The following is a 115,343-nucleotide window of genomic DNA, read 5'->3' as shown; positions in this document are numbered from 1 at the left end:
AATTGCATAGACGGTCCGAGGAGGCAGCTTGAGCAGCGCGCACCGCCCCGCGTGGAAAGCCCGATCTGTTTCGCACGCCGCCGTGCGACGGGACGACCCCGACCGCCCGCTCCGCGTGGCGATGGTCGTCCCGCCCTACTTCGACGTTCCTCCGAAGGCCTACGGCGGGGTCGAGGCGGTCGTGGCCGACCTCGCGGACGCCCTCGTCGACCGCGGGCACCACGTCACCCTGATCGGCGCGGGCCGTCCCGGCACGAAGGCGCGGTTCGTCCCGGTCTGGGACCGCACCGTGCCCGAACTGCTCGGCGAGCCCTACCCGGAGGTCATGCACGCCATCGCCGCGCGCCGGGCGGTGCAGCGGCTCGCCGCGACCGAGGGCGTCGACGTCGTGCACGACCACTCGCTGGCCGGCCCGCTCAACGCCCCCGCATACGGCGTGCCGACTGTGGTGACCGTGCACGGCCCGGTCGGCGAGGACATGGCGCGCTACTACACCGAACTGGGCGACGACGTGCACCTGGTGGCGATCAGCGACCGGCAGCGCGAGCTGGCGCCCGGCCTGAACTGGATCGGCACCGTCCACAACGCACTGCGGCTGGCCGACTGGCCGTTCCAGGCCGAAAAGGACGACTACGCGTTGTTCCTCGGCCGGTTCCACCCGGACAAGGCGCCGCACCTCGCGCTGGAGGCCGCGCACCGCGCCGGGCTGCGACTGGTCCTGGCGGGCAAGTGCGCCGAGCCGATCGAGAAGGAGTACTTCGAGCGGGAGGTCCGGCCGCGGCTCACCGACAACGACCACGTGTTCGGCGTCGCCGACGCGACCGCGAAGCGCGAGCTGCTCGCCAAGGCCCGCTGCCTGCTCTTCCCGATCCAGTGGGAGGAGCCGTTCGGGATGGTCATGATCGAGGCGATGGCGTGCGGCACGCCGGTGGTGGCGCTGCGGTCCGGCGCGGTGCCGGAGGTCGTCGTGGAGGGCGTCACCGGCCTGGTGCGCGACGACCCGGCCGACCTGGTGCAGGCCCTGCACGACGTCGGCCACCTCGACCCGGCCAAGTGCCGCGCGCACGTCGCCGAGCACTTCGACGTCGGCGGGCTGGGCGCCGGCTACGAGGCCGCGTACCGGCGGGCGGTCGAGGTCAGCCGGCTGCGTCGCGACTACGCGGCCCTGGACTCGGCGCTCGACCGCGCCTACGACCAGATGGACAACGACGGCCCCACCCTGCAGCCATCCGGAGGACGGCCATGACGCCGGAAGCGTTCAACGCGGGCGAACCGGTGCCCGTGACCAGCGCGGGCGGCACGGTCACGCTCGTCGAGGGCAGCACGTTCTGCCTGTCCGGCACCAACGGCGACATCCAGCCGGGCACGTCGCAAGGCCTGTTCTTCCGGGACGCGCGGCTGGTCTCGCGGTGGGAGCTGCGGCTGGACGGGCAGTCCCCGCACCCGCTGTCGGTCATCTCGCCGGAGGCGTTCGCGGCGCAGTTCGTGCTGCGCCGCAACCCCAAGCCGGGCCAGGCCGACAGCACCCTTCTACTCGTGCGGGAGCGGCTGGTCGGCGACGGTCTGCGGGAGACGATCACGCTGCGGAACCTCGGGCGGGAGAACACCGTCGCGACGCTGACCCTGCACGTCGATGCGGACTTCTCGGACCTGTTCGCGGTCAAGGAGGGCCGCCCCGCCCACGGCGGGGCGGACGCCACCGTGGCAGGCTCGGAACTGTTGCTGCGCGACCGGTCCGACGGCTCGCGCGGCCTGTCGGTGAGCGCCACCGCGGACCCGCTGGCCGCGCCCGGCGTGCTGAACTGGCGGGTCGTCGTGCCTGCCCGCGGCGAGTGGTCGACCGAGATCGTGGTGCAGCCGACCGTCGGGAACCGGCGGGTGCGGCCGCAGTTCGACCGCGGCGAGGAGGTCGAGGCGAGCGGGCCGGCGCGCAAGATCCGCGCGTGGCGCGACGTGAGCACGATGATCGCGGCCGACGACCCGGTGCTGACGCAGGTGCTGCAGCGCACCGAAAGCGATCTCGGCGCGTTGCAGATCCACGACAGCAGCCAGGACGGCCGCCCGTTCGTCGCGGCAGGCGCGCCCTGGTTCATGACGTTGTTCGGGCGGGACAGCCTGCTCACCGCGTGGATGGCGCTGCCACTGGACGTCGGGCTCGCGCTGGGCACGCTGGAGACGCTGGCGGAGCTGCAGGGCAAGCGTGTCGACCCATTGACCGAGGAGGAGCCCGGCCGGATCCTGCACGAGCTGCGGCTCGGTCCGGACAGCGACCAGGTGCTCGGCGGCAGCCACTACTACGGCACGGTGGACGCGTCGCCGCTGTTCGTCATGCTGCTGGCCGAGTGCTGGCGCTGGGGCGCGGGCGAGACGGCGGTGCGGGCGCTGCTCCCGGCCGCCGACGCGGCCCTGGAATGGCTGGAACGCTACGGCGACCGGGACGGCGACGGGTTCGTCGAGTACCGGCGGGCGACCGACCGTGGCCTGCTCAACCAGGGCTGGAAGGACAGCTTCGACGGCATCAACGACGCGGCCGGGCGGCTGGCGACCACGCCGATCGCGTTGTGCGAGGTGCAGGGCTACGCCTACGCGGCCTGGCTGGCGCGCGCCGAACTGGCCGACGCGTTCAACGACCCGGCCACCTCGGCGCGCTGCCGGGAGCGCGCCGAACGGCTGCGGGAGCGGTTCGCCGAGGCGTTCTGGCTGCCGGAGCAGGGCTGGTACGCCGTCGCGCTGGATGGTCGCAAGCAGCCGCTCGACGCGCTGACCAGCAACACCGCGCACTGCCTGTGGTCAGGCATCGCGACCGACGAGCACGCCGCGGTGCTGATCGAGCGGCTCAGCAGGCCGGAGATGGACAGCGGCTACGGGCTGCGGACGCTTTCCTCGGCGATGGGCGCGTACAACCCGATGAGCTACCACAACGGCTCGGTATGGCCGCACGACACGGCGATCGCGGTGGCCGGGCTGCTGCGGTACGCGCACCTGCCGGGCGCGGTGGACCTGGCGCAGCGGCTGGCGACCGGACTGCTCGACGCCGCGGCTTCGTTCGGCGGCCGGCTGCCCGAGCTGTTCTGCGGGTTCTCGCGATCGGAGTTCAGCCCGCCGATCCCCTACCCGACGTCGTGTTCGCCGCAGGCCTGGGCGAGCGCGGCGCCGTTGCTGCTGGTGCGGTCGTTCCTCGGGCTCGAACCGCACGTGCCGCAGCACCGGCTGGTGGTCCGACCGCACCTGCCGGGGCAGTGGGGCCGGGTGCGGTTGTCGGACCTGCGACTCGGCGAGCTCACCGTGCACGTCGAGGCAGATCACGAAGTGGCCAAGGTTCGGGGGCTGCCGGAGGGCTGGGACCTGCGCCTAGCTGGGTGAAAGCGGTTTCGGGGTGATCTGCGTCGCACATCGCGGGGTTGATTCCTTAGGTTAGCCTTGCTTGACTTGGCGCAATTTGTCGCAGTTCCTTCGAAAGGGTGTTGCCATGTCTCGCAGGGTTCGCCTGCCCGGACTCCGCTCACTCGTGGCCGCTTCGGTCGCGGGTGTGCTCGGCCTCGGGCTCGTGGCGTGTGGCAATGTGCAGGATTCGTCGACGCAGACGGCGTCCTCAGCGAGTGCCGACGCGTCGGCCTTCCCGGTGAGCATCACGCACAAGTTCGGCACCACGACGATCGAGAAGGCGCCGCAGCGCGTCGTCGTGATCGGCACGTCGACCGACGACCTCGACGCGGCCGTCGCGCTCGGTGTCACGCCGGTCGCGTTCTTCAACAAGTCCGGGATGGACGGTGTGCCGTCCTGGCTGGAGGGCAAGGTCGGCCCGGCCAAGACGCAGATCGTCAACGCGGCGAGTGGTGTCAACGCCGAACAGGTCGGGGCGCTCACGCCGGACCTGATCCTCGCGACCGCGGACTACGGCCTCGAAGAGGAGTACGCGAACCTGTCCAAGATCGCGCCGACGATCGGCTACGCGACCGAGTGGGGTTCGCAGAGCTGGCAGGAACACCTCGACGTGGTCGCGCGGGCGCTCGGCAAGACCGCCGACGCGAAGCAGGTCGAGACGAACACCCAGGGCGCGATCGACCAGCTGAAGGCGCAGTACCCGAACGCGGTGGGCAAGACGTTCACCGCGTCGGTCGGCAACACCGCGGGCAAGATGTTCACGCTGGTGTCGCAGAAGGACTTCGCGGTGCAGCTCGTGGAGTCGCTCGGCCTGAAGCTGAGCCCGACGGTGACAGACGCCGCGCAGACCGACGCGGGCAGCCCGACCGGTTCGCTGACCCCGGAGCAGTACGACAAGCTCGCCGCGGACCTGGTGATCGTCGCCTACACCTCGCCCGACTACCAGACGGCGTTCGAGGGCAACCAGCTGGTGGCCCCCATCAAGGCCGGCAACTACCTGGTCGTCGACATGGAGACGATCTCGGCGCTGCGTGCTCCCACGGTGCTGGACATTCCGTGGGTGCTGGAGAAGTTGAAGCCTGGGTTGGCGAAGCTGGGTTGATCTTTGGTTGACGGAGCCCTCCTCGCTTTGGCGGGGAGGGCTCCTTTTTGTTGCCGCTACGCGGGTATCTACGGCGTCGGCTTCGCTTCGCTACGCCCCGATATTGGCCGCCCCGATTTTTGATTGTTTCTACGGCCGAACTGGGCTGTGGATCGGGGGCTGGGGAGGGCTGGACGGCCTGGTTGTTACTTCTCGTTGCCGACTCACGTCTGGTAGTCGGCAACGGAAAACGATCACCCCACGGACCAGTCCCCTCCCGCAACCCGATCCCCAGCCAAATCGGTGGCTCGGCAACCGAACAATGAGAGATCGGGTTCGGGAGAGGCAGATCCGGGCGTAGCGAAGCGAAGCCGGCGCCCGAGAAACCCGCGTAGCGCCGGCCGCCGGATCACAACTGCGCGTTCACGTCCTCCTCGGAGAGCGCGTCCACCTCCAGGTAGATCTCCGCCACCTGCTCCAGGCGCCCGGGCACCGACTGGTCGGCCGCCAAGCGCGCCGCCATCGCGCCCACCGTCAGCGCCGAGAACAGCGTACGCACAGTCACTTCCGACGTGTCCAGCGCTTCCCGCAGGCGGCCGACGATCATCGTCGCCAGCACGGAGTCTCCGCCGAGTGCGAAGAACGGGTCGTCGCGGCCTACGCGTGCCACTCCGAGCACCTCGGCCCACACCTTGGCCAGCACCTGCTCCAACGGAGTCTCCGGCGCGACGTAACTGTCCGCCGACGCCTGCCAGTGCGCCGCCACCGCGCGGCGGTCCACCTTGCCGTTCGCGGTCAGCGGCAAGGCGTCCAGCACCACCACGCGAGCCGGGACCATGTGCGGCGGCAACAACGTTCGCACGAACTCCCGGACCTCGTCGCCGTCCACCGAGCCGCCGACGGCCGCCACGAGCTGGTTGCCCGCCACGCCCGCGACGCCCCGGTGCACCGCGGGGAACTCAGCCAGCGCGGCCTCCACCTCGCCCAGCTCGATCCGCACCCCGCGCACCTTCACCTGGAAGTCCCGGCGCCCCAGGAACTCCAGCGTGCCGTCCGGCCAGTACCGCGCCAAATCGCCCGTGCGGTACCAGCGGCGGCCGTCGTGCTCCACGAACCGGTCCGCGGTCCGCTCCGGATCCGCCCGGTACCCGTGGGCGACCCCGTCGCCGCCGATCCACAACTCCCCCGCGACCCAGTCCGGGCAGTCCCGGCCCCGCACGTCCACCACCCGGCACACGACGTTCCGCAGCGGTGTTCCGTACGGCACCGAACGCCACGACGACGGCACCCCGTGCACCTCGCACACCGTCGAATGGATCGCCGTCTCCGTGGTGCCGCCGAGCCCGGCGAACCGGCACCGCGGCGCCTGCTCCGCCACCCGGCCGGGCAGGTCCGTGCCGACCCAGTCACCGCCCAGCAACACCGTCCGCAACCCGCTCAGCTCACCCGGCCGCGCCGCGGACAGCAGCATGTCCAGCAGCGCTGGCACGCAGTTGACCAGCGTGACCCGGCGCGAGGCAGCCAGCTCGACCCACTGCCGCGCCTCCTTGCGGTCGCCCTCCTCCACCAGCACGACCGCGCCGCCCGCGGACAGCAGGCCGAAGACGTCGTACACGGACAGGTCGAAGTCCAGCGCGGACACCGCGAGGCACCGGTCGTCGGCACCCACCGCGAACCGCTCGTTGAGGTCGTCGATCGTGTTCATCGCCGCCCGGTGCGGCACCTCCACGCCCTTCGGCTCCCCCGTCGAACCGGACGTGAACAGCACGTACGCGATCTGCTCCTCGTCCACGCGCACCGGCTCGGCGAGCGGCTCGGCCGCCTCCTCGGCGGACGTCAGCACATGCGAGAACCCGGCGATCCGCCGGATCCGCTCCGCCCGCGCCGCGGGTTGGTCGACACCGACCGGCACGTACCCGGCGCCCGCGGCCAGCACGCCGAGCACCGCGGCGATCTGGTCCGGCCCCTTCGGCAGGCTCACCCCGACCAGGTCACCGGGCACAACACCCTTGTTCTGCAACGACTTCGCGATCCGCAGCGCCCGGTCCCGCAAAGCGCCGTAGCTGAGTACTCCATCCGTGCCCCACAGCAGCGCAGGCGCGTCCGGCTGCGCGACGGCACGCGAGAAGAACCCGTCCTGCAGCAGCCGCCCGCTGCGCGGCCCGTCCGTCGCGTTGACCCGCGTCCGCACCTCGGCCTGCTCCCGCGGCAACGCACCGCCGACCGGCTGCTCCCACGCGTCGTCCCGCTGGCCGAGCCGGGTGATCAGGTCCTGGAACGCGGCGAACATCGCGTCGATCATCCCGGCCGGGAAGGCGTTCTCCCGCACGTCCCAGTTGATCAACAGCCCCTCGTTGACCTCGGTGACCTGCGCGTCCAGCAGCACCTGCGGCCCCTGCGAGATGATCCACACCGCTTCACCGAAACACCGCCGCACGCGTGCGTCGAACAGCTCGCCCAGGTTCAGCGCACTGGTGAACACCACCGGCGCGAGCACCTGCTCACCGTGGTGCCGGGACAGGTCCCGCAGCACCTCCACACCCGAGTACGCGGCGTGCTCCGCGTCGGCGTGCATCCGGTCCTGCAACGCCTTCGCGTGCTCCACAAAAGACGCCTCGGTCGAGAAATCGACTTCCAGCAGCACTGAGCTGGTGAAGTCGCCGACCAGCTTGTCGACGTCCGGGTGGGTGCTCTGCCGGTCGAACATCGGCAGGTTCATCAGGAACCGCGGCTGCGCGCTCCACGACGACAGGGTCTCCGCGAACGCGGCCGCGACGACCATCGCCGGGGTCAGGCCGTGCTCGTGCGCGCGGGCGCCGAGGCGCTTGCGGTCCTCCGGCGCCAGCCAGTGGTGCCGACGGGTGACGCGGGTGGCGTCGGCGCGCTCGGTTTCCGGCACCAGCGGCAGGTCGGGCGCGCCCGGCAGCTCCGGGATCCGCCGCTGCCACCACTCGCGGGCCTTCTCCTGCTCGGCCCGGCGGGTCACCTCGCGTTCGGCGAGGTAGCGCGGGTAGCTGTAGCCGATCGGCTCCGGCTCGGCGTCCGGCTCGTCGTAGAACCGCGCGAGATCCGACAGCAGGACGCGGTAGCTCAACGCGTCGGCGGCGAGCATGTCGACGTCGACGTGCAGCCGCGCCCGGTCGCCGGACCGCCGGCTGAGCTGGATCTTGAACACCTCGCCGTTCGCCACGTCCAGGCGCGCGTGCGAAGACGCGTCCCGCAACTCGGCAAGGCGACGCGTCTCGGCCTCGTCGTCCAGGTCACGCAGGTCGTGCACGAGCAGCGACGGCTGGGCGCGCTCGGGCAGGATCCGCTGGCGGCCGTCGTCGAGGAAGGCGGCGCGCAGCATCCCGTGCCGGGCGACGAGCTTCCGCACGGCCACGTCCAGGCGCTGCGGGTCCAGGTCCGGGCCGTCGAACTCGACGTAAAGGTGCGCGGCGACCGAGCCGAGCGTGGTCTCCTCGTCGCGGCCGATCCAGTACGCGTGCTGCATCAACGCGAGCGGGAACGGCTCGGTCTCGTCGACCTCGACGGTCACCTCCGGCTCGGGCGCGACCCCGGCCGCGGTGGCCAGGAGCTCCCGCCACCCGGCCAGCGTCGGGTTCTTGGCCAGTTTCGCGAAGCCGACCTTGATGCCCTGCTTGCGCCACTTGTTCGCTACCTGCATGAGCTGGATCGAGTCGAGGCCCCACTCGATGAGGCTGTCGTTCTCGGACAGCTCCGCCGCCTCGGGCCCCAGCAGGTCGGTGACCTCGCGCAGGAGCTCTCCCACCGTCGGCTGCTGACTCACCACGTGCCCAGCTCCTCTTCGAACTCGTCGATGTCTTCTTCGGAAACGTCCGCCAGTGCGGTGTCCGCCGCGGTCGGCGCGCTGCTCAGCGCCTTGCGCAACAGCTCGGTCAGCTCCGGCGCCGCGGGCCCGGTGATCGCGACGTGCAACTGCCCGTCGACACTGACCGCGTTGACCTCCATCGCCCACTGCGCGGTGCGCGGCGGCACCCGCAGCATCGGGGCCTCCGGCGCGACCGACCACGGCTCGCCGGTCCCGCTCGGCAGGCGACCGAGGTAGTTGACGACGATCGTCGGCTCCGGCAGGCCCAGCGGGCGCAGCAGCCCGTAGCCGAGGCCGTGGTCGGGCAGGCTCTCCAGCTGCTCACGCACGTCCCGCAGCCGTGTGCCGGGCCTCAGCCGGAGCGGGAAGACCGTGGTGAACCAGCCGACCGTGGCCGACAGGTCGGCCCCGAGCTGTTCCTCCCGGCCGTGCCCCTCGACGGCGATCACCGCATCACCACGGCCGCGCCAGGTTTCCAGCGCCTCGGCGAACGCGCTGATCAGCAGCTCCTGCACCCCGGCCTGTTCGGCGCCCTCGGGCAGCGGCACGGTGAACCCGGTCTCGTGCCGTTCGCCACCGGGTTCGAACACCGGGTCGGCGCCGTCCAGGATTCCGCGCCACAGTCCGGTTTCCGCGCTGCGGTCCTGCGCGGCGAGCAGTTCGCTCCAGCGCCGGAACGACGTGCCGGTACGCACGAGTTCTTTGCCGGCCCATGCTTCGGCGAGGTCGTCCATGATGATCCGCCACGAGACGCCGTCCACGACAAGGTGGTCGGCGACGATCAGCACCCGCTCCGGGAAGCGGACCACCTGCAGCATCCGCTCGTCGGTGAGCCGCTCGCGCGCGGCGCGCAGTTCCGCGTCCAGGTCGCCGGTGGCATCCCGGACGATCTCGGCCGCGTCGAAGGATTCGGCCGGAACCACCAGCGCGCCCGCCCAGCGGGCGCGAAGCACATCGTGCCGGTCCAGGATCGCCTGCACCACCCGGACCAGGCCGTCACGGGTCAGGCCGTCGGGGGCGACCAGCAGCATCGCCTGGGCGAGGCCGCGTTCGCTCCAGCGCATGATCGGGGTCGGCTCGATGCGGCCGGTGCCATCGTCGGCCTCTGTGACGGCGGCTGTGGCGACCGCGGCGAGCCCGGCCGGCGTGCGCTGCTCGAACACCTGCCGCGGGGTGATCGTCAGCCCGGCCTTGCGGGCCCGGCTGACCAGCTGGACGGACACGATGCTGTCGCCGCCGAGGGCGAAGAAGCTGTCCTGCGCCCCGACCTCGGCCAGGCCGAGGACCTCGGCGAACAGCCGGCACAGCAACGCTTCGCGCTCGGTCGCAGGCTCCACCTTGCCTGCCAGCGCGGCGAAGTCGGGCGCGGGCAGTGCCTTGCGGTCGAGCTTGCCGCTGGGCGTCAGCGGGAACTCGTCCAGCTGCACGATCGCGGACGGGATCATGTGGTCCGGCAGTTCGCGGGCCAGGCTGTTCGCGTCGGCTTCGCCGAGGACGTAGGCGACCAGGCGGTCGTCGCGCACCACCGCGACGGCGCTGCGGGCGCCGGCGCGGGTGAGCGCGACCTCGACCTCGCCCAGCTCGATCCGGAAACCCCGCAGCTTCACCTGGTCGTCGGCGCGGCCGAGGAACTCGAGCACACCGTCGCGGTGCCGCACCAGGTCGCCGGTGCGGTACAAGCGCCCGTTCGGCGCGGCGACGAACCGCGAGGCGGTGAGCCCGGGCCGGTTCAGGTAGCCGCGGGCCAGCTGGACGCCGCCCAGGTACAGCTCGCCGGTGACGCCCGGCGGCACCGGCCGCAGGTACCGGTCGAGCACGTGGACCTGCGTGTTCCACACCGGCCGCCCGATCGGCACCGTGCCCTCGCCCGCGCCGTCGGCGCACGGCCAGTAGGTGACGTCGACCGCGGCCTCGGTGGGGCCGTAGAGGTTGTGCACGTTCGGCCCCGCCAGGTCGGACGGCAGTGCCTCACCGCTGCAGATCACCCGCTTCAGCACCGACAGGTCGCCGCCCGTGGAGACGAACGCCCGCAGCATCGACGGCACGAAGTGCGCGGTGGTGATCCGCTCGCGGGCGATGAGCCCGGCCAGGTACTCCGGGTCCTTGTGCCCGTCCGGCCTGGCGAACACCAGCGTGGCGCCGGTGATCAGCGGCCAGAAGAACTCCCACACCGACACGTCGAACGACGACGGCGTCTTCTGCAGAACCCGATCATCAGCGGTCAGGCCGTACTCCTGCTGCATCCACAGTAGACGGTTGACGATCGCGTGGTGGCTGACCACGACGCCCTTGGGACGGCCGGTGGAGCCCGAGGTGTAGATGACGTAGGCCGGGTTGTCCGGCCCGGCCGAGCGCAACTCTCCCTCACCTTCCAACGAGGCGGGAAGGACCACGGTGGGCCGCGCGTCCTCGATCATCATGTTCAGCCGCTCCGCCGGGTACGACGGGTCCAGCGGCAGATACGCGCCACCGGCCTTCAGCACCGCCAGCAGCGAGACGATCAGGTCGAGTGAACGGTCCTGCCGCACGCCAACGATGTGCTCCGGCCCCACACCCGCGCCCGCCAGCCGCGTCGCGAGCGCGGTGGCGCGGGCGTCCAGCTCGGCGTAGGTCAGGGACTCGCCCTCGAAGACCACCGCGGTGGTGTCCGGAGTCCGCGCCACCTGGGCGGCGAACAGCTCCGGCAGGGTCGTCTCCGGCACGTCCCGCGCCTCCCCGGCGGGGAGCACGTCTTCGGGAGTGAGCACCGAGGTCGCCGACAGCCGCCGGTCCGGGTCCGCCAGCAGATCTCCGACCAGCCGTGTGAACCGGGCCACCAGGTCGTCCACAGTAGACCGGTCGAACAGGTCCGCGCTGTAGACCAGCCAGCCGTCGATGCCCGCGTCCTGCTCGAACAGGTGGAACGAAAGGTCGAGCCGCGCCGCGTAGAAGTCGACGTGCTCCTCACGCAGCGACGCGTGCCCGAACGGCACCGGCCCGCCGGGCGCCTGCTGGTAGGCCAGCATGACCTGGAACAGCGGGTGCCGCCCCATCGACCGCCCCGGATTGAGCGCCTCGACCAGCCGCTCGAACGGCAGGTCCTGGTGCGCGAACGCGTCCAGGTCGGTGCGCCGGACCCGCTCGACGAGCTGCCGGAACGTCGGATCGCCGGTCAGATCCGTGCGCAGGACGAGGTTGTTGACGAAGAATCCGACCAGGCCGTCCAGGGCGTCGTCGGTGCGGCCGGCGACCGGCGCGCCGATCGGCACGTCCTCCCCCGCGCCCATCTGGCCGAGCAACGCGGCGACCGCGGCCTGGACGACCATGAACGTCGTCGCCCCGGTCTGCCGCGCCAGCTCCGCCAGCGCGCGGTGCGTCTCCGGCGGCAGCTGGAACCGCACCGCGTCCCCGCGGAACGACGGGTCCGCCGGGCGCGGCCGGTCCGCAGGCAGGCTGATCTCCTCCGGCAGGTCGGCGAGCTGCCGCGTCCAGTAGGCGAGTTGCGTGGACGCGAGGCTGTTCGGGTCGGCGTCGTTGCCCAGCAGGTCCCGCTGCCAGAGCGCGTAGTCGGCGTACTGCACCGGCAGCGGCGCCCAGCCGGGGCGGCGGCCCTGCAGGCGGGCGGTGTAGGCGGTGGTCAGGTCGGCCAGCAGCCGCTCGGCGGACCAGCCGTCGCTCGCGATGTGGTGGGTCAGCAGGGACAGCACGTGCGAGTCGCCGTCGCGGAACAGCCGCGCCTCGAACGGTGGCTCGCGGTCCAGCTCGAACGCGCGTTGCGCGGCCTCGCGTGGCGAGCCGTCGTCGATGATCAGCGGCGGGATCGTGTCGAGGACCTGCTGGTAGGGCTTGCCCTCGAACTCCGGGTAGATCGTTCGCAGCACCTCGTGCCTGCTCACGACGTCGGCCAGCGCGGCCCGCAGCGCGTCCACGTCGAGCGGGCCGTCCAGGCGCACCGCGAACGGCACGTTGTAGGTCGCGCTCGGGCCTTCCAGCCGGTACAGGAACCACAACCGTTGCTGCGCCGAAGACAGCGGGATCCGGCGCGGGCGCGGCATCGGCGTGAGCGCGGGCCGCTGCGTGCCGCCGTCGAGCGCCGTGGCCAGGCGGGCGACGGTCGGCGCGTCGAACACGGTCCCGATCGCCAGGTCGACACCGAGGTCGGCGCGGATGCGGCCGACGAGCTTGGTCGCCAGCAGGGAATGCCCGCCGAGGGCGAAGAAGTCGTCGTCCCGGCCGACGCGCGCAACGCCGAGCAGGTCGGCGAACAACGCGGCCAGCGCCCGTTCGCGCTCGGTTTCCGGCTCCGCCGCCGCGGTCGCAGCCTCCGGCTCGGGCAGCGCCTTGCGGTCGAGCTTGCCGCTCGGGCTCAGCGGCAGCTCGTCGAGGAACGTGATGACCGACGGCACCAGGTGCTCGGGCAGGGTGGCGCCGAGCTGCCGCCGGATGGTGGCCGCGTCCGTGCCCGGCTGGGCGACCACGTAGCCGAGGAGCTGCTGCCGCTCCGGCCGGGCGACCACCCCGGCGCTGACCACCTCGGGCAATGCGGTGAGCGCGGCCTCGACCTCGCCCAGTTCGACGCGGAACCCGCGGATCTTGACCTGGTCGTCGGCGCGGCCGAGGAACTCCAGTGCGTCCCCGGTGCGGCGCACCAGGTCGCCGGTGCGGTACAGCCTCGACCCGTCCGGCCCGGCCACGAACCGGGACGCGGTGAGCCCGGGCCGGTTCAGGTAACCCCGGGCGAGCTGGACGCCACCCAGGTACAGCTCGCCGACCGCGCCGGGCGCGACCGGCTGCAGGTGCCGGTCCAGCACGTGGAGTTGTGTGTTCCACACCGGCCGCCCGATCGGCACGGTCCCGGTGCCGGCCCCCTCGGTCACCGGCCAGTGGCTCACGTCGACCGCGGCTTCGGTGGGGCCGTACAGGTTGTGCACGTGCGGCAGTTCGCGCGCGAGGTCGGACGGCAGGGCCTCACCACTGCAGATCACGCGCCGCAGCGTGCTCGGCCGCGCGCCCGACTCGACGAACGTCCGCAGCATCGACGGGACGAAGTGCGCGGTGGTGATCCGCTCCCGCGCGATCAGTTCGGCGAGGTAGCGCGGGTCCTTGTGCCCACCCGGCTTGGCGAACACCAGCGTCGCGCCGGTGATCAGCGGCCAGAAGAACTCCCACACCGACACGTCGAACGACGACGGAGTCTTCTGCAGCACGCGATCCTCCGGCATCAGCCGGTACTCGTGCTGCATCCACAAAAGACGGTTCACGATCGCCCGATGGCTGACCACGACACCCTTGGGACGGCCGGTCGAGCCCGAGGTGTAGATGACGTACGCCGGATTGTCCGGCCCCGCCGCCCGCAACTCCCCCTCACCGTCAAGCTCGGCAGGCAGCACCACGGTGGGTTGAGCATCCTCGATCATCATGCTCAACCGCTCGGCGGGATACGACGGATCCAGCGGCAAATACGCCCCGCCCGCCTTCAACACCGCCAGCAACGAAACAATCAGATCCAGCGAACGGTCCTGCCGGACCCCGACGATGTGCTCCGGCCCCACACCCGAGCCCGCCAGCCGCCGCGCCAGCTCAGTGGCGCGGGCGTCCAGCTCGGCATACGTCAGCGCGACACCCTCGTAGACCACCGCGGTGGCGTCCGGCGTCCGCGCCACCTGCTCGGCGAACAGCCCCGGGAGCGTCACCTCCGGCACCTCACGCATGTCACCGATCAACGCGGTGTCGGCGAAGAACTCCAGCCGGCTGACCGGCCGGTCCGGCGCCCCCACCGCCGCGGCGAGCAGCGATTCCAGGTGCGCCAGGAACCGCTCGACGGTCGCGGCGGTGAACAGCTCCGTCGAGTACGTGGCCTCGACGCGCATCTCGCCGTCGACCAGGAACGCCTCCAGCGCCAGGTCGAACTGGGTGGTGTCGTTGTGCACCGTCTCCCAGCTCGCCTCGACGCCGGGCAGGTCGAACCCCTGCAACCCCTGGGTCAGGAACAACAGCATCACGTCGAACAGCACCGACCGGCCCGGCACGCGCGGCGGCCGCAGGCGCTCGACGAGCAGGTCGAACGGCAGGTCCTGGTGCGCGTAGCCATCGGTGCACACGCGCCGCACCCGCTCCACCAGCTCGGCGAACGACGGGTCGCCGGACAGGTCGGCCCGCAGCACGAGCGTGTTGCCGAAGTTGCCGATCAGCCGCTCGACCTCGCCGGCGTCGCGGTTCATCGACGCCGACCCGATCGGCACGTCCGTCGCGCCGGTCCAGCGGGACAGCAGCGCCGCATACCCGGCGAACACCACCATGAACGGCGTGACCCCACGGGCCTGCGCGAACTCCCCGATCCGGTCGGTCACGGCCCGGTCGAAGGTGTGGAACCGCCGGTCCCCGCGGTCCGAGCGCGCCGGGGGGCGCGGCAGGTCGGTGGGCAGCGGCAGGTTCTCCGGCGCGGGACTCAGCTCGCGCCGCCAGTAGTCCAGGTCACCGGCCAGCTTCTCGTCTGTCAGCGTCTTCCACTGCCACACCGCGAAGTCCGCGTACTGCACCGGCAGCGGGTCCAAACCGGACGGTTGCCCGGTGGTGTCCTCCCGGTAGAGGGCGGACAGGTCCCGCGACAGCGTGTTGAACGTGTAGCCGTCCCAGGCGATGTGGTGCACGGTCAGCACCAGCACGTGATCGTCGTCGCCGCGGCGCAGCAGGCGCAGGCGCAGCGAGTGCTCATTGGCGAGGTCGAACGCGTGCGCCGACTCCTCCCGCGCCACCCGCTGGACGGTCCGGTCCCGGTCCTCTTCGGACAGGCCACGCAGGTCCGACTCCGGCATGGTCACCACGGCGTACGGGTCGACAATCTGCCGCGGCTCGCCGTCCGGCCTGGCCACGTACCGGGTGCGCAGGATCTCGTGCCGCTCCACGAGCCGCTGGAACGACCGGTGCAACGCGGCCTTGTCCAGCGCACCGCGCAGGGTGATCGCCAGGCACACGTTGTAGGCCGGGCTGGCCGGGTCGAGCTGCTGCAGGAACCACATGCGGGACTGCGCGTAGGACAACGGCAGGTCGTCGTCGGAGTCCCGCTTCGGGATCGACGTCGTGCCGGCCAGGCCGGCCTGGGCCAGCCGTCGGCGCAGCAGCTCACGCTTGCGGGCGGCGAGGTCACTCACCGGGGGCCTCCTCGGCGATCAGGGTCAGCGCGGCGAACCACTCGCGGGACAGCTGCTGGATCCGGTCTTCGGTGAACAACGCGGACGGCCACTGCCAGTCGGCCTCCAGCGTCGAGCCGCGGACCAGCACGTTCAGCACCAGGCAGTACGGCGCGGGCATGTCGTCGTCGACGCCGCCGCCCATCGCGCCCACCTCCGGCGCGCCGGACCACGGCTCGCCGTCGCGCTCGCCCACGGTGAGCCTGCCGAGGTAGTTGAACTCCAGCTGCGGCTCGGGCCGTGCTTCCAGCTCGGCGGCGGTGTCCGGGTTGAGATACCGCAGCAGGCCGTGACCGATGCCCTTGTCCGGCAGGGCGAGCTGCTCACTCACCCGCGTGAGCCCCTGGTGCACCCCACGCGTGAGGTCGCCGGGGTCGACGCGGACCGGGAACACGCTGGTGAACCAGCCGACCGTGCCGGACAGGTCCGCGCCGGGCACTATCTGCTCCTCGCGGCCGTGGCCTTCCAGCGCCAGCAGCAGCGACGTGTCGTCGCCGCCGCGCCAGCGGGACACCGCGTGCGCGAGCCCGGCCAGCAGGACGTCGTTGATCGTGACGCCGTGCCGTTCGGGCACCTCGGTGAGCAGCTTGCCGGTGACCGTGGCATCCAGGAACGTCCGCGTGGCGCGCATGGACGCGCGGGTGTCAGCGGCCGGATCGAGGCGACGGGCGCCGAGCACCGGGTCCGGGCCGGACAGGATCTCCCGCCACAGCGCCATCTCGCTCGCCTTGGCCCGCGCCACCTCGGGCAGCGCCCGCGCCCACTCGCGGAACGACGTGCCCACCGGCGGCAGCTCGCGGCCCGCCCACAACTCGGCCAGCTCGGGCACCAGCACGCCCCACGACGCGCCGTCCACGACGAGGTGGTGCAACACGATCAGCAGGCGGCCGGAGCGGTCCGGGCCGGTGTCGAACCAGACGAACCGCACCATGTCGCCGGACGGCGGGTCGAGCCGGATCTCCCGCATCAGGCCGGGCAGCCGCTCCGCGATGTCCCCGTACGCCAGGTCGCGAGCGTCGATCCGGGTCACGCAAGCGCTTGCGTCCACCGCACCCCGCGGGCGGACGACGAACGTGCCGTCGAAGGTCGCACGCAGCACGTCGTGCCGGTCGAGCAGGAGCTGCACCAGCTCACGCAGCCGGTCCAGGTCGAGCCCGGCCGGGGTGCAGAGCATCCGGGCCTGGCTGAGCTGCCCGTACGGCTGGTTGCGGTTGAGCCAGTGCAGCATCGGCGTCAGCGGAACCTCGCCGATGCCTGCATCCGAGTCCTCGCGGTGCACGGCCTCTCCGGCGATCTGCGCGAGTGCCGCGACCGTGCGCTGCTCGAACACGTGCCGCGGCGTGAACGCCAGTCCGGCGCCACGGGCCTTGCTGACCAGCCGCATCGACACGATGCTGTCCCCGCCGAGCGCGAAGAAGCTGTCGTCCGCGCCGACCTCGGGCAGACCCAGGACCTCCGCGAACAGGCCGGCGATGCGCTTCTCCAGTTCCGTCGCGGGCGCCCGGGACGTCGTGCTCGTGTAGTCCGGCGCGGGCAGCGCTTTGACGTCGAGCTTGTCGTTGCGCGTCAACGGGAAGCGCTCGACCGCGACGATCGCGGCCGGGACCATGTACTCCGGCAGCGCGGCCGCGACCTGCTCGCGCAGACCGTCCGTGCCGCTCGCGACGACGTACGCGACCAGTCGCTTCACGCCGGGCGTGTCCTCGCGGGGCACCACGACCGCCCGTTCGACCCGCTCGTCCCGCAGCAGCACGGCCTCGATCTCGCCGGGCTCGATGCGGAACCCGCGGATCTTGACCTGGTCGTCGACGCGGCCGAGCAACTCGATCAGCCCCTCGGCGTTCCAGCGCGCCACGTCGCCGGTCCGGTACATCCGGGTGCCGGGTCCGCCGAACGGATCGGCGACGAACCGCTCCGCCGTCGTGCCCGGGCGCCGCAGGTAGCCGCGGGCGAGACCGGCGCCGGACAGGTACAGCTCGCCCTCGACACCGGGCGGGCAGGGCCGCAGGTGCCGGTCGAGGATGTAGGCACGCGCGTTGCCGACCGGCGAGCCGATGCACGGGTTCTCCGTGCGGTCGAAGTCGCACGCCGCGGAGTCCACAGTGCACTCGGTCGGGCCGTAGAGGTTCCACACGGCCAGGTCCGGCTCGTCCCGCAGCGACCGCCACAGCTGCGCGGGCACCGCCTCACCGCCGACGCCGAGCACCTTGAGCGCGCCGCGCCAGCCCGGTTCGGTCGCGACCTGCGCGAGCAGCGACGGGGACAGCTCGACGAACTCGATCTCCTGGTCACGCAGGAACGCCCGCAGCAGATCCGCGTCGCGGCGGGTGTCCGGCGGCACCAGGTGCAACTCATGCCCGGCGAACATCCACAGCATCGGCTGCCACGACGCGTCGAACGCCATCGGCCACGCGTGCGCGACGCGCAGCGGGCGGCCGACCCGCTCGCGTGCCGGGTCGAACAGGTCGGTGCGGTGGCTGACCAGCAGGTTCGCGATCGAGCTGTGCGGCACCACGACCGCCTTCGGCGTACCGGTCGAGCCGGACGTGTAGATGACGTACGCCGGGTGCTGCGGCTGCGCGCGCGGCGGCAGGTCGTCCGTGGAGCCGGTCGCCGGTGGCAGTTCGGTCAGGACCAGCTTCGGGGCGGCGTCGGCGAGCATGAAGTCGATCCGCTCGGCGGGCCAGTCCGGGTCGAGCGGCAGGTACGCGCCGCCCGCCTTGACCACCGCGAGCAGCGCGACCAGCATGTCCGGCCCGGCCGGCATGCGCAGCGCCACCACGTCCTCCGGGCCGACGCCCTGCTCGATCAACACGCGCGCGACCTGATTGGCGCGGGCGTTGAACTCGGCGAAGGTCAGCCGGGTCTCCCCCGCGACGATCGCGACGGCGTCCGGTGTGGCGTGCGCCTGGTCGCGCAGGACCTCCGGCAGTGTCGTCACCGGGGCGTCCAGGACCCTGCCGGTGCCGATGCGGCGCAGCTCGGCCAGGGTCTCCTCGCCGAGCAGGTCGATGCCCGTCACCTTTTGCGCAGGGGCAGCCGCGAAGGCTTCCGCGGCCCGGCGGAACCAGCCGCTCAGCGACTCCGCCCACGCCTCGCCGAACGTGTCCGGCCGGTACTCGAAGACGACCGACAACCGCTCCTCGGCGGCGACGGCGAGCGTCAGCGGGTAGTGCGTCGAGTCCTCGACCTCGACCCGGTCGATCGTGATCCCGGCGGCCCGCTCGCTCTCGCTCACGGCGTCCGAGTCGATCGGGTAGCTCTCGAACACGACCAGCGTGTCGAACAGGTCGCCGTGCCCGGCCGCCCGCTGGATGTCGGTCAGGCCGAGGTACTGGTGGTCCATCAGCCGCGCCTGCTCGTCCTGCACGCCGCGCAGGACGTCCAACAGCGAGCCGCGCAGGCGGACCCGCACCGGCACGGTGTTGATGAACAGGCCGACCATGCCGTCCACACCGGACAGATCGGCCGGCCGTCCGGAGACGGTGGCGCCGAACAGGACGTCGTCGCGGCCGGTCAGCCGGGCCAGCACGAGACCCCACAGCCCCTGGACGACCGTGTTGACGGTAAGCCCGTGCTCCCGGGCGACCGCGTAGAGCCGTTCCGTGGTCTCGGCGGGCAGGTCGAGCCGCAGCTTGCCGGGCCGCATCGGCACCCGCGGCGCGGCCGGGGCCACCAGCGTCGGCTCCTCGACGTCGTCCAGCGCGGCCAGCCACGCCTCGGCGGAGGCGTCCCGGTCCCGCCCGGCGAGCCAGGTCAGGTAGTCGCGGTACGGCCGGGGCGACGGCGGCTCGGCGCCGGCGTAGAGCGCGAGCAGGTCCCGCACCAGCAGCGGCAGCGACCAGCCGTCGAGCAGGATGTGGTGGTTGGACAGGACCAGCCGGTGGTCCCGCTCGCCCAGCTTCACCAGCGTCATCCGCAGCAACGGCGGCTCGTCGAGCGCGAACCGCTCCGCCCGGTCCCTGGCCAGGAACTCGTCGAACTCCTCGTGGCTGAGTGTCAGCTCCGCCCACGGGAGTTCCGCCTCACGGCGGATGACCTGCTTCGGCTCGTCGTCGTGCACGAAGGCCGCGCGCAGGTTCGGGTGCCGGTCCAGCAGGCCCTGCGCGGCCCGGCGCAGCCTCGCCGCGTCGACCTCGCCGGTCAGGCCCAACACGAACTGGACGGTGTAGACGTCGTCCGCGCTTTCGTCGTAGAGCGCGTGGAAGAGCATGCCCTCCTGCAGCGGGGACAGCGGCAGGACTTCCTCCGGCTCCTCCGCGGCGGCGAGGTCGCGCAGGGCGTCCTGCCACCTCGCGATCAGGGCGTCCACTTCGGACTCGGTGAACCGGTCGGTCCACGACCAGGTCGCGGTCAGCACCGGACCGTCCGGACCGTCCTCGGTCACGACGTTGATCTCCAATGGCCGGTGCTGGACCTCCGGCCGCGGCAGCTTCTCCGCGTCCGGGACCCAGAACCCCTCGCTGACGTCGAACCGGCCGAGGTAGTTGAAGCCGACCTCCGGCTCCGGGACGTCGGTGAGCTCGCCGTGCAGCCAGCGGAGGATGCCGAACCCGATGCCGTTGTCCGGCACCGCCCGCAGCCGCTCCTGGATCTCCGGCGGAGTCGCGGCGGCGGGCAGTTCGACCGGGTAAACGCTGGTGAACCAGCCGACCGTGCGGGACAGGTCCGCGCCGGGCACCAGGTGCTCCTCGCGGCCGTGGCCCTCCAGCGCGACCAGCCGCGGCTCGCCGAAGGCGTACGCGAGCGCGCTGAGCAGCACCTCCGGCACGCCGGTGCGGAACTTGCCGGGCACCTCGGCGACCAGTTCCGCGCCGAGCGCCAGCTCCCGGCAGCCGGTCGTGCGAACCGGCCGGGCGTCCGCCGGCCCGGTGCGCGGCAACGACTGCCACGGCTCGGCGCTCGCGGTCGGCAGGTGCCGCGCCCACCAGCGGAACGACGTCGGCACCGGGTCGAGCTTGGCCGGGTGGCCGGACGTGCGCGCCTCCCAGGCCTGGGCCAGGTCCCCGGCGAGGATGCGCCACGACACCCCGTCGACGACCAGGTGGTGCAGCACGAGCAGCAGCCGGCCGGGCTCGGACCCGTGGTCGAACCACACGGCCCGCACCAGCACACCCGCCTCGGGGTCGAGCGAATCGACCGCCTCGGCGTACTTCTCCGCCACCGGCGTGCCCCCGGGAACGTGTTCGAGGACGTCCGTGACCGCGCCCGGCAGGCGCACGTCGAGCACGTCACCCCGCAGCCGGGCGCGCAGCAGGTCGTGGTGGTCGAGTACGTCCTGCAGCACCCCGGCGAAGATCTCCGGCCCGTCCGCGGGCGGCACTCGCAGCAACGCGGCCTGGGCCATCTTCTTGTCGCCGCTCTCCCGCCACCAGCGCATGACCGGGGTGAGCGGCACCTCACCGACCCCCTGCGCGCGGTCCTCGTCGGGGACCACCACGTCAGTGCCGACCGCATGGGCCAGCGCCGCGGCGGTCTGGCACTCGAACACCTGCCGCGGCGAGATCCGCAGCCCGGCCGCCCGCACCTTGCTCACGAACTGGATGGACAGGATGCTGTCGCCGCCGAGGCCGAAGAAGTTGTCCTCCGCACCGACCTCGGGCACCCGCAGCACCTCGGCCATCACCCGGCACAGGATCCGCTCGGCCTCGGTCTCCGCCGCGCGGCTGCCGGACGTCGGCTCCGGGCCGGGATCGGGGAGCGCCTTGCGGTTCACCTTGCCCGAGGGCATCAGCGGGAACTCGTCGAGGAACACGAACCGGCGCGGCACCATGTGCTCGGGCAGGCGCGCGCGCAGCCAGTCGCCCAGACCGTCCACTTCGGAGCCGAGGCAGTAGCCGACCAGCCGCTTGGGCTCGTCGCGCACCAGCACGACCGCCCGCCGGACACCCTCGTGCTGCTCCAGGGCCGCCTCGATCTCCTCCAGCTCGACCCGCATGCCGCGGATCTTGACCTGGTTGTCGGCGCGGCCGAGGAACTCCAGCGTGCCGTCCGGCTGCCAGCGGGCCAGGTCGCCGGTCCGGTAGAGCCGCGAACCGGGCGGCCCGAACGGGTCGGCGACGAAGTGGTCCGCCGTCCGTTTCGGGTCGTTGATGTAGCCGCGGCCCAGGTAGACGCCGCCGGCGTACAGCTCGCCGGGCACGCCGACCGGCACCTGCCGCAGGTGCCGGTCCAGCACGTACAGCCGAGTGTTGCCGTTCGGATGCCCGATCGACACGGCCTTGCGCACCGCACTCGCGTCGCGGTAGACGACGTGGCTGACGCCGATCGTCGCCTCCGCCGGGCCGTACCCGTGGTACATGATCGCGTCGCTGACCGCGCGGAACCGGGCGAACAGCTCGGGCGTGAGCACCTCGCCGCCACACCACACGTGCTTGAGCGACCGGCCGCGCTCGGCGAACCCGTCGAGGCCGACCAGCAGGTCCAGGATCGACGACGGCAGGTAGGTGAAGGTGACCCGGTGCCGCTCGATCAGGCTCAGCAGGTACTCGATGTCCCGCTCGCCGCGGGGCTCGGCGATCACCAGCTTGCCGCCGGTGACCAGCGGCAGGAACACCTCGTTGATCGAGATGTCGAATCCCATCGGCGCCTTGAACAGCGCCGCGTCGCCGGGCCCGAAACCGAGCATCTCGCGCTGCCACAGCAGGCGGTGCGTGATCGCGCGGTGCCGGATCATCGCGCCCTTCGGCGTGCCGGTCGAGCCGGACGTGTAGATGACGTAGGCCAGGCCTTCCGGCGGCACCCGCACGCCGAGGTTCTCCGGGTCCTCGCCCGCGAGGTCGACGTGCACGACCGGCACGCCCAGTTCCCGCACCGGCCCGTCGTGCTCCGGTCCACTGAGGATCGCGGTGAACCGGGAACTCGCGGCGACCTCGGCGATGCGCCGATCCGGCCACGACGGCTCCAACGGCACGAACGCGCCACCGGCCTTCTCGACCGCGAGCAGGCCGACGACCAGCTCCAGCGACCGCTCCCAGTGCATGCCGACGGTGCGCTCCGGCCCGACCCCGGCCGCGACGAGCCGCCGGGCCAGGTGGTTCGCCTTCGCGTTCAGCTCGGCGTAGGTGAGGCTGCGGTCGTGGAACTCGACGGCCACCACGTCCGGCGTGCGGGCGGCCTGCTCCTCGACCATCTCGGTCAAGGTCGTCTGCGGGCGGTCCTCGGCGGTGTCGTTGAACGCCGCGAGCTGGGCGCGCTCGTCGTCGCCGAGGATCTCGGCGAGGCCGACCGGCTGCTCCGGCTTGGCGACCAGCGCGGTGAGCAGCCGCACCAGCCTGCGCGCGAGCGAGTCCACAGTGGATCCGTCGAACAAATCGGCGGAGTAGCTGATCAGGCAGTCTTCCGGGCCGAAGTGGAACGCCAGGTCGAACTTCGCGCCGGTGAACCCGGGTTCCAGCGGCTCGGCCACCACGTCCGGCAGGTCCAGTTCCGCGGTCGACGGATCGCGGTGCGACACCATGATCTGGAACAGCGGGTGCCGCCCCGGCGAGCGCGGCGGGTTGACCGCCTCGACGACCCGCTCGAACGGCAGGTCCTGGTTCGAGTAGGCGTCCAGGTTCGCCTCGCGGACGCGCGCGAGCAGATCGCGGAACGTCGGGTTCCCGGACAGGTCGGTGCGCAGCACGACCGTGTTGACGAAGTAGCCGACCAGGTCGTCGAGCGCTTCGTCGGTGCGGCCGGCCACCGCCGTGCCGAGCGGGATGTCCTCGCCCGCGCCGAGCCGGGACAACAGCACCGCAGTCGCGGCCTGGGCGATCATCAGGTCGGTCACGCCGAGTTTGCGGGCCAGCTTCGCCAGCGACGCGGTGAGCGCGGCGGGGAATTCGACGGCGACGTGGCCGCCCTCGCGTGTCGGGTGCTGCGGGCGCGGCCGGTCGGTGGGCAGCGGCAGTTCCTCGGGCAGGCCTTCCAGGCGCTTGAGCCAGAAGTCGCGCTGGCCGTCGACCGGGATGTCCTGGAGCCACTGGGTGTAGTCGGCGTATTGGACCGGCAGCGGCGTCCAGTCCGGCGCGCGGCCTGCGCGGCGGGCGGCATAGGCCGCGCCCAGGTCCCGCAGCAGCGGCCGGGCGGACCACTCGTCGCCCGCGACGTGGTGCACGACCAGCACGAACAGGTGCTCGTCCCGCCCGGTGGCCAGCACTTCGGCGCGGATCGGCGGCTCCTCGCCGAGCCGGAACGCGTACCGGCTCGCCCGTTCCACGAAACCGTCGGCCGGGCCTTCACTGCGCTGCACAGGGAACCGCTCGAACGGCGGCAGCACGCGCTGGCCGTCCGCGGTGAGCAGGGTGCGCAGCGCGTCGTGGCGGTTCACCACATCGGTCAACGCGGCGTCGAGTGCGTCCAGGTCCAGCGGTCCGGTCAGCCGCGCGGCGAACGGGATGTTGTAGACCGGCGACGGGCCGTCCAGCTCGTGCAGGAACCACAGGCTGCGCTGCGCCGGGGACAGCGGCACGAGGCCGTCGTGGTCGCGGCGGGTCAGCGGCGGGCGTGCGGCGCCGCCGTCCAGGTGCCGCGCCAGGCGTGCCACCGTCGGCGCGTCGAAGATCGCCCGGATCTGCAGGTCGACGCCGAACGTACGGCGGACCCGGCTGGCCAGGCGGGTCGCGAGCAGCGAATGCCCGCCGAGGGCGAAGAAGTCGTCGTCCCGCCCGACCCGGTCCACGCCGAGGACCTCGGCGAACAGCTCGGCCAGGATCTCCTCGCGCGGGTCGCGGGCCTCGACGCTGCCGGTCTCGGCGAGCCGCGGCTCGGGCAGCGCGCGGCGGTCCAGCTTGCCGCTCGGGCTCAGCGGCAACGCGTCCAGCACGACGATCGCGGACGGCACCAGCTGTTCGGGCAGCGACTCGGCGAGGCTCCGCCGCAGCGCGGCCGGGTCCAGCCCGTCGCCGACGACGTACCCGACCAGCTGCTGACGGCCGGTGTGCAGGGTGGCCGCCGCGGCGGCCACCCCGTCCAGCGCGAGCAGGGCCGCCTCGACCTCGCCCAGCTCGACGCGGAAGCCGCGGATCTTGACCTGGTCGTCGGCGCGGCCCAGGTACTCCAGCACGCCGTCGGCGTTCCACCGCACGACGTCGCCGGTGCGGTAGAGCCGCGAGCCGGGCTCGCCGAACGGGCTGGCGACGAACCGGGACGCGGTCAGCCCGGGCCGGTTGAGGTACCCCCGGGCGAGCTGTACTCCCCCGAGATACAGCTCGCCCGGCACGCCCGGCGCCACCGGCCGCAGGAACCGGTCCAGCACGTAGGTCTGCGTGTTCCACACCGGACGTCCGATGGGGACGGTCGCGGCATCGGCGGGCACCGGCCAGTAGGTGACGTCGACCGCGGCCTCGGTCGGGCCGTAGAGGTTGTGCACCTGGGCGAATTCACTCGCCTGCCGCGCCAGCTCCGGCGGGAGGGCCTCGCCGCTGCAGATGATCCGCTCCGGCCCGCGGCCGGTCTCGACGTACTGGGCCAGCATCGACGGGACGAAGTGCGCGGTGGTGATCCGCTCCCGCGCGATCAGTTCGGCGAGGTAGCGCGGGTCCTTGTGCCCACCCGGCTTGGCGAACACCAGCGCCGCGCCGGTGATCAGCGGCCAGAAGAACTCCCACACCGACACGTCGAACGACGACGGAGTCTTCTGCAGCACGCGATCCTCCGGCATCAGCCGGTACTCGTGCTGCATCCACAACAGACGGTTCACGATCGCCCGGTGCGAGACCACCACACCCTTCGGCCGCCCGGTGGAACCCGAGGTATAGATGACGTAAGCCGGGTTGTCCGGCCCCGCCGCCCGCAACGCCCCTTCATCGTGGAGCTCGGCAGGCAGCACGACCGTGGGCTGGGCGTCCTCGATCATCATGCTCAACCGCTCGGCGGGATACGACGGATCCAGCGGCAGATACGCCCCGCCCGCCTTCAACACCGCCAGCAACGACACGATCAGATCCAGCGAACGGTCCTGCCGCACGCCGACGATGTGCTCCGGCCCCACACCCGCGCCCGCCAGTTTCTTCGCCAGCGTGGTGGCGCGAGCATCCAGCTCCGCGTAAGTGAGCGCGGTATCTTCGAAGACCACCGCGGTCGCGTCCGGCGTGCGCGCCACCTGCTCGGCGAACAGCTCCGGCAGGGTCGTTTCCGGCACCTCGGCGGCGGTTTCGTTGGGCGCCACCACGACCTGCTGCCACTCGTCGGCGGGCAGCGGTTCGAGCCGCGCGACCGGAGTGCCGGGCGCGGCGACGAACCAGCCGAGCACGTCCTGCACCCGCTCCGCGATGCGGGCGACCGCGGCGTCGTCGAAGCGCGCCGGGTCGTGGTCGATGCGCAGCACGAACTCCTCGCCCGGCACGACCAGCAACGCGAGCGGGTAGTGCGTGGCGTCCCGCACCTCGACCCCGGCGAGCGGCGAGCCGGCGAGGTCGGTGCCCGGATAGCTTTCGAAGACCACGAGCGTGTCGAAAAGCGTGGGCTGCCCAGCGGCGCGCTGGATGTCGGCGAGCCCGAGGTGCTGGTGCTCCAGCAACCGCGCCTGCTCGGCCTGCACCCGCACGGCCAGCGCGGCGAGCGTCTCGTCCGGCGCGAGGCGCACCCGCACCGGCACGGTGTTGATCAGCATGCCGACCATCGACTCGACGCCCGGCACCTCCGGGTTGCGGCCGGAGACCGTCGCGCCGAACACCACGTCGTCCCGGCCGGTCAGCCCGGCGAGCACGAGCGCCCACGCGGACTGCACCAGCGCGTTCACGGTCACGCCGTGCTCGCGGGCGACCCGCGTCAACGGCCGCCCCGGCACCGCGAACTCGGACCGCCGCGGCAGTCCGGTCGACGGGCCATCACCAACGAGCGTCGGGCCGTCCAGATCGGCCAGTGCCTCGGCCCACGCCTGCTCGGCCGCCTTCGTGTCCTGTTTGGACAGCCAGGTCAAGTAGTCCCGGAACGGCCGCACCGGCGGAAGCGCTTCCCCGCCGTACAACGACAGCAGCTCACGCACCAGGATCGGCGCCGACCAGCCGTCCCACAGCAGGTGGTGCGACGACAACACGAGCACGGCCTCGGAGCCGCGGCGCACCAAGGTGAACCGCAGCAACGGCGGCCGCGCGAGGTCGAACGGCTCGGCGCGGTCGTCGTCCAGCAGGCGCTGGAACTCCGCGTCGCCAGGGCAGTCCACGACCCGCCACGGCACCCGCACCGACCGGCGCACGACTTGCACGAACTGGCCCGAGGACTGGGTGCGGAACCCGGCCCGCAGGTTGGTGTGCCGCCGCACCAGCTGCTCCGCCGCCTCCCGGAGCCGCTCGGCATCGACCGCACCGGCCAGCCGCAGGACGGTTTGCACCGTGTAGACGTCCGCACGCTCGTCGAGCAGGGCGTGGAAGATCATGCCCTGCTGCAACGGGGTGAGCGGGAGGACGTCCTCGACGCTCGACGCCACCCTCAGGACTCGCTCTCGACCAGGCTGCGCGGTCGCATGTCGGTCCAGTTGGCCTCGATGTGGTCCAGGCACGCCTGGCGGCTGTCCTCCCCGAAGACGATCCGCCAGCCCGCGGGCACCTCCGCGAAGGTGGGCCACAGCGAGTACTGGCCCTCGTCGTTGACCAGCGCGTAGAAGCGCCCGTTGTCGTCGTCGAAGGGGTTCGTCACCACAAGCCTCCAGTGCCGTCAGGTCAACTGAGGCTTACCTTAGTAAGGCGATACTAAGAGTGTCCAGCGGCGAAAAAGGTGACAAGAGCGTCGTTGACCACGTCCGGACGCTCCAGATATCCGTAGTGCCCGGCGTCCGCGATTTCCAGGTACCGCGCGGACGGGATCGCGTCGGCGACCTCGCGCGCGAGGTACGCGGGCAGGCGGAGGTCGTCGGCGAACCCGATGACCAGGCAGGGGACGTCGATCGCGCGGTAGGCGTCCAGGCGGCTCTCGGTGATGTCGAGGTCGAGCTGCGCGCGCAGGCCGGGCGTCCACAGGGTCGGCGACATCTCGAAGATGTCGAGCCAGTCCGCGACCGCCGCGTCGTCGTTCAGCGTGCGGGGTGAGAGATTCTGCACTGCGCGCGTGACGGCCTCGTACTTCGCGGGCAGCGCGATCTCGCTGTCCCGCAACTCCTTCTCCGCCGCGCCCATCGCCGCGCGCATCGCGTCCGGGCGGCCGCGGGTGGCCATCAGCACGGCCTGGCTGACCAACTCGGGGCGCGCGAGCATCAGCTCGGTGACCACCTGCGCGCCCATCGACGTACCGACCAGGCGGCACGGGCCGAGGCCGAGGTGCTCGATCAGGCCCGCGGTGTCGGCGACCAGGTCGTCGATCGCGAAACCCGGCTCGGCAGGCGAAATCCCGCGGTTGTCGAAGGTGATCGCGCGGTAGCCGGCGTCGACGAGCGCGGGCACCTGGTGCAGGTGCCACACCCGGCCGTTCGCCGCGGTGCCCATCACCAGCACCACCGGATCGCCCGAGCCGAGGTCATCGTAGTTGATCTTTATGCCGTTGACGTCGGCGAGTGGCATGGTTCTCCTTGAAGGCTGGCCCGGCGCAGTCCGGGCATGGTCACCGCGACCAGGCAGACGCCGAGCACGCACACGATCCCGCCGGCCACGATCCCGCCCGCCGGGCCGAGCAACCGCGCGGCCAAGCCGGCCTCGGCGTTGCCAACGGCCGGGCCCGTGGTGGCCTGCGCGAGCCACAGGCTGCTGACCCGGCCCTGCAGGTGGTCAGGCGTGTGGTGCTGCAACAGCGCCCGCCGCAGGATCTCCGACGTCGTGTCGCCGATGCCCGCGATCGCCAGGAACAGCAATCCCAGCCACAGCTCGCCGGACAGGCCGAACGCCGTGACACCCAAGCCCCACAACAGGACCGAGCCGATCAGCGCGCGGCCGCTGTGCCGGATCCGGCCGGCCCAGCCGCTGACCAGCGCGCCGACGAACGCGCCGACCGCGGGTGCGGTGTAGAGCAGGCCGACCGCGGACGGGCCGCCGCCGAAGACCTCCGTGCCCATCTGCGGGAAGAGCGCGTACGGCATCGCGAAGAGCATCGCCCACAGGTCGATCAGCAACAGTCCGCGCACGACCGCGTTGTGCCGCAGGAAGCGGAAACCCTCGGCGATCGCGTGGAACGGGTGCTGGTGGTCCTCGTCCGGCTTGCCGGCCCGCAGCTCGGGCAGCCGCCGCATGAGCAGGACCGCGGCGACGTAGCCGAGCGCGTCGATCGCGAAGCACGCGGCGACGCCGGGCCCGGCCGCGACCACCCCGGCGACCGTCGGGCCGACCATCGCGCCGAACTGGCTGGTGACCGTGATCAGAGCGCCGGCCGCGGTCAGGTGCTCCGGTTTGACCAGCGACGGGATCGCCGCCATCAACGCCGATCCACCGAGACCGTTGATCGCGCCGGCGAGGATCGCGGCCACGTAGACGAACCACAGCATCGGGTGCGGGATCGCGGCGTTGATCGCCAGCCCGCCGAGCACGACCGCGACGACCGACCGCGTGGTGAGGATGAGGCGGCGCCGGTCGACCCGGTCGGCCATCACCCCGCCCGCGAGCAACCCGCCCAGCAACGCGATGCCGAACACCAGACTGACCAGTCCGACCTGGACCGACGACCCGGTCACCTGGTAGACGTGCAGGTTGATGGCGACGTTGGTCAGCGCCGTCGTCAGCACGGTGAGTGTCTGCGCGGCGAAGACCAGCCGGTACGCGGATGCGCTCCGTAGCGGCGTGACGTCGATGACCATTTCCCCGAGCCGCACGAGCACCTTCCCTTCGTAACGTCGGCTAGCCTAACCTAAGTTCGCGCGATCGAGGGAGCTGACGATGTTGCACGGCTGTGTGCCCTGGCCCGAGGGACTGGCGGCGAAGTACCGCGCCGAAGGCTATTGGACCGGACAGTCGCTCGACGTCCTGCTGACCGAGGGCGCCGCGGCGCACGGCGAGCGGGTGGCGCTCGTCGCCGCCGATGGCGCGCGCTGGACCTACGCCGAACTCGACGCGTGGGCCTCGCGCCTGGCGGCCGGACTGGTGTCGGCGGGGCTGCGGCCGGGTGAGCGCGTCGTGGTGCAGCTGCCGAACGTGCCCGAGTTCGTGGCTCTGTTCTTCGCTTTCCTGCGCGCCGGGGTGCTGCCGGTGCTGGCGCTGCCCGCGCACCGGGAGAGCGAGATCGTGCCGCTGTGCGAGCTGAGCGACGCGGCCGCGTACGTGGTCGCGGACACTGACGACGCCGGGTACGACTACCGGGAGCTGGCGCGGACGGTGCAGAAGGCGGTGCCGTCGGTGCGGCGGGTGTTCGTCGTCGGCGAGCACGCGGAGTTCCAGCCGCTGCCGACCGCGCCGCCGGTACCGTTGCCGGAGCCGGATCCCGCTGACGTGGCGTTGTTCCTGCTCTCCGGCGGGACGACCGGTACGCCCAAGCTGATCCCGCGGACGCACCAGGACTACCTCTACAACGCGCGGGCGAGCGCCGAGGTGTCCGGGTTCTCGGCAGACACGCGGTACCTGGTGGCATTGCCCGCGGCGCACAACTTCGCGCTGGCTTCGCCCGGGCTGCTCGGCGCGATGGCCGCCGGTGGCATGGTCGTGCTGGCGCCGGACCCCAGTGCGGACACGGCGTTCGAGCTCATCGAGCGGGAGCGGGTCACGGTGGCCGCGGTGGTCCCGCCGGTCGCGCTGTTGTGGATGGACGCGACCGAGTTCATGGACGAGGACCTGTCCAGCCTGCAATTGCTCCAAGTGGGTGGCGCGAAGTTCAACGCGGAGCCCGCATCCCGGGTGCGCCCGACGCTCGGCTGCGATCTCCAGCAGGTCTTCGGGATGGCCGAGGGACTGCTGAACTTCACCCGGCTGGACGATCCGGACGAGCTGAAGATCACCACGCAGGGCCGCCCGCTGTGCCCGGCGGACGAGGTGCTCGTGGTCGACGAGGAAGGCGACCCGGTGGCGCCCGGCGAAAGCGGCGAGCTGCTCACCCGCGGGCCGTACACGCTGCGGGGCTACTACCGGGCGAAGCAGCACAACGCGCGCTCGTTCACGCCCGACGGGTTCTACCGCAGCGGGGACGTGGTGCGGGCGCTGCCGTCCGGGCACCTGGTCGTCGAGGGGCGGATCAAGGACCAGATCAACCGGGGTGGCGAGAAGATCCCGGCCGAGGAGCTGGAGAACCACCTGCTGGCGCACCCGGCCGTGCACGACGCCGCGGTGGTCGGGATGCCGGACGAGGTGATGGGCGAGCGGACGTGCGCGTTCCTGGTGGTGCGCGGGGAGGCGCCGACGCTGCGGGAGGTGACGGCGTTCCTGCGGGAGCGCGGCGTCGCGGCGTACAAGCTGCCCGACCGGCTGGAGGTGCTGGACAGCTTCCCGCTGACGAAGGTCGGGAAGGTTTCGAAGGTCGCGCTCGCCAAGCGGATCGCGGGGTGAGCGCTGGCGATCGCGGCGCCGGAGACAGTGCCGACTGCGGCCGGCGCCGGATGAGCACTGGCGATTGCGGTGCCGACACCCGCGCACACCGGGCCAGCACCCGCCGCCACGCCGCCAACGTCCACCCACACCGGAGAAGCACCAGCTGCCGCGGCGCCGGTCCCCGCCGCGTGAGCACCCGCAGCCCCCAGCACACTGCCCGCCCCGTACCTGGAGAACACCCGTGAGCACCGGTGGATCCACCCGAGCCGCCTCCCGGACCACCTCCGGTCAAGCGCCTGCGCCGCGCTTGGCGGCGCCGTCCCGGGCGGCCGGCCTGGTCGTCGCGCTCGTGGTCCTCGTGGCCATCGCGTTGCTGAGCATCGCCGTCGGCGCGCGGTCCATTCCACTCGGGACGGTCGTGGACGCGTTGTTCCACCGTGACGGCTCGGATTCGTCCTATGTGGTCTGGTCGATCCGCGTGCCGCGGACGCTGATCGGCATCGCGGTCGGCGCGTCGCTGGGCGTGGCCGGGGCGCTGATGCAGGCGCTGACCCGCAACCCGCTCGCCGACCCGGGCCTGCTGGGGATCAACGCGGGCGCGGCGACGGCGGCCGCATTGTCGGTCGGGGTGCTCGGGGTCACCGATCTGCGAGTGTTCGTGTGGTTCGCGTTCCTCGGCGCGGCCATCGCGGGTTTCGTGTTGTACGTGATCGCCGGCCGCGGCGGCTCGTCGCCGGTGCGGCTCGCGCTGGCGGGGACGGCCGTCTCCGCCGCGCTGACCGGCCTGACCCAGGTGATGACCCTGCTGGACACCCAGACGCTGGACCAGATGCGGTTCTGGACGGTGGGTTCGCTGGAGCGCGCCGACGGCGGCACCCTGGTGCGGGTGTTGCCGTTCCTGGTGGCCGGGGTGGTGCTCGCGTTGTTCCTGGCGCGCCCGCTGAACGCGCTCGCCCTCGGCGACGAGGCGGGCAAGTCGCTGGGCGCCCACCTGGGCCGGACGCGCGGACTGACGCTCCTGGCGGTCACGTTGCTGGCCGGCGCCGCGACGGCCGCCGTGGGGCCGCTGGTGTTCGTCGGGCTCGCGGTGCCGCACATGGTCCGCGCGATCACCGGGCCGGACCAGCGGTGGGTGCTGCCGTACTGCGCCCTGCTGGCCCCGGCGCTGCTGTTGCTGGCCGACGTCCTGGGGCGGGTGATCGCCAGGGAGGAGATCGACGTCGGGGTGGTGACCGCCCTGCTCGGGGCGCCGCTGTTCATCGCACTGGTGCGCCGCACGAAGGCGGCCCGCTCATGACCAGGACCCTCACCAAGACCCGAGCGGCGCCCCGGACCGCAGCACGCCGCTCGGTGCTCGTCTGCGTCGGGCTCGCAGTCGCGATCCTCGGCTTCGGGGTACTCGCCTTGGGCACCGGGTCGATCTCCGTCGCACCGCTCGACGTCGTCCGCACCCTGCTCGGCAACGGCAGCCGCATCACGAACTTCGCCGTGCTCGACCTCCGGCTGCCCCGCGTGCTCATCGCGCTGGCCGTCGGCGCCGCGCTCGGCATGAGCGGCGCCGTGTTCCAGAGCCTGTCCCGCAACCCCCTCGGCAGCCCGGACATCATCGGCTTCAACTACGGCGCCACCACCGGCGGCCTGCTGATCATCCTGCTCTTCGGCGGCGGCACCCTGGCCGTCTCCGGCGGCGCGCTCGCCGGCGGGCTGGTTACCGCCATCGCCGTGTACCTCCTCGCCTGGCAGCGTGGCGTCCGCGGCTCCAGGCTGGTCCTGGTCGGCATCGGCATCAGCGCGATCCTCCAGGCGATCAACTTCTACCTGATCGTCAACGCCCAGATCGCCGACGTCGCCCGGGCGACGGTGTGGCTCACCGGCAGCCTCAACAACCTCGGCTGGTCCCAGTTCTGGCCACTGGTGATCGCTCTGGTCGTGTTGATCCCGCTGCTCCTCGCCGGCGCCAGCCGCCTCGACATGCTCGAGATGGGCGACGACGCCGCGGCCGCGCTCGGCGTGCGGGTCGAGCGCAGCCGCGTGTACCTGCTGATCGTCGGCACCGCCGCGTGCGCCATCGCGACCGCCGCCGCCGGCCCGATCGCCTTCGTGTCCCTCACCGCGCCCCAGCTGGCGAAACGGCTCACCCGGGCCGCCGGCGCAGGCATCCTCCCGGCCGCGTGGATGGGCGCGTTGCTGGTGCTGGTCGCGGACTTCGCCGCCCAGCGCGTCGCCGGCGCGTCGACGCTCCCGGTCGGCGTGGCGACCGCCGCGCTCGGTGGCGCCTACCTCGGCTGGCTCCTCTGGCGCCGCCGCTGAACGCGAAACGGTCCCGGGCGACCAACGCCCGGGACCGTCGGGAACCAGCTCAGGCACGCACCACGAACGGCGCCACCGAGCCCAGCTTCTCGCACGTCTCCTCGAACTCGCGCTCCGGCGTCGAGTCCGCGACGATCCCCGCGCCCGCACGCAGCCACGCCTGCGCGCCCTCCTGGTAGACCGCCCGCAGCACGAGCGCCGCGTCCAGCGAACCGTCCTGGGAAAGCGCTATCACCGAGCCGCTGTACAACCCGCGCGGATCATCCATCCGGGAGATCGCGTCGAGCGACTCGCGCTTGGGGATCCCGGAAGCCGTCACCGCCGGGAACACCGCCTCCAGCGCGTCCCACGCCGACCGGCCAGCCGCGAGGTCCCCGTTCACCAGCGAAGCCAGGTGCTGAACGCTGCCCCGCTCCTTGATGCCCATGAAATCCCCGACCCGCACCGATTCCGGCACGCACACCCGCCGCATCTCCTCCTGCGCGGTCCGCACCGACACGGCGTGTTCGAACACCTCCTTGGGGTCCGACTCGAGCTCGGCCCGCGCGGCGGCATCCGCCTCGCTGCCCCGCCCGAACGCACGCGTCCCGGCCAGCGGCTGCGTCGTGACCCGCCCGCTCCCGTCGACCGAGACGACGATCTCCGGGCTGAACCCGGCAGCCTCGGCGCCGTTCAGCCGCAGCAGGAACGATCGGGCCGGAGTGTTGCCGCGCCGCCCCAGTTCGTAGGTCGCGACCAGGTCCGCCGGGAACGGGATCCGCACGACCCGCGACAGGATCACCTTCTGGTACTGCCCCTGCCGGATCTCCTTGACCGCCTGGGCGACCCGCTCGCGGTAGCTCTCGCCGCCCGCGCGGACGTCCACCTCGGCGGCGCGCGGCGAGTCGGCCGCGAAGGACGCTTCGAGGATCTCCCGCACCCGTGCCCGCTCGCCCGCGTCCACCCCGCGGATGCGGACCGACTGCCCGTCCAGCCGCACCTCGGTGCGCGGCACGATCACGCGCACCACCTCACCGGGCGGCGGCACGGCGCCGCGCAGCCCGAGCCCCGGCACCAGGCCGGCGAACGAGAAGTGCACGCGACCGTAGGCGTTCCAGCCCGTCACCGGCAGCTCCGCGAGCGCCGACCGCATCGCCTCGCCCGGCGACCCGGTCCACGCACGATCGGTCACCTCGTCGCCGTACGAGATGCGCACTCGCTCGGCGTCGAGCGACACCGTCGCGAGCGCACCGCCGGCGAACGTCCACACACCGTCGCGTTCGTAGACGACGTAGTTGTCGAACCCGGCGCGCGCCAGTCTGGTCACAAGGCTCAGTGGCTCAGCCACCGAGCCGGTTTCCTCGACGTCGTACTCGGTCACGCCCACTCCTCGGCTTTCACACCACTGACCGCGTACTCGGCAGGCCAGTCCAATGACGGTTCCCTGCGGTCGAGGATCGAGCGCAGGATTTCACCGACCCGCACCGCGGTGTTCGAGAGCAGGGACGAGGTGATGCCGTGCGAGTGCTCGGTCCCGCCCTGCAGGTAGAGCCCGGCCTTTACGTCCGGGGTGACGAGCCGGTAGTCGCGCTCGATCCGCAGGCGGCCCTGCTCGTCGCGGCGGCACTTCGCGGCCAGCTCGCCGAGCAGCGACGTCGGATCGGCCGGACGGTATCCGGTGGAGTAGACGACGAGGTCCGCGTCCAGCACGGTCTTCTCGCCGGTGGTCAGGGATTCGATCGCGATCCGGACGCCGGATTCGGTTTCGGTGACGTCGATAGGGCGGCACGCGTTGAAGATCCGCAGCCGCTGCACGCCCTGCACCTTCTCGCGGTAGACGCGGCGGTACAGGTCGTCGATGAGGTCGAGGTCGACGGCCGAGTAGTTCGTGTTGCCGTGGTAGTCCATCAGGCGGCGCTTGACGTCTTCCGGCGCGGTGTAGAACGCGTCGACCGCTTCCGGGTCGAAGATCCGGTTCGCGAACGAGCTGTCGTCCGACGGGCTGTAGCCGTAGCGGGCGAACACCGAGCACACCTCGGCGCGCGGGAACTTGTCGTGCAGGAAAGCGGTGACCTCAGCGGCGCTCTGCCCGGCGCCGACGACGATGCACCGTTCGGGGTCGGACACCTTGTCGATCCGGTGCAGCAGCTGGTGGTTGTGCCAGATCCGGTCACTGACCGTGACCCCCTCCGGGAGGTTGGGCCGCAGGCCGGTGCCGAACACGACGTTGCGGGCGCGCAGCACCTGCCCGTCTTTGGTCCGCACGTCGAACAGCGATTCCTCGCCCAGGACCGGCGTGATCCCGGCGACCTCGCGGTCGTAGGAAACGAGGTGGTCGACCTTCGCCGCCGACCACTCCAGGTAGTCGTGGAACTCGATGCGCAGCGGGAAGAGGTTCTTGTGGTTGATGAAATCGACGAGGCGCCCCTGGCTGTGCAGGTAGGACAGGAAGCTGAACTCGCTGGCCGGGTTGCGCATGGTGACGAGGTCCTTGAGGAACGACACCTGCATCGTGGCGTTGTCCAGCAACATCCCCCGGTGCCAGCCGAACCGCGGCTGACGCTCGAGGAAGTGCGCGGTGACCGCCTCCCCGCCGCCGGCGTTGTGCTCGGTGACGGCGATCGCCAGTGCGAGATTCGAAGGGCCGAAGCCGACCCCGACCAGGTCGTAGACCGGAACTTCCTGCGGTTCTGGCATGCCCGTCCTATCCGTAGATGTACAACCGAGGCAACCCTAACCTAAGTTAGGGGAGGCTTAACTACTACATTCGGGCGTGATGTTGATCCCGGAACGAGGAGGACCGATGCGGGTCGCGATGTTCGGCTACCAGACGTGGGGGCACCGCACGCTGCGTGCACTGCTGGACGCCGGTCACGAGGTGGTGCTCGTCGTGACGCACCCGAAGAGCGACCACGCGTACGAAAAGATCTGGTCCGACTCGGTCGCGGATCTCGCCAGGGACAACGGTGTTCCGGTGATCGAACGCAACCGCCCCGACGACGACGTGACGGCCGCGCTCAAGGAGGCGGACCCGGAGATCATCGTCGCGAACAACTGGCGCACCTGGCTGCCGCCGGAGATCTTCAACCTGCCGCCCCGGGGCACCCTCAACGTGCACGATTCGCTGTTGCCCGCCTACGCCGGTTTCTCGCCGTTGATCTGGGCGCTGATCAACGGGGAGAAGGAGGTGGGCGTGACCGCGCACATGATGAACGACGAGCTGGACGCGGGCGACATCATCCTGCAACGATCCGTCGAGGTCGGTCCACGTGACACCGTGACGGACCTGTTCCACCGCACGGTCGACCTCATCGAACCGGTAGTGTCGGAAGCGCTGGCAAAGCTCGAATCGGGAGATTACGAGCCGGTTCCCCAGGACCGCTCGCAGGCCAGCTTCTTCCACAAGCGGTCCATCGAGGACAGTCGCATCGACTGGACCTGGCCCGCCGAGGACATCGACCGCCTGGTCCGCGCCCAGTCCGACCCGTACCCGAACGCCTTCACCACCCACAAGGGACAGACCATCCGGATCACCAAGGCGTCCGTCTCGAAGGGACGCTACGGCGGCACACCCGGCCGGATCTTCATCTCCGAAGGCGACGGAGTGGTGATCGTCGCCGGCGCCGGCGCCAGGTTCGGCAAGAACCACGGCCTGGTCATCGAACAGGTCCGCCTCGAAGACGGCACAGAGCTTGCGGCCACCGACTACTTCACAAGGATGGGCGGCTACCTAGGCCGCTGAAATCGGCCCTTGATCTCCAACACAACGGTAGCTGGGTGGTCACGCAGGAGCGCCTCACGGCGCTTGAACGGTCACCTTCCGACCACCCCCGCCCCCGATGCCTGATTGTGTTTCGGTCGCCGAGGAGGCGTGTCAAGGCGGGAAAGAGTACCTTGACACGCCTGGTCGGCGACCAAAGATCGGATTGCGTTTGGGGCGGGGTTCTGGGCTGGTCGGTGCTGTTGCGTTGCCGGGCGGCGGTTTGCCTTCGTCCTTCAGCTCTTCTTCGCCCGGCTGGGTGCCACTCGTGGTGGCTCGTTCGGCTGCTTCGGGTACACCGGCGGCCACGGCGCATCCATCAAACCTGCTGCCATGTCCCGCTCCGACATCTCCAGCAGCGGCTCGATCGACTGCGGCTGCTCCCGCATCTGCGCCCACGGGTCACCTCGGCGGGATACCAGGTCCGGCACCGTCGACAGGGTCAGCTCACCTGGTTCCACTGTGGACAGCTCGTCCCACGAGATGGGCGTCGAGACTTGCCCACCGGCCCGAGGGCGGACGCACCATGCACCGAAAACCGTCTTGTGCGGGGCGTTTTGGTTGAAGTCCACGAACACCCGGGCGCCCCGCTCTTCCTTCCACCACTGCGCGGTGATCAGGTCCGAGTGCCTGCGCTCCAGCTCCCGCGCCAAGGCGACCGCGGCGGCGCGCACCGCGTAGGAGTCCCACCGTGGTTCCAGCGCGACGTAGACGTGCAGGCCCCGGGAGCCCGTTGTCTTGATGTACGCGGTGATGTCCAGGGAGTCCAGCAGGTCCTTCGTCAGCACCGCTGCCTCGCGGACCTGCTCGAACGTCACCCCGGGCGACGGGTCCAGGTCGATTCGCAGCTCGTCGGCGAACTCGGGCGCCGAGGCGCGGTACGGCCAGACGTGGAAACCGATACAGCCCAGGTTCACCGCCCACAGGATGTGCCCCAGGTCGGCCGCCACCAGGGCATCCGAGGTCGTTCCGTTCGGGGTGGACACCACTGTGGTCCGCACCCAGGACGGCGTCGACTTGGGGACGCGCTTCTGGAACCACGATTTGCCGCTCGCGCCGTCCGGGTAGCGCTCCAGCAGCAACGGCCGGTCCCGCAGCGTGTCCATCAACGGGCCCTCGACCGCCTGGTAGTACCGGACCAGGTCGAGCTTCGTCTCGCCGCGCTCGGTGAAGTACACCTTGTCCGGCGACGAGATGGTGACCTCGGTGCCTTCGATCGGTACGGCGCTCATGCTCTCACCTCGCTGAACAGGGCGGTCAGCTCCGCCGGCGGCACCTCTTCCAACTGGTCGTAACGACACGAGTCCGGAGTTCGGTCGGGCCGGAACCGCACGAGGCGCGTCGCGTGGCGGAAGCGGCCCGCCTGCAGGTGGTCGTAGCGGACCTCGGCGACCAGCTCGATCCGCAGCGGCTCCCACGACAGGTCCTTGCCCGCGTTCCACCGGCTCTGCGCGCCCGGCACCCGCCTGCCATCCGACTCGAACGACGCCCACTCGCGCCACGGGTGCTGCTCCATCGCACCCTCCCGCAGCGGCGCCAGTTCGTCGACCAGCTCCCGGCGCCGCGCCGCGGTGAAACTGCTCGCCACACCCATGTGCTGCAGCCGGCCGTCCCCTTCGTACAGGCCCAGCAGCAGCGAACCGATCCCGTTGCCGTCCTTGTGCCAGCGGAACCCCGCCACCACACAATCGGCGGTGCGCTCGTGCTTGACCTTCCACATCACCCGCTTGTCCTGCTCGTACGGCAGGTCCCCCGGCTTGGCCATGACACCGTCGAACCCGGCGCCCTCGAACCGGGTGAACCAGTCCTGCGCGACGTCCGGGTGCTGCGTCATCGGGGTCAGGTGCACCCGGGCGAGTGAGTCGTCCAGCACCCCTTCGAGGACGTGCCTGCGCCGCTGGAACGGTTCACCGGTGAGGTCGGCGTGGTCGAGGGCGAGCACGTCGAACGCGACGAAACTGGCCGGCGTCTCCGCGGCCAGCTTCCGCACGCGGGACGCGGCCGGGTGCAGCCGGAGCTGGAGGCTGTCGAAGTCGAGACCGCCGCTGGTGACGATCACGATTTCCCCGTCGACCACGCACCGGTCCGGCAGCGCGGCCTTCAGCAGGTCGACCAGCTCGGGGAAGTACCTGGTCAGGGGACGGTCGTTGCGGGAGCCCAGCTCGACCTCGTCACCGTCGCGGAACACGACGCAGCGGAACCCGTCCCACTTCGGCTCGTAGTGCAGCCCGGGTTCGCGGGGCATCTCGTGCACGGCCTTCGCCAGCATCGGCTTGACCGGCGGCATCACGGGCAGGTCCACACCGCCGACTCTAGGCCGGAAAAATTCTCCGCGCGCCATGTCGAGAAAACGTGATCCGCTCCGGACCATCTTCCGACAGACCCTCGACCAGGGAGGATGACCCCCATGAAGTACATGGTGATTCTGTACGGCAATCAGGAGCTGTGGGACTCGGTGAATCCGGACGAGTGGCAGGCGGCCGTCGCCGCGCAGGACGCGTTCAACGAGAAGTACTTCACGACCGGCGAGCTGCTCGGCGCGTACGGCATCGCGGACCCGAAGGTCGTCCGGGTACGCGACGGGCAGAAGACAGTCACCGACGGGCCGTACCTGGAGACCAAGGAGTACCTGGCCAGCGTGGCGATGCTCGAGGTGGACAGCGAGGAGCGGGCACTGGAGATCGCGGCGGACAACCCGTTCGCCGCGTTCCGGCAGGTCGAGGTGTGGCCGGTGTTGCACGGCGGCGAGGGATGACCGACGACCCGCTGCGCGAGCTGGCGCCGCAGGTGCTGGCGATCCTCATGCGCCGCTACGGCGGGCTCGACACGTGTGAGGACGCGGTGCAGGAGGCGCTGCTCGCCGCCGCCACCCAGTGGGGCGAGACCGGCGTGCCGGACAACCCGCGCGGGTGGCTGCTGACGGTCGCGACGCGGCGCCTGACCGACTGGATGCGCAGCGACAGCGCACGACGCCGCCGGGAGGACGAGGACCTGCTCGCCACCCCGGCGACGCAGCGGGTGGCGCCGGGCGCGGACGAACGCGGCCCCGGCGACGCGGACGACACGCTCACCCTGCTGTTCCTGTGCTGCCACCCGTCGCTGTCGGTGCCGTCGCAAACCGCGCTGACCCTGCGCGCCGTCGGCGGCCTCACGACGGCCGAGATCGCGAAGGCGTTCTTCGTCCCCGAGGCGACGATGGCCCAGCGGATCAGCCGGGCCAAGCAGAAGGTGAAGGGCGCCCGGTTCAGCCTGCCGCCCGAGGAGGAGCGGGACGAGCGGCTGAACGCGGTCCTGCACGTGCTGTACCTGATGTTCAACGAGGGCTACACGGCGACCGCGGGCCCCGACCTGCGGCGCGACGACCTGGCCGCGGAGGCGATCCGGCTGACCCGCCTGGTGCGGCGGCTGCTGCCGTCGGACTGGGAGGTCGCGGGCCTGCTGGCGCTGATGCTGCTGACCCACGCGCGGCGGTTCGCGAGAACCGTCGACGGCGAGCTGGTCCCGCTGTCCGAACAGGACCGCAGCCGCTGGGACCGCGCCATGATCGAAGAGGGGGTGGCTCTGGTCAGCGAGGCCTTGGCGAAGACCACCCGGCTCGGCGCGTACCAACTGCAGGCCGCGATCGCCGCGGTGCACGACGAAGCCGCGAGCGACGACGAGACGGACTGGCCCCAGGTGCTGGCCCTGTACGGCTTGCTGGAGCGAGTCGCCCCGAACCCCATGGTGACCCTGAACAAGGCAGTGGCCGTGGCGATGACCTCGGGCCCCCGAGCCGGACTCGAGCTGCTGGAATCGCTCGCCGGGGACCCGCGTCTGGCCAAGCACCACCGCCTGCACGCCGTCCGCGCCCACCTGCTGGAACGGGCAGGCGAGACAGCGGAGGCCCGCAAGGAATACCAACTGGCCGCCAAACGGACGACGAGCCTGCCCGAGCAGCGCTACCTGCAAAGACGCGCAGCAAGGTGCACCACCCCCAGCTGAGCTGGGTGGTCATCCCGGAGCCTGCCCGCCCGGCGAGAACTCTGAAGACCGACTGTGGATCGGGGGGAGGTCTGGTGCGTGGTCGGTGTCGTTGCGTTGCCGGGTCGCGTTTTGACGAACCGTCTAATCTCTGGACATCTCGTATAAGATGTTCCCATGCTCGATCTCGAAGCCATCAGGAGCGCCGCCAAGCGGATCGACGGTGTCGCTCATCGGACTCCTGTCCTGACGTCCACCACCCTCGACCGGCGCACCGGCACCACCGCGTTCCTCAAGGCCGAGAACTTCCAGCGCATCGGCGCCTTCAAGTTCCGCGGCGCCTACCACGCGATCTCCCACCTGACACCCGACCAGCTGAGCAAGGGCGTCGCCGCATACTCGTCCGGCAATCACGCCCAGGCGGTCGCCCTCGCGGCTCAACTCGTCGGCAGCAAGGCCGTCATCCTGATGCCCGAGGACACCCCGTCCTCCAAGATGGACGCCACCCGCGGCTACGGCGCCGAGGTCCGGACCTACGACCGCTACACCGGCGACCGCGTCACGATGGGCAACCAGCTCGCCGAGGAGCGGGGCCTGACCCTCATCCCGCCCTACGAGCACCCCCACATCATGGCCGGTCAGGGCACCGCCGCGCTGGAACTCCTCGACGAGACCGGCGAGCTGGACACCCTCATCGCCCCGATTGGCGGCGGCGGGCTGATGGCCGGCAGCGCCACCGCGGCCAAGGGCATGCACCCCGGAATCCGGGTGGTCGGCGTCGAGCCCGAGCAGGCCGACGACACCCGCCAGTCCCTCCAGCGGGGCGAACGCATTCAGATCCCCGTCGCGCGCACCATCGCCGACGGACTCGCCGCCGACATCCCCGGCGAGCTGACCTTCTCCGTCAACCAGCGCCTGGTCGACGACATCGTCCTGGTCAGCGACGACGACATCCGCGAGGCGATGCGGTTCGCGTTCGAGCGGCTCAAGATCGTGCTCGAACCCAGCGGGGCGACCTCGCTCGCCGGGCTGCTCAAGGGCGGCTTCACCGGCCGGGTCGGCGTCATCCTCTCCGGCGGCAACATCGGCGTCGAGCGCTTCCGCGAACTGCTCGGCTGAACGAGACAGCCGGGTGCCGCCCCCGACGGACGGCACCCGGCCCGCTCACGGCGTCGCCAGCGCCTCCGTCGGCGACAGCCGGGACGCGCGGATCGCCGGGTACAACCCCGCGATCCCGCCGATCACCAGCGTCGCCGCGGCGCCGCCCGCCACCGCCCACAGCGGCACCACCACCGGCCACGACTGGTACACCACGTAGCCCACCGTCACCAGGCTCCCCAGCACCGCGCCGCCGAGCCCGCCCAACGCGGACAACAACAGCGACTCCGCGAGGAGCTGGGTGCGGATCTGCCCGCGCGTCGCACCGAGCGAGCGCCGCAGGCCGATCTCCGCGCGCCGCTCCAGCACCGAGATCACCATCGTGTTCGCCACCCCGACCCCGCCGACGAGCAACGCCACCGCGCCCAGCCCGAGCAGCAGCCCGGTGAACGCCTCGCCCGCCGCCTGCTGCGCGGCGAGCGCGTCGGACGGCCGGGACACCTCCACCTCGTTCGGCGCGGCCGGGTTCGCGGTCGCGGCGAGCACCGACTGCACCGCCGGGACCTGCGCGTCCTGCGACCGCGTGTAGATCGTGGTGGGCAGCCCGTCGAACCGCAGCTCGCTCGCCGCCACCTCCCAGCCGACCAGCGCAGCCGAGGCCAGCTCGGGCGCCAGCGCGGCCGGTTCGAAGATCCCGACGACCGTGAACCAGCGCCCGCCGACCAGCACCCGCACATCCGGCCCCACGCTCGGCGACGCGCTGCTGCTCGAACGGCTGGTGCACAACCTCGTCGAGAACGTCATCCGGCACAACGAGCCGGGCGGCTGGGTCCACGTCGGCACACGCACCCGCTGCGACGTGGTCGAGATCGAGGTGAGCAACACCGGGCCCGCGGTGGCCGGTGCGGAGGTTCCGGCGCTGTTCGAACCGTTCCGCCGCCGCGCCGCGCCCCGGCTGGACCCGGCGAAGGGCGCCGGGCTGGGGCTGTCGATCGTGCGCTCGGTCGCGAGCGCGTACGACGGCGAAGTGGCGGCCCGGCCGCGCGACGGCGGCGAGCTCGTGGTGACCGTGCGGCTGCCGGCGCGGGTGCCCGTTCAGGACCGGACGAGCTTCGGGATGTCGCGCAGGCCGGCCTCCGGCAGGTAGGCGCGGGCGATCGCGACGCCGATGCGCGGCAGGTCGGCTTCGTCGCGGTAGATCAGGTACATCGGCGCGTATCGGGGGCGGAACTTCGCCTTGAACGCGTGCAATGACCGGAAGCCGTAGTACGGCTCGAGCGCCGCGCCGAGCTTGTCCAGCAGCGCGTCGAGGACCCGCGTGTCGCCGTCGGTTCCGGCGCGGGCGAGCGGCGCGCCGGACAGCGACAGGTAGCGGGCGCCCGCGTCGCGGAAGGCCTGGCAGGCGGAGGCGATGAGGAACTCGACGACGTGCTTGAACCCGTGCGAGCGGCGGCGCATCACGTCCAGCGTCCAGCCCTCGATCTCGCCGTTCCCGGCGTAGACCGGGATCCACGAGGTGACGCCGTGCACGCGCCCGTCGGCGTCGACCGCGAGCCCGGCACGCACGTGCCGGTCCAGCGCCTCGTCCACCCCGCCGAGCGTGAACCCCATCTCCGGCAGGCCCTTGTCGCCCACCCACTCCTCGGAGATCGCCCGCACCTGCTGCAGCACCGCACGCGGCTCGTCGGCCAGGTGGACCAGGCGGAAGGTGATGCCCTCCTTGACGGCGCGGTTGAGCGCGCTGCGGGCCGGCTGCCACTGCTTGCCCTTGAACTCCAGGCCGGTCAGGTCGATCAGGGTGTCCTCGGCGACCTGCAGGTACCGCCAGCCCAGCCGCTCAGCGCCGCGCACCGACGGTTCGGTCGCGGAGAACAGGCACGGCACGAGCCCGGCGCGGTCGCAGTTCTCGGCGAACTCGGCGACCGCGCCGTCCCCGTCGGAACGCGGGCAGATCGGGTCGCCGAGCGCGACGGCCACCCCGGCGTGCTTGCGGTAGGCCACGTAACCGGTGTCGTGCGCGATCGGGAAGTACCGGTTCTCCGGCCAGGTGGTCATCCAGGACAGCGTGCCGCCGCCGTTGCGCTGGACGAGTTCGATGGCGTGCCGCCGGTCGCCGTCCGCCGTGCGCGGCCGCCACGGGACGCGGAAGGCGTGCCGCCCGGCGACGAGCAGCACCAGGTAGCCGAGCCAGAAGACGCTGTCGGTGACCACCAGCGGGACGTCGTCGACCGCTTCGACGGAGTCGAGGACCGTGGCGACCAGCAGCGCGACCCCGGCCAGCGCGGTGAGCAGGATGTCGAGGGTGGCGATGACGACGACGGCCCACCACGCAACCCGGCGTCCCCGGCTGAGCCCGCGCATCACGAGGAGGGCCAGCAGGATCACGACGACGACCTCGACGGCGGACGAGTCGTCGGTGCCGGTGGGTCCGAGTGGACCGGTCGTGGGGAAGAACCACGTGACGATCCGGACGGCGGCCACGACCAGCAGCCCGGACGCGGCGAGCAGCCGCCATTCCCGACGGCTGGGTTGTCCGGTATTCCGGACGCGGTTCGGCCCGGCGATCCGCGGCGACAGCGGCAGGGTGATCGCCACGGCGAGGAAGTGCTCGACGTCGGCCAGGGTGCCGCCGTAGAGCAGGGCGATCCCGGCGTAGCCGACCAGCAGGATCCGCAAGCGCAAACGCCAGGGTGCGCGGAAGGTCGCGGTGGCGGCGGTGATCGCCGCGAAGGCGCCCGCGGACGGTCCGACGTCGAGGACCGTCGCTTCGGCCGCCGCCCACGACGAGACGTCCCGGAGGGCGAGGAGGACCCCGGCGGCGCCGAGAACCGCGACGAGGTGCCCAGTCACGAAGGTGCCGATGGTGCGTTTCGTGCCGAGCCGGAGTTCGGCGAAGCCGGTGAACAACGCGAAGCTGAGGAAGACCGGCAGGTAGTAGAGCGGGGTGAGCGCGAAGAACGGCCCGGTGACGGGCGTCCACCAGCGGCCGGTCTCGAAGGCGGGCAGGCCGAACGCGACGTCGGGGAACCAGGCGCGGTCCTCGACCGGGGACCAGAGGCTCCCGGTGGCGACGCCGGTGACCAGGAGTGCGGCGAGGAAGGCGAGCGTGAAGGGGATGCGGCGGAGGTGTGTCATGTCCGGCCCTCCGTGGGGGCTCCGGCCAGCAGGTCCTTGACGCCGTCCCAGCGGTTGCGACGGAAGCGGGTCTCGGCTCGGGCGAGCCGTGCCGCGTCGTAGCGGGCGCGGGCCCACGGCGAGCCCGGCCGGGCGAGCCGCACGGCGGCGACGACCGCGACGAACGGCACCACGATCCCGATCAGCCCGGAGGCGATCTTGCCCTTGAAGATGGCGATGCCGGCGAGCACGAGGTGGGCGAGAACGGTGACGGCGAACGCCATGCGCCCTTCGTCGGCCGTGTCGTCGAAGGGCCGCGCCCCGAGGACGAGGAAGGCGCCGATGGCAGCCGCGACGAGCACCGCGTCGACGGATTTGCGTCCCTCGCGGGCCCAGTAGACGTCATCGAGGTGCAGCCAGAGAGCGAACTCGTCGAGCGTGAGGGCCGCGCCGGCGCCGAAGACCACGGCGAGCACCTCCACCCACGGCGACCCCGGCCGGTACACGAACTCGCCTGCGCCGCTGAGGAGCATGAGGAAGATGCCGTAGACGTGGTGGTGGACGTGCACGTCCCCGACGCTGGTGTCGCGGAACGGCCCCCGCCCCGCGCGGATCATCCGCACGACGACCCGGGTGACCACAAAGGTCACCACGAACGCGGCGACCACCCACAGCGCCAGGCCGGTGGAGGCGCCGGCGAACAACTCGACGGTCACGGGCGCCACCCCTTCCCCACGGCGCTCCGATGTCCCAGCCTGCGGCCGCGCGGTGAAGCCAACCAGGGCCGAAAGACCTACCGGGCTGCCGATCGGGGACGCCAGTTCCCAACGCACGTCGCGGTCTGCCAGGGACCGAACCGGCGCTCCACGCGCCCGCGGCTCATGCGGCGGAGCGGGCGGGCGCCGCCACCGCAATCAACCAGTCGCTCAACCCGCTCCTCCCCACCCCCTTTCAAGCCGGTCCATCCCGTTCCCGCGCAGCAGGCCCCGACTCCGCCGGCTTCGTCCCACTTCACAGCCCAACTCCGCCAGCAGGTCCCCCACCCCACTCGTCGGCCACCTCGACTCACCCCGCTCCGCGAACCGCTCCACCACCGCGCACGCTCCGGAGGCCCCGCAGCCCCACGTCACTCCGCTGGGCAAACCCGCGCCCGCTCCGCGGGATGCCGCCCCGCACCCTCGGCTCACCCCACTCCGCGCCCCGCACCCACCCCACGCGCCAGCACCGCCACCACGCCGGTCACCGCCACCGCCGACACCAGCCCCCACCGCAAACCGCCCCAGGTGGCGATCGCTCCAATCACCACCGGCTCCACCAGGAATCCCGCGTAGCCGCACGCCGCCACCGCCGCGACCGCCCGCCCCGGCGCCGCCGGCGCCGCCCGGCCCGCCGCGCTCCATGCCACCGGCACGATCCCCGCCACCCCCGCCCCGACCACCGCGAACCCGCCCACCGCCACCACCGAAGCCAGCCGCAGGAACACCACTGCCCCGATCCGCCCCACCACGCGGTCCGCCCCCAGCCGCACGACGATCATCGTCACCGAGAACGCGAAGTACCCCAGCGAAGCGACCGCGGGCCCGGCCGCCGTCACCTCGCTCAAGTACACCGCGCCCCAGCTGTTCACCGCCCCCTCGGCGACGAAACCGCAGAACGCGATCACCCCGAGCGGCACCAGCGCCCGCCCCGGCCAAGCGAAAGCCGGCCCGCCCTGGCCGCGGTCCGGCCCGCGGAGGAACCCGCCCAGCACCGCCACCAGCGCGACCGCCAGCAGAACTCCGCCCGCCACCGGGAAATGCACCGCCACCGGCACGTGCCAGGCCTCCGCCAGCGCGTCCGCGCCGGAACCGGCCAGCCCGCCGATGTTCCAGAACGCATGGAACCCGGCGAAGATCGGCCGCCCGTACCCGTCTTCCACGCGCGCCGCGTGTGCGTTCATCGCCACGTCGAGCGTGCTGTTGCCGACGCCCAGCACCACCAGCGCCGCGACGAAGGCCGGCGCCCCCGGCGCGACCGCGACGAGCGGCAGCCCGCCGCACAACACGACCGCCCCCACGACCGCTGCCGCCCGGCTGCCGATCCGCATGATCACCGCGCCCGCCAGCAGCAACGCGACGACCGATCCGGCCGCGAGCCCGAGCAACCCCGCGGCGAGCTGTCCCGTCGTGAGCCCCAGCCGGTCCTGCACCGCGGGCACCCGCGCGAGCCACGTCCCGAACGCCGCCCCGCACGCCGCGAACACCACGGACACCGCACGCCGGGCACGCACCAGGTCTCCCGTCATGATCACGACGCTACCGCTCCGGAGATCTATTCCTACCCTCTCCACCGAGAAGCAGAATTGTTTTCCTCGTTTACCGGGAATCGCGCCGGGTAGTCGCGCGGCACCGAGTGTGGAGGAGGAGGAATGACCCAGCAGACCAGCAGTTCGACCCCGCAGGCCGTGCGCGAGCAAGCCGCGAATTCGGGCCGCCAGGTGACCGGAACCGCCGCCGAACAGACGAGAGAGGTGGCATCCGAGGCGCAACGGCAGGCGCGGAACCTGAGGGACCAGGGCGTCGATCAATTGCGTGAACAGGCCCGCACCAGCCAGCAGAAAGCGGCCGTAAATCTGAATTCGATCGCCGATCAACTGGACCGGATGTCGGAGCAGTCGGATTCCGGAATGGCGCGGGACCTCGTCCGCGAGGTTTCCCAGCGGGCGAAGAAAGTGGCGTCGTGGCTCGATTCGCGGGAGCCTGGCGACCTCGCCGACGAGCTGCGAGACTTCGCGCGGCGCAAGCCCGGTCTGTTCCTCGCCGGCGCGGCCGCCGCGGGGCTCCTGGCGGGCCGGCTGACCAGGGGCGTTGCCGCGAGCATGAGTGAGCAGAGCAGCGGTGGCGCGCCGCAACCACGCACGTCGACGGAAACGACAGGCACGCCGACCGAGACGGCCGCGCACCCGCCGACCACCGCCTACCCCGGGGAAAGCGTTTACCCAACCGGAGCCCCGGTGCCGGGCGGCTACGGCGGGCAGCACCGGGCGGAGCCGTCATGACGTATTCGCCACCGCCAGGGCAGCGGCCGGACGTCGCCGATGCGTCGGTGGGCCAGCTGATGAGCAACATTTCGCAGGACCTGTCGACGTTGATGCGGCAGGAACTGGAGCTGGCGAAGGCCGAGGTGAAGGCCGAAGCCAAGCAGGCGGGCAAGGGCGCGGGCATGCTCGGCGGCGCCGGGTTCGGCGGCTACATGGTGGCGCTGTTCCTGTCGATCGCGTTGTGGTGGGCGCTGGCCAACGCGATGGACCAGGGCTGGGCGGCGCTCATCGTCGCCGGCGTGTGGGCCGTGATCGCGGCCGTGCTGTACGTCATGGGCCGCAGCCGGATGCGCCGCGTCGACCCGGTGCCCGAGCGGACCGTCGACAGCCTCAAGCAGATGCCCGACCAGATGAGGAGGACAACGTGAGCACGGACCCCGACCGCCTTCGCCAGGAGATCGATGGCACGCAACGGAATCTCGGCAGTGACGTGGACGCGCTCGCCGAAAAGGTCAATCCCGGCCGCATCGTGCACCGCCGGGCGCACCGCGCGCGGGGTCTCGCGCAGAACCTGAAGGAGCGGGTCATGGGAAGCGCTTCCAGCGGCGCGCAGTCGGTCACGGACCGGGCGCACCAGGCGGCGGACAGCTCGTCGTCGACGGCTTCGTCCGCGGCGTCGACCGTCGCCGAGCAGGTCCAGGAAGCGCCGCAGACCCTGCGGCGTCAGACCGAAGGCAACCCGCTGGCCGCGGGGCTGATCGCGTTCGGCGCCGGGTGGCTGGCGTCATCTCTGATCCCCGCGAGCAGGCCGGAGCGTGAGCTGGCCGGTCAGGTCAAGGAATCGGCGCAGGGCATGGCGGGCCAGGTCGGCTCGGTGGCGCAGGACATGAAGGAGAACCTGCGCGAGCCGGCTCAGGAAGCGGTCCAGTCGGTACGGTCGACCGCGACCGACGCCGCGTCGACCGTAGCGGACGAGACCAAATCCGCGGCGCAGGACGTCAAGCAGACGGCGCAGAACCGGTAGTACGGTGCGATCGGTGCCTGGTGGACGAGGGCCACCAGGCACCGTGCTGTCCAGGGCTGTCCGGGGCTGTCCGGGGTCTACCGCCGCTCCAGCTCTGCGAGGAACCTGTCCACCGTGCCCCGCCGCTGCGCCTCGTCCGCCAGCGGTTCGCCGACGATCCGCTCCGCCAGCTCCACCGCGAGCCGCCTCAGCTCGGGCCGCATCTCGGCCATCACGCGGCCGCGCGGCTCGGTGAGGTCCGCCTCGCCCTGGGCGATCAGCCGCCGGGCCTCGTCCTGCGCCTCCGCCCGGAGTTCCGCGCGCCGCCGCTCACCCTCCGCGCGGGCCTCCTCCCGGATCCGCGCCGCTTCGGCACGCGCGTCGGCGAGCTGGGCCCGGTAGCGGTCGAGCGCCTCCGCCGCCGCCTTCTGCGCCTGCTCGGCTTTCTCGATCCCGCCTTCGATCTTGTCCGCCCGCTCCGCGAACAACGCTTCGAAGCGCGGCACCGCGAACTTCGCGAGGAGGAACAGCAGCACGAGGAACGCGATCAGGCCGAGCGCCAGTTCGACGACGTCCGGCGCGACCGGCAGGTCCGCGCCGAGTACTCCCATCTCCACCCCCAGTGTCGACGACGGGTCTCCACGCTAACCCAGGACCGGGCCCGGCGGAATTCCCGCCGGGCCCGGTTCCCCGTCCTACTTGTTGGTGCCCGGGGTGAGCACGCTGTCGATGACGAACACGGTCGCGTTCTCGGTCGGGATGTTGCCGCACAGCACCTTGGCGCCGTTGACGGTCATGTTCTCGCCGGAACCCTCGATCTGCACCGGGCCGCCTGCGGTGTTCAGCGTCTGCACGCTGCCCGCGGCTTCCAGCCCGGTGGCGTCGTAGCGCTGCGGGACGACGTGGTACTGCAGGATCGGCGCCAGCTGGCTCGGATTCTGGGCCAGCTCGGTGAACTTGGCCTCGCCCACCGCTTCGAAGGCGGAGTCGGCCGGGGCGAAAACGGTGATGCCTTCCTGGCTGTTCAGCGTGTCCGCCAGATTGGTGGCCTTGACGGCGGCGACCAGCTTGGTGAGCAGCGGGTTCGTGCTCGCGGCGGTGGCGACGGGCTGCGGGCCCATCGAGTCCAGGCTGCCCGGCGCGCTGCCCTGTGGCAGCTGGCCGCACGCCGGGCCGAACACGTCGGCGTTGGTGGTGACGCCGTTGCCGCCGGACATCGGGGCGGGCATCGCGCTTGACGGAGACATGGACGTGCCTGCCGCGCTGGAAGCGCTTTCGCTGTCGGTGCCGCAGGCCGCGAGCGAGAACATTGCCGCGGCGGCGAAACCGGCTCCGGCGATGCGAACAGTCTTCACGAGAATCACTCCATTCGGGATTTCCTGGTGGTGCACGGGATTCGTGGCCGGTTCCGGACCGGATTGGCCTCAGCCGGCGGTGAAGGAAATTCCGTGCCAGCCGGTCGCGCCGTCGGGCACGGTGCCTGCGCGGTCCTGGGTCTGGGTGTAGCCGGAGCGGTCGGTGGCGCGGCAGGTGACCTGGTGGAAGCCCGGGGAGACCGGCAGGTCCGCGTACCACATGCGCCATGTGTCGGGATTGACCTCTGTGGACAGTCGCGCGTCCTGCCAGGGTCCGCTGTCCAGCCGCACCTGGACCCGGTCGACGCCGGCGTGCTGGGCCCACGCGATCCCGGCGACGCGCACCGTTCCGGCAGGCACGGTCGCGAAGCCCGTGGGGAAGTCGATACGGGACTGCGTCTTGATCGGCGCCTGTTCGGCCCAGCCGCGCCGCAGCCAGTACGCCCGGCGGGCTCGCCAGGTGGTGACCTCGAGGTCGACGACCCATTTGGTGGCGGAGACGTAGCCGTAGAGGCCGGGGATGACGAGGCGGGCCGGGAAGCCGTGTTCCAGCGGCAGGGGCTCGCCGTTCATCCCGAGGGCGAGCATGGCGCCACGGCCGTGGTCGGCTGCGGCGACGACGGGGATCCCGGAGGTCCAGCCGTCGACGCTGGTGGCGAAGAGCTGCTCGGCGCCCGGCTGGATGCCGGCCTCGTCGAGCAGGTCGGCGAGGTCGACGCCGATGAAGTTCGCGGTGGAGGTGTAGGGGCCGCCGACCTCGTTGGAGACGCAGGTCATGGTGATGCTGCGCTCGACGAGCGGGCGGTCGCGGATGTCGGCGTAGGTGTGGCGCTGTTCGGCGCGGACCAGGCCGTGGAGGCGCAACGACCAGTCCTCGGCACGCAGTTGCGGGACGGTGAGCGCGGTGTCGACCCGGTAGAAGTCGCGGTTGGGGGTGAGGAAGGGCGGTGTGCCGAAGCGCGTGAAGTCCGCGTCGAGCGGGATGGCAGGCGCGGTGCGCGCGGGCACGAGAGGCCCGACCGCGGCCCGGGAGCTCGCGGCGTCCCGTGTCCGCCCGAGCAGCTGTCCCCCGCCCCCCGCGAGGACCGCCCCGGCCGCGACGAGCAGGAACGACCGCCGCGACGCGTCGTGGCCCGCGCCGCGGCGCAGAAGCCGGAACACCCCGACGCCGACGACGAGGCTGACGAGGGGCGCGGCGAGCGCGAGCGTGTTCAGGTCAGGTCGTGCGGCCACCGCGGCGACGCCGAGGAGCCCGAACAGCACGATGACGACGGTCCCCGGCCAACCCGACCGCAGCGAGGCGACGCCGGCCCCCGCGGCGACCACCAGGAGGACGACAGCCATCCCCACGAGCAGGACGAGCTTGTCATACGTACCGAATGTACGTACCGCGAAGTCCTTGAGGGGCAATGGAGTCAGGTCGACGGCGGTATTCCCGACCGCGAGGTACGGCGAGGCGTTGACGTTGATCAGACCGGCGACGAGATGCCCAGCCGCGAGGGCAGCGACCAGCGCGAGCACCCCGCAGAACCCCGACCGGACGAGGGACAGCCGCTCGGGCCGGGTGGTCGTGGTCGCCATACCCCCGATTCGCAGCCACCGGGGGCGGGTATTGGTGGGTCTTGCGCACTCGACGCTGCGCCGCCGATCGGTGACGACACCAAGAGCGACTGGCGCGCGTCACACAGCTCGGCAGATGCCTTGCCGTCCCGTTCGTGCCGGGGCGCGGCGGGATATACGACAACACCCCCGCGTCCTGTTCTTGCAGGTCACGGGGGGGTGTTTGCCCTGTGTGGCGGGTAGAGGATTCGAACCTCTGAAGGCAGTGCCGTCTGATTTACAGAGGGACGAGCAAACCGCTGCTGACCTGGGGTTTTACCAGAACCTGGCCCCAAATCTGGGGCGCATTGGGGGCGCGCATCCGCCCAAGGCCTGAGGGACCTGCGGTGAGTGGGGCGGAACCGTCAGGGGTGGATGCCACACTCACACACGCAAGGGCAGCACGATAAGGGGGCGTTGTGGCAGCGGACCAACTGGAACCGGGGAAGATCTACACCCGAGAGCAGGTCAGGGCGGTCATGGGCGGCTCAACACAGGGCGGGATCATCCCCTCGAACGCATCCAAGAGCATCCTGATCTACAGCGATGAGAAGTCCGGGGCAAAGTACGGCTATCACGACGGCTGGCTCGCTGAAGAAGACGCCCTCGGCCCTGTCTTCGAGTACACGGCAGCTGGCAGCACCGGGGACCAGAAGCTTACGGGCAACAATAAGTCTGTGCTAGTCCACCGCGCCGCTGGACGCAGCTTGCACCTGTTCACGGCAGTAGGGACAGTTCCAGGAACCAATACGAAGACTCATCGCTATGTCGGCCCGATGACGCTGGATGAAGAGGAGCCGTTCACCGTCCGTGTAGCGACCGCGGCGGAGCACTTTGGGCGGAAACTCATCGTGTTTCGAATGCGCCCCGCAGGTGAAATCGTCCGCGAAGAGCAGGATGTCATCCCTCCAGCTGAAAGCACAACCGCGACGCTAGTGCCAGCCGACGCAACTAGCATTGCCATGATCCCAACCGAGCGCTCAAAGACCAAGTCAAGCAGGCGATCTGGAAGCCTCACCACCACTCTTCAACGTCGCGAAGCCGAACTGACTGAGCACTACGAGGACTTCCTGGCCCACCACGCTCACGAGTTCGGTCGCTTTCAGATAAGAGCGAAGGGTACGACGTCCACTCTGCTAACAGATATCTATGATAGGACGTCACACCTGCTACACGAAGCGAAGGGCAGCACCTCACGAGAGGCGATACGGGAAGCAATCGGTCAGTTGATGGATTACCGTCGACATATCGACCCCCCTAATCCAAGCCTGGCCATTTTACTTCCCAACAGACCGAACGATGATTTGGTGGACCTTATTGACAGTGTCGGTATCCACCTCATCTATCGCGATGGCGATGGCTATGTCGGTTTTCCCGTCAATTCTTGAAATTACACTGCTCCTTCGGAAGGAACCTGCATAAGTCATGCCTGACGAGAAGACTGCGGTTTCAGACAGCGGAAACCGGCGCGAGCGTAAGCCAATCTCTAATTCAGTAATAATTGGATTCGCCGTTGCCCTTATAGCACTGACGACTGCCATCACTCTCCTGCTCTTGCGATTCGCCGGAGCTGGCGACGAATCCTCCAAAGGAATTCTAGATGCGATCAGGACGTCTGGAACGCTAGCAGTAGGCATCGGCGGCTTCTTTGCATTGCTACTAGCGGCGCGCAGGCAACGAACTATCGAACTCGACCTCAAGAACAAGATTGATTCACTCATCCTTCAGGAGCGCATCGCCTCCGACAACATGTCACATCAAGAGCGACTGGCTGACAGCAGCGAGAACGACACACGGCTTCGTCGTGCTACCGACAACTACGTGAGCGGAATGGACCAACTTGGCAGCCCTTTACCGCACATTCGCCTTGGCGGCCTATACGCTCTTGAACGCACAGCGCAGGAAAATCCTGACCTGCGACAGATGGTGGTAAATGTGATTTGCGCATTCCTGCGGACTCCATTTATCCCTCATCCGAATAAGGTTCTAAAGCTTGGAGAGCGCCGCAACATTCGCGAGATTGATGATCACGAAAAGGAAGAGTCGGCAGAGAAGTTAGCACGGCTTGCCGCACAGGAGATCCTCCGCGACCACTCGAATCCTCGCGATGAAGTACGGTACTGGGGAAGCCTTACGCTGAACCTGCGTAGCGCGTACCTCGTCGACTTCGACTTGACCGGGTGCACCGTAAACAGTATGGATTGCAGCGGCGCAAGGTTCTACGGTCTTTCACACTTCCTAAATTGCACTTTCCACGGATTTTGCAGTTTCTACGAGGCGCATTTCGAAGACGCAGACTTCGAGGACGCCAAATTCGTTGACTTCACGTACTTCAATGATTCAATCTTCGACGATCGCGCAAATTTCAAGAAGGTACGATTCCCAAAGGGAGACGTAGCCCAGTTCGTGGATGTGAAGTTCTACGACGAATGCCTCTTTGAAGGATGCGTCAGCGTGCGTCCGATCGACTTTTCATTTTCCGAATTTCACGACAGCGTACAACTACCAGATAACGTCAACCTTGAGTATGCCCAAGCTAAAAACAAGTCGATTCAGCAGAGCCTTCCTAGAGATTGGCAACTTGGAGAGAAGATTAATGAGCAATCGAGCTTCTTCCCGATCGTGAAAAAGAAGCGCGCTTGACGGCAGTCACCACCTTCAACGGCCCGACGAAGGGCGAGCTGCCAAACTGAGGGAGTCGGAGCACGAACGGAGGCAGCAGGTGAAAGACGCCACAGACAATGGAGGCTGGTTACACGTGGCCCAGGCAGTCGCCGCTCCCCCAGATGGCTCCGACGCCGGCGAGGTCATCCGCTGGTACCGGCAGCACCACAACCTCACCCAGCAGGAAGCCGCTGACCTGCTCAACACCACGCAGTCCTGGGTGTCGAAGGTCGAGAAGGGCAAGCTGGTGCCCGGTCTCGCCGAGCTGCGCTCGATCGCGGCCAAGCTGCACATCCCGCCGGAACGGCTCGGCATCCTGCCGGACCACTCGGCGGACGCCATCCCCAAGCCCGGGCAGGTCAGCGAGGCCGGCGCGCCCCACGAGAGCCAGGAGCACTGGAAGCTCGTGCGGCGTGAGCTGAACGCCAACCGCGCCCGGCTCGGCGACCTCGCCTCCGAGCTGTACCCGCAGGCCCACTGCATCCCCGGCACGACTGTCCTGACCCAGCCGGGCTGGCTGCCCTCCGCGCCAGTCGAGCTGTCCGACATCGAGCTGTACTGGCTCGCCGAGGCCCTGCCCAAGCCCGCCATCACCGGTGGAATCAACCAGACCGAGAGCGTCCGGCCCCTCGCCGCGGACGGCGACCGCTTCCGGCTCTACTCCCGCGCCCTGCGCGACCTCGCCCGGCCGAAGCTGCTGGACAACCGCGTCAGCTACGGGCTCGCCGAGGTCGACTGGGCCGGCCACAAGGGCCGCCTCGGGTTCAGCTACACCACCTACTTCGACGTCCTGGACGTCTGCGAGGCCGCGGCGCACGAGTTCGCCGACGCCTGGCTCCGCGCCGGCCGGAAGCGGCCCAGCCTCGCCCACCTGCCGCTGCGGCGCCACATCGAGGACCCGTTCGACCTGCTCGCCCGCCCGATGCTGCCCAGCATCAACACCCTGACCATCCGGCGCGATCCGATCGACGGGCACCGGATGTTCCTGCACCGGCGCGACGCCAAGGCCACCGCGGTCGCCGGAGGCATGTTCCACGTCATCCCGGCCGGTGTGTTCCAGCCCGCGGCCCTCGCTCCCGCGCACCAGGCCAACGACTTCTCCCTGTGGCGCAACATCCAGCGCGAGTACTCCGAAGAGTTCCTCGGCAACCCCGAGCACGACGGCAACGCCCTTGACCCCATCGACTACGAGCACGACGAGCCGTTCCGCTCGTTCGCCACCGCTCGCGCGGCCGGCGACTTCCGCGTCTTCACTTGCGCCGTGGTGCTCGAACCGTTGACGCTGTGGGTGGAGCTGCTGACCGTCGCCGTGATCGAGGCGCCGGTGTTCGACCAGCTCTTCGCCGGCATGGTTGAGGTCAACGAGGAAGGCGCGGCCGTCAGCACCGAGGCAGGACGGCCGACTGTGGGCATCCCCTTCAACTCGGAGTCTCGCGAGCGGCTGAAGTCCGAACCGCTGTCGCCGATCTCGCGGGCCTGCATCGAGCTGGCCTGGCAGCACCGGAACACGCTCCTGGCAAGCTGAGCACGTGCGAGTACTGGTCACCGGCGCTGCTGGGTTCCTCGGACAAGCTGTCATCGCCGCCCTGCTGGACCGCGGTCATGAGCCCGTGGCTTTCATCCGCGAGGGAGGGCGGCTCCCGCGTCAGCAGGTCGAGAGCGCGATTGGCGACGTGCGCGATCTGGAGAGTCTTCGCGCAGTCGTTCAAAGCGTCGACGGCGTATGCCACCTCGCTGCACTCACGCGTGTCCGGGAGTCCTTTGCCGGTCCGCTGTGGTACTGGCGGACCAACGTCCTCGGCACTCTGAATCTGCTCGAAGTCCTAGGACGCAAGCGGCCCGAACCGGCGAGGCTCGTACTTGCGTCCACAGCCGCCGTCTACGGGACACCTGAAACTCAGCCCATCAGCGAAGACGCGCCGATCGCGCCGACGAACCCGTATGGAGCGACCAAAGCCGCGGCTGACCTCGCAGCCGCGAACGTCGCGGCGACTGGTCGGCTTGGAGCGATCAGCCTGCGCGCGTTCAACATTGCCGGCGCCGTCGACGGCCACCCGGACCGCGACTTCACCCGTCTGATCCCCAAGGTGCTCGCCGTCCAGGCCGGACTCGCCGAGGAGCTGGGCGTCAACGGCGACGGCACTGCCGTCCGCGACTTCGTGCACGTCGCCGACATGGCGCACGCCTTCGTCCTCGCCATCGAGGCGTGCACCCCCGGCGAGTGGCGCGCCTACAACGTCGGCAGTGGCCGCGAGACGTCCATCAACGACGTTCTCGCGGCCGCCGAGCAGATCACCGGTCGCCCGGTTCGGATCAAGCGGAACCCGCCCGCGAACGAGCCGCGCGTGCTGCTCGCGGACAGCCGGCGCATCCGCGAGGAGCTGGGCTGGCAAGCCCCGAACTCGGATTTGTCGCAGATTCTTTCGGACGGCTGGAAGGCTCTGACCAGCGCGTATGCCGCCCCGGAATAGTCCTTTCCGGAATAGCGCGGACGCGACTGCGGATCGCCTACCAGCGCGGCCATTCCTGCGGTGTTCTTAGGTCATGACAGCGAACACGAACACCGGGTCAGCGCGACTGGCGCTCCTTCTCCAGGGCCTCGACTCGCTCCCGGAGGTCCGCGACCTCGGCTCGGAGGGCTTCCAGGGCATCGGCGTTCGAGGCAACCTCGTCCGGCAGAGCACGGACGAAGGTGCCGCGGCCCGTGGAGGACTCCAGAACGCCCGCGTGCTGAAGCTCCCGGATCGCGCCGTGCACCGTCAGCTCGGCGACGCCGTAGTCCGCGGCGAGCGCCCGAAGCGACGGAATCTTCTCCCCCACGTTGAACTCCCCCGCGCGGATGCGTCGGGCGAGATCGTCCCTGATCTGAGTGCTTAGCGGCTGAGCGCCGTGCTGATCGATAGGCACTGACCGAGGGTACCTCGGAACCAACATCACCCTAAAGCACCACATGTGCGACCTTGACGAGCCCGCGCACCATGTAGTGCACTAAGGCACGTTAAGGCATTAACTCCGAAGGGAGACCCGATGAGGTCCGCACACATCAGCCGTCGGCAGGCCGAGGCCAGGTTCGACGGTCTGGACATCGACTACGACGAGGTGTTCGCGGTGCAGGCGCAGGCTGCGTGCGCGGCGGATGCCGACGAGTTGGCCGGCGCGCTGGACCTGCTCGACGAGATCGACGCCGAGTTAGAGGCCGCCGCGCTTGCGGCGCTGGCTCGGGTGCCGCGGTTCACCGACCCTCGGCGCGCGGGGCGGGAGCTGCGCCGCACTGAGGCGACTGTGCTGCGGTCGCTGCCGGCCCGGCTGGACGTGGCCGACCTGATCGAGGGGGAGGCCGCCTGATGGACGCCTTCGGGATGGACGCGCCGCCGGTGGTGCTGCGGGCGCACGAGCAGGTTCGGGACGAGTTGCGCCGGGCGGACACCAAGGCCACGACGTTGTTGTCGGTGGTCGGGGTGGCCCTGGCCGGGGTGGTGGCGCTGGCCAAGACCGGGATGCCGGTTCCGGCGCTCGCCGCGCTGTGGCTGTCGGCCCTGCCGATCTTCGGTGCGGTGCTGGTGCTGCTGGCCACGATCCGGCCGAAGCTCTCGCAGTTCCCCACACCGGGCTCGTGGCTGGACGCCACGTTGCACGGTCCCAGTGTGCTGCTGGAGGCCGGTAGCTACGCCGCCGAGGCCGCCGCGCAGGACGTCTGCCTGCTGGGTCAGCTCGCGGTGGACAAGCACACCCGCGTCAAGCACGCGGTGAACCTGCTCATCCTCGGCGCCGGCGCGCTCGCCGTCGCGCTGGTCCTGTCCGTCCTCGCCTGAGAACGGTGGCAAGAAACATGACCCGCTTTGTGATCACGGACCCCGGCACGGCGGCCCACTCCGCCAAGAACAAGCACGCCGCGCCGGGACTCCCCAACCAGTCGCAAGACCACTCGGGAAGGAACCCAATGGTAGGCACCAACGAGCGCGACCAAGCTGCGCAGGAGCGCGAGCGCGTGTTGGCCAAGCTGCGAGCCGGTCGCGAGCACCTGGAGACCTGGGCCAATCTGATCCGGCAGGGCGCCGAGCAGCGCGTGGGCAGCATGGAGGCCGAGGACGTGGTGCAGGACGCCACCTACGCGGCGGCCCTGGACCTCTACGGCGACGTGTGCGAAGCGGTGTGCCGCTTCGCCGCCCTCGCCCCGGAGATCGAGCGGGGTGAGCGCTGATGCTGCCCACGAGCCTGAACCTGCCGATGTGGGCCGAGCTGGAGGACTGCTCCGGCGAGGTGATCGAGCTGGTGCCGGTGAAGGTGAAGTTCCGCTACCGCACGGATGACCCGTTCGCGGTGGTGCTGGACTTCGCGGTCGGCGCCGAGCAGTGGGTGCGCTGGCACATCGCCCGGGACCTGCTCGCCGAAGGTCTGGCGATCCCGCCCGGCAGCGCCGACAACGCGGGAATGGGGGACGTGCTGGTCGCCCCGTGCCTGGACGTGCCGTGGCGGGTGTGGATCAGCCTGTCCTCGCCGACCGGGGTGGCCGATTTCGCGTTCAAGCGCGCCAGCCTGGTCGACGCGCTGGCCAAGACCGAGGCCCTGGTACCGATCGGCACCGAGTCCGACCGGATTGACTGGGACCGCGAGTTCGCGGCGCTGGGTGGTGAGGCCGCATGAGGACCGTCGCCACACCCGCCCAGCTCAAGACCCTCGCCATCCGCCGCTACGAGACCACGACCGGGCGCCGGTGGCGCGACCTGACCGCCGTCCAGCGCGCCGCTTGGCTGTCCAAGACCGAACCCGTCCTGCGTGCTGAGGAAGGCATCGCGCTCGATGCCGTGTGGCGCGACGGGGCGTGGCAGCCCGCCGACCAGATCGACCTGTTCGCCGAGCTCGACACCGCGAAGGAGGTGGCCTGATGAACCACACCGTGCTCTACGTCCTCGGCGGACTCGCGCTGATCGGGTTGTTCGCGACCTGGCGGTCCGGCCGGAAGTCCGCGCTCAAGGCCCGCAAGGGCGTCCGCGAGGTGACGCGGATGACCGGCAACGCCGTGCGGACGCTGCTCACGGCCGCGGTGATCGTCGGCATCCAGTGGGCCGTCATCACCTGGTGGCCCAACACGACCGCGCTGCTGATCGTGCTCATCGTGCCGTCACTGTTCGCCGGCGCGGCCGTGGCGCGGCTGCTCGCGGTGACCGAGATCGTGACTACCACGAGGGGGCAGCGATGACCGCGACGCAAGACGCCCAGCTCGTGCCTCTGTCCACTGCGGACAAGCTGCGCCAGGACGCGGAGACCGCGGCCGAGGTGCGGGCGCTGTCCAACCACCCGGACGTGATCGCGCTGCGGGTGGAGAAGGTCCGCGGCTTCGTGGACACGCTGGTGTGGGTCGGCATCTTCCTCGGACTGGCGTTCACGATGGTCAACGTCCAGACCTTCGCCGCCGCCGGCGCCGCCATGTGGTCGCTGCCGTGGCTGGCCGCGTGGCTGCTGGACCCGATGGTGTCGCTGGTGCTGGTGGCGGTGCTGCGCGCCGAGCAGATCACCGCCCGATACCAGGTCGAAACCGGGAAGTGGCCGCACCGCACGAAGTGGTTCGCGTTCCTGGCCACCTACGTGATGAACACGTGGCAGTCCTGGACCGAGTTGCACGTGGCCGGGGTCGTGCTGCACTCGGTGCCGCCGGTGCTGGTGTTTCTGGCCGCGGAGACCGCGCCGGTGCTGCGCGACCGGCTCACCGAGGCGGTCACCCGTGCCGCTGCCCCGGCGTTCACCGGGCAGCCGCAGGAGGCCGTTCAGGACGCCACCCCGGAGCCCGTTCAGCAGCCCGCTCCCGCGCCGGTCAAGCGGACGCCCCGGAAGGCGAAAGTCGCGGCCAAGCCAGCCCGCAAGCTGCGGGGCGACTATCTCGCCGAGGTCCGCGCGGCGTGGGCGCCGGGCATTGAGATCACCCCGGCGTGGGTCCGGACGGTCTGCCCGGACATCTCCCGGGGGACCAGCAAGAACGTCGCCGACGACCTGCGCGCCGAGGTGACCGCGACCGCCGAGCCCGCCCCGTTCCCGTCCGCTGCCCAGCGCCGCGAGGAGGCCGCCTGATGTTCATCCCCACCAACCCGCGCCCCGGCGACGACTCCAACCGTGAGGACCCCATGAACACCCCCGAGCAGGAGCCCGTGAACACCGACCAGCACGAGACCGTGAACGGCAAGGTGCTGCCGTTCACGCCCCGCCCGGACAGCGCCAGCAACGCCGACGAGATCCCCGTTCAGGAACGCCGCGACCTGTCCCGTTCGGACGTGATCGACGCCGAGATCGTGGACGAGGAGGACGCCGAGCAGGTCCGGCACCCGGTGCTCGTGGACCCGCCGACGCCGGCCAAGGCGTCGTGGTGGGAGACCACCCGGGACGCGAAGATCCGGCCGCTGCTGCCCGCGTGGGCGCGGTCCAAGGCCGAGCTGCGGGACCGGGTGAAGTGGGTCGCCTTCTACACCGGTCACACGGTCGCCTACCACGCGGTGCGGACCCCGGCCTATGCCGGAATCCTGCTGCTGCGCTCGCCCCGCGGGCTGTGGCGGGTGGTTGTGGCCACGCACCGGTGGGTCTACGACGCGGAGGGCAAGCCGCTGCGCGCGGCGGCGGTGACGGCGAACGAGTACGACAAGTACTTCAAGCTCGCCGAGGTCCGCGCCGAGCGTATCCGCAAGCGCGGCCTGCTGGCCTTCCTGACCCTGCTCGTGGCCGCCGCCGGGGTGTACGTGCTGGCCAGCTACAGCACCGGTTTGGCGTGGCTGCTGGCCGCCGCCGGGGTCGCGCTGCTGGGCAAGGTCGGCACACCGGCGGACAAGCCCGTCCTCGGGCGCGCCGTCGTGACGTCGAAGGCGCCGAAGCTGACCAGCGACGTGGTGGTCCGCGCCCTGGCCGCGCTGGGCATCTCCGGGATCAACCAGGCCGTAGCGAAGGGGCAGGGCATCACGTTCCCCGCGCCGATCACCCGAGACGGGCCGGGCTGGCGCGCCGAGGTCGACCTGCCGCACGGCGTCACCGTGACCGACGTGATGGAGCGCCGCGACAAGCTGGCGTCCGGGCTGCGCCGCCCGCTGGGCTGCGTGTGGCCCGAGCCGGTGTCCGAGGAGCACGCCGGGCGGCTGGTGATCTGGGTCGGGGACCAGGACATGTCCAAGGCCAAGCCCGCGACCTGGCCGCTGGCGAAGTCCGGTGAGGCGGACCTGTTCAAGTCCGTCCCGTTCGGCACCGACCAGCGCGGCCGTCCGGTCGGGGTGGACCTGATGTTCGCGAACATGGTCATCGGCGCGATGCCGCGCATGGGCAAGACGTTCTCCCTGCGGGTGCTGGTGCTGGCCGCGGCGCTGGACCCGTGGGTGGAGCTGGTGTTGTGGGAGCTCAAGGGCACCGGTGACCTGGGGATGTTCGAGAAGGTCGCGCACGAGTACGGCTCCGGCGCCGACGACGAGACGCTGGAAGGCGCCATGAACAGCCTGCGCCGGCTGTACAAGGAGCTGGAGCGCCGTTCGAAGACCATCACCCGCATCGCCAAGGAAAACCGGGCGCTGTGCCCGGAGAACAAGGTCACCCCGCAGCTCTCGCGCAACCGCAAGCTCGGGCTGCACCCGATCTTCGCCGCGATCGACGAGTGCCAGGAACTGTTCTCCCACGACGACTACAAGGAGGAGGCCCGCAAGCTGGCCGAGGGCATCATCAAGCGCGGCCCGGCAATGGGCATCATCCTCGTGCTGGCCACCCAGCGCCCCGACGCCCAGTCCCTGCCGCCGGGTGTCTCGGCGAACGCCGGGCTGCGGTTCTGCCTGCGGGTCATGGGCCAGTTGGAGAACGACATGGTGCTGGGCACCTCGTCGTACAAGAACGGCATCCGGGCCACCACGTTCGGGGCGAAGGACAAGGGCATCGGCTACCTGGTCGGCGCCAGCGACGACCCGCAGATCGTGCGCGGCTACTACATCGACGGCCCGGCCGCCGAGAAGATCGTGGACCGCGCCCGCGCCCTGCGCGAAGGGCACGGCACCATCACTGGACACGCCGCCGGCGAAGTCGTCGCCGACGAGGCCGCGCGTCCGTCCTATTCGGTCATCGCCGACACCGCGTCGGTGATCCGCGCCGGGGAGCAGAAGGTGTGGTCGGAAACCCTGGTCGACCGGCTCGCCGAGCTGCGCCCGGAGGTCTACGGGTCGTGGGCCGAGCTGGACGGGCGGGCGAAGGCCAACCAGCTCGCCTCCGCGCTCAAGCCCTTCGGCGTGGACACCCTCCAGGTCTACGGCCGCACCGAGGACGGCAAGACCGCCAACCGGCGCGGTGTCGAACGCGCCGCCGTGCTCGCCGCGGCCGACCGCCACCGCACCAAGAGCAACGGAGAGTAATCGGCGTGGGGTGCTAGCGGGTTCCGGCTCGCTAGCGTCACCCGATGCTAGATCTAGCATCCCCGCTAGCGCCCCACACCCTTCCTGAGCTGCGAGCTAGCTCCTAGCGTCCACCAGCGCAAACATCGCCGGAACCCCGGGAAACCCGCCTCGGCGACACCCCCGTCCGGCTGTCGCCCTGGCCTCTCACGCCCATCTGTCGACACGTTGAGTAGTCATCGAGAGGAAGTCATGAAGACCGCCGCCATCACCGCTGCCGCGCTCGCCACCCTCGCCCTGACCGCCGGTTGCCTGCCCGTCACCGACACCGCCGCCGCCCCTGCTGAGGTCGCCGCCGCGCTCGCCGCGCTGCCGATCGCCCCCGAGGACACCGGGTTCCACTACGACCGCGACGACTGGCCGCACTGGAAGACCGTGCACGGCACCTGCAACGCCCGCGAACAGGCCCTGCTCGATCAGGGCCAGGGCGTCCGCGCCGACGACCAGTGCCGCCCGATCGCCGGAACGTGGGTCAGCGCCTACGACGGGGTGACCGTGACGGATGCGTCCAAGCTGGACATTGACCACCTCGTGCCGCTGGCCGAGGTCGCCCGCTCCGGCCGCATCGAGAACGGCCACCGCGTCGGCCCGCGGCAGTGGTCCCGCGCCGAGCGGGAGCGCTACGCCAACGACCCCGACGTCCTGGTCGTGGCCACCGCCCGCGCGAACCGGTCCAAAGGGGACCAGGACCCCGCGCACTGGCTCCCCGAGCGGGACCGCTGCGGCTACGCCGCCCGCTGGATCGAGACCAAGACCCGCTACCGCCTCTCAATCGACCAACCCGAACACGACGCCCTGGCCGCCATCCTGACCCACTGCCCGAACGGAGGTGGCCGGTGATGGCCGGCGCCTACTGCCGCTACTGCGGCCGCCGCTGCTTCGTTGACCGCGTCCTGCCAGACGGCTCCTGGGCCGGGCACATGGCCACCTGCCCGGAAGGTGCGGCCCACGACCGCGAGGTCACCGGCCACGACCACACCACCGCGGTCAACCCCCACCCCACCAGTCAGTCCTGATCTGCTGTCGGGTCGCCCGTCGACTCCCTCCGGGCGACTCGACAGCCCACCATCTGCAGCTCACCCGAGAGGTTCCCCATGGCTACCGCCACCGATGCCCTGACCAACCCGGAGCGCCAGTTCCTCGGCTGCCTGATGCAGCTCCCCGCCCGCCGGGCCCGGCGGCTGCTGGCCGGGATGCGCGCCGCCGACTTCGCGGGCGGCATGGCCGCCCACGTCCTCCAGCTCGCCATCGAGGTCGTGGCCGCGGACCAGACCCCGGCCCCGGTCACCCTCTACACCCACGCCCTCGCCACCGGGCAGGCTCCGGGCGAGAAGCGCCGCGAGTGGCTGTCCGGCTGGCTGGTCGACACCTTCCGCGACGCGCCGATGCCCGAGCTGGCCGACCATCTCAAGGCCGTGCTGCTGGAGGCCGCGTGGCGCCGCGCACTGCTCGGGCACGCCCGCCGCATCGAGCAGGCCGTGGCGGGCTCGCCCACGGCGGTGCTGCGTGAGCTGGCGGACGACACCGCCGCGATCGACGAACTGTGGAACCGGTACCAGGCCGCCTTGACCGGCCGGCCGAGTCTGGAGGTGGCCGCCTGATGACCCAGGTCCACCTCAGTACCGACCGGCAAGCCGTACTACCTCAGAGGATGTTCGTCACCGCGCGGCGGACGGACATGCTCAAGCGCCTTCTCCTCGACAGCACCGAAGCTCTCGAAATTGCGTCGGGCTTGCGTCAGGCTCAGCCAACCGTTCGGCCCACCCCGCACCTCATCGGCGTCGTGCGCATCTTGCCCGTCGTCCTCCCAGAAGCACACCTCGCAGATCTCGAAGCCACCGCGCTCTCGCAGAGTCAGGTAGCCGCAGCACGGGCACGCGTAGGGGCCGAGGCCAGCCGGTCTGTGCACGTTGACGAACGGAGGCTTCTCCACGGGCACCATGTTCCCACCGAAGGGGCAGCATCGTGATTCGGCGCCATAACCCAAGTCTGCGGGGAACGCTCACCCCAGGCCGTCCCCGAACAACGCCGGCCACGTGGGCGGACTTCGGCCTCACGCCCGAGGACCTGGCCTGGCACGAGCACGCCGCCTGCCGCGGTACCGACCCGGACGCGTTCTTCCCCGAACCCGGCCCCGGTGCCGCCGAGCTGACCGCTGCGGCCAAGCGGGTCTGTGCCGTCTGCCCGGTCCGCGCGGCCTGCGCGGAGTGGGCCAGCACGCACGACGAGGAGTTCGGCATCTGGGGCGGTCAGACCGAGCAGGAACGCCCGCGCCGCCACCGCCGCCCGCAGACCCCGCGCGACCGGGAGGTCGCCCGGCTGACCCGCGCCGGCAAGACCGCCCGCGAGATCGCCTGCACCCTGCGCATCACCCCGCGCACCGTCGTCCGCGTCCGCGCCCGGCTGCGGGCCGACCAGGACGCCGCCTGACATCCCCTAGCTGAGCCGAGAAGGAAGCCCGGATGAGCCATCCCGCCCGCCCGCTGCGGGTCGTGCCCGCCGCCCGCGCACCCGGCCCCACACCCGCCGATGGTGCCGCCGTCCTCGATGAGATCGGAGCCTTCGTGTCCCGCTTCAACGCCTTCCCCGACGAGCACTGCGTGCCCACCCTCGCGCTCTGGTACGCCCACACCCACGCCGCCGAGCACTTCTACGTCACCCCGCGGCTGATCCTGTCCAGCGCCGAACCCGGGTCCGGCAAGACCCGCGTGCTGGAGGTCGCCCAGTACCTCGTGCACGCCCCGGAAATGACCATTTCCGCCAGCACCGCCGCCCTGTTCCGGATGGTCAACGCCGCCCCCATCACCATCCTGTTCGACGAGGTGGACGCGATCTTCAACCCGAAGAACGGCGGCAACTACGAAGACCTGCGCGCCATGCTCAACGCCGGCTACAAGCGCTCCGCCACCATCGCCCGGTGCGTCGGTGACGCCAAGGCCATGAACGTGCAGCGCTTCAAGGTCTACGCCCCCGTAGCGCTGGCCGGGATCGCCGGGCACATGCCCGACACCATCACCACCCGCGCCATCACCATCCACATGCGCCGCCGCGCCCCGAACGAGCGGGTAGAGCCCTTCAAGACCCGCCGCATCGAGACCGAGGCCGAACCGCTGCGGGAGAAGCTCGCCGCGTGGGTCGCCAGCGTCGCCGACAGGCTCGACGACGCCGAGCCCGACATGCCCGAAGGCGTCACCGACCGATCCGCCGAGATCTGGGAACCGCTGATCGCCCTCGCCGACGCCGCCGGCGGCCACTGGCCCGACACCGCCCGGGCCGCCTGCGCGCACTTCGTGGCCAACAACGACCCGCACAAGGGCAGCCTCGGCATCCGGCTCCTGGCCGATCTCCGCGAGGTCTTCACCCAGCGCCAGGCCGACCGGCTGTCCACCGCCGCGATCCTGGAAGCCCTCTACGCCAACGAAGAGGCACCGTGGGGCGACCTCTACGGCAAACCGCTGGACGCCCGCCGACTGGCCAAAGAGCTGGACCGCTACGGCGTCAAGCCCACCGTCTACAAGGCCGAGGGCAAGCCCACCCGCGGCTACCTCGCCACTGGCGAAACCGGCCTCGCCGACGCCTGGAAGCGGTACCTACCCGCCGACCCCGGCTCTACCGCGTAACCGACGTAACTCACGTAACCCCGCAGGTCAGCCGGTTACGGCACGAGCCCCGGTTACGGATGCATCCGTAACCGCCCAACCATCCGTAACCCGCTGACCAGGCCGGTTACGCCGGTTACGCCAGTTACGCGACATAGCCGCAACACCAGAAGGAATCCGCCATGCCTCATGCCAGCCGTCGCCGACCGTCACCTCTCCTCGGAGGACACCTCGTCATGGGCACCACGTCCCGATTCCTCACGCTGAAAGCGTTCTGCGAAGAGCTCCAGGTCGCCAAGTCGACCTTCTACGACTGGTGTGCAAAGGGCCGCGCACCACGGCATATCAAGCTGCCGAACGGCGAAATCCGCATTCGACGCTCGGACCTCGAAGCGTGGCTAGAATCCCGAGAGGTGGCCGCCTGATGCAGACCAGCCACGACGTCCGTATCTGGGCAGTAGAGAAGATCAAGGGCAAGCGGAAGACCACCTACCGCGTGCGGTGGCTCGTTGCGAAGCAGAGGTTCGGCGAGTCCTTTGCGACAGTCGGTCTCGCCGACAGCTTCCGCTCGGATCTCGTCACCGCGTCGCGTAAGGGCGAAGCATTCGACACCGACACTGGCTTACCGGTCTCGATGATGCGAAAGCTCGCGACGATGCCGTGGTTCGAGTTCGCGTGCGAGTACATCGACATGAAGTGGCCGAACTCCTCGCCTCGATATCGGAAGTCCACTGCGGAATCGCTCGCACGGATCACTCTGGCCATGACCGACAATCGCGGTTCGTTGCCCGCTGCAGGCAGCCCCGAGGGACGGGAGTTGCGGCAAGCCCTGATGGCTGCGTTCAATCCGACGAGGCGCGAGGCCGCCCTGTCCGGCCGGATGGCCGGCGAGCTGAGCACGATCGCCCGGCACAGTCGCAACGTGAACGACCTGGAGAAGCCCGACGTTCTTCGGTCGGTACTTGCCGAACTCGAAACCAACCTGGACGGAAATCGAGGATCAGCGAACACCGTTCGCATCCGCAAGGCCGCGCTCACCAACTCCATCGACTATGCCATTGAGAAGAAGCTGCTCGCGGGCAACCCACTCGCCGAGCTAAAGACCAAGAGGCGCAACTACGCGCTCAAGGAGGTCGACCCTGCGTCCGTCGTGAACCCGATGCAAGCGCGGATGTTGTTGGAAGCAGTCGGCAACGTGGGGAAACCTGGGCCACCACTCGTCGCCTTCTTCGCCACGATGTACTACGCCGGCTTGCGCCCCGAGGAGGCCGCGAACCTGAACAAGACCGACCTCGCGATTCCCGAAGAAGGCTGGGGCGATCTCAACCTGAGTGGCGCGCGTCCCGAGATCGGGAAGGAGTGGACCAACTCGGGCGAGGCGAGCGAAACGGGTCCCCTGAAGCACCGCGAGGAGAACACCGGCCGGACGGTTCCCTGCGCGCCGGCGTTGACGGAGATCCTGCACAACCACCTCACTCGCTTCGGCACCGCGCCGGACGGTCGCCTCTTCCGCGGTGCGCGGGACGGCGGCCGGGTGTCGAGCAGCGTCTACGGGCGCGTGTGGGCTGCCGCGCGCGAGCTGGTCTTCACCGAGGAGGTGCAGGCCGGCCCGCTCGCCAAGCGACCGTACGACCTGCGTCACGCTTGCGTCTCAACCTGGCTGAGCGGCGGCGTGGAGCCGACCCGGGTGGCGAAGTGGGCAGGCCACAGCCTCTCGGTCCTGCTGAAGGTCTACGCGAAGTGCCTGGACGGCGGCGAGAAAGCCGCTCGTGACCGCGCTGAGCGTGCCATGCGTGGCTGGTAGGGCTCTGGGGCGTATTTGGGGCGGGATGCCGGTCGGTGCCGGACCGAGCCGGACGCGGCCGGACATACGAAAACACCCCCGCGTCCTGTTCTTGCAGGTCACGGGGGTGTTTGCCCTGTGTGGCGGGTAGAGGATTCGAACCTCTGAAGGCAGTGCCGTCTGATTTACAGTCAGATCCCTTTGGCCGCTCGGGCAACCCGCCATGACCGGGCGTCCCGGTCGGGGACTAGCTTACCAACCCTCCGGCGGGCCTCCGACGGGGGTGGGGGCGGCGCTATGGTGTGGTCAGCCGACAAGCGAAACGACGAGGTAGGACACGTGGCGGATCCGTCATTCGACGTGGTGAGCAAGGTCGACCGGCAGGAGGTCGACAACGCCCTGAACCAGGCGGCCAAGGAGCTTTCCACCCGCTTCGACTTCCGCGGCGTCAACGCCAAGGTCTCCTGGGCCGGCGAGGAAGCCGTGACGATCGAGGCCGACACCGAGGAGCGCGTGAAGGCCGCGGTCGAGGTGTTCAAGGAGAAGCTGATCAAGCGGGGCATCTCGCTGAAGGCGTTCGAGGCCGACGAGCCCGCGGTGTCCGGCAAGACCTACAAGGTGAACGGCAAGATCCTCCAGGGCATCGCCTCCGACAAGGCCAAGCAGATCGCCAAGGTGATCCGCGACGAGGGCCCCAAGGGCGTCCAGGCCCAGATCCAGGGCGACCAGCTCCGCGTCTCCGGCAAGAAGAAGGACCACCTGCAGGACGTCATCGCCATGCTGAAGGACAAGGACTTCGGCATCGCGCTGCAGTTCACCAACTACCGCTGACCCCTCAGGCCAGCAACAGCGCGACATCCCACGGGGCCGGATTGCCCGCGTAGCTCGCCAGCGCCAGCGCCACCCCGGCGGTGCCCTGCAACAACCCGGGCGCGTCCGCCCACCTACCGGTGCGCAGGCGGTGCCGGAAACCGAACGGCGCCGACGGGTCGAACGCGGCCAGGACCCGGTCGGCGACCGTTCGGCCGGGACCCCCATCCGTGTGCTGACCTGCAGCAACCCGGCATCCCCGTGGCACACAGTCGGGCCGTCCGCCGGGCCCGGCCTGCGCATCGCGGCCACCGCCAGCCCCGCCGCCCCCGCGTCGCCCAGCTCGGTGGCCGCCAGGTGCAGCGCATGCGCCACCCCGGCCGCGCCGTAACACCACGCCGACCGCAACGCCGGCACCGCCGAGCCCCGCACCTGCGCGTCGAATCCCACGCGCGACGGCCAGCCCACCCCCGACTCGTCCGTCCACGACCACCGCAACGACCAGTCGACTACCACCCGCATCGCGTCGGCCATCCCGGCCACCCGGAGACCGTGCCGGTGGGCCAGCGACAACAGCGCGAGTGGACCACTGATGCCGTGCGCCAGAACGGCGTCGAAGTCGCCCCGCGGGTAGCGCTCGCGGTCCGCGTCCACCGCGTACCGCACCGGCGCGCACCACCACCCGGGCACCTCGTGATCGTCCACGAACACCGGCCGCGTCAATGCGACCAGGCGCTCCAGCACCCCCTCCAGCGCGGTCAGGCACCGGTCACCGCCCAGCGCGAGCAACAACCGCCCCTTGCCGGCGAGCCCGCTGATCACGTCGTAGTCCGCGGCCGCGAGCCGGTCGCGCTCCGGCCAGGACTCGCACACCTCCGCGAGCGCCGCGCCGGCCTTGCGCGACAGCCCGTCGTACCCACCGCCGTGCACGGCTCGGTGCACCAGGACCGCGGACACGACCGCCTCCGGCGCGGCCTCGCCCGACGCCGCCAGGTGAGCATGAGCGACCGCGGCCCGCACGGGGTCCCACGCGGACAGTGCCGCGTGCAGAACCGCGAGCCCCGGGTGGCCGTCGAACAGGCCAGGGCCGCGATCGCCCACTGAGCGCAGGCGATCGCCCACCTCCAGCGCGATCTCCTGGGCCCTCGCCCGCCTCGTGACGACTGCAGTGCTCACCGGTCCTCCTCGGAAGGTCGTCCCCTCGTCGCGGTGCTCATCGGCCGTGCCTCCCGCGGTCCATCCGCAGCGTCAACGCCCCGTGCACCAGCGCGTACACCTCCTGCTCCCGCGCCCGGTCGATCCCGAACACGCGATTGCAGTGCATGTGCGCCAGGCTCAGCGCCACCCGGCCGCGCCGTGTCCAGTGACGGACGACCGGTGGCGTCGATCGCCGCCGCGAGGGACTCCCGCCGGTCCCGGGGCACGCTTCGCCGCAGGTCGAGCGGAACCGTTGCGGCCAGCCAGTCCAGAATTTCCGGCGGCTGTCCGAAATGCCGGACCAGGTCGAGCACGCTCAACGCCACCGCCAGGTCGTCCGGCTCCCGCTCCAGCATCCCGAGCGCGACCAGCGAGTCGGCGTGGAAGACCCGCTCCGCCCGCGGCGATCGCGTCCGGGCCGCCGTACCGCTCGACCTCGGGGTCGTAGCTGTCCAGCACCAGCCGGGAAGCCAACCCGTCCGCACACAGCCCGGCCGCCCACGCGCACAGGCGCGGCAACAGCGTCGTCCACAGCGTGTCCGGCTTGCCCGCGAACCGGATCCGGAGGTGCGGATCGGGATCGGCGTACCGGACGAAGTGCCAGTCCTCCACACCGGCCACGAGATCGGCCAGGTGCGACTGCAGGATCTGACGCTGCGCGGCGTCCCCCCGCGTAGAGCTTGGCGTACAACCATTCACCATCGGGGAGGTCCGGCATTTCGAACCGGGTTCGCGTGGCCGGCACCGGCCGGGCGGCGGGACGCTCCCCGAACAACTGGAACACGACCTCGCACGCGTGGCCGTCCAGCCAGGCATCGCGCGCGACAAAACCTCCTGCACCACGAGCCGCGGCGTCTTCCGCAGCTCGGCGCGGAACACCGCGAGGTGCCGTCGTCCGTCAGGTCGATCGGGATCCGGTTGTCCGAACTGGTCAGCTGCACCCGCCTCGGCACGTCCCAGCGCTGTCGCCAACTCCGGACCGCGTCCGACCAGTCGGACGAGGGGTCCAGCATCTCCCAGCTGGGCAGCCACCGGGCCGGCGCGAGCACGGTCCGGCCGTACCGGACGCGCGGCAGCGCCGGAGCCGTCGACAAGTCGCCCCACCGCCACGGCAGACACGACGGGTTCTCCTGCTCCCCCACCTCGAGCAGGAACCGCGCCACCGGCGGGACGTGCCCGCTGCGCGGGTCCAGCATCGCCCCGGAGACCGGGACCACCCGCTGCCCGGACGCCAGGTCGACGACGTACAGCTCGTCCTGCGTCGCGCCCACGGCCAGCTCGTCCAGCCGCAGGTCGGGCACGTCCGCGGTCGCCGGGCCGCAGCTCACCGGGATGAGCGCCGGAAGCCGCTGCGGCACCGACGCGACGTTCGCCGACCGGATGGTCCGCGGACGGCAGGCCACCTGCCCGGCACCGGCCGGTGCACCATCGCGGACCAGCATCAGTGATGCTCGTCGTCGAGCTCGGGCATCAGGTGCGCGAACCGCGCGATCGACGACCCGGCCTGCGGCGAGCCCAGGTTCTCACCGACGACCAGCCGGAACTCGCCCGCGCACAAGGCGTCCCAGCTCGGCGCGAGTACCTCCGCGCACAACTCCATCGACACCGGCCACCGCGGGGGTGGGTCCTCGGCGAGCGAATCGACCAGCTCGTCGTCGAGTTCGATCTCGTCCCGCCCCTCGCGCACCGCGGCGAGCAGGTGCTCGATCAGACCACGAGGCCCGGGACGCGAAGGCCGCGTGGAAACTCCGGCAGTCCGAGGCCGCGGGTGTTGTCCAGCAGTTCCAGCACCGGCACCAGTCGGTCGCTGCCGTACCGCTCTAGAAAGCGCTCTCGATAGGAGTCCGACCAGGACGGCCCCGCCGTAGATCCCAGTCGCCACAACGCATCCGCTGCTCGGGCAGCTTCCGCTCCGAGCTCGGCGGGCAACGTGGCCGAGACGTCCAGGCGCAGGTCGGTCTGGATGACGTCGTCCGTGTCGTGCAGCGCCCGCATCCGGGCCACCACCGCAGGCCGACGGGCCCGCCGGCCCGGCACCGCCGCGTCCGCGGCCCGCGACTCGCGCCGGACCGCGCTCAACTCGGCGTGCACCGGGTGCCCGGCAGGCACCCGGCCGAGCACGTGAGCGAGCGGGTCGAGGCAATCCGGCGGCGGGTCCAGGTCCGTGAGCAGCACCCCGAGCTCGACGAGCTGCCGCAGCACGCCTTCGAAACCAGTGCGCCGGAAACGACGGCACAACCGCGCCACCAGCTCGGGCCACGGAACCGGCGTACGCGTCATCTCCCGCACCGCGCGCACCAGCGGCGTGAACCGGATCGAGGCTTCCCGGCGATGCGCGTCCTCGTACCGCTCGGGCAGCACGAGCCGATCACCGCGGATGACGCTGACGTTGTTGGCGACCAGGACCGTCCGCGGCAGGACGACCGGATCGGTCCGCAATCGCCGCAGCACCCCGTCCAGCCACTCGGCGTCCGTCCGGCTGGTCGGACGGTGCTGCCGCCCGATCCGCAACTCCGGCTCGTCGTCGAGGCGCACGGGCGCGACGCCGGCGAAGAGTCCGAACGGCGTCGGCCTCCCGGTCAGGCGGAGGTGGTACTTGGCGAGGGCGAGCGCGCTGCGCCGGCGGACCTTGTCCTTGACCGGCACGCCGCGCACCACGCGGAGGACGTCGCGGGCCCAGGCTCGGACTGGCCGCTTCGACCGCCTCCCTCAGGGTTTCGTCGGCCGCCAGCACCTCCAGCGGCGGGATCGGCCCCGTCGTGCGCGGTCGCACCGCCGCCCGCAGCAGGGCCGGGCCGGCACACGTGAACATCGCTTCGCCTCCCGGCTGGACGGGTGGCGGGTCCCCGCAGACCCGCCACCCGCGGATCAGGTCAGCAGGACGGCCACAGGGTGGCGCAGATGTCGCTGAAGCCCGACTTGTTCGTCAGCAGGTCCCGTCCTGCGCCGGGGTCGAGATGCGGAGGTCCAACTGCCTTCCGAACGCAGGGGATCGTTCAACGATCCAGCAAGAGGTTGATTCCACCTTCGCCAAAAAGTCAGTGATCACCCTGTGGTCTAATTCCGCTGCTGAGAGTGAAGGGGAGGCCGCAGATGCGTCGAATGGCCGCGCTGATGCTCACGCTGCTGGCCGCGCCGGGCGTGCTGACCGTTCCGGCGCACGCGGCGCAGCGCACCGAACTGGGCGTCGGCGCGTACCCCCGGGTCATCCGCCTGGAACACGCGCCGTTCCGGCGCGGCCGGATCGTCGCGTCCGTGAACAGCTGGGACGGACGCGGCGCGTTCGCGCGGATCTACGAGAGCACCGACGAAGGCGCGTCGTTCCACCAGATCGGCGAGGTCCGCGATCCGGCGGGAGCGCAGGGCGAATGCTGCGGGAGCATCTACGAACTGCCGCAACGAGTCGGCCGGCTGCGGGCGGGCACGCTGCTGTGGGCGGCCTCCTACGGGCAGAACGGCGGCGCGGGCCGCCGCATGTCGATCCGGATCTGGTCCAGTTCGGACGGTGGACGGAACTGGAGCTTCCTGTCCGAGGCCGCCCGCTCGCACAACCACGACGGCGTGTTCGAGCCGGAGTTCACAGTGGACTCCGGCGGGACACTGTGGATGCACTATGCCGACGAAACCGAGGCGCCGCGCCACGGCCAGGTGCTCAACCGCGTCGCGTCCACCGACGGCGTCACCTGGGGCACCAAGCAGAGCACGGTCGCGATCTCGCCCGACCGCGTCCGCCCCGGCATGCCGGTCGTGCGGAAACTGCCCGACGGCCGCTACTACTTCGGCTACGAGATCTGCAACTACGGCCAGCGCTACTGCGACCCGTACTTCAAGATCTCACCCGACGGCGCCAACTACGGCGCCCCCGCCGACCCGGGCACCCGCGTCGTGACGGCGAACGGCAACTACTTTCAGCACGCCCACAACGTCACGGTCTTCCCCGGCGGACCGAACGGAGTTCGACTCCTGATGGTCGGCCAGATCTACACCGACCGCGCCGGCAAACCGCTGCCGTCCAACGGCCAGGTGCTGCTCGCCAACGACGCCTTCGGCGCGGGCAACTGGTACGAGCTGCCCGCGCCGGTGCACGTTCCCCGCGCCTACAACAACTTCTGCCCGAACTACAGCTCGTCGCTGCTGCCCGTGGACGACGGGCGCAACGTCCTCGAACTGGCCGCCGACTACGACGGCGACGTCTGCAAGATCTACTTCGGCAAGGGCTCCGCGTCCTGATAGGCCTTGTCCAGCGCGGCCGCGAAGGTCTCGGTGGACTGGGCGCCGGACACCCCGTAACGGCGGTCGAAGACGAAGAACGGCACGCCGTTGGCGCCGAGCGCGCGGGCCTCGTCGATGTCCGCGCGGACCTCGTCGGCGTACGCGCCGTCGGCCAGCACCCGGCGGACCTCGTCGGCGTCCAACCCGGACTCCGCCGCCAGCTCGACGAGCGACTCCTCGCCGAAGACCGAACGCCGCTCGGTGAAGTAGGCGCGGAACAACCGCTCGGCGACCGCGTCCTGCAGGCCGCGCTCACGAGCGAGGTGCAGCACGCGATGGGCGTCGAAGGTGTTGCCGATGACGCCACCGTCCAGGTGGTACTCCAGCCCCTCCGCCGCGGCGAGCTGGGTCAAGCGCTCCTCGTTCGCGGCGAACTCCGCCTCGCTGATCCCGTACTTCGCGGCGATCAGCGCCGCCTTCGGCTGCGGCTCGCGCGGCGCGCCCGGGTCCAGCTCGAAGGACCGGAAGGTCACCTCGACCTGGTCACGGTGCTCGAACCCGGCAAGCGCGCGCTCGAAGCGCCGCTTGCCGAGGTAGCACCACGGGCACACGACATCGGACCAGATCTCCACCTGCACGATCCCGGCGAACGCCGGGCGGCCCGGCGTTATTCCGCGAGGAGGCCGATCAGCCAGGTGGCGAGCACCTGCTCGGCGTCCGACCTGGCCTGGGCCGGGTTGTCCGCGTGAGTGATCATCAGCGCCGCCTCGTTGACGGCGCTGAGCACGAGCTGGGCCAGCACGTCGACCGGCAGCGGCTTCACCAGGCCCTGCTCGACCGCCTGCCGCAGCACGCCGATGACCAAGCCGAGACCGTGTTCCGCCTCGATCTCGCGCCACGTGGTCCAGCCCAGCACCGCCGGGGCGTCGATCAGCGAGATCTGCCGGATGTCGGCGCGCTCGCACGCGTCGAGGAAGGCCTTGAGCGCGAAGAGCAGCCCGGTCGCGAGGTCCGGCGCGTCCTTCGTGGCCGCTTCGACCTCGGCGGTGACCTCCAGCTCGAGCTGCTCGAACACGGCGCGGAACAGGCCCTGCTTGTCGCCGTAGTGGTGGTAGAGCGCGCCCCGCGTCACCCCAGCGGCCCGCACGATCTCGTCCGCGGCCACGGCCTGGTAGCCGCGCTCGGCGAACAGCTCGCGGGCGGCCGCCACCAACGCGGCCCGGGTGCTCTGGGATCGCTCTTCCTGCGTACGGCGCACGCCCCTAATCTGCCATGACGCCCGCGAACGCCAGGACGTGCCGCACCAGCTCGGCCGGCTGGTCCTCCGGCACGAAGGCGTACGAGTCGGGAACCTCGACCAGTCGCGCGTTCGGCAGGGTCGCGGCGAGGCGCTTGCCGAGGCGCAGCGGGAAGGTCCGGTCCTCGTCCGCCCACACAAGCAGCACCGGCTTGTCGAACGCACGCAGCTTCTCCGCGGCTTCCACCGTGTACTCCGGGCGCACGCCGCGGAGGAACTTGCGCAGGTCACGGCGGATGGCGGCGTCCCGGTGCGCCGGCCGGACGTAGGACTCCACGGCCTCCGCCGGGATCGGGTACTTGGTGACCCATCCGAACACGAACGGCATCCGGTGCAGCGCCTTGACCTGCAGCAGCGCCGCGACCGGGCGCATCGAGCCGGGGATGTGGGCGAGCGGGACGAGTGGTTTGAACAGGGGCGGGAAGAAGTGGTCGAAGCAGTCGGACGGCGTCAGCACGACGCTGCCGACCCGCTCCGGCCGGCGGGACAGCATGATCTGGGTGAGGGCGCCGCCGGTGTCGTTCGCGACCAGGAGGACGTCACGCAGGTCGAGGGCGTCGAGGAAGTCCGCGATCAGGTCGGCGACCCCGGTTGGACTGAGGTCGGCGTCCGGGCGGAGCGGGACCTCGTGCGCACCGAGCGGCAGGTCGATGCTGAGGCACCGGAAGCCGGCTGCCGCCAGACCCGGGACGACGTGCCGCCAGAGATCGGCGTTGACCAGGGCGCCGTGGACGAACACGACCGGCCGCCCCTCGCCGCGTTCAAAGTAGCGAACGTCACCGTGGCGGAGGGTCACGCGCTTTTCTTGCCCGAGTGCTGGTGAGCGAGTCATGGTCTCGAAGATACATACAGACTGTATGTATGTGAACCTCCAGACACGCTAGGGTGGTTCCGGATCGATCCGGAAGGAGCTGGGGACATGAAGGGCATCGTGCTGGCGGGCGGCAGCGGGACGCGTCTGCACCCGATCACCCAGGCGGTGTCGAAGCAGCTGTTGCCGGTGTACGACAAGCCGATGATCTACTACCCGATCTCGGTGCTGATGCTTGCCGGGATCCGGGAGATCCTGATCATCTCGACCCCGGCCGACCTGCCCAACTTCCAGCGCCTGCTCGGCTCCGGCGACCAGTTCGGGCTGCGGCTCAGCTACGCGGAACAGCCGAGCCCGAACGGCCTCGCCGAGGCGTTCGTCATCGGCGCGGACTTCATCGGCGACGACGACGTGGCGCTGATCCTCGGCGACAACATCTTCTACGGGCAGGGGTTCTCCGGCCGGATGCAGCAGGAGGTCGCCAAGCTCGACGGGTGCGTCCTGTTCGGCTACCCGGTGAAGGACCCACAGCGCTACGGCGTCGGCGAGCTCGACGCGGACGGCAGGCTCGTGTCGATCGAGGAGAAGCCCGAGCGGCCGAAGTCCAACCAGGCGATCACCGGGCTGTACTTCTACGACAACCAGGTCGTCGAGATCGCGCGCGGCCTCACTCCGTCGAAGCGGGGCGAGCTGGAGATCACCGACGTGAACCTGACCTACCTGCGGCAGGGGCGCGCGAAGCTGGTCGAGCTGGGCCGCGGGTTCGCGTGGCTGGACACCGGCACGCACGACTCGCTGCTGGAGGCGGGGCAGTTCGTGCAGGTGCTCGAACACCGGACCGGCGTGCGGATCGCGTGCCTGGAGGAGGTCGCACTGCGGATGGGGTACATCGATCCGGAGGAGTGCCTCGCGCTCGGGCTGAAGCTGTCGAAGTCCGGGTACGGGGACTACGTCGTGGCGTGCGCCCGTGCCGCGGGGGCCGTGGGTTAGACCGGCTGGGCCTCGGTCCGCCGATGACGGAAGGCAGGCGGAGGCGCCGGTTCACGACGCGCCGCGGCGGGGCGTTGAACGACACCCTCGGTCCTAGGAGCCCCCAGACGGCGGCGGCTCAGAACGGGCCGCGGCGGGCCATTTCCTCCAGGCGGCGGATGCGGTCCGCGATCGGCGGGTGGGTGGAGAACATCCGGGAGAACGTCTCGCCGGGGCGGAACGGGTTCGCGATCATCAGGTGCGACTGCGAGACCAGCTGCGGCTCCGGCACCAGCGGCGCCCGCCGGGTGCCGTACTCCAGCTTGCGCAGCGCGGAGGCCAGGCCGAGCGGGTCACCGGTCAGCTCGGCGCCCGACGCGTCCGCCTGGTACTCGCGCGAGCGGCTGACCCCCATCCGGATGATGCCGGCCGCGATCGGGCCAACCAGGATGATCAGCAGCGACACCAGCGGGTTGTTGCCCTCGCGGTCGTTGCCGCCGAACACGCCGGCGAACATCGCCAGGTTCGCCAGCACGCTGACCATGCTCGCGAGCGCCCCGGCGACGCACGAGATCAGGATGTCCCGGTTGTAGACGTGCGACAGCTCGTGCCCGAGCACCGCCCGCAGCTCGCGCTCGTCCAGCAGCTCCAGGATGCCCGTGGTGCAGCACACGGCGGCGTGCCGCGGGTTGCGGCCGGTCGCGAAGGCGTTGGGCGCGACGGTCGGGCTCACGTAGAGCCGCGGCATCGGCTGGCGCGCCGACGTGGCCAGCTCCCGCACGATCCGGTACATCACGGGCTGCTCGGGCTCCGACACCGGCCGTGCCCGCATCGCGCGCAGCGCCAGCGTGTCCGACTTGAAGTAGGCGTAGGCGTTCATCCCCAGCGCGAGCGCGAGCCCGACGAACAACGCGCCACGCCCGAACAGTGAACTGATCGCGATGATGATGGCACTCAGCAACCCGAGCAACAGCGCGGTCTTCATCCCGTTCTGGTGCCTGTGCACGTGCCCTGCGCCTCCTTACCAACACTCGCTTTCCCAACGCACGAAACGGAAGTGAAGTTCCTTCGTGATCTCCGCGCGCGCCGGTGAGCACTCCGGGTTACCGTTCGACCCGCGTACCCCAAACATCACGGGGAGGTCGGTCATGGGCGCCGCCGAGGTCAGCCGCCGCACGGTGTTCGGCCTGGTCACGACCGCGGCGCTGCTCGGGCTGCCGTCCCCGGCCCACGCGGCGCCCCTGCTGACGTCCATCCCGGTCGGGAGGCGGCCGCAGGCGGTCGCGGTGAACCCGGTCACCGGCGTGTGCCACGTCGCGAACACGGCGGACCGGACGGTTTCGGTGATCGACCGGGGGCGCACCATGGCGGCCGTCCCGGCCGGAGGCGCCCCGGCCGACCTCGCCGTCGACGAGCGCACCGGCCTGGTCTACGTCGCCAACCGGACGCCGGGCACCACCGCGGTCCTCGACGGCGGGCGGGTCACCAACGTCGTCGCGTCCGGGCCCGGACCCGCGGCGCTCGCCCTCGATCCGGATACATACCGGCTGTATGTCGCATCCGGCGAGGCCGGCGCCGTGCGCGTGCTCGACCTCTTCGGAGGCGCGCTCGCGGCGACCATCGAAGCCCCCGGCCGCGGGTTCAGCAGCGCCGCCATCGACGGGCGGACCGGGTACTTCGCCAGCCTCCACACCGGCACCATCGAGGTCCTCGACCTGGACACGAGCCGCTTCACCGCGAGCATCCCGGTCGGGGACGGGCCGGCCGGGCTCGCTGTCCACCACGGCACCGGCACGGTGTACGTCGCGAATTCCGGCATCCACCACCTGTCGGTGGTCGACGGCGCACAGACCCGCACGATCCTGCTGCGCAGCGAGGCGTCCTCGGTCGCGGTGCACCAGGCCACCCACACCGTCTACGCCAACGGCGGACCGGACGGGCTCGTCCGCATCGACGGCACCCGCGGCGAGATCACCGGCGAACTCGCGCTCGGCATCAACCCCGGACAGGTCGCCGTCGACCAGCGCACCGGCGCCGTGCACGTCACCGATCCCCTGCACGACCGCCTGCACGTGATCACCGGATTCTGATTTCCCCGGCGCGGCACCGGGTACCAGAAATCCATGAAACTCGGACTGCAGATTCCCGACTTCACCTGGCCGAACGGACCCGCCGCGCTGGGCCGCGAACTCGCCGAGGTCGCCCGCGCCGCCGACGACGCCGGATTCGGCTACCTCGCCGTGATGGACCACTTCTACCAGATCCGCGGCGTCGGCCCCACCGAGAACGACATGCTCGAGGCCTACACGACCCTCGGCTACCTCGCCGCGCACACCCGGCGCGCCAAGCTGCTCACCGTCATCACCGGCGTCCTCTACCGCCAGCCCGGCGTGCTGGCCAAGGCCGTCACCACGCTCGACGTCCTCTCCGGCGGCCGCGCCATGCTCGGCATCGGCGCGGGCTGGAACGAGGAGGAGTCCCGCGGCCTCGGCTTCCCGTTCCCGCCCACCGCGGAACGCTTCCAGATGCTCGAAGAGACCCTGCAGTACGTGCTGCGGATGTGGTCGGACGACGACGGCCCGTTCTCCAGCGCGCACATCGAGGCCGAGCGGCTGCTCAACGTCCCGCAGGCACTGTCCACACCGCATCCGCCGATCATGGTCGGTGGCAGCGGCGAGAAGAAGACCCTGCGGTTCGTCGCGAAGTACGCCGACGCCTGCAACATCTTCGACGGGCCGGAACTCGAACACAAACTCGACGTCCTCCGCGCGCATTGCGAAGCCGAAGGACGCGATTACGACGAACTCACCAAAACCGTCTACCACCCGCTGAACATCGGCCCGGACGGCAAAAAGAGCGGGGAACTCAAGACCGAACTGAGCCGGCTGGCCGGCCTCGGGATCGACGGCGTGATTGGCTCCGTTCCGGGGATTCCGGATCTCCGCCTGATCGACGTCTTCGCCGAGGACGTCATCCCCTTCGCCGAAGCGCTGTAAACCGGCGCCGCAGCGGGCGGTTTCTTCCCCGCGGAAACCGCACCGGGTAAGCGGTTTTCCAGCTGAGCGCCGCCGTAACGATCTCCGCCCGCCCGCCGACCTCTGGGGCAAGCCGGTGGCGGCGGGAGGATTTCCATGAGGATCAGTGTCTTCGGGCTCGGCTACGTCGGATGCGTGTCGGCCGCGTGCCTCGCCGGCGAGGGGCACGAGGTGATCGGGGTCGACATCAACCCCGTGAAAATCGACCTCGTCCGCAGGGGAAAAGCGCCGGTGGTCGAGGAACGCATCGGCGAGCTCACCGCCGCCGTCGTGGCCAACGGCGCGTTGCGGGCCACGACGAACGTCGCGGAGGCGATCGCGGGCAGCGAAATCTCGCTGGTCTGCGTCGGCACCCCGTCGGCCCCCAACGGCAGCCTGTCCACCGCCTTCCTGGAACGCGTCACCGAGGAGATCGGCGGCGCGCTGGCGGGCAAAACCGGTCGGCATACGGTCGTATTCCGCAGCACGATGCTGCCCGGCACCTGCCTCGACCTGCTGGTGCCGATCCTGGAGAAGGCCTCCGGGCTGACCGCGGGCGTGCACTTCGGCGTCGCGGTGAACCCCGAGTTCCTACGGGAAGGCAGCAGCGTCAAGGACTTCTTCGACCCGCCGAAGACCGTGATCGGCGAGCTTGACCCCGCCAGCGGCGACGCCGTCGCCAAGCTGTACGAGGGCCTGCCCGGCGACGTGTTCCGCGTGCCCATCCCGGTCGCGGAGATGACCAAGTACGCCGACAACGCCTTCCACGGCCTCAAGATCGGGTTCGCCAACGAGCTCGGCGCGATCTGCCGCGCCCTCGGCCTGGACTCGCACCGCGTGATGGACGTGTTCCTCGCCGACCACAAGCTCAACGTCAGCCCCGCCTACCTGCGGCCCGGGTTCGCGTTCGGCGGCTCGTGCCTGCCCAAGGACCTGCGCGGCCTGGTCTACGCCGCGCACCGCGCCGACGTTTCGGTTCCGCTGCTGTCGCACGTGCTGCCCTCCAACGAGGAGCACCTGCGCCGCGCGTTCGACCTGGTCGCGCGCACCGGCAAACGGCGGATCGGCCTGTTCGGCCTGTCCTTCAAGCCGGGCACCGACGACCTGCGCGAGAGCCCGCTCGTCGAACTCGCCGAACGCCTGCTGGGCAAGGGCTACGACCTCAAGATCCACGACGCGAACGTCAGCCTGTCGCGGCTGATGGGCGCCAACCGCGAGTACATCGAGAGCCGCCTGCCGCACCTCGGCCAGCTGCTCGCCGGCAGCGTCGACGAGGTGCTCGACCACGCCGAGGTGTGCCTCGTCGGCAGCACCGACCCGGCCGTGCTCGCGGCGCTGCCCAAGGCGGGCGACCGCACGCTGATCGACCTCGTCCGCCTGCCCGACGCCGCCGTGCGCCGCACCGAAAAAGGATACGTCGGCCTTGCCTGGTAAAGCCCTGATCCTCGTCGAGAACCTGTCCGTGCCCTTCGACCGGCGGGTCTGGCAGGAAAGCACCACCCTGCGCGACGCCGGGTGGGAGGTGCACGTCATCTGTCCACAAGGGACGAAGCGGGACACCGAGCCGGAAGCCGTGATCGACGGCGTGCGCATCCACCGCTACCCGCTCACGGCGGCGAGCGGCGGGCCGGCCGGTTACCTGCAGGAGTATGGATCCGCGTTGTGGCACACGTTCCGATTGGCCCGCAAGATCGGCCCGGTGGATGTCGTGCACGCGTGCAACCCGCCCGACCTGCTCTTCCTCATCGCGCGGATGCTCAAGCGGCGGGGCGCGAAGTTCGTCTTCGACCAGCACGACCTGGTGCCGGAGCTGTACCTGTCGCGTTTCGACCGCGGGAAGGACCTGCTCTACCGCGGCGTGTGCGCGCTGGAGCGGGCCACCTACCGGGCCGCGGACGTCGTGATCGCGACGAACGAGAGCTACCGCGACGTGGCGCTCACCCGTGGCGGCAAGCGGCCCGAGGACGTGGTCGTGGTCCGCAGCGCCCCGGTCGTGGACCGGTTCCGGCAGGTGCCGCCGGAGCCGGAACTCAAGCGCGGCAAGCCGAACATGCTGTGCTACCTGGGCGTGATGGGCCCGCAGGACGGGGTCGACTACGCCCTCCGCGCGCTCGCGAAGCTGCGCGACGACCTCGGGCGCACGGACTGGCATGCGGTGTTCGTCGGCTCCGGGGACGCGTTCGACGCGATGGTCGCGTTGTCGATAGATCTCCACCTGGACGACCAGGTCGACTTCACCGGCCGCATCCCGGACGCGGACCTGGTCCGCTATCTGTCCACAGCGGACGTCTGCCTCGCGCCGGACCCGCTGAACCCGCTCAACGACGTGTCGACCATGAACAAGATCATGGAGTACATGGCGATGAGCCGTCCGATCGTGTCGTTCGACCTGCGTGAGGCACGGGTTTCCGCCGGTGGGGCGGCGGTTTACGCGCCTGCCAACGACGAGCTCGAGTTTGCCAAGCTGACCGCCAGGCTGATGGACGACCCGGCCGAGCGGAAACGGATGGGCGAACTGGGCGCGGCACGCGTGGCGGGACCGTTGTCGTGGGCCAATTCGGCGAAGGCGTTGCTCGCGGCGTACGCCGCGACCGGCCAGTGAATCCCTGACCGGCACCCGCCGCGGCTCGTCGGAAAAACGCCTGGTCGCGTTTTGAACAAGCCGGTAACCAATCCGGGAATCGCCGCGACGTGGTTTGTGAAAGCCCATCCGTTCGCGGACGGGCGGCATCCATGAGAGGGGGTCCGGGGCGTTGAACGACGACACCGTCCGTCTGTCCATGATCGGCAGGATCGTGCGCCGCCGCTGGCGGGTTCTCGCCGCCCTCGCCGTGCTCGGCGCGCTGGTGGGGGCCGGCGCCTCGCTGCTCTTCTCCCCCGGCTACAAAACGGCTTCGCACGTGCTGTTGCAGGGCGCGCCCGATTCCAGCGAGCTGATGACCGAAACGCAGATCGCGACCAGCTCGGTGGTGCTGGACCGCACCGCGCAGGCGCTCGCCTGGGGCGTGTCCGGACCCGAGCTGCGCGATTCGGTGAGCGCGGCCGCGGCTGACGGCAACATCGTGGAGATCACGGCCGAGGCGGAGACTCCGGAGAACGCGCAGCTGCTGGCCGACCAGGTCGCCAAGGAGTACGTCAACTACTCCGCCCAGCTGATCGGCAGCAGCGCGGACGCGGCCAGCCAGATCCGCCAGGAGCAGGAGGACGCGCTGCGCCGCCAGGTGCAGGAGACCAACGACCGCATCACCGACCTGTCCCGGCGCGTGCCGGGCGTGACGGTGGAGAGTGTCGAGGTCCGCACCCAGCTGGAGACTCTGCGGACGGCGCTGACCGAGGCGATGGCGAAGCTCGACCAGCTCGACGGCAACGGCCGCCAGGCGCAGACGGTCGTCATGGGGTCGGCCGAGCTGCCTGCCTCCCCGGCGCCGCCGACGATGATCCACTTCGTCGCGGGCGGCGCGCTCGTGTTCTTCCTGCTCGGCGTGCTCGGTCACCTGGTCGGCGCCCGGACCGACCGGCGGCTGCGCGACGAGGCCGAGATCGCGGCGGCGGTCGGCGGGCCGCTGCTGGGCAGCGTGGACGTGCCGGTGACGCCGGACCACGCGCCGGCCGGCCCCGGTGCGCGCTGGTGGGCCAGGCTGCTCAAGACCGACGAGCCGTGGAACCTGCCGGAGCTCAACGCCTCCGCGGACGCGGCCAGTCGTGAAATCCGGTACCGCCGCGTGCTGTCCCGCCTCGGGGATGGCTCCGGCGTGTTCTCGCGGGTGCTGGTGCTGGCCGCGCAGGACGACCCGGTGGCCAGGACGGCGGTCGCGCAGCTGGCCGCCGCCGGCCGCGGCGAACGCCCCGAACTGCGCGTGGCGCTGATCGATCCCGAGCGGCCGACGGTGCCGGACGACCGTGAGGCCGCCGGTGTGCTCGTGGTCGTGTCCAGCGGGACCAGGACGGGCTGGGATCTCGTCGCGATCACCGAGGCCGCCGCCGACGGCGGGCAGCGGGTGCTGGGCGCCGTCGTCGCCCAGCGCACGGCCGCGGTTCCCGAGCCGGGTGGCACGCACACCGCAGGCGACGAAGCATTGGCAGGTTCAGCGTGACGACACCGGACAGCAACCAGAACACCCAACCACTGCTCGACCTGCAGCGGGTGCTGATCGCGATCCGGCGACGGCGCCGCCTGTGGCTCTCCGCCGCGGTGCTGGGGCTGCTCGCGGGCGCGGCGCTGGCGGTCCTGTCGCCGACCCCGCCGACGGCGGTGACCCGGCTGCTCGTGCTGCACGCCGAAGACGCCCCGAACGACAGCGGCACGCTCATCAAGACCGACGTGGCCATCCTCGAAACCACGCGGATCGCCGGGGCCGCGCTGCAGCGGCTCGGCTCGAACGAGCCGCCGGAGAAGTTCGTCCAGTCCTACACCGCCACCGGGCTGACCAACAACGTGCTGGAACTCCAGGTCACGGCCCGCAGCCACGGCGAGGCGGTCGCCAAGGCACAAGCGCTCGCGGACGCGTTCATCGCCGACCACGGCCAGCGCATGCAGGCCGCGGCGGACGCGGAGGCGCAGGCCCTGCTGGGGCAACGCGACCAGATCCAGACCGAGCTGAACGAGGTCGACCGGCAGATCGCCGCGTCGGCGAACCGCAACAGCCAGATCGGCCCGGCCGAGCTGCAGTCGCTCTACGCCCGGCGCGCCGACCTGACCTCGCGGGTCTCCGACTTCACCAACCAGGCCAACGAGGCGAAGATCGGCACGCCGCAGCTGGCCGCGGGCACGCAGATCGTTGACGCGCCACGCCCGGTCGTCGAATCACCGCTGACCCCGCTGGTCACCAACGCCGGCATCGGGTTCGGGTTCGGGCTCGTCGCCGGGCTGGGCCTGGCCGCGGTGATGAGCGTGGTGCGGGACCGGCCGCTGCTGCGGCGGGACATCGCCACGCACCTCGGCGCGTCCGTCATCGCGCAGCTGCCGAAGCCCCGGCGGGGGCCGTGGGGAGGTGGCGCGGCGCAACGGGACCGCGTTGCGGCGACACTGGCCCGCGCGGTCGGCGAGACCGGCAGCGTGTCCGTTCTCGAACTCGGCTGCGCCCGGGTGGCCGCCATGCTCGCGCTGGACATGGCCCGGCACCTGGACGGTCCGGCCGTGGTCGTGGACGACCTGCCGCACCGCGAGGTCACCGCGCTGTCCGGCGAGGCGGGCGAGGGCGTGCGGGTCGTCGACGGCAGCACGGCCGAGAAGGCCCGCATCGGGGTCGGGTCGGTGTCGCCGGGGACGGCGTGGACCGACCTGCGCCGGCTGGGCTCGGAAACCGTGCTGGTGGTCCGTGCGGGCAAGGCGGACGCGGCGTGGCTGCACACCGTCGCCCGCCAGCTGGCCGACCTGGGCATCCCGATCATCGGCATCGTGCTCGTGGCGCCGGATCCGCGGGACCGCACGGACGGGACGCTGTGGGACGGGTTGCACACCGCGCTGCGCGGCCGGGCCGCGTTCGCCGCGGCGCGGCCCGCCAACGCCGGCGACCACCCGTTCGCGCCGATCCCCGGGTCCGCGGCCGGGAAGGGCGAGCAGACCGTGACGCTCAAACCGGTACACGCCGACCTGCCGACGAAGCAGTTCACCCCGGTCGACGCGCCGGAGGCACACATGAACGGCAAGCTGCCCCTCGATCGCGAAGGCTGACCATGTGCGGTGTCGCAGGAACCTACCGCTGGCCCGACGGTGGCCCGCTGACCGACCGGCTCACCAAGCGCCTGGCCCACCGCGGGCCGGACGGCGAGGGCCGCTACGACCACGGTGACGTGCACCTCGGCCACCGCCGGTTGTCGATCATCGACCTGTCCGAGACCGGCGCGCAGCCGATGGTTTCCGGCGGACTGGCGCTGACCTACAACGGCGAGCTGTACAACGCGCCCGAGCTGCGGGCCGAGCTGATGAGCAAGGGCGTGCGGTTCCGCGGCACCTCCGACACCGAGGTCCTGCTGGAGGCGTGGCGGCGCTGGGGCGTCGAGTGCCTGCCACGGCTGCGCGGCATGTTCGCGTTCGGGATCTTCGACGAGCGCACCGGCGAGCTGTTCCTCGCCCGCGACCAGCTCGGCATCAAGCCGCTGTTCTACGTGCGCCGCGGCGACGGGATCGCGTTCTCCTCGGAGCTGAAAGCGCTCGCCGGTGAGATCGGCGGGCTGCACGTCGATGAGGCCGCGCTGGTCGCGTCGCTGCTCTACTACTGGGTCCCGGACAGCCGGTGCGCGTTCCGCGAGGCGCGCAAGCTGCCGCCGGGCTCGTGGCTGCGCGTGCGCCCGAACGGCCGGGTGGACACCGGCCGGTACTGGATCCTGCGGGACGTCGCGACCGAGGCCCGGCACGGCCCGCCCGCCGACCTCGCCGCGGTCGTCGAGGACTCCACCCGCAAGCACCTGCTCTCCGACGTGCCGGTGGCGACGTTCCTGTCCGGCGGCCTGGACTCCAGCTACCTGACCGCGCTCGCGTCGAAGTACTCGCCGGGCATCTCCGCCTACACCATCGGTTTCCGCGCCGAGGACGCGAAGTTCGAGGCCATGCCGGACGACCTGCGGTACGCGCGGATCGTGGCCGACCGGTTCGGCGTTGACCTGCACGAGATCGAAATCGCGCCGAACGTGCAGGACCTGCTGCCGCACCTGACCTACCACCTGGACGAGCCGATCGGCGATCCGGCGGCGATCAACAGCTACCTGATCTGCCTGGCCGCTCGCGAGTCCGGGGTGAAGGTGATGCTGTCCGGGATGGGCGCGGACGAGCTGTTCGCGGGTTACCGCAAGCACCTGGCGAACCTGATCGCGTTGCGCTACCAGAAGATGCCCGGCGCGGTGCGCACGCCGCTGGAGTCCGTTGTGGACCGGCTGCCGGTGGCGACGTCGAAGCGCGGGTTCCGGTCCATCCGCTTCGCCAAGCGGTTCCTGTCCTTCGCGACTCTGCCGGAGGAGACCGCGTTCCGGCGCAGCTACACGATGTACGACCGGGACGAGCTGGCCGGGCTGGTCGCGCCCGACCTCGCCGGCGCGGTGGACGACGTGCTCACCGAGCACGCCGACACCTACCACGACAACCTGCTCGACGACTTCGTCAACCGCATGTGCCTCGCCGACGCGCGGATGTTCCTGCCGGGGCTGAACCTGACCTACACCGACCGCTCCACCATGGCCGCCTCCACCGAGGTGCGCGTGCCGTTCGTGGACGTCGAGGTCGTCAAGGCCGCGTTCAGCCTGCCCGGCAACCGCAAGATCGCCGGGCGGCAGGGCAAGGCCGCGCTCAAGGAAGCCGCGCTGTCGATCCTGCCGAAGGAGATCGTCTACCGGCCGAAGGGCCTGTTCAGCGCCCCGCTGCGGGCGTGGATGAGCCGCGATCTGGCGCCGCTGGTGCGGGAGGTCGTGCACGACGGTGTCCTCGTCCGGTCCGGGTTCCTGCGGCGCGAGGCGTTGCAGCGGCTGGTCGACGAGGACGCCGCGGGCCGCGAGGACCGGTCCAAGCACCTCTGGCATGTCTTGACCCTGGAGTACTGGTACCGCAGCGCGACCGAAGCCGGCGCGGCCGAGCGAGCAGCGTAAGGAGCCCTGGTGAAGCAGGTCGTGCAGAACTACAAGAGCGGCGAGCTGGCGCTGCTGGACGTCGAGGTGCCGGCGTGCAAGCCGGGCGGCGTGCTCGTGCGAACCGCGTTCTCGCTGATTTCGACGGGCACCGAGATGATGAAGGTGTCCGAGGCGAGCATGTCGATGCTGGGCAAGGCGCGGTCGCGGCCGGACCAGGTCGCGAAGGTCGTGCAGAGCGTCGCGGCCAACGGCGTCGGCGCCACCTACCGCAAGGTGATGAACCGGCTCGACTCCTACACGCCGCTGGGCTATTCGCTGTGCGGTGTGGTCGTGGAGGTCGGGCCCGGGTTGGAAGGCACCGTCGACGTGGGCGACCTGGTCGCCTGTGCGGGCAACGAGCACGCGTTGCACTCCGAGCTGAACTGGGTGCCGAAGAACCTCTACACGCGGGTGCCCGCCGGGGTCGCGCCGCGGCACGCGTCGTTCGCGACCGTCGGCGCGATCGCCATGCAGGGCGTCCGGCGAGGCGAACCGCAGCTCGGCGACGTCGCGCTGGTCATCGGGCTTGGCCTGATCGGGCAGCTGGTCGTGCAGCTGCTGGCCGCGTCCGGGGTGCGGGTGGTCGGCGTGGACCCGGACCAGGAGCGGTGCAAGCTGGCCGAACGACTGGGCGCGTCGGTGTGCGGGCACCCCGGCTCCGGCGACGTGGAGATCGCGGTCGGTGAGCTGACCGGCGGGCACGGCGTCGACCAGGTGTACCTCGCCGCCGGTGGCAGCACGAACGAGCCGGTCGAGCTGGCCGCGAAGCTCGCGCGCGACCGCGGCCGCGTGGTCGACATCGGCAAGTGCCGCCTCGACCTGCCGTGGAACGCCTACTACGAAAAGGAACTCGACGTCCGGTTCTCGCGCTCGTACGGCCCCGGCCGGTACGACCCGGAGTACGAACTGGACGGCCGCGACTACCCGATCGGTTACGTCCGCTGGACCGAGCGGCGCAACCTGGAGTGCTTCCTCGACCTGATCGCCCGCGGGCGGGTCGACGTCGAGCCGCTGGTCTCGCACGTCGCGGACTTCTCGACCGCGGTGGAGACTTACCGCAGGCTCAACGAGGGCGAGCTGAAGGCCGTCGCCGTCCTGTTCCGCTACCCGGACGTCGAGACCGGCCACGACGAGCCCGCCCTGGTCGCGGACGTCCCACGGCGCGAGCCGATCCACACGTCGCAGCGGATGGGCCGGGTCCGCACGGCGTTCGTCGGCGCGGGCAACTACGCGTCCTCGATGCTGCTGCCGCACCTGGCCGAACGGGAGGACGTCGAGCTGCGCCGCGTCGTCACCACGTCCGCGCTGTCCGGCGCGAACGCCACGCGGAAGTTCGGGTTCGCCGAGGCGACCACCGACGTGGACGCCACACTTGCCGACCCGGAGATCGACGCGGTGTTCGTGGTGACCCGGCACAGCTCACACGCCGAGCTGACCCGCCGCGCGCTGCTCGCGGGCAAGGCGGTGTTCGTGGAGAAGCCGCTGGCGCTCAGCGAAGCCGAGCTGGGCAAGGTGCTGGGCGCGATCGAGGAGTCCGGCAACGACCGGCTGCAGGTCGGGTTCAACCGCCGGTTCGCGCCGCTGCTGCACGAGGCCACCGGCCGGTTCGGCAGGCGCATCGGCGCGGCGTCGGTGCGGTACCTGGTGAACGCGGGCCGCCTGGAGCACGGCAGCTGGTACAACCAGGCCGGTTCGGAAGGCACCCGGTTCGCCGGCGAGGGCGGCCACTTCATCGACACGGTGAGCTGGCTGCTCGGCGCGGACCCGGTGTCGGTCTACGCCTGCGCCACGCCGGACCAGCAGGACCTGCAGGTCGTGCTGCGGTACCCGGACGGGTCGACCGCGACGGTCAGCTACGCCACCAGCGGTTCGACGAGCTTCCCCAAGGAGACGCTGGACGTCGTCGCCGACGGCAAGGTGCTGAAGTTCGACGACTTCGCCCGCGCCTCGGTGTACGGGCGCAAGCGGTGGACCAGCTCCCGCCTGCCGAAGGGCCGCGACAAGGGCCAGCACGCCGAGCTGGACGCGTTCGTCACCGCGGTCACCTCGGGCGGGCCGATGCCGGTGCCGTTGGAGTCGCTGGTCGCGACCACGCTCGCCACGCTCGCGGTGCAGACCAGCCTGGCCACCGGCGCGCCGGTCAAGATCGGGACCCCGTCATGACGGACCCCGCCTGGTACCTGCGGCGACTCTCGCGGATGGGCCCGCGCGAGGTCGCCGGGCGCGCGGCGGACGTGCTGAACCGGCGCAGGCTGCGGCGCGCGCTACCCAAGGCGTCGGCTCCGCTGCCCGGCCGCCGGTTCACCGCCGTGCTGCCCGAGGGCGTGCAGGTCCCGGCGGACGCGCGGGCACGCGTGCTGGAGACCGCGGACCGGCTGATCGACGGCCGCGCCGAGTACTTCGGCCTGCGGCGGCACGACATGGTGAGCCCGGACTGGTCGCTCGACCCGAAGACCGGGCGCCACGCGCCTGCCGACACCTTCGCCTTCGACATCCCGTACCGGCACGAGGACGTCGTCGGCGACATCAAGCAGATCTGGGAGCCGTCGCGGCACCAGCACCTCACCGTGCTGGCCACCGCGTACGCGCTGACCGGCGAGGACCGCTACGCCGAGCGGGTCGCCGACCACCTGAAGTCGTGGTGGGCGGCGAACGCGCCGATGACGAGCGTGCACTGGGTCAGCGGGATCGAGCTGGGCATCCGGCTGCTGTCCTGGGTGTGGGTGCGGCGGCTGCTCGACGGCTGGCCCGGCGCGCCCGGGTTGTTCGAGGACAACCCCGAGGCGCTGCACCAGATCTGGCACCACCAGCGGTGGCTCGCGACCTTCCCGAGCCGCGGGTCGTCGGCCAACAACCACGTCATCGCCGAGTCGGCCGGGCAGCTGGCCGCGTCCTGCGCGTTCCCGTGGTTCCCCGAGTCGGCGGGCTGGCGGTCCGCCGCGCTGCGCTCGCTCGACGAGCACCTCGCGGCCAACACTTTCGCCTCTGGCCTGAACCGGGAGCTGGCCACCGAGTACCACGGCCTGGTCCTCGAACTGGGCCTGGCCGCGGCGATCGAGGCAGGCCCGGCGGCGCCGGACTCGCTGTGGCGGACGCTGCTGCGGATGACCGACGCGCTCGCGGCCGTCGTCGACGTGCGGCTGCACCCGCCGCGGCAGGGCGACAGCGACGACGGGCACGGGCTCGTGCTCGACGGCGCCGGGGTCAACCGGTGGTCGTCGCTGCTGGCGACCGGGGACGTCCTGTTCGGACGGCTGGACTGGTGGCCGAGCCCGCGCGGCGGGGACGCCCGCACGCCGCTGCTCGCCGCGCTCGCCCGCCGGTTCGAAGCGGCGGACCGGCCGCGCGCGCGGCCGGACCACTTCGCCGACGCCGGGCTGACGCTGCTGCGCACCCGGCCCCAGGACGGCCACGGCGAGATCTGGTGCCGCTGTGACGGCGGCCCGCACGGTTTCCTGTCCATCGCCGCGCACGCGCACGCCGACGCGTTGTCGGTAGAGGTGCGGCACGACGGCGTCGACGTCCTCGCCGACCCGGGGACCTACTGCTACCACGGCGAGCCCGGGTGGCGGGCGTACTTCCGGTCCACGCTCGGCCACAACACGGTGCAGCTGGACGACGCCGACCAGTCCACGTCGGGCGGCCCGTTCCTGTGGACGCGGCACGCACGCACCCGGGTGCTGGCCCGCCCCGGCGGCGGCGTGCCGCGGTGGTCCGCCGAGCACGACGGCTACCGGCCCGCCGTGCACCGGCGCACCGTCGAACTCGACGCGGCCGAACGGGAACTGCGGATCACCGACGAGATCACCGACAACCGGCACCACCCGGCGCGGCTCGCGTTCCACCTCGGCCCGCGGGTGAGCGCCGAGCTGACCGGCAACGCGGCGGTGCTGACGTGGACCGCGGGTGGCCGCGACCGGGCGGCGATCCTCGACCTGCCCGCCGGGCTGACCTGGACCGCGCACCGCGGCCAGACCGATCCGCCGCTCGGCTGGTACTCGCCCGGCTACGGCCGCCGCGAACCGGCCACGACCCTGATCGGCAGTGGGCTCGCCGGGCGCGCCGGCCCGCTCACCACACTGCTGCGCTTCGCCGACTAGCCGGAGGTTGCCCGCCGTGCCCGCACCAACGACGACCCGAGCCCGCTGGGTGGCGGTGTTCCTCGGCGTCCTGGCGCCGCTGGCCGCGCTCGCGTGCACCCCCAGCCCGGAACCGGCGGACACCACCGCGACGCTGGCGGGCTCCGGGGCGTGCCGCAACCTGCCGCCCGGCCCCGCGGAGCCACCCGCGGGCGCGGTCGTGGTCGACGCGGCCGTGCCCGGCGACCTCCAGGCCAAGACGAAGGCCAGCCCGCCGGGCACCACGTTCTGGCTGCGGCCCGGCACGCACACCCTTGGCACCGACGAGTTCGACCAGGTCGCGCCGAAGGACGGCAACACCTACACCGGCGCCCCGGGAGCGGTGGTCGACGGGCGCGACACCAACCGGTACGCCTTCAGCGGCAAGGCGAGCGGGGTGACCATCGAGCACCTCACGGTGACCGGGTTCGACGCGCCGGACAACGAGGGCGTGGTCAACCACGACTCCGGCGCCGGCTGGGTCATCCGGTCGAACCTGCTCACCGACAACCGCGGCGCCGCGATGATGGCGGGCGCGCGCCAGGTGATGACAGGCAACTGCCTCAAGGACAACGGGCAGTACGGGCTCAACGCCTGCTGCGGCGACGTGACCGACGTCGTGCTGGAGGGCAACGAGTTCGTCGGCAACAACGCCGACGACGTGGAGAGCAAGTACGCCGACGGCTGCGGCTGCACCGGCGCGATGAAGTTCTGGGAGGTCGACGGCGCCGACATCCGCGGCAACTGGATCCACGACAACCGCGGGCCGGGCATCTGGGCCGACACCAACAACAACGACTTCCTGATCGAGAACAACCTCATCGAGAACAACGACGGCGCCGCGATCTTCTACGAGACCAGCTACAACGCGACCATCCGCGGTAACACGCTGAAGCGCAACAACCTGGTCAGCGGGCGCGAGTTCGTCGACCGCGACGACAACTTCCCGTCCGCGGCGGTCTACATCTCCGAGTCCGGCGGCGACGCGCGCGTGCCCGCCCGCACCGACCGGATCGACATCCACGACAACGAGTTCCAGGACAACTGGGGCGGGGTCACGCTGTGGGAGAACGCGGACCGCTTCTGCAACAGCCCCGCCAACACGTCCACCGGCACCTGCACGCTCGTCGTCAACGACGTCGCGAATTGCGCCCCGCCGGGCATCGACACCGACCCGCTGCACGGCGACTGCCGCTGGAAGACGCAGAACGTGCAGGTCCACGGCAACCGGTTCGAGGTGAACCCGCGGAACATCGGCTGCCAGGCGATGTGCGCCCGGATGGCGTTGCTGTCCAACTACGGCAGCTCGCCGGACTGGTCGCCGTACCAGGGCGACGTGATCCCGCAGGCCATCACCTTCGACCAGAACAACCGCTGGTACGGCAACACCTACGTCGGGCCGTGGACCTTCGTCGCGCACGACGCGAGCAGGCTGGTCGAGCAGATCGAGTGGCAGGGCCCGGTCTACCGCCAGGACGCGGGCAGCACGTTCGCGATGGGGGGCGGCAAGTGATGAGCCTCACCGGCATCCGGCCGCGGACACTCGACGAGGACGACGTCGCCCGAAGCCCGCGCACCTTCCGGATCCTGGGCGCGATCTGGGCCTTGATGATCTTCAACACCCTCGCCACCCAGGGCGTCTCGGCGCTCATCCCGATCCCGCGCCCGGTCACCCAGGTCCTCACGATGAGCGCGGTCGGCATCGCGTTCGCGCTCGCCCTGATCCTCAACCCGCGCCTGAAGATCCGGCCCAGCGCGTTCCTGGTGCTGCTCAGCCTGCTGCTGGTCGCGAGCTTCGCGAGCAGCGTGCGCATGGAGTCCGGCTTCGGCTCGCTGTTCCGGTGCGCCAGGCTCGGGTTGTTCGTCGGGACGTTGTGGTTGATCAGCCCGTGGATGAACGGCTCTATCTGGTTCGTCCGCCAGCACATCAGGGTGCTGACCGTGCTGCTGGTCTCCGTCGCCGTCGGCCTGGTGATCTCGCCCGGTCTGGCCATGCCGGAACTCAACGACGGCAGGCTCACCGGCGTGCTGTGGCCGCTGACCCCGACTCAGATCGGGCAGTACGCCGCGATCGTCGCCGGGCTGGCCATGCTGCTGTGGATCAACAGGCTCACCGACGCGCGCAGCGTGGTCATGGTCACCGGCCCGGCGATCGTCCTGCTCGTGCTGACCCACACCCGCACCGCGACCCTCGGCCTGGTCTCCGGGCTCGTCGTCGCGATGCTGTCGATGTGGCTCACCAGCGGCCGCGCCCGCAAGGCGTTCGCCTGGGGCATCGCGGTTGCCGGGATCGGCGCCGTCCTGCTCGGGCCCCTGCTGCAGACCTGGGTCCTGCGCGGCCAGGACGCGGAGAACTTCGGCAACCTCACCGGCCGCGCGAAGGTGTGGGAGCGGCTGCTGTCCGCCCCGCGCACCTGGTTCGAAGAGATCTTCGGCACCGGGCTGTCCAACAAGTCCTTCGACGGCCTGCCCATCGACAACAGCTGGCTGGCCGTCTACCACGAGCAGGGCTACCTGGGCGCCACGATCGTCGTGTTGTTCCTGGTGACGGTGGTCGTGGTGGCCATCGCCCGCCCGCCGTCGCCGGGGCGGGCGTGCGCGTTGTTCCTGATCACGTACTGCCTCGCGGCCTCCTACACCGAAGCCGGCCTCGGGGACGCCTCGCCGTACCTGCTGCACCTGGCGGTCGCGGCCGGCCTGCTCGCCGGTACTCCACAAAGGACGGTATCGCGGTGAGCGCCGCGCCCGTAACGGACCAGCGCCCGCACGCGACCTCAAGACATCGCAGAGAGGTGGTCGAACCGTGAGCCAGCCAGGGGTTCTGCTCGATCGCGACGGCACGATCATCGTCGACAGCGGGTATGTCGGCTCCGTCGACCGGGTCGAGTTCATCGACGGGGCCATCGCGGCGATCGCCGCGCTCAACCGGGCCGGCGTCCCGGTCGCCGTGGTGACCAACCAGGCCGGCGTCGCCCGCGGGTACTACGGCATCGCCGACGTGGAGCAGGTCCACAAGCACATGATCGCCGAGATGGCGCGGCACGGCGCGCACGTGGACCTGTGGCTGTTCTGCCCCTACCACCCGGACGGCATCGTCGAGGCGTTCGCCCGGCGCAGCGCCGACCGCAAGCCGGGGCCGGGCATGGCGCTGGCCGCCGGAGAAGCGCTCGACCTGGACCTTTCCGCGTCGTGGGTGGTCGGGGACAGCCCCGCCGACGTCGGGCTCGCGCGGGCCGTCGGCGCGAAACCGCTGCACGTCGGGCCGCCCGGCTCGGCCGTGATGGGCGTGGACGCGTTCCCCGATCTCGCCGCCGCCGTGCGGTTCATCCTCGGCGGCGACACCGCGCCGGCGCCGGAGCAGCAGAAGGCGCCCAAGTTCCCGGCCGCGAAGTTCCACCGGGCCGACTCCTACGGCGGCGCCTACGTCGCCGAGCTGGCGCGCGCCTTCGCCACCGTGGACCTGGAGCAGGTCAGCCGCGCGGCGAAGATCCTGAACGCCGCCTACGACCGCGATTCGGCCGTGTTCGCCTGCGGCAACGGCGGATCCGCGTCGATCGCCAACCACCTGCAGTGCGACCACGTGAAGGGCGTGCGCAACGGCACCGGGGTCACCACGCGCGTGCAGAGCCTGAGCACCAACGTGGAGCTGTTCAGCGCGATCGCCAACGACCTCGGCTACGAGCACGTCTTCGAGTACCAGCTGCAGTCCCAGGCGCGGCCGGGCGACGTGCTGATCGTCATCTCGTCCTCGGGCCGCTCGCCGAACATCGTGCGGGCACTGGACTGGGCGACGGCGCACGACATGCCGACCATCGCGCTCACCGGCTTCGCCGGCGGGCCGGCCCGGCGCCGCGCCGAGGTCTCCATCCACGTCGGCTCCGCCAACTACGGCGTCGTCGAAGACGCCCACCAGGCGTGCATGCACCTGCTGGCCCAGTACGTCCGACAGTCGAGGATGACCCCAGATGCCGTTGTCTCGCAGACATTCTGACCGCATGCGCGTCGCGATCAACCTGCTCACCGACGACCCGTTCAACCCGTCGGGCGCGCACTGGTTCTGGACCCGCGTCATCCCCGAGATGACCCGGCTGCTCCGCGACGGCGAGTCGTTCCACCTGATGGTGAGCCCGAAGTCACGGCCTGCGCACGACTACGGCCGCAGCGTCGGCTACATCACCTACCCGTGGTCCAACGAGAAGCGCAACCTGCGCACGCTGTCGGAGCACCTGTACTCGCCGCTGCGGCTGCCGCTGAGCGGGATCGACGTGCTGAACACGCTGATGGCGCCGATCGTGAAGTCCGCACCGAAGCTGGTGGTGCACATCAAGACGCTGCACGCGTACACGACGCCGCACGCGATCTCCCCGCCCGCGCGGCTGTACCGCCAGCTGAGCTACCCGCGCACCGCCCGCCTGGCCGACGCGATCATCCTCAACTCGCGCAGCCTGGTCGACGAGGTGCAGCAGTACCTGAACGTGGATCCGGCGAAGATCCGGCTCATCCCGGAGGCGGTGGACCACGAGCTGTTCAACCCCGGCGACCGGGACGAGGCGTTCGCACACGTCGCGAAGCGGTACGGGGTGCGCGAGAACTTCGTGTTGTTCGTGTCGTCGCTGTGGCCGTACAAGAACTGCGAGGGACTGATCCGCGCGTTCGCCGCGGCGAAGTCCGACCTCGGCGGCAGGCAGCTGGTCGTCGTCGGACCTGGCCGGGACGTCGAGTACGTCGGCGAGCTCAAGGCGCTCGCCGCGCGGCTCGGCGTGGCGGACGACATCGTGTGGGTGGGTGGCGTGCCGCTGGAGGAGACGGTGCACTTCTACCGCGCCGCGGAGGTGTTCGTGTACCCGTCGCACAACGAGACGTTCGGCCTGCCGATCCTGGAGGCCATGGCCTCGGCGTGCCCGGTGGTCACCTCCAACCTCACCGCGATGCCGGAGACCGCGGGCGGGGCGGCGCTGCTGGCCGACCCGAAGGACGCGGACTCGATCGCCGACCAGATCGTCAAGGCCTGCGGCCCGGAGAGCGAGCGGCTGCGCGCCCGCGGACCGGAACGCGCGAGCGAGTTCACCTGGGCGGCCACTGCCGCGCGCACGCTCGACGTGTACCGCGAAGTCCACGAGGGGCACACCCGATGAGGGTCCTGGTCACCGGCGGCGCCGGGTTCATCGGCTCGCACACCTGCGACCGGCTCGTCGAGCTGGGGCACGAGGTGGTCGTGCTGGACGTGCTGGCCGCGCCGGTGCACCGCGGCGGCAGGCCGAACCACCTCACGCCCGGCGTGGAGTTCTACGAGGGCGACGTGCGCAACCGCGACCTGATGCGCAACCTGCTGCGCCGCGTGGACGCGGTCTACCACTTCGCCGCCTACCAGGACTACCTGCCGGACTTCGCGAAGTTCACCGACGTCAACGTCACCTCGACCGCGATGATCTACGAGATCGTGGTCGCCGAGAAGCTGGACCTGCAGCGGATCGTCGTGGCGTCCTCGCAGGCGGCGATGGGCGAAGGGCTGTACCGGTGCGCGGTGCACGGCGAGCAGACGCCGGACATGCGCCCGGAGTCCGCGCTGCGGGCCGCGCGCTGGGACATCGGCTGCGCGGTGTGCGGCGAGCCGATCGAGGTGCTGCCGACGCCGGAACGCGTCGCCAACCCCCAGAACGCCTACGGCATGTCCAAGCACGGCGAGGAGGTCGTGGCGGTCAACCTCGGGCGCCGCTACGGCATCCCGACCGTCGCCCTGCGCTACAGCATCGTGCAGGGCCCGCGGCAGTCGGTCTACAACGCCTACTCCGGCGCGTGCCGCATCTTCAACCTGCACTACCTGCTCGGCGGCGCGCCGACGCTGTACGAGGACGGGCAGAACATCCGCGACTACGTCAACATCCACGACGTCGTCGACGCGAACGTGCTGGTGCTCGCTGACGACCGCGCGGCGGGGCGGGTGTTCAACGTGGGCGGCGGGGCCGGGTACACCACCCAGGAGTTCGCCGAGGTCGTGCGCCGGCAGTACGGATCGGACCGGCCGGGCCGGATCAGCGGCGAGTACCGGTTCGGCGACACCCGGCACATCCTCTCCGACGTCGACACGCTCAAGCAGCTGGGCTGGTCCCCGAAGCGGACCCCGGCGGACTCTGTCGCCGAGTACGCGGCGTGGTTGCGGGACGTGCGCGGCCTGGACGAGATCCTCGCCGAGGCCGACGCGAAGATGCGCTCGCTCGGCGTGGTGCGCAAGGCGGGCTCGTGAAGGCGTTCCTGCTCGCGGCCGGGCTGGGGACGCGGTTGCGGCCCCTGACCGACCACACGCCCAAGTGCCTCGTCGAGATCGGCGGGCGGCCGATGCTGGACATCTGGCTGGACGCGCTCGAGGCCGCCGGTGTGGACGAGGTGCTGGTCAACCTGCACCACCTCGCGCCGCTGGTGTGGGCGCACCTGGCCGAGCGGCGGGGCGGCCCGCTCGTGCGCACCGCCGAGGAGCCGGAACTGCTCGGCAGCGCGGGCACCGTGTCGGCGAACCGGGACTTCGTCGCGGGCGAGGAGATGTTCCTGGCGCTCAACGCGGACAACCTGACCGACTTCGACCTGCGGGTCCTGATCGAGGCGCACCGCGCGGGCGGCGCGATCGCGACGCTGTCGGTGTTCCGGGCGCCCGATCCGACCCAGTGCGGGATCCTCACGGTTGCCGACGGTCTGGTGACGGGGTTCACCGAAAAGCCAGCGAAGCCGACCGGTTCTTTGGCCAATGCGGGGATGTACGCGTTCTCCCCCGCCGTGCTCGACCTGATCGGCCCGCCGCCCCGGGACATCGGCTACCACCTGCTGCCCGAACTCGTCGGGCGCGCCCGCGCGGTCTCCCTCGGCGACTCCTGGTTCCTCGACATCGGCACCCCCGCGGCCCTGGCCAGGGCGCGCGAAGTCTGGCAAGGCAGGCGAGCATCGTGATCATCACCCAGACCCCGCTGCGCATCGGGCTCGTCGGTGGCGGGACCGATCTGCCCAGCTACTACCGGGAGCACGGCGGCCGGGTGCTCAACGCCGCCATCGACAAGTACGTCTACGTCGTGGTCAAGCAGCGCTTCGACGACGAGATCTACGTCAACTACTCGCGCAAGGAGATCGTCTCCCGGGTCGAGGACCTCGAGCACGAGCTGGTGCGCGAGGCCATGCACATGACCGGGGTGCGCAGCGGCGTGGAGATCACCACGCTCGCCGACATCCCGTCGGCCGGCTCCGGGCTCGGGTCGTCGTCCTCGGTGACGGTGGGCCTGCTGCACGCGTTGTTCGCCTACCAGGGCAGGCAGGTGGCGGCCGAGGAGCTGGCCGACCGGGCGTGCGCGATCGAGATCGACCGGTGCCGCAAGCCGATCGGGAAGCAGGACCAGTACGCGGCCGCCTTCGGCGGGTTGTGCGACCTGCAGTTCGGGCCGGGCGACGCGGTCGGGGTCGAGCAGATCGACCTGCCGCGGGCGGACTGGCGGAAGCTGCAGGACGAGCTGATGTTGTTCTTCACCGGCATCACCCGCAGCGCCGACAAGATCCTCGGCGAGCAGAACGCGAACGTCGGGAACAAGCTCGCCCAGCTGGGGCAGTTGCGCGACCTCGCCGGCGAGGCGGCGGACGGCCTGCGCGGCGGTGAGCTGTCCGCGCTGGGCACCGCGCTGCGCAAGAGCTGGGAGGCCAAGCGCTCGCTCGCGGCCGGGGTGTCCAACCAGCAGATCGACGAGGCCGTCGACGGGGCGCTGTCGGCGGGCGCGACCGGGGCGAAGGTGACCGGCGCGGGCGGCGGCGGGTTCCTGCTGGTCAGCTGCCCGCTGGAGCACCAGCAGGCGGTGCGCGCCCGGCTCGCCACGATGACGGAACTACCGATCAAACTGGAGCGGCTGGGGTCCCGGATCATCTTCAACGTGCACCGCGACATCTGGAGCTGACCAAGGCGGCGGCAAGACCGCGCCCACCGCGACGCAGTCCGCCGTGCGGGTCAGCTCACCGCGCACCGCCATGCCGATGCCCAGCGCAACCGGCACGAAGAGCACCAGCAGGTCATACGGCGCGTGGTAGAAGCCGCTGGAACCGCGAGCTGCAACCACGCGGGCGGCTCGGTCAGACCCCAGCGCGAGAGCTGCCTGAGCAGGTCGAAGCGCCGCTGGACGGGGTTGCTAAGCCCGGTCGGCGCCACATCGCAACTCAGCACCGCGAGGTCCCGTGCAACTGGGCAGCCTACTCGACGTGTTCGCCCTGGCCGCGGAACCACGAGATCGGCCAAGTGTGGCGTCGCCCATTTTGCCAAAATACGCAGCATCACAATAGCGACGCCGACCGACAGAACCTGGAAAAGGGCGACCGATAAAGGCTCGGCAGTGTCCACGGGTACGTCGCCAGGTAGGTGTCCGGATCGTCCGGATTCCCGCCGCTGAGCAGGTCACGGCCAGGAGCCCGTGTCCCGGAAGTCGCGGAAGGACTCCCCCGGCCGGATCAGCCCGCGTCACGACAATGGCGTGTGATGCATTCGGCTCACCATTTCCGCCTGCCGGGTGGAAACAATCCGCCGACTGGCGGCGACTTCCCCACGTGAAGCAGACGAACGTCCCGCGGCCCGCCGTCCCGCCCGTGCTGCGCGCCCCGCTGGCGGCTGCCGCCGTCGTCGCGGGGGTCGTGGCGGTCGTGCTCGGCGTGGTGTTCACCGGTGACGGCGCCGGCTCCGCGCTCGACCACGGCGCGTACGAGGCGTTGCGGGACAGCGTGCGTGAGCCGTCGTTGTCGTTCGACATCTCGTGGGCCGTCGGGACCGCGGGTGATCCGGGGTGGGCCGCGGGGCTGGTCGTGGTCCTCGCCGTGGTCTGCTTCGCCACGCGCCGCCGTCGCCTCGCGCTGCTCGCCGTCGCCGGGCCCGCCGCGACCGGCGTGCTCACCACCGTGGTGAAACCCGTGGTGGACCGGACCATCAACGGCGACCACCTGTCCTACCCCAGCGGGCACACCGCACTGGTCACATCGCTCGGGATGGTAGTCGGACTGCTGCTCGCCGACCGGTTCCGGCTCGGTCGCGCCGGGCTGCCGCTCGTGCTCGGCCTCGGGGTGCTGTGCGGCGCGGCGATGTCGTGGTCGCAGACCGCGTCCCGGGTCCACTACCTCACCGACACGATCGGCGGGTTCTGCACGTCCCTGGCCGTGGTGGTCGCAGCCGCACTGGCGATCGATCGAGTAGCCGATCGTGTGAACGCCGGCGGGTAACGGCGCTTTTCGCCCCGACGACTTCCGTAGACGAACACCTTGACGGACGGGGGCGGGGATGACCACGAGGAGCCGGGCGATCCCGCTCGCGCTCGGGGCCGCCGGCGTCCTCGCACTCGCCGGCGTCGTCGCGGCCGTCGCGCCCGATCCCGGCCCGCCGGCCGTGGTTCCGACCGTGCAGGGCGCCCCCGCCGCTCCCCCAGCGCCGCCCGCCGCCGTCTGCGGCAGCCCGGCGCTGACCGGCCCTGCTTCGCCACCGCCCGGCGCGGTGGTCGTCCCGGCCGGCAGCAACGCGGGCTTCGACTTCAGCACGCCGGGCGCGACGTACTGGTTCGCGCCCGGCGTCCACACGCTCGCGCCCGGCGAGTACTCACAGATCGCCCCCGGCGCGGGCGCGACGCTGCTCGGCGGGCCCGGCGCGGTGCTGGACGGCAACCGCGACAACCGGTACGCCATCACCGGCCGCGCCACCGGCGTCACGATCCGGCACCTGACGATCCGCAACTTCGCCGCGCCCCGCGACGAGGGCGTGGTGAACCACGACTCCGGCGACGGCTGGACCGTCGAGCACAACACCCTGACCCGCAACCGCGGCGCGGCGCTGATGGCGGGCGCGCGCAACCGCATCGCCGGGAACTGCCTGGCCGACAACGGCCAGTACGGCCTCAACGCCTACCAGTCCGGCAACCGCATCACCGGTCTCGTCGTCGAGGGCAACGAGTTCACCGGCAACAACACCGAGGACTGGGAGGCGCAGCTGCCCGGGTGCGGCTGCACCGGCGCGATGAAGTTCTGGGCGGTCAACGGCGCGGACGTGCGGAACAACTGGATCCACGGCAACCACGGCACCGCCGTGTGGGCCGACACCAACAACAACGACTTCCTCATCGAGGACAACCTCATCGAGGACAACGACGGCACCGGCATCTTCTACGAGATCTCCTACAACGCGGTGATCCGCGGCAACACGTTGCGGGACAACGCGTGGCGCACCGGCCGCGAATTCGCCGATGAGCGCGACCCGTTCCCGACCGGCGCGATCTACCTGTCCGAGGCCGACGGCGACGCGCGGATCCCGGCCCGCACCGCGAAGATCGAGGTCACCGGGAACCTGCTGGAGAACAACTGGGGCGGCGTCGTGGCGTGGGCCAACGCGGACCGGTTCTGCAACTCGTCCGCGTCGACCACCTCCGACTGCACGCTGATCGTCGGCCCGGAGAACACCTCGGCCTGCTCGCCGCCCGCGATCGCCCGCGAGCCGCTGTACACCGACTGCCGGTGGTGGACCTCGGACCTGGAGATCCACGGCAACACCTTCCGGTTCGACCCGGCCGCGGTCGACGGCGGCTGCCCGGTCGAGTTCTGCGGGCGGATGGCGCTGCTGTCCAACTACGGCAGCTCGCCGGACTGGTCGCCGTACCAGGGCGACGTGATCCAGCGGCACATCGTGTTCGCGGCGGGCAACCGCTGGCACGACAACACCTACACCGGGCCGTGGCGGTTCACGGTCCCGGACATGAGCACGACGGTGCCGGTCCCGCGGTGGACCGGGGCGCCGTACCACCAGGACGCGGGCAGCACGTTCGACGGCCGCCCGGGCAGATGAGCGGAGGGGCGGATGGGACGCAGGTTGTGCGCGGAGAGCGAGTACCCGGCGGCGCTGCTCGCCGCGGCAGCGTACCGGCTGCCGGGGAGCGACCGGGCGTTCCCCGCGGAACCGGAGACCGCTGAGGAGTGGCCGGGGCTGCTCGCGGCGGCGCGGAAGCACCGGATGACGGGGTTGCTGACCGCGGCGATCACCGCGGGCGCGTTCCCGGCGACGGCTGAGCAGGCGCGCGAGGTGAATTCCGCGCACGCCACCAACCAGATGCGCGTGCTGGTGCTGGAGCACGAGCTCCTGCGGATCCTGGACCTGCTGGGCGGGGCGGGCATCGAGGCGCGGGTGCTCAAGGGCACGGCGGTGGCACACCTGGACTACCCCGATCCGGCGCTGCGGTCCTTCAACGACCTGGACGTGATGGTGCGTGCGGCGGACATCGACCGGACCGTCGCGGTGCTGGCGACGGCCGGGTTCCAGCGCACGCTCGCCGAGCCGCGGCCGGGGTTCGACCGGCGCTTCGACAAGGGCATGACGTTGCGCCCGCCCGCCGGGTACGAGCTGGACCTGCACCGCACCTTCGTGCTCGGGCCGTGGGGGCGGCGGGTCGACCTGGACGCGGTGTGGGACGCCGGGCAGGAGTTCTTCATCGGCGGGCGCGCGGTGCGGGCGTTGTCGCCGCCGAACCGGTTCCTGCACGCCTGCTACCACGCGGCCCTCGGCGACTGGCCGCTGCGGCTCGGGTCGCTGCGGGACGTGGCGGAGATGCTGCGGGTGGTGGATCCGGGGCCGGTGCTGGCGCTGGCCGGGTCGTGGGGCGCGGAGGCCGTGGTCGCCGCCGCGGTGGCCGACACGGTGCGCCTGCTCGGGATCAAGGTCCCCGGCCCGCTGGCGCGCTGGGCGGTGGCCTACGTGCCGTCGCCGCGGGACGAGTCGTGGCTGGGGTTGCACACGACGCCGGACAAGACGTTCGCGGCGCAGGCCGTGGCCACCCTGCGGGTCCTGCCGTGGCGCGACAAGCCGGCATATCTGCGCGCACTGGTCTTCCCCGACGCGGACTACACGGCGGACCGGCACCGGAACCCGTTGAGCCGCTTCACCTACGCGCTGCGTGAGGTGCGGAAGGGCTCGCCGACCGGGACGCGCTGATGGTCAGCGCCGCAGCCGCGCGACCAGCAGGTTCGAGTCGTCGCCCACCAGGTTGGCGCCGTTGGCCACGTAGACCCGGCTCCCCCGGACCGCGACGGCGGTGGTGCCCTGCATGCCGTCCCCGGCGTCGAGCAGGGTTTCCCGGGAGCCGTCCGCGCCCACTCGCACGAGCTTGCTGTCCTGGTTGATCGCGGCGAGGATCTCGTCGCCCCGGCCGGTGAAGTCGAAGTCGTCGACGCCGGCCAGGCCCGTGGCCCGGACCTCGGCGGGGCCGCCGGTCAGCGGGATGCGGACGATGGTGCCCCGGTCGTAGTTGCTCGCCCACACGGCGCCGTCGTGGACCTTCAGGCCGTTCGCGCCGAAGAAGCCGTCCGGCGCCAGTGCCGGGCCCGCCGACCACACGGTTGCCGCGCCGCCACGCAGCGGGGCCTGCCAGATGCGCCCGCCCGCGGAGTCGGTCACCAGGAAGCGGTCGCCGTCGATGACCAGGGCGTTCGGCATGGCGTCGGCGGGGAGCGGCACGACGAGCCGGGGAGTCCCGGCGCGGACCTGCCAGGTCCCGGTCAGCCCGCCCTGTCCCGCGGAGTAGAGGAAGTACACGTCGCCGCGGTCCGAGCGGGCCACCCCGGTGACCACGGGGGTCCCGACGACCGGCGTCGTCCCGCCGCCGTCCGGCGGGAGCGGCATCGTGACGAGCACCCGGACGGCTCCGTCCGGCGCGACCCGCACCACCTGCCGGGCGGGGATCATGCCGACGACCGCACCGCCGCCGGGCTCCGGCGCGATGCTCTCGGCGGCCTGCCCACGGCCCGGTCGAAGTGGGCGAGCACGCGCACGTCGGCCAGGCGGGTGCCGCCGGTGTCCGCGCTCGCCGGGACGCCCACGGTGAGGAGGGCGGCGGTGAGCAGGGCGGCGATCCGGTGGGAGGTCATGCTTCTCCTCGGGTGGTGAACGTCTCCTGGCCGAGCACGGAAAGCAGCTCCAGCTGGGACACCGCGGCGCTGCCCGGCGCGGCTCGACCAGTTCGCGGGCCGCCGGATCGCTCGGGCGGGCCGCGAGGGTGGCGCGCAGGTCGTCGACCTGGGCGCGGCTTTCGTGGTCGTGGTCCTCGGCGGGGTGGCGCTCGCGCATCGCCGGGTCGGTGAACCACCGGTAGGTGCAGCTTCGGGCCAGGCCCCGGAAGCGGGACCGCTCACCCAGCAGCGCGTCGGCCATCGCGTTCTGGGCGAGCACGACGTTCAGGTCCGTGGCGATCAGCGCGGGCAGGCCCGTGAGCCCGTCCAGCAGCCGGAGGAGGCCGCGGCTGACGTGCTCGTCACCGCCGGTGCGGGGCGGGGCCTGGTGGCCGGCGAGCCGGAAGAGGTGGCCGCGTTCGTCGACGGTCAGCCGCAGCGCGCGGGTCAGCGCGGTGAGCGCGGCGGCCGACGGACGCGGGCCGCGGCCCTGCTCGAGGCGGGCGTAGTAGTCCGGCGACATGCCGGCGAGCTGGGCGACCTCGAAGCGGCGGAGCCCCGGAGTCCGGCACCGCCCGCCCGACGGCACCCCGACGTCCGCAGGCTGGAGCAGCGCCCGGCGACGCCGGAGGAAGTCCGCGAGTTCGTTCCGTTCCACGTCCCCAGCATGATCCGCGCGTGGTGCGGACAACCAGGACTTGTCGATACCACCCACGGGGCGGTGGCCAGCCAGACCCGCTGCGGCAACGCCAGAGCAGGACCCGTGGCCGGCAGCCGGTCCACTCCCGCGGGAACGCCGGCCCCCAGCACCAGCCGCGCCCTCACCGGCACCACCTGACGGACCGTCGCGAGCCAAGCCCGCTGCGGCAACGCCACAGCAGGACCCGCGGCCCGGCGCACCCGGACCACCTACCGGGCCGTCGCCAGCCAGGCCTGCTGCAGCAACGTCATCGACGGCGCGGGCGGCCCCGGCGACAGCCACCCATCCCGCAACGCCTGCGCGTCCACCAGCTCGTGGTCCACCCCACGGCCGGTCCACTCCCGCGCGAACGCCCGCGTCCGTTCGGTGAACACCGCGCCCGTGAAGGTCGCCTTCGTCCTGCGTTCCAGGACCTCCCGGGGCAGCAAGTCGCCGAACACGTCGCGCATCGTGGCCGTCCGTCCGCTCCAGCCCCAGAACCCGGCGGCCCGCGCGATCGCCGCCACGAAATCCGGCTCCGCGAACGTCTGCACGTACCGGCAGTCCAGTTCGGACCCCAGCGTGCGCACGCTCTGGTAACCCAGCCGCGCGCACCGCCGCGTCGTGAACTGCCACGCATGGCGGCCGGCGTGCAGCTCATACGCCGCCGCGTCCGCCGCGTCCCGTTCGGCGAGCAACTCCGCCGCGACAGGCCGCAGCCACGGCCGCTGGTGCCGGTTGCGCAGCGCCGCCCGCCGCCGCACCCGCGCCGGCGCCAGCGCACGCACCGCGTCCGGGAACACGCTCGCCCGCACCCGGCCCCGCGCCTTGAGCACCTTCGTCAACGGCGTGATCCGCTTCAGCCCGAACACCTCGTCGCCGCCCTCGCCGGTCAGCAACACCCCGCCGCGCGCCGCGTCCATCATCCGCCAGGTCGGCGCGAAGTTCGGCGGCCACACCAGCCCGTGCCGCCGCAACACCGCGGTCGCGACCGGCCCGACCGGGTCGTGCTCGTCGTCCACGGTCAGCGCGATCCGTTCGGTGACGCCGAGGTGCGTGAGCACGGCGTCCTGCCACGCGGTCTCGTCCGACTCGGGCGCGGCCGGATAACGCAGCGTTATCGGCACCGGCAGCGGCAGCCCTTCGCGTCGCGCCAGCGCCACCGCCGCGGCCAGCAACCCTGAGGAGTCCCGGCCACCGGAAAAGGCGACCAGGCATGGCGTGCGGTTCAGGTGGCCGAGCAGGATCCGGTCCAGCACCCGCCGCGGCTCGCCGGGATCGCCCAGCGGCAGCGGGATGAGGTCGTACCCGTTGATCCAGCCACCCGCGATCTCCAGTCGGTCCATTGTGTACAGCGCCACCGGGTGCTCACTTCCGGACAGTCGGCGGACGGGGACAGGTGGTCACGGGACCGGCGGCCGACCGCCGGCCCCGTGACCGGGAAACGCATCACGAGTAGGCGTCGTTGTCGCCCAGAATCGGGATCGCCCACGTGAGGTTGTCCGGCGAAGAACCAAACAGGTTCGCCTGTGTCAAGTCCGTCACCGAACCCAACAGGGTGATTTCCGGGGTGGTGTAGGGCTCGCGCATGTGTTCACCTCCCCCCGCCGCTGGCAGGAACGGGAAAACCGGGGTCATGAAAAGGTCAGGTCTCCGAAGATGGTGCCGGCGGCGAAATCGGCGTCGAGTCGGCTTCCCGACGACTGACCGAGCGTGAGCTCGGACAACGAGCCGATGTCCTCGATGTCCGGGGCGGCGTACTCTTTCTTCATGTCACTCCTTTCCGTTAATCGTCGACGAGCGAGAACCCAAGGACCTCGATCGGGATTCGCCGAAATGTGTCAAGCCGTTACAACCACTCGCCGAATGTGCTGGTGACGTTGTCCAACCGGTACCGCCACAATTCTTGGAATACGCTTTCCCGGCGGTACCATTCGACGGTGGGGATCACAAGCATCGCGCGGGCTTCGGCGGCCACGCCACGGCTGATCGCGGCCGCGACGCGCGAGGTCGCCGCGGCCGACCGGTTCGGCACCGTGACCGCGGCGATCTACCAGATCGTCGGCGCCGTCGGCGCGCTCGGCGTGGTCGCGGCGAGCAAGCTCACCTTCGACGCGTTGCTGCAACCGGAGAGCGCGCGCTTCGGCCTCACCGTTTCGTTGCTGGCGCTGGCGTTCATGACGGCGCTGACCGGCTCGGTCGGCGCCCTGCAGACCCAGCAGCACCGGCTGCTCGGCGAGCGCGTGTCGCAGCGGGTGTGGGACCGGGTGCTGGACACCACGGCGCGCGCGGACCTGGTCACCTACGAGTCCGCCGGCTTCGCCACGTCACTGGAACGCGTCCAGCAGAACGCGCTCACCCGGCCGTTCGCGGTGACCACCGCGCTGCTCGGCCTTACCGGCAGCCTGCTGGGCGTGGTCACGATGTCGGCGGTGCTGATCGGCGTCGAACCGCTGCTGGTGCCGATCCTGCTCGCCGCCGGGCTGCCCGCGGTGCTGCTCGCGAGGTGGGCCAGCCGCACCGAGTTCGCGTTCGCCCACCGGCTGACCCCGCTGTTCCGCCGCCGCAACTACCTGCGGCAGCTGCTCACCCAGCGCCCGTACGCGGCGGAGCTGCGTGCCTTCCACTCGACGAAGCCGCTGCGCGAGCGCCACCGCGAGCTGAACGCCGGCATCAACGTCCAGCTGCGGCAACAGGTCCGGCGGCGGCAGCTGATCGCCGGTCTCACCACGATCGGCGTCGCGCTGTCGCTGACGGCCGCGCTGCTGGCGATCATCGGCCTGGTGCGCAGCGGCCGCATCGACCTGCCTGCCGCGGGCGCGGCCGCGATCGCGGTGCGGTTGCTGAGCAGCCAGCTCGGCACCCTGTTCACCTCGATCGGCGGGCTGCTCGAGTCGGCGCCGTTCCTGGCCGACCTGGAGCGGTTCGTCGCCTCCGCCCCGCCGTCGCCCGCTACCGGGGAGAAGCGGCCGCTGCGGCAGGGAATCGTGTTGCGGGACATCAGTTTTCGCTACCCCGAGCAGGATCGGCCCGCGGTCGACGCGGTGGACATCGAGATCGGCGCCGGTGAGGTGGTCGCGCTGGTCGGCGAGAACGGGTCCGGCAAGACGACGCTGGCCAAGATCGTCGCCGGGCTGTACGACCCGGACCTCGGCACGCGCCGCTGGGACGGCGCGGACGCCCCGCCCGCCGACATCCGCGCCTCCGTGACGGTGATCTTCCAGGACTTCGTGCGATACCAGATGACGCTGCGCGACAACATCACGATCAGCGACGGCGACCGGCCGGGCGACGAGGAGTCGGTGCACGACGCGGCCCGGCGCGCGGGTGTCCTCGGGGTGACGCGCGAGTTGCCGCACGGCCTGGACACGATGCTCGGCCGGGACCTGGACGAGGGTTCCGACCTGTCCGGCGGGCAGTGGCAGCGGGTGGCGCTGGCGCGGGCGCTCTACCGGGATACGTCGCTGGTCGTGCTGGACGAGCCCGCCGCGGCGCTCGACCCGCGCGCGGAGCACGAGCTGTTCGCCGACGTCCGCGCGATGCTCGGCGGGCGCGCCGCGCTGCTGATCTCGCACCGCTTTTCCAGCACCCGCATGGCCGACCGGATCTACGTGCTCGACGCGGGCCGCGTGGTGGAGTGCGGCACGCACGACGAGCTGATGGTGGGCGCCGGCCAGTACGCCGAGCTGTACCGCCTCCAGTCAGCGGCCTACCGGTGACGCCCAAGCCCGCGGTCAGGTGAGGGCGGACAGCAGGTTCGCGAGTACCTGGTCGCGGAAGGGCGGGCCCCACGGCACGGTCGCCTCGAAGACCGGGACCTGCGCGACCAGGTCGGCCAGCCCCTGGAACGCGAAGTCCATCACGGCTGGATCGCGCCAGCCGAGCACGCGCGGGAACTGGCTCATCCGCAGGAACGCCCGCGCCCCGGTGAGCCGCACGACGGAAACGTCCACAGCGGACCGGCTCGGCCGCGGGATCACGCACGCCGCCAACGGCAACGCGTCCGCGTACACCGGCGACCGCAGGGCCAGCCGCCCGTCCGCGGTCGGCCGCACGTCCGCCGCATCGGCTCCCCCGGCGAGGCCCCGCGCCGCCATCCGCAGCCGGTTCTCCGTGCTTCCCGGGTGCACGAGCCCGCCGGGGTCCACCCGCAGCACGTCGTCGGCCACCAGGTCACACCCGTGCCCGCACAGCGCCGCGGCCAGAGTGGACTTCCCCATCCCGGACGCGCCGACGAACGCCAGCGCCCGCTTGCCTGCCCGCACCGCGCTCGCGTGCAGCACGAGGTGCGAGTTCAGCGTCAGGTGCACGGCCAGCAGCGTGCCCGTCGCGAGCACGGTCAGCAACCCGTGGTCGGCCGCCGGGTCCAGGTGGTAGGTCACCTCGCGCAGCAACGGATCGCCCGCGAACTCGCACAGTCCCGGATAGCGCAGCACGGTCCGGTCGCCGTCGGTGGCGATCGTGTAGAACACCCGCCCGTCCGGTTTCGCCAGCTCGGCGAGGCACCGCCCGGGCAGCTCCGCGCGCGGCACCTCCCGGTCGGCGCCCCGGCGCAGCACCAGGTCCGGCTCGCCGCCGTCCCCGGCCGGCAGCGCCAGCTCGACGTCGCTCCACACGGTCAGCCCGTGCGCCCGGTACGTGAAGTCCATTGTGGTCACCCTGCCGATCCGAGTACCGCGTACCGCCCCGCCGTGGGGTCGAGCGCCTTGCCGTCGATCTCCAGCCAGGAATGCGCGGAGAACCGGCCGTCCGCCTCGCGCCGCACACCGATCCGCAGCACCGGCTCCAGAGCCCGGAGCCGGTGGCCGATCAGTAGGCACTGCCGCAGGCAGGTGTCCCCGGCAGGCCACCGCGACACGACGAAGTACGAGGCCCGGATCGGCGCCCGCGACCACCGCGGCAGCACGGGCGGCTCGTCGGCGGGCGGCACGGCGCTGGTCAGGTCGCACCGCACACCGAGCCGTCGGCAGGTCTCCCGCAGGTCCGCGCGCCGCAGGCTGAGCTCGATCCGCACCATCGGCGGGAGCGCGCGCAGCACCTCCCACGCCAGCCGCCTCCTCATGTCGCCAGCCACGCCTGTTGCAGCAGCATCGCCGTGGACGCGGGCGGCTCGTCGGCGAGCCACGCGGCGCGCAGCGCGTCCGGGTCGACCAGTGCGCCGTCGACGCCGCGGCCGTTCCAGTTCCGCGCGAACTCCCGCGACCGCCGCCCGAACCGGGACGCGTTGAACCGCGCCTTGTCCCGCCGCTGGAGAACCGCTTCCGGCAGCAGCCCGTCCGCGACCAGCCGGGTGCCCGCCGCGCGGGTCACCGGCCGCCCGGCCGCGTAGGAGGCCGCAAAGGACGGATCGGCGAACGGCTCGACCAGCTCGCAGTCGTGCTCCGCCGCGGCATCGGCCCGCGTCCGGAAACCCACCGCGTACGCGCGCGTCGCCAACGCTGTCCGCACGCTGGTCTCCCACCGCAGCGGGCGGTCCGCGGCCTCGCGCCAGACCACCCGCCGCAGGTCCGGCCGTAGCCACGGCATCGGGACGGAGCGGCGGGCCACCTCGCGGCGGGCGAACCCGGGCGCCGCGCACACCGCGAACCGCGCCCAGTCCGCCGCGGTCATCCCGCGGCCGCGACGGCGCGCCACCGCACGTAGCGTCCCGAGCCGGTGCCCGCCGAGCACCTCGTCCCCGGCGTTGCCGGTCACCAGGCTGCCGCCCGGCGCGTGCGACGCGAGCAGCACCGTGTTGCCCAGCGCGGCCGGGTAGACCGGGCCGCGGGCACGCAGCACCGGCTGCACGAGCGGCCCGATCAGGTCCAGCTCGTCGCCGATCTCGCGGCGCACCCAGCTTTCGACGCCGACGTGCCGGATCACCGATTCCTGCCAGGCCGACTCGTCCGCGGCCTGGTCGCCGGGGTAGCGAAAAGTGAGCGCGATCGGCGGCGCGAGCCCTTCGCGCGCGGCGAGGTCCGCGGCGACCGCCAGCAGCACCGAGGAGTCCCGCCCACCGGAGAAGGCGATGACGCACGGATCGCGCAGCAACGCGGGCCGCAACGCGTTCCGCAGCGCGAGCACCGGATCCGCCGGCTCACCGAGCGGGAACGGCGCGGAACCGAGCGGGCGTCCGGCCGCGATGTCCAGTGTGGACAGGCGCGGCGGCGCCTCAGTGGAGGAGCTCGGCATCGCGGAGCCTGCCGAGGAACGCCTCGATGTCGCGGCGCGCGGTGTCCGCGTCGATCTCGTACTCGCTGGTGATCGCGCCGACCAGGTCGTCCAGCGAGCGGTCCTCGGCGAGCAGCTCGAACAGCCGCGTGCCGACACCGGTGATGGTGAAGTACTTCGAGGTCGACAGGCTGAGCACGATCGTCTCGTCACCGATGGTGCGAGCCGAGATGTCGGATGCCCGTACGCGCATGGCGGCCCTCCCGGAGCTGGCGGCTTCACCTGCCAGTCGCCGATGATCACTCCCCTGTTACTGCGAAACGAACCCCGCGGCGGGACCGACTCCCAACGGTGACCACCGCCGGGCTACCCACGCGAACCGCCCTGCCCGACGCCCTGCGGCGCCCGCTGCTGGCGCTCGCGATCCCGGCCGCGGTGACCGTCGCGGTGCTGGCCGTGCGCGTCGCGGGCGCCGGTTCGGCGAGCGCTCTCGACCGCTGGATCCTGGACTCGTCGGGCGGCGCGATCCCGTACCCGTCGGCGCAGCGGGTGACCGCCAAGGGTCTGGGCCTGGCGGGCGAACCGGCGGGCGCAGGCCTGCTCGTGGCCGCGCTGATCGTGCTGTGCCTGGTGCTCGGGCACCGGCGCACCGCGCTGCTCGCCGTGCTCGGGCCCGGTCTGTCGGTGGCCGTGACGACGCTGCTGAAACCCGTGGTGGGGCGGACGATCAACGGCCCGCACCTGTCGTTCCCCAGCGGGCACACCGCGGTGGTGACGGCGATGGTCCTGGTGTTCGCATTCGTCATGGCCGACCGGCTGCGGCTGCGCCCGCCCGCGGCCACGGCGGTGGTGCTCTACGCCGCGGTCACGGCGGGCGCCGCCGAGGCGTGGGCGCAGTTCGGCATGGTCGTGCACTACCCGACGGACACGCTCGGCGGCTTCTGCGTCGCGCTCGTCGTCGTGCCGGTGACGGCCTGGCTCCTCGACCGCGTCAGGCGTAGGGCCGGAACACCGGCTTGACCGACCGGCCGCCGATCCACGGCGTCGGGTCCTCGACGTCCAGCGCCTTCCGGTACACCGCGCAGGCCTGGGCCACCACGTCCACCGTCCGGTCGATGTCGGCCTCGGTCAGCGCGCTGCTCACCACGAACGACGGCCCGAGCACGCCACCGGCGACCAGCTGGCGCAGGAACAGCGTCCGGTACGGCTGGGACGGCCGCAGCTGCTCGTCGAGCGTGCCGAACACCAGGTTGCTCGCCCGGCCGCGCACCACGACGTGCTCGCCGACGCCCATCGCCGCCGCCACGTCCCGGACGCCGGAGGCCAGCCGCTCGCCGAGGGCGTGCAGCCGGGCCGAGATGCCCTCCTCGACGTAGGTGTCCATCACGGCCATGGCGGCGGCCAGCGAGTGCGTCTCCGCGCCGTGCGTGGTGGACAGCAGGAACACCCGCTCGCGGGAGTGCCGCAACCCGCCCAGCTCCATCAGCTCCCGCTTGCCCGCCAGCGCGGACACCGCGAACCCGTTGCCGAGGGCCTTGCCGAACGTCGACAGGTCCGGCGTCACCCCGTAGTAGCCCTGCGCGCCCGCCTCCGACCAGCGGAAACCGGTGATCATCTCGTCGAAGACCAGCACCACGCCGTACCGGTCGGCCAGCGCGCGCATCCCCTCCAGGTACCCCGGCGGCGGCTCGACGCCGGTCGCGGCCTCCATGATCAGGCACGCGATGTCGTGGTTTCGCAGGATCTCCTCGGTCGCGGCCAGGTCGCCGTACGGGAAGCGCACGGTGAGTCCGGTGATCTGCGGCGGGATCCCGGCAGGCATGCCGGTGATGCCGATGAACCAGTCGTCGGTGGAGAAGAACGGGTGGTCGGCGCAGATCGCGACCACCGGGCGCCCGGTCGCCGCACGCGCCAGCCGCACCGCGGCGGTGGTGACGTCCGAGCCGTTCTTGGCGAACTTGACCATCTCCGCGGTCGGCACGGTCGCCAGGAACTTCTCCGCCGCGGACAGCTCGACGATGGACGGCCGCACGAAGTTGCTGCCGCGCTCCAGCTCGCGCCGCGCGGCCTCGACCACCCGCGGGTGCGCGTGCCCGAGGCTCACCGCGCGCAGGCCGGAGCCGTATTCGATGTAGGAGTTGCCGTCGATGTCCCACACGTGCGCGCCGCGGCCGTGCGAGATGACCGGCGCCAGACCCTCGGGATACTGGTCCTCCCCCTTGGCGTAGGTGTGCGCGCCGCCGGGGACGATCCGGTGCAGACGCTCGTTGACCTCGGTGGACCGGGGCAGGCTCTGCGCGTCCATGACTGTCACCTCAGGGTTCTCAGGACTTCGGCGAGCGAGGGCGCGCTTCGGTCGCGGTCGGAGGTCAGGGTCACCGGAAGCGGCCACGGGATGGCCAGGTCGGGGTCGTCGAAGGCGATGGTGACGTCCTCGGACGGGTCGTGCGGCCGGTCGATGCGGTAGGAGACGTCGGCGGGCTCGGTCAGCGCCTGGAAGCCGTGCGCGCAGCCGGCAGGCACGTACACGGTGACCTGGGTGTCGCCGGAGAGCCGGAAGTACTCGGTGTTGCGGAAGGTCGGCGAGTCCGGCCGCAGGTCGACCACCACGTCGAACACCTCGCCGTAGGAGCAGCGGACCAGTTTGGACTCTCCCGCGCCGGAACGCAGGTGCATGCCGCGGATCACGCCCTTGACCGACCGGGACAGGCTGTCCTGCGCGAAACAGTCCGGGTCGATGCCGACGGACGCGACGACCTCGCGGTCGAACGTGCGTGAGAAGAACCCGCGCGCGTCCACGTGCGGTGTTGGTTCGAACAACCAGGCCCCGGCAATGCCGGCTACCGGAACGGCCTTCACGTCCGGCTCCCTTCGACGACGGATTCGGACATGATGGCGAACTGGCGCTCCAGCCGCTCGCTCATCACACGATTGCGTTCCTTGAGGACAGCGGTCAGCTCCTCGCGCCGGTCCTCCAGCTCGCGGAACTGCGCCACGAGCCGGTCGAAGTCGGGCTCCCGCGCGGACTGGCAGAACTCGCCGAGGCCCATCGCGGACATCAGCACGTCGTTCTTGCGCGCGTAGCCCAGCGAG

General features: G+C 71.2%; 93 protein-coding genes, 1 tRNA gene and 3 pseudogenes (1 of these 97 only partly in view). 57 read left to right on the top strand and 40 right to left on the bottom strand.

The features are described 5' to 3' along the window. Positions 1-82: 82 nt before the first annotated feature. The 3 genes from AMETH_RS03010 (at position 83) to AMETH_RS03000 (ending at position 4,486) form a co-directional block, all read left to right on the top strand. Positions 83-1,246 carry a glycosyltransferase family 4 protein gene (locus AMETH_RS03010; RefSeq protein ID WP_017986562.1) on the top strand — a complete coding sequence of 388 codons (1,164 nt, stop codon included), beginning with the start codon at positions 83-85 and terminating at the stop codon, positions 1,244-1,246. Beyond that, entirely contained in the window at positions 1,243-3,363 is a 2,121-nt protein-coding gene (locus AMETH_RS03005) for an amylo-alpha-1,6-glucosidase (RefSeq protein WP_017986561.1), read from the top strand. The genes AMETH_RS03010 and AMETH_RS03005 overlap by 4 nt, the downstream gene beginning before the upstream one ends. Positions 3,364-3,469: 106 nt before the next feature. After that, entirely contained in the window at positions 3,470-4,486 is a 1,017-nt protein-coding gene (locus AMETH_RS03000; protein ID WP_223843046.1) for an ABC transporter substrate-binding protein, read from the top strand. Between the two features lie 388 nt (positions 4,487-4,874). On the opposite strand, the gene AMETH_RS02995 is transcribed toward AMETH_RS03000, so the two are convergent. From AMETH_RS02995 to entS, 6 genes are read right to left on the bottom strand one after another with little or no spacing between them, the layout of a single operon-like run. Then, a complete protein-coding gene (locus AMETH_RS02995; protein WP_017986559.1) occupies positions 4,875-8,258 on the bottom strand; it encodes a non-ribosomal peptide synthetase in 3,384 nt (1,127 codons plus the stop codon). Continuing rightward, a complete protein-coding gene (locus AMETH_RS02990; protein ID WP_017986558.1) occupies positions 8,252-15,427 on the bottom strand; it encodes a non-ribosomal peptide synthetase in 7,176 nt (2,391 codons plus the stop codon). The genes AMETH_RS02995 and AMETH_RS02990 overlap by 7 nt, the downstream gene beginning before the upstream one ends. Next, on the bottom strand, positions 15,420-26,876 hold the full coding sequence (locus AMETH_RS02985) for a non-ribosomal peptide synthetase (protein WP_017986557.1): 11,457 nt from the start codon (positions 26,874-26,876) through the stop codon (positions 15,420-15,422). Before AMETH_RS02985 ends, AMETH_RS02990 begins: the two co-directional genes overlap by 8 nt. Before the next feature lie 2 nt (positions 26,877-26,878). Then, complete coding sequence (locus AMETH_RS02980) at positions 26,879-27,085, bottom strand: MbtH family protein (RefSeq protein WP_191245338.1); 207 nt, start codon at positions 27,083-27,085, stop codon at positions 26,879-26,881. Positions 27,086-27,138: 53 nt separating this feature from the next. Continuing rightward, the gene (locus AMETH_RS02975; protein WP_017986555.1) at positions 27,139-27,942 is read right to left on the bottom strand and encodes an alpha/beta fold hydrolase; all 804 of its coding nucleotides are present in this window, start codon (positions 27,940-27,942) and stop codon (positions 27,139-27,141) included. Then, the gene (gene entS / locus AMETH_RS02970; protein WP_223843044.1) at positions 27,915-29,180 is read right to left on the bottom strand and encodes an enterobactin transporter EntS; all 1,266 of its coding nucleotides are present in this window, start codon (positions 29,178-29,180) and stop codon (positions 27,915-27,917) included. The genes AMETH_RS02975 and entS overlap by 28 nt, the downstream gene beginning before the upstream one ends. Positions 29,181-29,244: 64 nt before the next feature. Here entS and AMETH_RS02965 point away from each other — a divergent pair, with 64 nt between their 5' ends. The 3 genes from AMETH_RS02965 (at position 29,245) to AMETH_RS02955 (ending at position 33,132) form a co-directional block, all read left to right on the top strand. Further along, complete coding sequence (locus tag AMETH_RS02965; RefSeq protein ID WP_017986553.1) at positions 29,245-30,840, top strand: (2,3-dihydroxybenzoyl)adenylate synthase; 1,596 nt, start codon at positions 29,245-29,247, stop codon at positions 30,838-30,840. A gap of 223 nt (positions 30,841-31,063) precedes the next feature. Further along, positions 31,064-32,119 carry a FecCD family ABC transporter permease gene (locus AMETH_RS02960; RefSeq protein ID WP_026153751.1) on the top strand — a complete coding sequence of 352 codons (1,056 nt, stop codon included), beginning with the start codon at positions 31,064-31,066 and terminating at the stop codon, positions 32,117-32,119. Beyond that, positions 32,116-33,132 (top strand): FecCD family ABC transporter permease, encoded by a 1,017-nt coding sequence (locus tag AMETH_RS02955; protein ID WP_017986551.1) that lies wholly within the window; start codon positions 32,116-32,118, stop codon positions 33,130-33,132. Before AMETH_RS02960 ends, AMETH_RS02955 begins: the two co-directional genes overlap by 4 nt. A gap of 49 nt (positions 33,133-33,181) precedes the next feature. Here the strand turns inward: AMETH_RS02955 and AMETH_RS02950 are convergent, their stop codons facing one another. Then, positions 33,182-34,492, bottom strand: a complete 1,311-nt coding sequence (locus AMETH_RS02950) for a salicylate synthase (protein WP_026153750.1) — start codon at positions 34,490-34,492, stop codon at positions 33,182-33,184. Beyond that, a complete protein-coding gene (locus tag AMETH_RS02945; protein ID WP_017986549.1) occupies positions 34,489-35,808 on the bottom strand; it encodes a lysine N(6)-hydroxylase/L-ornithine N(5)-oxygenase family protein in 1,320 nt (439 codons plus the stop codon). The genes AMETH_RS02950 and AMETH_RS02945 overlap by 4 nt, the downstream gene beginning before the upstream one ends. 106 nt (positions 35,809-35,914) lie before the next feature. On the opposite strand from AMETH_RS02945, the gene AMETH_RS02940 reads away from it, so the two are divergent. Further along, entirely contained in the window at positions 35,915-36,853 is a 939-nt protein-coding gene (locus AMETH_RS02940; protein WP_017986548.1) for a methionyl-tRNA formyltransferase, read from the top strand. Between the two features lie 254 nt (positions 36,854-37,107). Here the strand turns inward: AMETH_RS02940 and ligD are convergent, their stop codons facing one another. After that, the gene (ligD, locus tag AMETH_RS02935; RefSeq protein ID WP_017986547.1) at positions 37,108-38,103 is read right to left on the bottom strand and encodes a non-homologous end-joining DNA ligase; all 996 of its coding nucleotides are present in this window, start codon (positions 38,101-38,103) and stop codon (positions 37,108-37,110) included. Beyond that, a complete protein-coding gene (locus AMETH_RS02930; RefSeq protein ID WP_017986546.1) occupies positions 38,100-39,173 on the bottom strand; it encodes an ATP-dependent DNA ligase in 1,074 nt (357 codons plus the stop codon). Before AMETH_RS02930 ends, ligD begins: the two co-directional genes overlap by 4 nt. Before the next feature lie 105 nt (positions 39,174-39,278). Here AMETH_RS02930 and AMETH_RS02925 point away from each other — a divergent pair, with 105 nt between their 5' ends. The 3 genes from AMETH_RS02925 to AMETH_RS02915 all read left to right on the top strand — a co-directional run bounded on the left by AMETH_RS02925 (position 39,279) and on the right by AMETH_RS02915 (position 41,950). Then, complete coding sequence (locus AMETH_RS02925; RefSeq protein WP_017986545.1) at positions 39,279-39,626, top strand: YciI family protein; 348 nt, start codon at positions 39,279-39,281, stop codon at positions 39,624-39,626. Continuing rightward, on the top strand, positions 39,623-40,852 hold the full coding sequence (locus tag AMETH_RS02920) for an RNA polymerase sigma factor (RefSeq protein WP_017986544.1): 1,230 nt from the start codon (positions 39,623-39,625) through the stop codon (positions 40,850-40,852). The genes AMETH_RS02925 and AMETH_RS02920 overlap by 4 nt, the downstream gene beginning before the upstream one ends. Before the next feature lie 156 nt (positions 40,853-41,008). Next, entirely contained in the window at positions 41,009-41,950 is a 942-nt protein-coding gene (locus AMETH_RS02915) for a threonine/serine dehydratase family protein (RefSeq protein ID WP_017986543.1), read from the top strand. Between the two features lie 45 nt (positions 41,951-41,995). Here AMETH_RS02915 and AMETH_RS02910 read toward each other — a convergent pair whose 3' ends face one another. Next, positions 41,996-42,658 (bottom strand): ABC transporter permease, encoded by a 663-nt coding sequence (locus AMETH_RS02910; protein ID WP_410468223.1) that lies wholly within the window; start codon positions 42,656-42,658, stop codon positions 41,996-41,998. Here AMETH_RS02910 and AMETH_RS02905 point away from each other — a divergent pair. Then, the gene (locus AMETH_RS02905; RefSeq protein WP_017986541.1) at positions 42,633-43,076 is read left to right on the top strand and encodes a sensor histidine kinase; all 444 of its coding nucleotides are present in this window, start codon (positions 42,633-42,635) and stop codon (positions 43,074-43,076) included. The two genes, AMETH_RS02910 and AMETH_RS02905, sit on opposite strands and share 26 nt — an antisense overlap. Here AMETH_RS02905 and AMETH_RS02900 read toward each other — a convergent pair. The 3 genes from AMETH_RS02900 to AMETH_RS41300 all read right to left on the bottom strand — a co-directional run bounded on the left by AMETH_RS02900 (position 43,025) and on the right by AMETH_RS41300 (position 47,327). Next, entirely contained in the window at positions 43,025-45,064 is a 2,040-nt protein-coding gene (locus AMETH_RS02900) for a bifunctional lysylphosphatidylglycerol flippase/synthetase MprF (RefSeq protein ID WP_017986540.1), read from the bottom strand. The two genes, AMETH_RS02905 and AMETH_RS02900, sit on opposite strands and share 52 nt — an antisense overlap. Then, on the bottom strand, positions 45,061-45,759 hold the full coding sequence (locus AMETH_RS02895) for a phosphoethanolamine transferase CptA (RefSeq protein ID WP_223843043.1): 699 nt from the start codon (positions 45,757-45,759) through the stop codon (positions 45,061-45,063). Before AMETH_RS02895 ends, AMETH_RS02900 begins: the two co-directional genes overlap by 4 nt. Positions 45,760-46,226: 467 nt before the next feature. Beyond that, entirely contained in the window at positions 46,227-47,327 is a 1,101-nt protein-coding gene (locus AMETH_RS41300; RefSeq protein ID WP_038532685.1) for an MFS transporter, read from the bottom strand. A 123-nt stretch (positions 47,328-47,450) separates the two neighbouring features. Here AMETH_RS41300 and AMETH_RS02885 point away from each other — a divergent pair, with 123 nt between their 5' ends. The 3 genes from AMETH_RS02885 to AMETH_RS02875 are packed head-to-tail and all read left to right on the top strand — an operon-like array spanning position 47,451 to position 49,086. Further along, a complete protein-coding gene (locus AMETH_RS02885; RefSeq protein ID WP_017986537.1) occupies positions 47,451-48,080 on the top strand; it encodes a hypothetical protein in 630 nt (209 codons plus the stop codon). Continuing rightward, entirely contained in the window at positions 48,077-48,490 is a 414-nt protein-coding gene (locus AMETH_RS02880; protein ID WP_026153748.1) for a phage holin family protein, read from the top strand. Before AMETH_RS02885 ends, AMETH_RS02880 begins: the two co-directional genes overlap by 4 nt. Beyond that, complete coding sequence (locus AMETH_RS02875) at positions 48,487-49,086, top strand: DUF3618 domain-containing protein (RefSeq protein ID WP_017986535.1); 600 nt, start codon at positions 48,487-48,489, stop codon at positions 49,084-49,086. Before AMETH_RS02880 ends, AMETH_RS02875 begins: the two co-directional genes overlap by 4 nt. A 77-nt stretch (positions 49,087-49,163) precedes the next feature. Here the strand turns inward: AMETH_RS02875 and AMETH_RS02870 are convergent, their stop codons facing one another. From AMETH_RS02870 to AMETH_RS02860, 3 genes are all read right to left on the bottom strand, one after another. Beyond that, complete coding sequence (locus tag AMETH_RS02870; RefSeq protein ID WP_038532681.1) at positions 49,164-49,676, bottom strand: F0F1 ATP synthase subunit B; 513 nt, start codon at positions 49,674-49,676, stop codon at positions 49,164-49,166. Between the two features lie 84 nt (positions 49,677-49,760). Continuing rightward, the gene (locus AMETH_RS02865) at positions 49,761-50,375 is read right to left on the bottom strand and encodes a fasciclin domain-containing protein (protein ID WP_051079582.1); all 615 of its coding nucleotides are present in this window, start codon (positions 50,373-50,375) and stop codon (positions 49,761-49,763) included. Between the two features lie 114 nt (positions 50,376-50,489). After that, positions 50,490-52,001: a molybdopterin-dependent oxidoreductase gene (locus tag AMETH_RS02860; protein WP_017986532.1), complete on the bottom strand. Its 1,512-nt coding sequence runs from the start codon at positions 51,999-52,001 to the stop codon at positions 50,490-50,492. A gap of 437 nt (positions 52,002-52,438) precedes the next feature. Here AMETH_RS02860 and AMETH_RS37685 point away from each other — a divergent pair, with 437 nt between their 5' ends. From AMETH_RS37685 to AMETH_RS02850, 4 genes are all read left to right on the top strand, one after another. After that, positions 52,439-53,407, top strand: a complete 969-nt coding sequence (locus tag AMETH_RS37685) for an SRA domain-containing endonuclease (RefSeq protein ID WP_156131597.1) — start codon at positions 52,439-52,441, stop codon at positions 53,405-53,407. A gap of 37 nt (positions 53,408-53,444) precedes the next feature. After that, a complete protein-coding gene (locus AMETH_RS36335; protein WP_081617653.1) occupies positions 53,445-54,662 on the top strand; it encodes a pentapeptide repeat-containing protein in 1,218 nt (405 codons plus the stop codon). A gap of 115 nt (positions 54,663-54,777) precedes the next feature. Continuing rightward, entirely contained in the window at positions 54,778-56,208 is a 1,431-nt protein-coding gene (locus tag AMETH_RS02855) for a helix-turn-helix domain-containing protein (RefSeq protein ID WP_017986531.1), read from the top strand. 4 nt (positions 56,209-56,212) lie between these two features. After that, positions 56,213-57,154 (top strand): NAD-dependent epimerase/dehydratase family protein, encoded by a 942-nt coding sequence (locus AMETH_RS02850; RefSeq protein WP_026153747.1) that lies wholly within the window; start codon positions 56,213-56,215, stop codon positions 57,152-57,154. 97 nt (positions 57,155-57,251) lie between these two features. Here AMETH_RS02850 and AMETH_RS02845 read toward each other — a convergent pair whose 3' ends face one another. Further along, positions 57,252-57,590, bottom strand: a complete 339-nt coding sequence (locus AMETH_RS02845) for a GntR family transcriptional regulator (protein WP_017986529.1) — start codon at positions 57,588-57,590, stop codon at positions 57,252-57,254. Positions 57,591-57,710: 120 nt separating this feature from the next. Here AMETH_RS02845 and AMETH_RS02840 point away from each other — a divergent pair, with 120 nt between their 5' ends. From AMETH_RS02840 to AMETH_RS02795, 11 genes are all read left to right on the top strand, one after another. Then, complete coding sequence (locus AMETH_RS02840) at positions 57,711-58,028, top strand: hypothetical protein (protein ID WP_017986528.1); 318 nt, start codon at positions 57,711-57,713, stop codon at positions 58,026-58,028. After that, entirely contained in the window at positions 58,028-58,495 is a 468-nt protein-coding gene (locus AMETH_RS02835) for a Pycsar system effector family protein (RefSeq protein WP_017986527.1), read from the top strand. The genes AMETH_RS02840 and AMETH_RS02835 overlap by 1 nt, the downstream gene beginning before the upstream one ends. 128 nt (positions 58,496-58,623) lie before the next feature. Further along, the gene (locus AMETH_RS02830; protein WP_017986526.1) at positions 58,624-58,884 is read left to right on the top strand and encodes a hypothetical protein; all 261 of its coding nucleotides are present in this window, start codon (positions 58,624-58,626) and stop codon (positions 58,882-58,884) included. Continuing rightward, positions 58,884-59,327, top strand: a complete 444-nt coding sequence (locus tag AMETH_RS02825) for an SsgA family sporulation/cell division regulator (RefSeq protein WP_017986525.1) — start codon at positions 58,884-58,886, stop codon at positions 59,325-59,327. The genes AMETH_RS02830 and AMETH_RS02825 overlap by 1 nt, the downstream gene beginning before the upstream one ends. Then, on the top strand, positions 59,324-59,569 hold the full coding sequence (locus tag AMETH_RS02820) for a hypothetical protein (protein WP_017986524.1): 246 nt from the start codon (positions 59,324-59,326) through the stop codon (positions 59,567-59,569). Before AMETH_RS02825 ends, AMETH_RS02820 begins: the two co-directional genes overlap by 4 nt. Then, positions 59,569-59,883 carry a hypothetical protein gene (locus AMETH_RS02815; RefSeq protein ID WP_017986523.1) on the top strand — a complete coding sequence of 105 codons (315 nt, stop codon included), beginning with the start codon at positions 59,569-59,571 and terminating at the stop codon, positions 59,881-59,883. Before AMETH_RS02820 ends, AMETH_RS02815 begins: the two co-directional genes overlap by 1 nt. Further along, positions 59,880-60,749 (top strand): hypothetical protein, encoded by an 870-nt coding sequence (locus AMETH_RS02810; protein ID WP_017986522.1) that lies wholly within the window; start codon positions 59,880-59,882, stop codon positions 60,747-60,749. Before AMETH_RS02815 ends, AMETH_RS02810 begins: the two co-directional genes overlap by 4 nt. After that, the gene (locus AMETH_RS02805) at positions 60,749-63,046 is read left to right on the top strand and encodes an FtsK/SpoIIIE domain-containing protein (protein WP_017986521.1); all 2,298 of its coding nucleotides are present in this window, start codon (positions 60,749-60,751) and stop codon (positions 63,044-63,046) included. The genes AMETH_RS02810 and AMETH_RS02805 overlap by 1 nt, the downstream gene beginning before the upstream one ends. 231 nt (positions 63,047-63,277) lie before the next feature. Next, on the top strand, positions 63,278-63,925 hold the full coding sequence (locus AMETH_RS02800) for an HNH endonuclease family protein (protein ID WP_017986520.1): 648 nt from the start codon (positions 63,278-63,280) through the stop codon (positions 63,923-63,925). Beyond that, positions 63,925-64,101: a hypothetical protein gene (locus AMETH_RS38540; RefSeq protein WP_017986519.1), complete on the top strand. Its 177-nt coding sequence runs from the start codon at positions 63,925-63,927 to the stop codon at positions 64,099-64,101. Before AMETH_RS02800 ends, AMETH_RS38540 begins: the two co-directional genes overlap by 1 nt. A gap of 78 nt (positions 64,102-64,179) precedes the next feature. After that, positions 64,180-64,686, top strand: a complete 507-nt coding sequence (locus tag AMETH_RS02795) for a hypothetical protein (protein ID WP_017986518.1) — start codon at positions 64,180-64,182, stop codon at positions 64,684-64,686. A 38-nt stretch (positions 64,687-64,724) separates the two neighbouring features. Here AMETH_RS02795 and AMETH_RS36330 read toward each other — a convergent pair whose 3' ends face one another. Then, a complete protein-coding gene (locus tag AMETH_RS36330) occupies positions 64,725-65,018 on the bottom strand; it encodes a CPCC family cysteine-rich protein (protein ID WP_223843042.1) in 294 nt (97 codons plus the stop codon). Between the two features lie 32 nt (positions 65,019-65,050). Between AMETH_RS36330 and AMETH_RS02785 the strand changes: the two genes are divergently transcribed. The 4 genes from AMETH_RS02785 to AMETH_RS02775 all read left to right on the top strand — a co-directional run bounded on the left by AMETH_RS02785 (position 65,051) and on the right by AMETH_RS02775 (position 68,488). Next, the gene (locus tag AMETH_RS02785; protein WP_017986516.1) at positions 65,051-65,515 is read left to right on the top strand and encodes a WhiB family transcriptional regulator; all 465 of its coding nucleotides are present in this window, start codon (positions 65,051-65,053) and stop codon (positions 65,513-65,515) included. Between the two features lie 32 nt (positions 65,516-65,547). Then, positions 65,548-66,705 carry a DUF3631 domain-containing protein gene (locus AMETH_RS02780; protein WP_017986515.1) on the top strand — a complete coding sequence of 386 codons (1,158 nt, stop codon included), beginning with the start codon at positions 65,548-65,550 and terminating at the stop codon, positions 66,703-66,705. Between the two features lie 215 nt (positions 66,706-66,920). Beyond that, complete coding sequence (locus AMETH_RS36325) at positions 66,921-67,109, top strand: helix-turn-helix transcriptional regulator (protein WP_081617651.1); 189 nt, start codon at positions 66,921-66,923, stop codon at positions 67,107-67,109. Beyond that, the gene (locus AMETH_RS02775) at positions 67,109-68,488 is read left to right on the top strand and encodes a tyrosine-type recombinase/integrase (RefSeq protein ID WP_017986514.1); all 1,380 of its coding nucleotides are present in this window, start codon (positions 67,109-67,111) and stop codon (positions 68,486-68,488) included. The genes AMETH_RS36325 and AMETH_RS02775 overlap by 1 nt, the downstream gene beginning before the upstream one ends. 120 nt (positions 68,489-68,608) lie before the next feature. Here AMETH_RS02775 and AMETH_RS02770 read toward each other — a convergent pair. Further along, positions 68,609-68,690 (bottom strand) — tRNA-Tyr (locus AMETH_RS02770). Between the two features lie 116 nt (positions 68,691-68,806). Here AMETH_RS02770 and AMETH_RS02765 point away from each other — a divergent pair. After that, positions 68,807-69,298: a YajQ family cyclic di-GMP-binding protein gene (locus tag AMETH_RS02765; RefSeq protein ID WP_017986513.1), complete on the top strand. Its 492-nt coding sequence runs from the start codon at positions 68,807-68,809 to the stop codon at positions 69,296-69,298. A gap of 216 nt (positions 69,299-69,514) precedes the next feature. Here the strand turns inward: AMETH_RS02765 and AMETH_RS42350 are convergent. The 5 genes and pseudogenes from AMETH_RS42350 to AMETH_RS41290 all read right to left on the bottom strand — a co-directional run. Beyond that, positions 69,515-70,219: pseudogene (locus tag AMETH_RS42350) on the bottom strand (lanthionine synthetase LanC family protein); the annotation flags it as partial. Between the two features lie 271 nt (positions 70,220-70,490). Next, entirely contained in the window at positions 70,491-70,769 is a 279-nt protein-coding gene (locus AMETH_RS41980; RefSeq protein WP_323807000.1) for a lantibiotic dehydratase C-terminal domain-containing protein, read from the bottom strand. A 116-nt stretch (positions 70,770-70,885) separates the two neighbouring features. Then, positions 70,886-71,176 (bottom strand): annotated as a pseudogene (locus AMETH_RS42345) (thiopeptide-type bacteriocin biosynthesis protein); the annotation flags it as partial. Next, positions 71,170-71,916: a lantibiotic dehydratase gene (locus tag AMETH_RS41295; RefSeq protein ID WP_026153744.1), complete on the bottom strand. Its 747-nt coding sequence runs from the start codon at positions 71,914-71,916 to the stop codon at positions 71,170-71,172. The pseudogene AMETH_RS42345 and the gene AMETH_RS41295, both read right to left, overlap by 7 nt. Further along, positions 71,916-73,120 (bottom strand): annotated as a pseudogene (locus AMETH_RS41290) (lantibiotic dehydratase family protein). Before AMETH_RS41290 ends, AMETH_RS41295 begins: the two are co-directional and overlap by 1 nt. Positions 73,121-73,567: 447 nt before the next feature. Between AMETH_RS41290 and AMETH_RS02730 the strand changes: the two are divergent. Continuing rightward, positions 73,568-74,704, top strand: coding sequence for a sialidase family protein (locus AMETH_RS02730; protein ID WP_026153742.1), 1,137 nt, complete (start codon positions 73,568-73,570; stop codon positions 74,702-74,704). Here AMETH_RS02730 and AMETH_RS02725 read toward each other — a convergent pair. The 3 genes from AMETH_RS02725 to AMETH_RS02715 are packed head-to-tail and all read right to left on the bottom strand — an operon-like array spanning position 74,677 to position 76,815. Then, a complete protein-coding gene (locus AMETH_RS02725; protein WP_017986506.1) occupies positions 74,677-75,324 on the bottom strand; it encodes a DsbA family oxidoreductase in 648 nt (215 codons plus the stop codon). The two genes, AMETH_RS02730 and AMETH_RS02725, sit on opposite strands and share 28 nt — an antisense overlap. Before the next feature lie 29 nt (positions 75,325-75,353). Further along, positions 75,354-75,944 carry a TetR/AcrR family transcriptional regulator gene (locus tag AMETH_RS02720; protein ID WP_026153741.1) on the bottom strand — a complete coding sequence of 197 codons (591 nt, stop codon included), beginning with the start codon at positions 75,942-75,944 and terminating at the stop codon, positions 75,354-75,356. 4 nt (positions 75,945-75,948) lie between these two features. After that, positions 75,949-76,815 carry an alpha/beta fold hydrolase gene (locus AMETH_RS02715; RefSeq protein WP_026153740.1) on the bottom strand — a complete coding sequence of 289 codons (867 nt, stop codon included), beginning with the start codon at positions 76,813-76,815 and terminating at the stop codon, positions 75,949-75,951. An 87-nt stretch (positions 76,816-76,902) separates the two neighbouring features. Between AMETH_RS02715 and rfbA the strand changes: the two genes are divergently transcribed. Continuing rightward, positions 76,903-77,784, top strand: coding sequence for a glucose-1-phosphate thymidylyltransferase RfbA (gene rfbA, locus AMETH_RS02710; RefSeq protein WP_017986503.1), 882 nt, complete (start codon positions 76,903-76,905; stop codon positions 77,782-77,784). Positions 77,785-77,902: 118 nt separating this feature from the next. Here rfbA and htpX read toward each other — a convergent pair whose 3' ends face one another. Then, positions 77,903-78,769 carry a zinc metalloprotease HtpX gene (htpX, locus tag AMETH_RS02705; protein WP_026153739.1) on the bottom strand — a complete coding sequence of 289 codons (867 nt, stop codon included), beginning with the start codon at positions 78,767-78,769 and terminating at the stop codon, positions 77,903-77,905. Positions 78,770-78,911: 142 nt separating this feature from the next. On the opposite strand from htpX, the gene AMETH_RS02700 reads away from it, so the two are divergent. The 19 genes from AMETH_RS02700 to AMETH_RS02610 all read left to right on the top strand — a co-directional run bounded on the left by AMETH_RS02700 (position 78,912) and on the right by AMETH_RS02610 (position 104,468). Then, positions 78,912-79,853 carry a YncE family protein gene (locus AMETH_RS02700; RefSeq protein WP_017986501.1) on the top strand — a complete coding sequence of 314 codons (942 nt, stop codon included), beginning with the start codon at positions 78,912-78,914 and terminating at the stop codon, positions 79,851-79,853. A 33-nt stretch (positions 79,854-79,886) separates the two neighbouring features. Further along, complete coding sequence (locus tag AMETH_RS02695; protein WP_017986500.1) at positions 79,887-80,759, top strand: LLM class F420-dependent oxidoreductase; 873 nt, start codon at positions 79,887-79,889, stop codon at positions 80,757-80,759. Positions 80,760-80,894: 135 nt separating this feature from the next. Further along, on the top strand, positions 80,895-82,211 hold the full coding sequence (locus AMETH_RS02690) for a nucleotide sugar dehydrogenase (RefSeq protein WP_017986499.1): 1,317 nt from the start codon (positions 80,895-80,897) through the stop codon (positions 82,209-82,211). Then, positions 82,201-83,379 carry a glycosyltransferase family 4 protein gene (locus AMETH_RS02685; RefSeq protein WP_017986498.1) on the top strand — a complete coding sequence of 393 codons (1,179 nt, stop codon included), beginning with the start codon at positions 82,201-82,203 and terminating at the stop codon, positions 83,377-83,379. The genes AMETH_RS02690 and AMETH_RS02685 overlap by 11 nt, the downstream gene beginning before the upstream one ends. A gap of 151 nt (positions 83,380-83,530) precedes the next feature. After that, positions 83,531-84,871: a hypothetical protein gene (locus AMETH_RS02680; protein ID WP_017986497.1), complete on the top strand. Its 1,341-nt coding sequence runs from the start codon at positions 83,531-83,533 to the stop codon at positions 84,869-84,871. Next, positions 84,868-86,451: a Wzz/FepE/Etk N-terminal domain-containing protein gene (locus AMETH_RS02675; protein WP_017986496.1), complete on the top strand. Its 1,584-nt coding sequence runs from the start codon at positions 84,868-84,870 to the stop codon at positions 86,449-86,451. Before AMETH_RS02680 ends, AMETH_RS02675 begins: the two co-directional genes overlap by 4 nt. 2 nt (positions 86,452-86,453) lie before the next feature. Next, entirely contained in the window at positions 86,454-88,355 is a 1,902-nt protein-coding gene (gene asnB / locus AMETH_RS02670) for an asparagine synthase (glutamine-hydrolyzing) (protein WP_017986495.1), read from the top strand. A gap of 9 nt (positions 88,356-88,364) precedes the next feature. Then, positions 88,365-90,539: a bi-domain-containing oxidoreductase gene (locus tag AMETH_RS02665; protein ID WP_017986494.1), complete on the top strand. Its 2,175-nt coding sequence runs from the start codon at positions 88,365-88,367 to the stop codon at positions 90,537-90,539. Then, complete coding sequence (locus tag AMETH_RS02660; RefSeq protein ID WP_017986493.1) at positions 90,536-92,476, top strand: alginate lyase family protein; 1,941 nt, start codon at positions 90,536-90,538, stop codon at positions 92,474-92,476. Before AMETH_RS02665 ends, AMETH_RS02660 begins: the two co-directional genes overlap by 4 nt. 49 nt (positions 92,477-92,525) lie before the next feature. Continuing rightward, positions 92,526-94,007: a right-handed parallel beta-helix repeat-containing protein gene (locus AMETH_RS02655; protein ID WP_017986492.1), complete on the top strand. Its 1,482-nt coding sequence runs from the start codon at positions 92,526-92,528 to the stop codon at positions 94,005-94,007. Then, positions 94,007-95,230, top strand: coding sequence for a membrane protein (locus AMETH_RS02650; RefSeq protein ID WP_017986491.1), 1,224 nt, complete (start codon positions 94,007-94,009; stop codon positions 95,228-95,230). Before AMETH_RS02655 ends, AMETH_RS02650 begins: the two co-directional genes overlap by 1 nt. Positions 95,231-95,297: 67 nt before the next feature. Then, positions 95,298-96,485 carry an HAD-IIIA family hydrolase gene (locus AMETH_RS02645; protein ID WP_017986490.1) on the top strand — a complete coding sequence of 396 codons (1,188 nt, stop codon included), beginning with the start codon at positions 95,298-95,300 and terminating at the stop codon, positions 96,483-96,485. Positions 96,486-96,489: 4 nt separating this feature from the next. After that, a complete protein-coding gene (locus tag AMETH_RS02640) occupies positions 96,490-97,629 on the top strand; it encodes a glycosyltransferase family 4 protein (RefSeq protein WP_017986489.1) in 1,140 nt (379 codons plus the stop codon). Continuing rightward, a complete protein-coding gene (locus AMETH_RS02635; protein WP_017986488.1) occupies positions 97,626-98,738 on the top strand; it encodes an SDR family NAD(P)-dependent oxidoreductase in 1,113 nt (370 codons plus the stop codon). The genes AMETH_RS02640 and AMETH_RS02635 overlap by 4 nt, the downstream gene beginning before the upstream one ends. Beyond that, positions 98,735-99,433: a nucleotidyltransferase family protein gene (locus AMETH_RS02630; protein ID WP_017986487.1), complete on the top strand. Its 699-nt coding sequence runs from the start codon at positions 98,735-98,737 to the stop codon at positions 99,431-99,433. The genes AMETH_RS02635 and AMETH_RS02630 overlap by 4 nt, the downstream gene beginning before the upstream one ends. Next, complete coding sequence (locus tag AMETH_RS02625) at positions 99,430-100,419, top strand: GHMP family kinase ATP-binding protein (protein WP_017986486.1); 990 nt, start codon at positions 99,430-99,432, stop codon at positions 100,417-100,419. Before AMETH_RS02630 ends, AMETH_RS02625 begins: the two co-directional genes overlap by 4 nt. 640 nt (positions 100,420-101,059) lie before the next feature. Then, complete coding sequence (locus tag AMETH_RS02620; RefSeq protein ID WP_017986485.1) at positions 101,060-101,722, top strand: phosphatase PAP2 family protein; 663 nt, start codon at positions 101,060-101,062, stop codon at positions 101,720-101,722. A gap of 58 nt (positions 101,723-101,780) precedes the next feature. Then, positions 101,781-103,328 (top strand): right-handed parallel beta-helix repeat-containing protein, encoded by a 1,548-nt coding sequence (locus AMETH_RS02615; RefSeq protein ID WP_017986484.1) that lies wholly within the window; start codon positions 101,781-101,783, stop codon positions 103,326-103,328. Positions 103,329-103,340: 12 nt separating this feature from the next. Then, positions 103,341-104,468, top strand: coding sequence for a nucleotidyltransferase family protein (locus tag AMETH_RS02610; protein WP_026153738.1), 1,128 nt, complete (start codon positions 103,341-103,343; stop codon positions 104,466-104,468). Between the two features lie 3 nt (positions 104,469-104,471). Here the strand turns inward: AMETH_RS02610 and AMETH_RS35465 are convergent, their stop codons facing one another. The 4 genes from AMETH_RS35465 to AMETH_RS37680 form a co-directional block, all read right to left on the bottom strand. After that, entirely contained in the window at positions 104,472-106,079 is a 1,608-nt protein-coding gene (locus tag AMETH_RS35465) for an MmyB family transcriptional regulator (RefSeq protein WP_051079486.1), read from the bottom strand. 251 nt (positions 106,080-106,330) lie between these two features. After that, complete coding sequence (locus AMETH_RS02595; RefSeq protein ID WP_038532662.1) at positions 106,331-107,446, bottom strand: asparagine synthase-related protein; 1,116 nt, start codon at positions 107,444-107,446, stop codon at positions 106,331-106,333. Positions 107,447-107,549: 103 nt separating this feature from the next. Further along, on the bottom strand, positions 107,550-107,690 hold the full coding sequence (locus tag AMETH_RS38535; protein ID WP_017986482.1) for a hypothetical protein: 141 nt from the start codon (positions 107,688-107,690) through the stop codon (positions 107,550-107,552). Between the two features lie 44 nt (positions 107,691-107,734). Beyond that, a complete protein-coding gene (locus tag AMETH_RS37680) occupies positions 107,735-107,872 on the bottom strand; it encodes a lasso RiPP family leader peptide-containing protein (protein ID WP_017986481.1) in 138 nt (45 codons plus the stop codon). A gap of 168 nt (positions 107,873-108,040) precedes the next feature. Between AMETH_RS37680 and AMETH_RS02590 the strand changes: the two genes are divergently transcribed. After that, a complete protein-coding gene (locus AMETH_RS02590) occupies positions 108,041-109,819 on the top strand; it encodes an ABC transporter ATP-binding protein (protein ID WP_017986480.1) in 1,779 nt (592 codons plus the stop codon). A 15-nt stretch (positions 109,820-109,834) separates the two neighbouring features. Here AMETH_RS02590 and AMETH_RS02585 read toward each other — a convergent pair whose 3' ends face one another. Genes AMETH_RS02585 through AMETH_RS02570 form a run of 4 tightly spaced genes read right to left on the bottom strand, consistent with a single transcriptional unit; the run spans position 109,835 to position 112,503 of the window. Then, positions 109,835-110,749 (bottom strand): hypothetical protein, encoded by a 915-nt coding sequence (locus tag AMETH_RS02585; RefSeq protein ID WP_017986479.1) that lies wholly within the window; start codon positions 110,747-110,749, stop codon positions 109,835-109,837. A gap of 5 nt (positions 110,750-110,754) precedes the next feature. Then, positions 110,755-111,162, bottom strand: coding sequence for a lasso peptide biosynthesis B2 protein (locus tag AMETH_RS02580; RefSeq protein WP_223843040.1), 408 nt, complete (start codon positions 111,160-111,162; stop codon positions 110,755-110,757). Next, positions 111,159-112,271: an asparagine synthase-related protein gene (locus tag AMETH_RS02575; protein WP_017986477.1), complete on the bottom strand. Its 1,113-nt coding sequence runs from the start codon at positions 112,269-112,271 to the stop codon at positions 111,159-111,161. Before AMETH_RS02575 ends, AMETH_RS02580 begins: the two co-directional genes overlap by 4 nt. Continuing rightward, a complete protein-coding gene (locus tag AMETH_RS02570) occupies positions 112,252-112,503 on the bottom strand; it encodes a PqqD family protein (protein WP_017986476.1) in 252 nt (83 codons plus the stop codon). Before AMETH_RS02570 ends, AMETH_RS02575 begins: the two co-directional genes overlap by 20 nt. Before the next feature lie 98 nt (positions 112,504-112,601). Between AMETH_RS02570 and AMETH_RS02565 the strand changes: the two genes are divergently transcribed. Then, positions 112,602-113,270, top strand: a complete 669-nt coding sequence (locus AMETH_RS02565; RefSeq protein WP_017986475.1) for a phosphatase PAP2 family protein — start codon at positions 112,602-112,604, stop codon at positions 113,268-113,270. Here the strand turns inward: AMETH_RS02565 and AMETH_RS02560 are convergent. The 3 genes in view from AMETH_RS02560 to AMETH_RS02550 are tightly spaced (at most 5 nt apart) and all read right to left on the bottom strand, a layout consistent with a single transcriptional unit that may run on beyond the window. Further along, positions 113,242-114,555, bottom strand: a complete 1,314-nt coding sequence (locus AMETH_RS02560; protein ID WP_017986474.1) for a glutamate-1-semialdehyde 2,1-aminomutase — start codon at positions 114,553-114,555, stop codon at positions 113,242-113,244. The two genes, AMETH_RS02565 and AMETH_RS02560, sit on opposite strands and share 29 nt — an antisense overlap. 5 nt (positions 114,556-114,560) lie before the next feature. Then, the gene (locus AMETH_RS02555) at positions 114,561-115,109 is read right to left on the bottom strand and encodes a dTDP-4-dehydrorhamnose 3,5-epimerase family protein (RefSeq protein ID WP_026153734.1); all 549 of its coding nucleotides are present in this window, start codon (positions 115,107-115,109) and stop codon (positions 114,561-114,563) included. Continuing rightward, on the bottom strand, positions 115,106-115,343 hold the final stretch of the coding sequence (locus AMETH_RS02550; RefSeq protein ID WP_017986472.1) for a polysaccharide pyruvyl transferase family protein. 941 nt of this gene lie beyond the right edge of the window; only the last 238 of its 1,179 coding nucleotides appear in the window; its start codon lies beyond the right edge, outside the window; it ends in the stop codon at positions 115,106-115,108. Before AMETH_RS02550 ends, AMETH_RS02555 begins: the two co-directional genes overlap by 4 nt.

Origin of the sequence: Amycolatopsis methanolica 239 (genome assembly GCF_000739085.1) — a bacterium.
Lineage (GTDB): Bacteria > Actinomycetota > Actinomycetes > Mycobacteriales > Pseudonocardiaceae > Amycolatopsis_E > Amycolatopsis_E methanolica.
Note: the sequence above shows the minus strand (reverse complement) of the source record. Positions and strands in the feature narration are given on the sequence as shown.

Excerpts from the sequence above, each read along its gene's own strand:
- AMETH_RS02945 (WP_017986549.1), bottom strand. The coding sequence starts at position 35,808 with ATGCCAGAACCGCAGGAAGTTCCGGTCTACGACCTGGTCGGGGTCGGC.
- AMETH_RS02835 (WP_017986527.1), top strand. The coding sequence starts at position 58,028 with ATGGACGCCTTCGGGATGGACGCGCCGCCGGTGGTGCTGCGGGCGCAC.
- AMETH_RS02955 (WP_017986551.1), top strand. The coding sequence starts at position 32,116 with ATGACCAGGACCCTCACCAAGACCCGAGCGGCGCCCCGGACCGCAGCA.
- AMETH_RS02650 (WP_017986491.1), top strand. The coding sequence starts at position 94,007 with ATGAGCCTCACCGGCATCCGGCCGCGGACACTCGACGAGGACGACGTC.
- AMETH_RS03005 (WP_017986561.1), top strand. The coding sequence starts at position 1,243 with ATGACGCCGGAAGCGTTCAACGCGGGCGAACCGGTGCCCGTGACCAGC.
- AMETH_RS02915 (WP_017986543.1), top strand. The coding sequence starts at position 41,009 with ATGCTCGATCTCGAAGCCATCAGGAGCGCCGCCAAGCGGATCGACGGT.
- AMETH_RS02820 (WP_017986524.1), top strand. The coding sequence starts at position 59,324 with ATGAGGACCGTCGCCACACCCGCCCAGCTCAAGACCCTCGCCATCCGC.
- rfbA (WP_017986503.1), top strand. The coding sequence starts at position 76,903 with ATGAAGGGCATCGTGCTGGCGGGCGGCAGCGGGACGCGTCTGCACCCG.
- AMETH_RS02660 (WP_017986493.1), top strand. The coding sequence starts at position 90,536 with ATGACGGACCCCGCCTGGTACCTGCGGCGACTCTCGCGGATGGGCCCG.
- AMETH_RS02870 (WP_038532681.1), bottom strand. The coding sequence starts at position 49,676 with ATGGGAGTACTCGGCGCGGACCTGCCGGTCGCGCCGGACGTCGTCGAA.
- AMETH_RS02695 (WP_017986500.1), top strand. The coding sequence starts at position 79,887 with ATGAAACTCGGACTGCAGATTCCCGACTTCACCTGGCCGAACGGACCC.
- AMETH_RS02825 (WP_017986525.1), top strand. The coding sequence starts at position 58,884 with ATGCTGCCCACGAGCCTGAACCTGCCGATGTGGGCCGAGCTGGAGGAC.
- AMETH_RS02780 (WP_017986515.1), top strand. The coding sequence starts at position 65,548 with ATGAGCCATCCCGCCCGCCCGCTGCGGGTCGTGCCCGCCGCCCGCGCA.
- AMETH_RS02775 (WP_017986514.1), top strand. The coding sequence starts at position 67,109 with ATGCAGACCAGCCACGACGTCCGTATCTGGGCAGTAGAGAAGATCAAG.
- AMETH_RS02830 (WP_017986526.1), top strand. The coding sequence starts at position 58,624 with ATGGTAGGCACCAACGAGCGCGACCAAGCTGCGCAGGAGCGCGAGCGC.
- AMETH_RS37680 (WP_017986481.1), bottom strand. The coding sequence starts at position 107,872 with ATGAAGAAAGAGTACGCCGCCCCGGACATCGAGGACATCGGCTCGTTG.
- AMETH_RS02940 (WP_017986548.1), top strand. The coding sequence starts at position 35,915 with ATGCGGGTCGCGATGTTCGGCTACCAGACGTGGGGGCACCGCACGCTG.
- AMETH_RS02900 (WP_017986540.1), bottom strand. The coding sequence starts at position 45,064 with ATGACACACCTCCGCCGCATCCCCTTCACGCTCGCCTTCCTCGCCGCA.
- AMETH_RS02575 (WP_017986477.1), bottom strand. The coding sequence starts at position 112,271 with ATGCCGAGCTCCTCCACTGAGGCGCCGCCGCGCCTGTCCACACTGGAC.
- AMETH_RS41295 (WP_026153744.1), bottom strand. The coding sequence starts at position 71,916 with ATGCTGGTCCGCGATGGTGCACCGGCCGGTGCCGGGCAGGTGGCCTGC.
- AMETH_RS02715 (WP_026153740.1), bottom strand. The coding sequence starts at position 76,815 with ATGACTCGCTCACCAGCACTCGGGCAAGAAAAGCGCGTGACCCTCCGC.
- AMETH_RS02640 (WP_017986489.1), top strand. The coding sequence starts at position 96,490 with ATGCGCGTCGCGATCAACCTGCTCACCGACGACCCGTTCAACCCGTCG.
- AMETH_RS02920 (WP_017986544.1), top strand. The coding sequence starts at position 39,623 with ATGACCGACGACCCGCTGCGCGAGCTGGCGCCGCAGGTGCTGGCGATC.
- AMETH_RS02975 (WP_017986555.1), bottom strand. The coding sequence starts at position 27,942 with ATGCCACTCGCCGACGTCAACGGCATAAAGATCAACTACGATGACCTC.
- AMETH_RS02925 (WP_017986545.1), top strand. The coding sequence starts at position 39,279 with ATGAAGTACATGGTGATTCTGTACGGCAATCAGGAGCTGTGGGACTCG.
- AMETH_RS02885 (WP_017986537.1), top strand. The coding sequence starts at position 47,451 with ATGACCCAGCAGACCAGCAGTTCGACCCCGCAGGCCGTGCGCGAGCAA.
- AMETH_RS02690 (WP_017986499.1), top strand. The coding sequence starts at position 80,895 with ATGAGGATCAGTGTCTTCGGGCTCGGCTACGTCGGATGCGTGTCGGCC.
- AMETH_RS02635 (WP_017986488.1), top strand. The coding sequence starts at position 97,626 with ATGAGGGTCCTGGTCACCGGCGGCGCCGGGTTCATCGGCTCGCACACC.
- AMETH_RS02560 (WP_017986474.1), bottom strand. The coding sequence starts at position 114,555 with ATGGACGCGCAGAGCCTGCCCCGGTCCACCGAGGTCAACGAGCGTCTG.
- AMETH_RS38535 (WP_017986482.1), bottom strand. The coding sequence starts at position 107,690 with ATGCGCGAGCCCTACACCACCCCGGAAATCACCCTGTTGGGTTCGGTG.
- AMETH_RS02805 (WP_017986521.1), top strand. The coding sequence starts at position 60,749 with ATGTTCATCCCCACCAACCCGCGCCCCGGCGACGACTCCAACCGTGAG.
- AMETH_RS02880 (WP_026153748.1), top strand. The coding sequence starts at position 48,077 with ATGACGTATTCGCCACCGCCAGGGCAGCGGCCGGACGTCGCCGATGCG.
- asnB (WP_017986495.1), top strand. The coding sequence starts at position 86,454 with ATGTGCGGTGTCGCAGGAACCTACCGCTGGCCCGACGGTGGCCCGCTG.
- AMETH_RS02815 (WP_017986523.1), top strand. The coding sequence starts at position 59,569 with ATGAACCACACCGTGCTCTACGTCCTCGGCGGACTCGCGCTGATCGGG.
- AMETH_RS02860 (WP_017986532.1), bottom strand. The coding sequence starts at position 52,001 with ATGGCGACCACGACCACCCGGCCCGAGCGGCTGTCCCTCGTCCGGTCG.
- AMETH_RS02610 (WP_026153738.1), top strand. The coding sequence starts at position 103,341 with ATGGGACGCAGGTTGTGCGCGGAGAGCGAGTACCCGGCGGCGCTGCTC.
- AMETH_RS02700 (WP_017986501.1), top strand. The coding sequence starts at position 78,912 with ATGGGCGCCGCCGAGGTCAGCCGCCGCACGGTGTTCGGCCTGGTCACG.
- AMETH_RS02585 (WP_017986479.1), bottom strand. The coding sequence starts at position 110,749 with ATGGACTTCACGTACCGGGCGCACGGGCTGACCGTGTGGAGCGACGTC.
- AMETH_RS02965 (WP_017986553.1), top strand. The coding sequence starts at position 29,245 with ATGTTGCACGGCTGTGTGCCCTGGCCCGAGGGACTGGCGGCGAAGTAC.
- AMETH_RS02615 (WP_017986484.1), top strand. The coding sequence starts at position 101,781 with ATGACCACGAGGAGCCGGGCGATCCCGCTCGCGCTCGGGGCCGCCGGC.
- AMETH_RS02570 (WP_017986476.1), bottom strand. The coding sequence starts at position 112,503 with ATGCGCGTACGGGCATCCGACATCTCGGCTCGCACCATCGGTGACGAG.
- AMETH_RS03000 (WP_223843046.1), top strand. The coding sequence starts at position 3,470 with ATGTCTCGCAGGGTTCGCCTGCCCGGACTCCGCTCACTCGTGGCCGCT.
- ligD (WP_017986547.1), bottom strand. The coding sequence starts at position 38,103 with ATGAGCGCCGTACCGATCGAAGGCACCGAGGTCACCATCTCGTCGCCG.
- AMETH_RS02595 (WP_038532662.1), bottom strand. The coding sequence starts at position 107,446 with ATGGACCGACTGGAGATCGCGGGTGGCTGGATCAACGGGTACGACCTC.
- AMETH_RS02730 (WP_026153742.1), top strand. The coding sequence starts at position 73,568 with ATGCGTCGAATGGCCGCGCTGATGCTCACGCTGCTGGCCGCGCCGGGC.
- AMETH_RS36335 (WP_081617653.1), top strand. The coding sequence starts at position 53,445 with ATGCCTGACGAGAAGACTGCGGTTTCAGACAGCGGAAACCGGCGCGAG.
- AMETH_RS36325 (WP_081617651.1), top strand. The coding sequence starts at position 66,921 with ATGGGCACCACGTCCCGATTCCTCACGCTGAAAGCGTTCTGCGAAGAG.
- AMETH_RS02580 (WP_223843040.1), bottom strand. The coding sequence starts at position 111,162 with ATGAGGAGGCGGCTGGCGTGGGAGGTGCTGCGCGCGCTCCCGCCGATG.
- AMETH_RS02795 (WP_017986518.1), top strand. The coding sequence starts at position 64,180 with ATGGCTACCGCCACCGATGCCCTGACCAACCCGGAGCGCCAGTTCCTC.
- AMETH_RS38540 (WP_017986519.1), top strand. The coding sequence starts at position 63,925 with ATGGCCGGCGCCTACTGCCGCTACTGCGGCCGCCGCTGCTTCGTTGAC.
- AMETH_RS02800 (WP_017986520.1), top strand. The coding sequence starts at position 63,278 with ATGAAGACCGCCGCCATCACCGCTGCCGCGCTCGCCACCCTCGCCCTG.
- AMETH_RS02840 (WP_017986528.1), top strand. The coding sequence starts at position 57,711 with ATGAGGTCCGCACACATCAGCCGTCGGCAGGCCGAGGCCAGGTTCGAC.
- AMETH_RS41300 (WP_038532685.1), bottom strand. The coding sequence starts at position 47,327 with ATGACGGGAGACCTGGTGCGTGCCCGGCGTGCGGTGTCCGTGGTGTTC.
- AMETH_RS02810 (WP_017986522.1), top strand. The coding sequence starts at position 59,880 with ATGACCGCGACGCAAGACGCCCAGCTCGTGCCTCTGTCCACTGCGGAC.
- AMETH_RS02865 (WP_051079582.1), bottom strand. The coding sequence starts at position 50,375 with ATGTTCTCGCTCGCGGCCTGCGGCACCGACAGCGAAAGCGCTTCCAGC.